Source organism: Flavobacterium sp. K77 (assembly GCF_021608205.1).
GTDB lineage: Bacteria > Bacteroidota > Bacteroidia > Flavobacteriales > Flavobacteriaceae > Flavobacterium > Flavobacterium turcicum.
In genome coordinates this window covers 1-115343 of record NZ_JAKIHO010000007.1, presented here as the reverse complement: position 1 = coordinate 115343, position 115343 = coordinate 1, and the positions used below count along the sequence as shown (strand labels likewise).

Below are 115343 nucleotides of genomic sequence, written 5' to 3'. Positions count from 1 at the left end.
CGCAGCAAAGGTCTAAATCCGATTTTTTTTACCGGATGTGTGAACTTTTCTCTAGCGGTAATCTTCCAGCCTGTTTTTTCGAGTAGCCAATCCAATTGCCAATCTTCGAACTCGTGGTAATGCCTGTCCCACATATCAGTTTTACTGCGGTAGGCGGGTGAAAACCAAAGTCGTAATGGTATAGAAATAAGCAATTTATCGCAGTTCACGTTTTCGAGTACGGTGTACGGATTTAGCAAATGCTCAAATATTTCAAATGCAGTGAATACGGTGTAAGATTCGGTTTGTAACGCAGTTTGGTCTTTGTCAAGATCTTCGCCGGTGGTGTTTTTTACAGTGTATCCATTTTGTTCCATAATTTTAGAGAACGGATTGGGTACGCCTAGGTCAAAAATAGTTTCGGAAGTTGTAATGTGCTTTTGTAAAAACTCTAAAGTATGCTTAAATCTTTTATTTGGGAATGTTTTTTCGTACATGGTTTTTATTGATTTTGCCACCGTGGCACCAAGCTACAAATATAGTAATAAAAGTGTTTTTGGGCGTGGTTTTTTAGCCCGGATGGGAATGAAAATCCCGGAGTGGTAAAATGTAGTTTTGCAAGGCAGTAACTGCGACCAAAGGAAGCGCGTTCCTGCCTTAGAAAAACAAATTTTATAACGAGGAATTGTAATGTACAGCCGGATCTGGCTTCTTATTTTTTAGTCCTTAGCCCTTAGTTTGCGATAATTAAGTCCTTAGTAGTAAGTTTTGCCAGAGAAACTGACTAGGCACTAAGTACTTTGGACTATGCACTAATATCTACTAATAGCGGTATACGAAGGCATTGATGTTCATGCCTGCGCCTACAGAGGCAAATAATAAAACATCACCCTTTTTAATGTATTGGTTTTCGATTTCGCCGCGAATAAGTAGGTCGAAAAGTGTCGGCACCGTGGCTACACTACTGTTTCCTAAATCATGAATGCTCATAGGCATGATGTCTTTAGGAGCGGTTTGGTTGAATAATTTGTAGAAGCGGTTGATGATGGCTTCGTCCATTTTTTCATTGGCTTGGTGGATAAGGATTTTTTTAAGATCTCCTATAGCGACACCACTTGCTTCAAGGCAGTTTTTCATTGCCAAGGGAACGTTGGTTAGAGCGAATTCATATATTTTGCGACCATACATTTTGATGTAACGGGTGTCAGGGTCAAGGTCTTGGTTGTAGGATTTTCCGAAAAAGAGGTAGCCAGCCTCATCATTGGCGTAAGTTGCACTTTCATAAGATAGCATGCCGCTCTCGTCTGTAGAGGCCTCAATTATGGCTGCTCCAGCTCCGTCAGAATAAATCATGCTGTCGCGATCATGTGCATCGACTACGCGAGATAGTGTTTCAGAACCAATTACTAGGCAACGTTTTGCCATGCCTGATTTGATGAAAGCATTGGCCTGCAATACACCTTCGATCCAGCCAGGGCAACCAAATAGTAGATCGTAGGAAACGCATTTTGGATTTTTAATTTGCAATTTGTTTTTAACTCGGGTTGCCAAACTTGGAAGCATATCTGATTGGATAGTGCCATGGGAAACATCACCAAAATTATGCGCAAAGATGATATAATCAATTGTTTCAGGATCAATATTAGCATTGCTAATTGCTTTTTGAGCAGCGAAATAAGCTAAATCAGACGAATTAAGATGTGGCTCGGCATAGCGGCGGTTTTGAATTCCAGTGATGCCTTTAAATTTACCAATAACAACTTCATTAGGATAGGCAAAAGGACTGCCGTCTTCATTCAAAAAAACATGTTCACTAAAGTCTGTATTGGCTATTTGTACTTCAGGAATATAGCTTCCTATGCCAGCTATTTTTATTTTCATCGTGTTCTTTTTGCAATTTTCGAGGCTAATTTAACCAATATAAAAATAGAACTATCACAAAATTTACTATGCGTGCATATAATTATGAAAAATAAGATAATTGGCAAATAAACTGATAATAATTCTGTGTAAATTAAATTTCATTGCGAAATTTTTTGATGAGACTTGAACTTGGAGTTTATTGTTTGATTCTTAGTTTATTGGTTTTTGTGAAATAAATAAGTTTGTTTGAAGTTTGGATCAAAAAAAAAACGCCCCGAAATTTTCGAGGCGTTTTAAAAAATATTTTGGTGCGACTAGCTTTCCATGTATGCTTCAATTGGAGCGCAAGAGCAAACTAAATTTCTGTCACCATATGCTTCATCAGCACGACGAACTGTTGGCCAGAATTTGTTATCTGCAATATAATCTAATGGGAAAGCAGCAGCTTCACGTGTGTATGGGAAATTCCATGAATCAGCAGTAACCATCGTTAATGTGTGTGGTGCATTTTTCAAAACATTGTTTGGGTTTTCAATTGTTGCTGCTTCAATTTCTTTACGAATTGAAATCATAGCATCACAAAAACGATCTAACTCTTCTAAATTTTCACTTTCAGTTGGTTCGATCATTAAAGTTCCTGCTACTGGGAACGAAACGGTAGGAGCGTGGAAACCATAATCCATTAAACGTTTTGCAATATCAGTAACTTCGATACCTTTTTCTTTAAACGGACGACACTCTAAAATCATTTCGTGAGCAGCACGTCCCATTTCACCAGAATACAAAGTATCGTAGTGACCATTAAGTTTTTCTTTGATGTAATTTGCATTCAAGATTGCATATTCAGTAGATTTTTTCAAACCTTCAGCTCCCAACATGCAAATGTATCCATAAGAAATCAAGCAAACCAAAGCTGATCCCCATGGAGCAGCAGAAATTGCTGTAATGGCATTTTCGCCACCTGTAGGAATGATTGGATTGGTTGGTAAAAATGGAACCAATTGTGGCGCCACGCAAATAGGGCCTACACCTGGACCACCGCCACCGTGAGGGATAGCAAATGTTTTGTGTAAGTTAAGGTGGCAAACATCAGCACCAATTGTTGCAGGATTTGTCAAACCTACTTGTGCATTCATGTTGGCACCATCCATATAAACTTGTCCACCATTGTCGTGAATCAGTTGCGTAATTTCTTTAATAGCGCTTTCAAAAACTCCGTGAGTAGAAGGGTAAGTGACCATTAAACAAGACAAATTATCTTTGTGAAGAATAGCTTTTTCACGTAAGTCGTCAATATCAATGTTTCCGTTTTCAAGAGTTTTAGTAACCACTACTTTCATTCCCGCCATAGCCGCAGAAGCCGGATTGGTACCGTGAGCTGATGATGGAATTAAAGCAATATTACGGTGGTGATCACCGCGAGATTGGTGGTAAGCACGAATAACCATTAAACCTGCGTATTCTCCTTGTGCACCAGAATTTGGTTGCAATGTTGTTCCAGCAAACCCTGTAACTATATTGAGTTGTTGCTCTAAAGTAGTAAGCATTTCTTGGTATCCTTGTACTTGGTCAAGTGGAGCAAATGGGTGAATGTTGTTCCATTGTGCCATACTTAACGGCAACATTTCAGAAGCAGCATTTAATTTCATCGTACAAGATCCAAGAGAAATCATAGAATGATTTAACGCTAAATCTTTGCGCTCTAACATTTTGATGTAACGCATCAAAGCTGTTTCTGAGTGGTATTTATTGAAAACATCATATTGTAAGAACGTGCTGTTTCTATCTAAATTTTCAGGGAAATGATTTGTTGTTGATAAATCTGAAATGGCTGCGGTAATTGTTCCATTTGCTTCATCAAAAATCGATATGATTTTATTTAAATCGGCAATGCTTGTTGTTTCGTTTAACGAAATCGAAATACTTTCAGCATTTGGATAGTAAAAGTTAACTTCATGTTTCTCGGCAACAGCTTTCACCTTTGCAGGATCAGCTTGTATTAAAATAGTGTCAAAAAATGCAGTATTACTTTGTGTATAACCTGATGCAGTCAATGCGTTTGCAAGAGTTGCAGCAGAAGCATGAACTTTATTAGCTATGTATTGCAATCCTTTTGGACCATGGTACACAGCGTACATTCCTGCCATTACAGACAATAATACTTGTGCTGTACAAATATTAGAAGTCGCTTTGTCACGTTTAATGTGTTGTTCACGCGTTTGCAAAGCCATACGCAATGCGCGGTTGCCATCAGTATCAACAGTTACACCGATAATACGACCTGGCATAGAGCGTTTGTACTCTTCTTTGGTTGCAAAGTAAGCAGCGTGTGGACCGCCATAACCTAACGGAATTCCGAAACGTTGCGTTGTACCAAGAACAACTGCAGCGCCCATTTCACCCGGAGGAGTTAATTTAACTAAACTTAAAATATCAGCAGCAACGGCTACTTTAATTTCGTTTTCATTTGCTTTGGCAATAAAGGAAGCGTAATCATGTACTTGTCCAAATTTACCAGGGTATTGAAGGATAGCTCCGAAAAACTCTGATGAGAAATCGAATGTCTCGTGGTTTCCAATTACTAATTCAACTCCAATTGGTGTAGAACGCGTTTGTAAAACAGAAAGTGTTTGCGGTAAAATTTCTTCAGAAACGAAGAATTTATTGGTATTGTTTTTCTTTTGATCACGAGAACGCACATCAAACAATAAAGCCATAGCTTCGGCAGCAGCTGTTCCTTCGTCAAGTAAAGAAGCATTTGCGATTTCCATTCCCGTAAGTTCAATTACTGTTGTTTGGAAATTTAAAATTGCTTCTAAACGACCTTGCGCAATTTCTGCTTGGTAAGGTGTGTATGCCGTGTACCATCCTGGATTTTCAAAGATATTTCTTTGAATAACTGCTGGAATGATGGCAGCGTGATATCCTAAACCAATGTAGCTTTGAAAAACTTTATTTTTATTACCAAGTTGTTGAATGTGATTGGCAAATTCATACTCAGTCATTGCAGCTGGTAAATCTAAGTCAGCTTGCAAGCGAATATCACTCGGAATCGTTTCGTCAATCAATTGTTCTAAGCTTGAGGCTCCAATTGTTTTGAGCATGTGTGCTAAATCATTTTCTCTTGGGCCAATGTGCCTTAATGCAAAAGCGTCTGTTTTCATTGTGTATAAAATGGGTTGTGTGTTTCTTGCGACTTAAAGGCGGTAAAATTAAATATTAAAATGCTATTAATTGTCTTTTTAAACGTGATTTTCTGTGAATTTTTCAACTAAATCCCTTTCTTATTAACACTTTGATTAATTTTGTCTAATGAAGTTTTTCAAACAAATATTTGATTTTTATATCAATAGCAGTATTCACGTAGGTTTGTCTTGTTTTGCCTTGCTGCGAATGACTGAACAACTCTTCCACATTTCTTATCAGGTGGCTCTTGGTTATTTTGTGTTTTTTGGAACCGTAGTGGGTTATAATTTTGTGAAGTACGGGCAACTTGTTCAAAAACAAGGACAAGCTATCGGTTTCCAACTCAAAATGATTGTAGTGTTTAGCGCTTTGTCTTTACTCATTTGTGGCTATTTGTTTTTTACTTTGGCCTACAGTACGCAAATGGTTTCGGTATTGTTTTTAGCGTTGACTTTATTATACACTTTGCCTTTTTTTCCTAATCAAAAAAATGCTCGAAATTGGGCTGGTATCAAAATCTATGTTGTTGCTTTATGTTGGGTAGGAGTGACGCTTTTTTTACCTATCCTCAATACTGAAGGAACTTTTGCTGATGGATTATACGTCACGGCGATACAAAGGTTTATACTAATTTTTGTTTTGATTTTAATTTTTGAAATAATTGATTTAAAATTAGATGATCCACATTTAAAAACTGTTCCGCAACAAATAGGTGTACAACGAACCAAGCAAATAGGAGTTGTGTTAATGGTTTTGTTTGTTTTAATGGAGTTTTTGACGCCCAATTTTAAAATGAAGTTTTTTCTTTTGAAACTAGCTTTGGCCCTAACTACAATTTTGTTTTTAGTAAATGCAAATGAAAACCGGTCGCGCTATTACGCTTCTTTTTGGGTAGAAAGCATTCCTATATTTTGGTGGTTATTTTTGATGGTTTTCAGCTACTGATTTAATGAAAGAATTCCTTTCAGATATGAATTTGGTTAAATGTTTCTTGAGGAGAAAATGGTCAAAGAATTTCCCGAAAATGCCATACGGAGTTTCGTATTGGATTTTATCTTCCATGATCACAAATCCTTTTTTCTGAATAAAAGTATGCTGGTGTTTGAAGGATTTAAACTTGCCTTCGAGCATTTCATCCACAAAGTAGGTTGGGATTTCCATTGCTGATATTAAACTTTTATGTTTTAAATAAACGCCAAAATGTTTGCCACGCCAAGTTACGGTTTCGTTTAAATTTATCAAACCAGAAGTTACTCCATCAATAGCGGTTTCATGTGATTTAGAAGTGGATTGTTGATGGATATCAATGTTTCTTGATAAATCGAAAATGATTTCAATTGGTGCGTTTATTCTGGTTGTTAGTTGTATGGTTGTCATTTAGATGTTAAGTTTTTAAATGCTTTTTCTAAAGTATCATACTCAAATGTAAAACCATTTTCCTGTAATCTTCTCGGAATTACATTCCGGCTTTTCAATACCAATTCTGTTTCTGTTCTGATGAAAAACGATCCTATTTCAAGTAATAATTTGTTTGTTGGTATACCAAATGGTACGCCAATTACACCTTGAAGAGTTTTCATAAAATCATAATTTCGGACTGGATTTGGTGAAACAACATTTACAACTCCTGATAGCTCTTGTTCTATTACAAATTCAATTGCTCTTGCAAAATCTTTTTCGTGAATCCAACTTATAAATTGATTTCCTTTTCCTTGTTTTCCGCCAAGTCCAAATTTAGCAAGGGTTTTTATTGGAACAAAAGCGCCGCCATTTTTTCCTAGAACTATCGAAGTTCGTAAAGCCGTTTTCAAAGTTTTTGGAGTTTCAGTTTCAAAAAATACTTTCTCCCAACTTTTTGCGATGTTCATCGAGAAATCGTCGCCAATTTCACCAGTAACTTCATCCATTTGTTTATCCAATGAAAATCTATAAATTGTAGATGTTGATGAATTTAGCCAGTGTTTTGGCGGGTTTTTACAATTTAAAACCGCTTCATTTAATATTTTGGTACTGTCAATTCTAGAGTCGTAAATCTCTTTTTTGTTGACTTCGGTATATCTGCAATCAACAGATTTTCCGGCAAGATTTATTAAAACTGAAGCGTTTTCTAATTCAATTTCCCAACCAGAAAGCGTTTTTGCATCCCAATTCACATATTTTACCGAATCAATACTTTTAGATTTTCCTCGAGTTAGAATTATAATTTGATCAAATTTATCTTTAAAATGCGCTACTAAAACCTGACCTAAAAATCCTGTTCCTGCTGCAATTATTAACTTTTTCATTAGTTTAAATTTAATATGATTACCAAGGCAATTATTCGATAAATAACCCAAGTTATTGATAAATAAAAAGGCAATTCCAATAATTCGATTCTTCGTGAATGTTCTAGTAACATTAGTAAAACTATTATTCCAAACCAACCCAAATTGATTAGTTTTTGGATATTAACAACTAAATTCAAAATCAATATCGGAAGTAATAATAAAGAACCCATTAACGACACGGTCATTAAGTTTCCGATGTAATTCAAGATTATTTTCTTGTCCAATTTTATCAAAAATAAACTTTGAAAAACTATTTGACCGAATACAAGAATAAGTTCTCTTGCAATAGTTGGTTTTGGCAAAATGGCTATAAAATCTGAAAATTTATACAAGATAAATGTTGTAATTGTCGTTGCAAACAAAACATACAATATACGATACTGATAATTAAAATCAGGAATACATTGCAACTTGATTTCTTTTTTAATCTTACTCGGAATGATTACTTTTCGATTATAAGAAATGAAGGAATATAATTTTTTCAGAAAAAACTTTATAGGTTTTAGATTTCCGATTTTCTCCATCCACGGAAATGAAAATCCGATTACTTTTAGCAAACTGTCAATTCCATAAATTACAGTTTTGTTCTCGTTATCTACTAATGCAATTTCATTTGAAGCTCGTTTTACATCAATAAGGTTTTGCTCTTTAGCAGATAATTGACAGTAGGGTTTCTTGCCATTTTCGTCCAACATTCCAGCTTTTATAAATGCAGATGTATATACGCGACAAAGAGGACAATCTTCGTCATATAATAAGGTTTGATTTTCTAGTGTTTTCATATTCTTTTGTGATATGATTCATAATTATTTTAAAATAAATAGCGATTGCCATTGGAAAGAATACCATTAATGATAGTTCAATAAAATCATTACTTGATTGATATTGATAGTGTTCTAAATAAAGTAAAAACAGTTCTGTTAGAGTTAGAATCCAATATATTGTAAGATGCTTTTTTGCATAATTTGATTTCAGATACACATTATAACTAAGAATGATTGCAGATATTACCTGAATAATTCCGAGTGGAATTTGTGCCAACATCCCAAGATATACTGTGATAAATAAAATTAATGTAGTGTAAAATGCAATATTGTTTAATTTTCTTAAAGTTTTCATCGTATTGTTTTTTTACCTTCAATTGTGATTTTTGAACCTAAAGCTAGAAATTCAGAAGTTGGTTTTAAATCTTGTAGAAATTTAAAATCGTTGCCGTAAATGCTTTTGAAGTCAACATCAATATTGGAATGTATGACTTTTAATTGCTTCCAACTTGGATGTGTAACTTCGTATTCGATTGTTTTATTTTTATTGAATTTTGTGTAACCAAAATAATGTTCAGTTATAAACTCAGCTTCGGAGTTTTCTTCAATTGGAATCGAATTTTTCTCGGTTGTCATTGTAATCGAATTCCATTTGGAATCTTTAAACCATTCGTATTGAAACCTTTTTGATGTTTCATTTTCAGTTCTTGAGTGACGCATTTTCAACGTTTGATAATGTTCGTTATATAAAGTCTTGGCTATAATTGTAACGGCATGCTTCGGAACAATTTCTTTAACGAAAACAACACCGCGTTTCCATATTCCATTTTCGAATCTTTTTACGTAAAAGCGTAAATTGACTTCCTCAAAATTCACGTGAAACGGAACTTTAATTCCTAGAACTTTTACGTTTTCAAACATAAATCCGATTAAACTGATGTAACATTTTCCGTTCCATAAATCGAGCTCAGTTCCTTTTGGAACATAATTTTCTAAAATTTTCGGATTGATTTCGTAATTAAACATTGCTAAATCATTCCATTCTGCGGTTAAGAAGCTCATAATTTTATTTTTTATTTTTAAACTTTCAGAAAAAAATGAAAGTTTTAATTAAATTTTTTTTTTTAATTTGTTCTTTGTTATTGTTTTTTAGTGGTCTCATTGAATAGTTTTTGCGATGTTATTTTTAAAATGTTTAAAAAACTATTTCATTATTTTTACAACCAATTTTGCCAACCAATTGTCTTTGTATTCCGTCATTTTGTCCAAAACATTATCTGCTTTTAGAACAAAGTCATACAATTTAGTAGTTTGATCTACAAAATGTTTTTCTTCGGCAGTATTGTCTGCTTTTATGGAAGAAACTTCTTTTAAAACCTTCAAAGCAGGTTTGATTTCGCGTTTGCTTCGCTCTCTCGCAATTTTCACGGCCAGTTCGTCTAAATCTTTTTCAGCTGTAAAAAATTCGCGTCGTTCGCCCGCTTTGTATTCTTTGTAAACAATTCCCCAATCCATCAAAGCACGTAAATTCATTGATGCATTGCCACGCGAAATTTGCAATTCTTCCATAATGTCTTCCATTGAAACGGCTTCGTGTGAAACCATCAAAAGCGCATGGATTTGAGCCATGGTTTTGTTAATTCCCCATTGACTGCCCAGTGCGCCCCAGGTTTGAACGAATTTATTTTTTGCTTCTTTGAATTTCATTTGTGGATTTTATTGTTTTTCAAACGGTCAATTACAAATCGCATAAATGCTCATTGTTATAGTGTAAAGATAATTAATGTTTTCGAACTTTCAGTAAAAAATGAAAGTTTATTTTTGTTTTTATTTGATTTATCCTGAAAAATATGATATTGGTGAATAAGATTTTTTTTAAACAATTAATGAATTTAAGAAAATTAAGTTTGCAGGGACACTTAACTTTTTTAAATATATTAATGGTTTGATTTTAAATTATTTAAGTTGTTTCTGTGCAATTAAATATTGGTGCAATTATGAAATTTTATCTTGATCAGTTTATTGTAATCAAATCAATAGTAGTCCAAGGTTGTAAAATCATTTATCGAAGCTTATCAGCCGAGTTTTTTGGTTGTGGATAAAGATAACTTTAGAGATTTTTTGAAGTAGCGTTATTTTAAAACCATTAAGTGATTTAAGGAAATTAAGCTGCTATACTGCATTTTCTTAAATCACTTAATGGTAAAATTAATTGTTAATGAGTTTTTCCGTAAAGAATTTTATTAAAAACCTCGAGATTCATAATGTAAGTATCAAAATCAGTGTTTTTGCTATAATTTGATTCTATAACTCCATATTTATCAACCATACCACATTCAAAACAGAGTTTCAAAACACTGACAGTTTTACTATTTTTCTTTAAAATTAATATATCTCTGTATGACGGAACACATGCTGTTAAATGACTTTCGTAATTAATATCATTTGTTAGGAATTCATCAATTTTTTTAATTTTTTCTTTAGGCACAGGATTTTTTAAGTAACCATATGCAATAAGCTCTTGATCAAAAGTTTGAAAATTTATTTTATGTCCATTAACGCTTGAAAAGACTTCATTAAATTTTTTTACAGTATCATTTTTACTAGCAATTTCATCAGTAATGACAAAATGAATAATGTCATCGAAATTATTAGTATTTCTTTCTTTTTTGCAGCTCAAAAGAAACAATGCTATAATCGAAGAATAAAATAATTTTCTCATAATTTAAGCACTCTTTGATTTCTACAAAAGACCAGCACGTTTCAATAACGCATCTGCTTTTGGTTCTTGACCTCTGAATTTTTTATACAATTCCATTGGTAATTCGGTGCCACCTTTTGAAAGTACGTTGTCTTTAAATTTTGTAGCAACTTCTTTATTGAAAATTCCTTTTTCCTGAAAATAAGCAAACGCATCGGCATCTAGAACTTCGGCCCATTTGTAACTATAATATCCAGAAGAATATCCGCCTTGAAAAATATGTGAAAACGAGGTACTCATGCAATTTTCGGCTACATCAGGATACAAACTAGTGCCTGCCATTGCTTGTTTTTCAAAAGCTTTTACATCTTCAATCGCTTGCGATTTTCCGTGATACGTCATGTCCAAAAGTCCAAAACTGATCTGTCTTAATGTTGCCATTCCTTCCAAGAAACTCGCGCTTTCTTTGATTTTTTCTACGTATTCTTGAGGGATAACTTCACCCGTTTCATAATGTTTTGCAAACAATGCCAATGCTTCCGGTTCGTAGCACCAGTTTTCCATTACTTGGCTTGGCAATTCCACAAAATCCCAATAAACTGAAGTTCCAGACAAACTCGGATAAGTCGTATTGGCTAACATGCCGTGTAAGGCGTGACCAAACTCGTGGAATAAGGTCGTTACTTCATTGAAAGTTAATAAAGATGGTTTAGTCTCTGTTGGCGGTGTGAAATTACAAACAATAGAAACATGTGGTCTTTCATTGATACCGTTTTTGATGGATTGCGATTTGTATGATGTCATCCAAGCGCCATTTCGTTTGCCTTTTCTTGGGAAAAAATCAGCATAGAAAACAGCAACTAATTGTCCTTCGAAATCCAAAACTTCAAAAGTTTGAACATCTTCGTGGTATTTGTCAATATCAAAAACTTCTTTGAATGTAATTCCGAACAGTTTTTCAGCAATAGTGAAAGCTCCATTTAAAACATTTTCCAATTTGAAATAAGGTTTTAAAATCTCATCATCAAAGTTGAATAATTTTTGTTTCAATTTTTCAGAATAATAAGCGCCATCCCATTTCTCTAATTGATCAATTCCGTCTAGGTCTTTTGCGAAAGCGGTTAATTGGGCAAATTCTTTTTGAGCAGCAGGTTTCGCTTTTTCTAATAAATCATTTAAAAAAGACAATACTTTTTCAGGATTTTGAGCCATTCGTTCTTCCAAAACAAAATCAGAATGTGATTTGTATCCCAATAAATTAGCACGTTTATGACGCAGTGCTACAATACGTTTTACGTTTTCTTTGTTATCGAATTCGTTGTCTTGAAATGATTTTTTTCCAGCAGCAATAGCAATTTCTTTTCGTAATTCACGATTTTCAACATAAGTAACAAAAGGTAAATAACTCGGGAAATCAAGAGTGAAAACCCAACCTTCCAATTCTTTTGATTTAGCCAAACTTGCGGCCATTTCTTTGGCGCCATCAGGTAAGCCCTTTAAATCGGCTTCGTTGGTAATATGCAATTGATAATTATTGGTTTCGGCCAAAACATTTTCGCCATAAGTCAATTTGATTTTGGCTAATTCTGTGTCAATTTCGCGTAATTTTAATTTGTCTTCTTCATTCAACAAAGCTCCATTTCTAGAAAATCCTTTGAATTTTTTATCTAATAAAGTGGCTTGTTCCGTAGTTAATATCAACGCATCTTTTTGATCATAAATGGCTTTTACTCGTTTGAACAAATCTTCGTTTAAGGCAATATCATTACTAAACTCAGTCAACAATGGAGAAACTTCTTGAGCAATTTTTTGCATTTCGTCATTAGTTTCAGCCGAATTCAAATTGAAGAAAATCGAAGATAATCTATCTAATTGTTCACCAGCAAAATCTAAAGCAACAATCGTGTTTTCAAAAGTTGGAGCATCAGAATTTGTAATTATGGCATCAATTTCGGCTTTTGCAGCAGCGATGTTTTCAATAAAAGCAGGTTTGTAATCTTGTAGTTTTATTGCCGAAAATGGTGCTGTATTGTGTTTGGTATTGAATGTTGAGGTAAGTGTTTTCATAATTTTATTTGAAGGGACAAGTCGGAACTGTCCTTACGTTTTAAAGTTTAAAATTTTCTAAATCTTGGTACGTATTCCAAAATCGGAGTAATTCTATGGTGTTAGAATTTATTCTGTAATAAAGCGTTATTTGTTTCGTAATTACAACTTTGTTTACGTTTTTGTAATTTGTAGAAATAAATTCAATGTTGTTATTTACTAATAGAGCAATTGTGTTGTCTACTTTGTCTATAAAATTTACAACATCTTGAAATGACCATTCAGCTTCAAGATAATCAATGTTTTGCCAATAGTCTTTTTTAGCTAGTGGCGCCCAAATAACAATCACTATTTGAAATATTTTGAATAGCGATTTCTGGTTTCCTCCATGACCATATCATGAGCAATCCCTTCCTTATTTTCTAAAGAAAAAATCGCTTCATCGATGGCTGTCTTTTGTTTTTCGGTTAAAGTAGATTTAGACTGAATCAAATGAATAATTTCTTCAATCAATTTTGGGTTTTCAATATCCAAAATAACTTTGGCTAACTCAATTTTTGAAGTTTGAATATTCATAGTTTTCTTTTTAATAAAGATAATTATTTTTTCAATTCAGATGCCGCTTTATCAACAGCTTGTTTTAATCCTTCTTTATAAAAAATGATTTTGTCTAACACACATTGATCATGACTTCCAATGATTTGCGCGGCAAGGATTCCGGCATTTTTGGCTCCATTAAGCGCAACTGTTGCTACGGGAACGCCACCTGGCATTTGAAGTATTGACAAAACCGAATCCCAACCATCAATAGAATTGCTCGATTTTACAGGAACGCCAATTACAGGAAGAGGCGACATAGAGGCAACCATTCCTGGTAAATGTGCCGCGCCACCAGCACCAGCAATAATAACTGAGATACCGCGATTGTGTGCATTTTTACTAAAATCAAATAATTTTTCAGGTGTTCTGTGTGCCGAAACGATATCAACCTCAGTTTCGATGTCAAATCCTTGTAATATGTCGATGGCTTCTTGCATTACCGGCATATCCGAAATGCTTCCCATGATGATGGCTACTTTCATTATTTTTTATTTAAAGATTTAAAGATTTAAGAATTTAAAGATTTTAGAGTGGAATTTTAAATTTTGTTGCAAACTAATTTTTCAATCTTTCAATTTTTCAATCTTTTAATTTATGAAATCACTCTTATACTATTCTTAACTTCTTCCGCAATTCTCCTCGCCTCAACCATATTCTCATTTACAATCGTAACATGTCCCATTTTTCTAAAAGGTCTTGTTTCTCTTTTGCCGTAAATGTGAGGTGTAACGCCATCAATTGCCATTATTTTTTCGATGTTTTCGTAAACTACTTGACCCGAAAAACCTTCTTCACCAACTAAATTCACCATAATTCCAGCAACTTTGCTATCCGTATTTCCTAAAGGTAAGTCTAAAATGGCGCGTAAATGATTTTCAAATTGAGAGGTGTAACTTGCTTCAATAGAATAATGCCCGGAATTGTGTGGTCTTGGAGCGACTTCATTGACTAAAATTTCATCGTCTTCGGTTTGAAACATTTCAACTGCTAACAATCCAACGTGATCAAACGCTTCAGAAACTTTTAATGCTATTTCGATTGCTTTTTGGGCGACATTTTTATCAATTCGTGCAGGACAAATTACATATTCAACTTGATTGGCTTCGGGATGAAATTCCATTTCAACTACAGGATACGTTTTTACTTCGCCCGAAGCAGAGCGAGTTACAATTACTGCTAATTCATTTTTGAAAGGAACCATTTGTTCCGCTATGCATTCAACATCTGGTAATTTTAATAAATCGATGGTAGAGCGGCATACTTTCACACCGTTGCCATCATAGCCAAATTGAGCACATTTCCACACAAAAGGAAAATCCAATTCGTCTTTTTCCAAAGCTTTCTTCAAAGCGTTTAAATCTACAAAACGTTGGTGTGGCGCAGTGGGGATGTTATGTTCAACATAAAAATCTTTTTGTTTGCCTTTGTTTTGAATTTGTTGCAAAGTACGTGGCGATGGATAAATTGTAAGTCCCTCGCTTTCTAATTGCAATAAGGCTTCAAGATTTACCAGTTCTATTTCAAAAGTCAATACATCGACCATTTTACCAAATTGATAAACGGTGTCGTAATCCATTAAATTGCCTTTGTAAAATTTATTACATGCCATTCGGCAAGGTGCTTCATCACTTGGGTCTAATACATAAGTTTGAATGTCAAATTTACGGGTGTCGGCCAGCATCATTTTACCAAGTTGCCCTCCACCAAGGATACCAAGAGTGAAATTAGTAGAAAAATAATTCATAGTGTAGTTGTATGTTTACGCAAAGATACCGTATCTGTTTCAATTGATAAAATGCAAATTTTGGTGGTTTGTTTTTTTGTGTTTTTCCTTTGTTTTATAAAAGTATCAGGTTTTGGGGGAAATTTTTTTTACTTTTTAATATCAGAATTATAGCTCCAAATACGTGTTTTTTTAGAGACCACAATTCTTCTTTTTTTAATGGCTTGAGTCAAGTAAGAAATTGCTATCTTTGCCCATTATTTTAAACTTAAAAATAATGATACAACTTCACGATAAACAATTTGTTCCGTTCATTTCGGCTACAGAAATAGAGTTTGCTATTGCTAAAATGGTGTCGCAAGTAGAGGCAGATTTTGCTGATGAAACACCCGTTTTTGTTGGAGTATTAAATGGTGCTTTCATGGTAGTTGCTGATTTTATGAAGCAGTATAAAAAACCATGCGAAGTGTCGTTTATCAAAATGGCATCTTACGAAGGAACAACTTCTACTAACGAGGTAAAACAATTAATAGGCGTTAATCAAGATTTGACAGGCCGCAGTGTTATTGTTATTGAAGACATTGTTGATACCGGTAACACCTTAGTAGAATTGAAAGAATTGTTTAAAAAACAAAATGTGAAGCATTTTAAAATCGCAACACTTTTTTTTAAACCTGAGGCCTACAAAAAAGATATCAAGATTGATTACGTAGGTATTCGTATCCCAAACAAATTTATTGTAGGGTACGGTTTAGATTATGATGGATTAGGCAGGAATTTACCTGAAGTTTATAAATTAAAAGAATAACGAAACAACAACATGACGAACATAGTTTTATTTGGAAAACCGGGTGCAGGTAAAGGAACTCAAGCTGAGTTTTTGAAAGAAAAATATAAATTAACTCACATCTCTACTGGCGATGTGTTTCGTTTCAACTTAAAAAATGATACCGAATTAGGCAAACAAGCCCGCGTATTCATGGATGCTGGAGATTTAGTACCAGACGAATTGACAACCAAAATGTTAATTGATGAGGTAAACAAGCACCCAGATACGAATGGCGTTTTGTTTGACGGTTATCCAAGAACAATTGCTCAAGCAGAGGCTTTGGATACTTTTTTAGAATCAATTGGATCAAAAGTTGCGGCTACAATTGCACTTGAGGCTGATGACGAAGTTTTGGTACAACGCCTACTTGAACGCGGAAAAACAAGCGGACGTGTAGACGACCAAGATGAGGAAAAAATCAGAAATCGTTACCAAGAATACAACGAAAAAACAGCTCCTTTAATGGACTACTACGATGCACAAAACAAGTTTTATGCAGTAAACGGAATAGGCTCTATTGCCGAAATTACGGAGCGCGTAAGTGCCGTAATTGACCAATTGTAATTTGATTGCTTTGGCACAACACACTATATCAACGAATTTATATCTACTTTGGAAATACTCATAATATTTTTGCTAATCCTTCTTAACGGTGTTTTCTCTATGTCGGAGATCGCTTTGATTTCGGCTCGAAAAAACCGCCTTGAAACCGCTGCAAAAAAAGGGAATAAAAGCGCTAAAATCGCACTTGATTTAGCCAACTCTCCCAATAAATTTTTATCGGCAGTGCAAATTGGAATTACCCTTATCGGAATTCTTACGGGTATCTATAGTGGTGATAAAATTACACAAGATGTTGAACTATTTGTGAGTGGTTTTGATTTGCTTAAACCTTATGCTCAGCCAGTTGCTGTGGGTGTTGTGGTAGTGATTTTAACGTTTTTCTCTTTGGTTTTAGGAGAGTTGTTGCCAAAACGAATCGGACTTAATCATCCCGAATCTATCGCCAAAGCAGTGGCCTTACCAATGAAAATTGTTTCGATTGTAACGGCTCCGTTTATTTGGTTGCTTACCACGTCGACAGATTTTTTATTGAATCTGTTGCAAATAAAACCAACAGCAGATGGTAAAGTAACCGAAGAAGAAATAAAAGCTATCATTAAAGAAGGTACTGAAGGGGGCGAAGTTCAAGAAATTGAACAAGATATTGTAGAGCGTGTTTTTCATATTGGTGATCGTAAAATCAATTCGTTAATGACGCATCGCAAGTCGGTTGTTTTTCTTCCACTTCATGCCGATAAAGAAAAGGTTAGAGAGTTCATGTTGAAAGAATTACACTCTATCTACCCAGTTTTTAATGACAATTATGATGATATTGTAGGGGTTGTGAGTTTGAAAAACATCTTTTCGAACTTCGAAAATGATAATTTTAATTTAGCAAATATCATGACCGAAGCTCCATTTATGATGGAACAAACTACGGCCTACGTAGCGCTAGAAAATTTCAAAAAATCAGGAATCCACTACGCTTTTGTTTCTGATGAATATGGAGTTTTTCAAGGAATCATAACTTTGAATGACATCTTGGAAGCGCTAGTGGGCGATGCAGCCGATTTTTATAAGGATGATTTTCAATTGATAGAGAGAGAAGATGGCAGTTGGTTAGTTGACGGTCATTACTCACTACATGATTTTTTAACTTATTTTGAATTGGATGAACTCATTAACGATTACGAAGTAACTACGGTAAGTGGTTTGATTATGACCGAGTTGTCTCATATTCCGAAACAAGGAGAGAAATTGATTTGGCAAAAATTTGAGTTAGAAGTCATCGATATGGATGGTGTTAAGATTGATAAAGTAATGGTAAAATCCATTAATGTTTAAGAATAAATTGAGTTAAATAGCAAGGTAAATTGCTTGTAAAAAGCAAAATACTAAAGGAATATTTAACGGTAAAAAAAAAGAAAATGACAGAAGGAAATTTTGTAGACTACGTAAAAATATATGTTTCATCCGGTAAAGGTGGTAAAGGATCTACGCACTTGCACCGCGAGAAATTTATTCAATACGGTGGTCCTGATGGAGGTGATGGAGGTCGTGGAGGACATGTGTATATAGTAGGAAACAAAGGATTGTGGACTTTATTTCACCTGAAATTTGCCCGACACATTAAAGCTGGAAATGGCGGAGATGGTAGTGGCGACAGAAGTACGGGTGCTGATGGAGAAGATAAATACCTCGAAGTGCCTTTGGGGACGGTAGTAAAAGACAAAGAAACAGGTGAGATTTTATTTGAAATAACCGAAGATGGTGAAAAACGAATATTGTCTCGCGGTGGAAAAGGTGGTTTAGGAAACTGGCATTTTAGAAGTTCAACCAATCAAACACCACGATATGCGCAGCCAGGTTTACCAGGCGTAGAGATGGATGTTATTTTAGAATTGAAAGTTTTAGCTGATGTTGGTTTAGTAGGTTTTCCTAATGCAGGTAAATCAACATTGTTATCTGTTTTGACTTCGGCTAAGCCAAAAATTGCTGATTATCCTTTTACAACTTTGAAACCCAATTTAGGTATTGTAGCTTACAGAGATTTTCAATCATTTGTAATTGCTGATATTCCGGGAATTATTGAAGGTGCTGCCGAAGGCAAAGGATTGGGGCATTATTTTTTACGTCATATTGAACGCAACTCGACATTATTGTTTTTGGTACCAGTTGATACCCCTGATATTAAAGGCGAATACGATATTTTGGTAAACGAATTGACCAAATACAATCCGGAAATGCTAGACAAAGAACGTTTGTTAGTAATTTCTAAGTGCGATATGCTAGATGATGAATTGAGGGCAGAATTAAAAACAGAGTTAGACTCTTCTTTTAAAGATATTCCGTATATGTTTATTTCGTCTGTAGCACAGCAAGGACTTACCGAACTAAAAGATAAATTATGGAAAATGCTTAATGATTAAGGTATTTTTTATTTCTATTCAAAAAGGATTTCAGTACTGAAATCCTTTTTTTGTTTAACATTGTTTTGTTCTATTAATATTGTTAGTCGTGGTAAGTGTCAAATAAATACTGAAGTGTATCAGGAATAGAATTGGCTGGCATAGCAGGATATATTGTCGAGGCGTTCAGCCAATTTTCGATTGTGATTTCAAAATCTTTTCCAACATCGTAGCGCACAGGTACGCCCAATTGTTGCAAAGCCGTAGCATTGCACTCTTGCTCGTAATGGTTGCGAATGGGTATGCTAAGTATCTTTTTACCCAAATGCAAAGCTTCAGCGGGAGTTTCAAAACCACCACCAGTAATGATTCCGTGGCAATGAATAAGACTGTGGTTGAATAGTTGTTGATTGACTGGGAAATAGGTAATATTCCCGAGTGTATAGGCTTCTTTAATATCTCCTAGAAACCAATGAAAATGTACTGTAGGCATTTTATTAAAGGCTTTCTCTAAACATTCTTTGTCAAATGAAGGAAGATAAACCGTAATATGTTCTTGGTCTTTTGGTTCTGCATTTACAATTTCATCTTTGATGATTGGCGGATGTATGAACGAATCGTACTTTTCAAAATGCAAACCAATATGCTTAGGCGATGGTGCGTAGTGTTTTAAAATCAGTTCTCCCATGACACTTTTTTTTTCAGGTCGTGGGGTTTTGTCAGATACAAAACTAGCTTGGTGTCCAAATTGTACCGAATGAACTTTTTGAATTTTACAGGCCAAAGCGGTAACAGAATCAAAATCGTTGATCACTACATCGTAATTTTTTAAAGGTAAACTACTAGCGTCTTTATAAATTTGTAAGGGTCTAAAATTTTTAGCAATGTTCCAGTAATGAAGTCCTCCGCAAGTGCTATAATGCAAACTACATCCTTTACTTCTAAACGCCACAGGCAAATTAATATCGAGGCTTGCATTGTTTCCGCTTAAAAAAAAATCTACTTCGCCAAACTTTTTTAAGTACGGATACAGTTGTGTTGCTCTGCTAATGTGGCCGTTTCCTGTGGCCTGTATGGCATAAAATATTTTCATAAATAAGGAGTTTATTTAATCGTCTCACGAATTGTTATGACTTGTTACGCTAAAATTTTAGAGACAATATCAGTTGTGACTTGATTTTCTTGTAAATCATCGATCATAAAATCTGTTTTTCGATAGTGGTAAATGCGCCATTTTTCTTTTCGATATTCTAATGCAGTCAAATTTTCAACCCAATCGCCACTATTCAAATACAGCACTTGTCCGTTCTCATTTTTGACGATCTTTTTTTTTGGCATGTGAATGTGGCCACATACTACATAACTGTATTTTTTTTCAATTGCGATTTCTGCTGCGGTAGTTTCAAAATTGGACACAAAAGCCACTGCTTTTTTGACACTATTTTTTATCGTTTTTGAGAAGCTTCGTTTCTCTTTACCCATCGATACCAAAATCCAATTGATAAAACTGTTAATTAGAATCAGCAAGTCGTAGCCTTTGCCACCGAGTTTTGCTACTATTTTGGCATAGCCTTGCGTTGAAGAGTCAAATACATCGCCGTGAAAAATCCACGCTTTTTGTCCGTCAAGGTCTAAAACAAGTTTGTCAACCAATTCTAAATTTCCAAGTATAAAATCAGAATATTTTCGGAGTGCTTCGTCATGGTTGCCGGTAATGTAGATTACGCGGGTGCCCATATTCGACATTTTAATAATGTAACGCAGCACTTCCATGTGTGCAGCCGGAAAGTAACTTTTGCTAAAGCTCCACATGTCTATAATGTCGCCATTCAAAACTAAAATTTTAGGCTTGATCGATTTTAAATAATGGAGTAGTTCTTTGGCGTGGCAGCCGTACGTACCAAGGTGAACATCACTGATAACAACTAAAGGTATTTTTCGCTTTCTTTTCATAAAAAGTTTTTACGAATGTACTCTTACAATGTTATGTCAATGTTGGTTTAGCGTTATGATTTAGAATTGTAACTGTTTTTGAGTTTGTTAGAAGTTTTTTAATGGAGTTGCTCCTTTAAATGGGATGAAAAAAATCCGTTTCCTGCACGAGAAAACGGATTTTTTAAAAGGAAATTATTTTTGATTATTCTTTAACGGTAACTCTAATTCCTTTGGTATGGCTAGAATATTCTGGGGCGTACATACTTTGAATGGTCGAAATTCCATTCGAAAAATCGCCTTTGTTGTTCACGCGAACTGTGTACTCCAAAACATATGTTCCTTTTTCAATCTTATCAAAAAAGAAATGGGTTGCCGCATCTTTGGTACTTTGATAAAATCCTAATCCACCTTTGTATTGGTAAGTTGAAAGCACATCGGTAGGCTCAAAACAAGACGCTCGCATGTCTTTTAAATGTACAAATTCCATAAGCTCTTTTGCATTTATCACCAATCGAACGGTAACCAAATCACCAATTTGTAGCGGATTTGCAGCAATGATTTTGTTTAATTGTTTGCCATTTGCCGTATCCTTGTTGAGATATAATTCTTTTAATACAGTGAGGTTTTGATTATCGCTGCTTTTAATTTGATCTAAATCTTCAAAATATTGCCAATAAATTCCGCCATAACCTGGAACATTTGATTTGTTTTGAATGCTGATATTAGCTATTTCTTTTTTGATTTCAGCTGCTTTCCAAGTGAGTTTGAGGTATCCTGTTTCAGCTTCTTTCTCTGTTTCGGAGCGTTTTTTGGTCAGTATTTTTTCGTCTCCAATCTTAATGACGGTATTGTCTTTGACACTCAGCCAATCAGTGCCTTGCATGAGTAATGCATAGATGGCTTCAGTAGTTGATTTTGTGGTTGGCCAATTTTTTGTTTGTTTATTTTTGAGCAACCAAACTTTCATGTTATCAACGGATTTTTTATCGTTTGTCACCTCTGTGAAAGCTTCAATGAGCAAAGCTTGTGTTTCAATAGGAGCTTGATACCAATACCAACCTGATTTGTTGGCAATCCAGTACATACCCCAGTCTTCATTATTAGAGGCTGTTTCCTTTAAACTTTCGACTATCTTTTTGGCACTTTCTTGTTCGCCAAAACGATTTAAGGTAAGTGCAGCTAAACCTTTTTCATACAAAGAATAAGTCAGCCATTCTTTTTTAACAGCATCAAGATATTTGTTGATGGTTTTGTTCAGCGCATCCGAAGTTGGATTTGTTTTGAGGAAAAAACTTCGGCTGTACAAATAGTGTAATTCGGTATACGGGTTGCGCCAAATCAAAGTGGAATTATTAGCAGTGCTACTATTATGGCTTTGCAAAAACTGCTGGTCTAAGTACGGTACCGCTGTCTTTGTAATGGTGCTGATACTTGCAGTAGTTTTTTCGTCAGAACTTAATTTTTGTAAATGACCTAAACCAGCTACAATATGTCTGGTAATGTATTCGTTGGCATCGCTGCCATCAAACCAAGCAAATCCACCTGATGATTTTTGTTTTTGTTTTAGTTGGTCAAATGTAGCTTCTTGCGATGCTTTCATTTTTTCTAAATCAAAAAGAGTGGCTAGTCTTTGCTTTTTTTCTTCTTCGGAAGTAGCATCACGGAGCCAAAGTGTTTCAGCCAACATAATGGATTTGTGAGTTTCATTAGTTTCTAAGGGACTGTTTTTAGTTCCTTTTTGACGCCAATTATCAAAAACTTGCGCAATTTTTGGGTTGCTGTTGATAATGTTCGTTGCTAGTGCGTTAGCATAAAAACGAGCGAAGGTTTGTTCAGCACATTCGTGTTCGTACTCCATTAAATAAGGCAATGATTGTATGGCAAGCCAAGTAGGATTTGAAGTATATTCAAAGGTGAATTGATGGTTTTTTAAAGTAGATGAAGAGTTGTTTTTTAAGTTCGTAAAGGTATATTCTTTCTTAGAATTATCTCTCACCCAAACCGGAATACTTTCTGTGACAAGCATGTTGTTTGTTAGAACGGGTATAATGTTTTCCTCGCCATCTGAAAAATCTCCTGCTTTAGCCAAAATTTTATACTGTACACCTTGCAAACCTTCTGGAATGTAGATTTTCCAGCTTACCGTGGTATTACCAAAGGGAGCAATTGTAAAGTTTTTGGTCGGTTTACTATTTGCCATTTTTAAATCAATTGGCTGCATATTTGTGGCATCATACAATTGAAAAATTGCAATTCCAACTTTTGGATCTTTTGTGATGTTGGCAATTTTGGCAGTAATGCTGATACTGTCTTTTTCTCTAAAAAAACGAGGTAGGTTAGGGGTTACCATTAACTCTTTTTGAGTAACAACTGTTTTTTCTAAAAAGCCAGAAACGGCTTCTTTATTGTGCGCCATCAAACGAAGTTTCCAAGCCGTTAGGGCTTCAGGTGAAGTAAATGAAAATTGTACTTTGCCCTTGGCATCACTTTGCAAATGCGGATAAAAAAAGGCAGTTTCAGATAAGTTAGTTCTTGCTTTTACTTGAGTTAAAGCTTGCATTGCATTTTTTGTGGTAATTATGATGACTCCGTTTTTGCCCTTGTCGCCGTATAAGGCAGTGGCTTTAGTATCCTTCAGGACTTCAACATTTAGTATGTCAGCTGATGGAATATCCTTAATTTGTTCCATGCTCATAGGTACACCATCAACGATACAAAGCGCATTTAACTGTGCCGAGGTATTAGCCGCTCCACGAATGATGATTTTTTCGGATTTAGTCATTGTCGGCTTGACAAACTGAATTTTGTCTACTTTTGTAGCAGGTGGATATACCACTTCTTGAAGTGCTCCTGCGGTACCCGTGACCCTAGGTTCTACAGTTAGTACTGCATCAGGGTCTCCTTTAATTATTTCACTTCCAAGTTTTTTATCTTTTATTTCATAGTAAGACGGTCCGTTTCCATAAGTTGATTCATTAAAATTAAAGCCAAACCATTTTAGGCGAGTAACTTCATTTAGAAGATTTAAGGGATTGTAATCTAAATTTAAATTCTGAAAATAGATATCCGTATTCTCAAATCCTAAACCTGTTTTGAAGTAGATATTATTTCTACTAAAGTCATTAAAATTTAATGCCTCCCATGGAGCTTTGGTAAACTGGTCTAAAGAGCTGTCATACATTGAAGCCAAAATTTCAGCTTCTTGAAGAGTGTTTGATGATTTGATTTGAAAAGACCAATTTTCATTACTTCCTGGCTCAATTTTATTTCTAAAACTTTCTACTGAAAATTCTATTTTAGGTTCCTCAGACTTTAATTCTACTTCTAGTTGTTCTATAAAATATTGGTTCTCAAATACACTTTGGAAACCAACTTTGAGTGACTTTTCGAAATCCTTTTGAAGAGGAATAGTAACTGTAGCTTGATGGTTTTTTAAAACAATGTTTTGTTCGTAAAAAGTACCGTTTTTATAATTGGCACTTGTAAGAATATGTAATGAGTCAACTACTGAGTGGATCTCAATGGTTGCAAAACCATCGTTTTTTGGGTCTTTGTTGATTTGCTTAATTGTAAATAACTTATTGGGGCTATACTTGTCTTTGCTTTGTATAATTGAGAAATCAGAAATAGTTTCGATAGGGTTTTCAAAACTATCTTTTGCCGAAAATACAACCTTATAGTTTCCAGATTGATAATTAGTTATGAAATCGAGTGCGATATTTTTGTCCTTTTCAGTATCTATTTTTTTTGAAAACAGTAAAATTTCAGTTGGTTTTTTTGATGTTTCAGAATGGTTAATTTCGTAAGGAAATAATTTTTCAAATTCGGAATCCGAAATAGTAGCAATTTCGGGTTTAGTGAAAACTCTAGATTTGAATTTATTTTCAAACGGACTTACATAATACAATTTAATTGCTCCTTTTGTAGCTTTAAATTCTCCATTTAAATTTGTGCTACTCAGGTTGATTTCATTTTTGTTTTTCGTTTCAATCCTGTTTGCTATAAATGCATTCAATACCAAATCATGGTAACCTACTTTAATCGTGGTAACGGCAGTATGTGTTTCTCCATTAATATCAGTAACGCTTGCGTTTATTCTATAATTAAAAACAGGAAGCTGTTCCTTACTCGCATTTTTAGACGGCTTTGCAGTGAAATCAATCACAAATTTGCCTGAAGCATCTGTTTTAGTTTCGCTACTAAATAAAGTTTCTTCTGGCTCATAACTATAATAATTCCTGAAAGAATTCGTGAAGCGAGTTATGGTGTAGGTTACTTTGGCATCCGAAATAGTGCTTCCTGCAAATGCTTTGGCAGTGCCTTTTACTGTAACCTGTTGATTAACTTGAAAGCTTTCTTTTTTAGGTTCGAAAGTAACTTCAAACTTTGGTCGTTTGTATTCTTCTACTCTAAAATAAGTAGATGAGTTTTCTAAAGTAACATTTTCTAACAAAGGTTGTTCATCTCCTGTAATGTCAGAAAACATATTTTTGGTGTAAGCTGCAGGGTGTTTTGCCTGTATTCTAAAACTTCCTGTCAAGCCTGTTTTTGGTAAAATAAATTCACCAGAAAAAGAACCAAACTCATTTGTGGAAACCTCAATATCTTTAAAGTTGTTGTCATTAGAGTCTTGAATGGTAACTAGAAAAGAAGTATTGGGAACAACATTCGATTTGTTATTCTTTTTTTGAATAGCAATTCCTTTGAAATAAACCGTCTGTCCTGGTCTGTAAATAGCCCGGTCCAGGTAAAATTCAACTTTTCTAACAATTTTTTTATCTTCTATTTTTTTATAATCATAACTGTTGTTTAAATATCCCTTTTGGATAAATAGGGTGTCATTTTTGGTTGAGAATTGTATATAACTATTAGCATAATTGTCTTTTTCTTTTGGGTGAAAAGCGAGTCCATTTTTATCTGTTTTTAGGGTTTTATTTAACAATTTGATAGTGACATTTTCTAATGGTGTTCCTGTTTTTCTATCTAAAACTGTGTAATATTCAGTGTTATCTTTTGTATTTGCTAAGACTGAAATATTTGAAACTGTTATGGTTTCAAACCCAAATCCTTTTTTCTCTTTAGAGTTACTATCACTTTCGAAATAGACTAGATAATTACCTGTTTCTAATTGTGGTAAAAGTACCTCGGTGGTGTACTCAAAATAATCTTTTTTGTCAATGAGTTCGTAGCTTTTTGTTATAAAAGGTTTATTATTAGCTACAATGTAGTTTGCCAAACTATCACTTTTTTGGTATTTTTGGTAAAATTCTTCCTTTTTGTTATTACTTATTTTAAAAAAAGAAACCTTTAAATTATTGGTGTTTCTATATCGAATGAATGCTCTTGTGTTTTCTTTATTGTAAATGTTTTGTTGGAGTTCAACTTGAATGGTTTTTGACAGTAGTTTTTCTTTGGCTTGTTGAGCCAGTTTGAAGGTGTTTGAACTATCATTAGTTTTTAAAACGCTTTCTAATTCGGCTAAAGCTTTATTATTATAATCAGGATGTACCTCTTTTGAAGCTAGATTTGCATAAGTTTTGGCTTTTTCTAATTGAATTTTTTGTGATTGAATATTCTCACTTGGTAGTGTTTCAAGGTTAACTAATGCAGTCAGTAAGTTTTCATCAGATTTTACAAGACAGTTAGAACAAAATAGTACACGTTCTAATTTGTTTTCAATAGTTGGTGCATCAGCTTCTAGCTTTTGATACAAGGAAAGCACCTTTTTTAAATTTTCATCTTCGATAAAATTAATGTTTAATTTTAAAAAGGCATCAGTGTTTCCTAATAAATTATTTTTATAAGCTTCAAATTGTTTCGCATCAAACTGCCATTCATATATTTTTGTTTGGTAAAAAGTAATGTTCTCTTTTAGCAGGTACTCAAACAGATTTTCTTTTTTTAATTTCTCTAAATTAAAAAAATTAAAAACCGCTTCATAATTGGTTAGAGGAATTGCTTTTAAAAGGGACTCGTTTTCTAATGTTTTTTCGAATATTTTGTCAATGTCTTCTGAAGTATTGTAATTATTAACTGTTGCACTATCAATTAGATTTACGCTATTTTCATTTTCGACTGAGGATGAATCCACAACGGCTACCCCAAAGTTTTCATATTCTTCGTTATAATCGCTCAAACACTTTGCATAAACTAAATTCAAAATTGCTTTTGTAGGTATGCTGGCGGTCTTAATTTCAGTTTTAAGATTATGAATGATTTGACTTTTTGCATCTTCTTCAAGAACCTGCAGGTATTTTGATTTGTAAAAAAAGCATTTGATAATTTGCTCTTCGTTCTTATTTTGAACTGCTTTTTTATAAATTTTATCAACGAGTACAGAGGCTGATTTAATTTTACCCTGATTTTCGTTTGCAAGAACTTCTTGCCATTTTTTGTCAAATTGTTGCGATTGCATTACTGTGCAGGTTAAAAGCAAGAATAAAAGAATACCTCTCATAAATGAAGTTTTGTTTTAATAAAAAAGTTTTTCTCAAAAAGAATACTATAAAAGTAGTGTATTGTCTTCTTTTTTTGATGTAAGCTCCTAAATAAAAAAGCGATCTCCTTAACTGAATTAAGAAAATCGCTTTTATGAAGTTTTTTAGTTTAAAAAAGGTGACTAGAGTATGGAATTGTACTACTCTCTGGCAAATACCGAATGAATAACCCAAGCTGGTCCAATCAACAAAAATTGTAAATCTTTTATGAAAGAGGGTTTTTTGCCTTCAATTTTGTGCCCGTAAAACTGACCAATCCAACCAACTGAAAAAACAATTACAGAGAAAAATAATAATGGAATAAATTGAGCAGCAATATAATTACCTACTAGGCAAATAGCTGCAAAAAGTAGCATTTTTAATCCCATGCTGAACGATAATCTAAAATAAAAAAGTAATACAAAAACAAGCACTACAAATGCCCAATTAGCAGTGATAGGATGTATAGAAGCCAGTGGAGCAAGTATTTCGTTAGGGAAGGTCATGAATAAACCTACCACCGAAAAGAAAATTACAGGTACACAAATGTAATGGATTTGCTTATTTGTCACATTTTGATGACTTACACTGTATTCCTCGAACCAAGTTTGTAACGATTTCATAAACTGATGTTTTGAGCTAATGTAATAAAAAGTTATTAAAATCATAAAACCACCATTAATTTTTTAAGGCTTCAGACTTTTCAATCTTTAGATTCCAAATATTTGGCAAGAACTTTGCAACCAACGCTTGTAATTCCTTTTTTCAAAGAAGAGGATTTTGAAGCGTCTTGATTTTAAAAAGGGATTGCTTTTTAAATTGTTGCTCTTATTTATTTTAATTACCTATTTTTGAATTATGAAACAATTTCTTTATTTACTTTTATTGCTACCAGCGATGATATGGTCTCAGTCTAATTTTGATAAAGCAGAAAAACTCTTCAAAGAAGGCAAATACAGCCAAGCCGAAGAGGGTTTTTTATCTTGTTTAAAAAACAATCCAAACGATCTAAAAGCAATCGAGTATTTGGGAGATATTGCAGGTCAAAATAAAGAGTGGGATAAAGCAATATCCTACTATAAAAAATTAAAGGTAAGCAAGCCCTCAGAAGCAAACTATTTTTATAAATACGGCGGTGCATTGGGTATGAAAGCAAAAGATGCCAATAAATTTAGGGCGTTAGGAATGATTGATGAGGTAAAAGCTTCATTTGAAAAAGCAATAGCACTCAATCCGAAACACATCGATTCAAGATGGGCTTTGATAGAATTGTACATTCAATTACCCGGAATAGTAGGAGGGAGCGAGTCAAAAGCCATTAAATATTCGAATGAGTTGTTGCGCTTGTCACCTGTAGATGGATATTTGTCGCGCGGGCACATTGAAGAGTATTTTAAGCGCTATAAAAATGCCGAAGTACAATATAAAAAAGCCATACAGGTTGGCGGTTCAAAAACCAGTTATCAAAAATTAGCTAGTTTGTACAAAAACAAAATGCGCGAACCAGAAAAAGCAAAAACTATTTTAGAAACCTATTCGAGCAAACAACAAGATTAAAAAATGCTTGTTTAAGCCAATAATTATAAACTCAATTTCAGAATGCGTACACATTTTATAGCTATCGGAGGCAGTGCCATGCACAATCTTGCTTTAGCCTTACAGAACAAAGGATATCAAGTAACAGGTAGCGACGATGCTATTTTTGAACCTTCAAAATCACGTTTAGAAAAAAAAGGAATTTTGCCTGTTGAATTAGGTTGGTTTCCTGAAAAAATTACACAAGATATTGATGCAGTAATTTTAGGAATGCACGCCAAAGCTGACAATCCTGAGTTGCTGGCAGCACAAGAGCTTGGCTTGAAAATTTACTCTTACCCAGAATTTTTATACGAGCAGTCTAAAAATAAAACGCGTGTCGTAATTGGTGGTTCTCACGGAAAAACAACCATCACATCCATGATTTTGCATGTAATGCACTACCATGATATTGCAGTCGATTATATGGTGGGTGCACAATTAGAAGGTTTTGATACGATGGTACATCTCACCGAAGAAAATGATTTTATCGTACTCGAGGGCGATGAATACTTGTCGTCACCTATTGATCGCCGCCCAAAATTTCATTTATACCAGCCCAATATTGCTTTGATTTCAGGAATTGCTTGGGATCACATCAACGTGTTCCCTACGTATGAAAATTACGTTAATCAATTTGAGATTTTTATCGAAAAAATAACCAATGGAGGTATTTTAGTTTACAATGAAAATGATCCTGAGGTAAAACGAGTAGCTGAAGCGGCAACTAATCCTATCCGTAAAATGGCATACAGCACTCCTGATTACACAGTTTCTGATGGAGTAACTTTACTAGAGACTCCTGATGGAGCGATGCCTATTGCAGTTTTTGGCGCCCATAATTTAAATAATTTAGCAGGAGCCAAATGGATTTGCCAAAACATGGGCGTAGATGAAGCTGATTTCTATGAAGCCATTGCTAGTTTTACAGGAGCCTCTAAACGTTTAGAAAAAATAGCCGAGGGTAAAGGCAAAGTAGCCTATAAAGATTTTGCACATTCGCCAAGTAAAGTGGCCGCAACTACAAAGGCAGTAAAAGAACAATATCCAAACCGAAAACTGGTGGCTTGCTTAGAGTTGCATACCTACAGTAGTTTGAATGCTGAATTTTTAAAAGAATATGAAGGTGCATTAAATTACGCTGATGTTGCAGTAGTTTTTTATTCGCCTGATGCGGTAAAAATTAAGCAGTTAGAAGAGGTAACTTACGAGCAAATTGCTAAGGCTTTCAATCGTGAAGATTTAGTGATTTATACCAATCCACAAGATTTTAAAGACTATTTGTTTAACCTTGATTTAGATAATTCAGCTTTGCTATTAATGAGCTCAGGAAATTATGGCGGATTGAATTTTGATGAGGTAAAACAAATTATCCAATAATTCAAAAAGATGAATACGCTCTATCGTTTAGAAAATACCAATAGTGACAATCCTGATTTCAGAAAATTAGTGAGCTTGTTAGACCAAAGCTTGTGGGAAACGTATCCTGAACTAAAAGCGGATTATTGGGGCAACAATATTATTGAATTCAATCCGAATGTTGTGGTGGTGTTTAGAAATGATGTAGCGGTAGCTTGTGCTTGTTTTAAAAAGTACGATACCAATTCGGTCGAAATCAAACGGATGTTTGTGAGTCCTGAGCATCGAGGTTTCGGTCTTGCACAGCACATGTTGCAGGAGTTAGAAAAAAATGCAGGAGCTTTAGGGTTCACAAGTTTAATTTTGGAAACCTTGGTTAAACAAACAGCAGCTATTGCTTTATATAAAAGTTTTGGCTTTGATGTAGTAGAGAATTATCCTCCGTACGAGGGCCGAGATTTAAGTGTTTGTATGCGTAAAACAATTTAAAGGATATTAAAATGGGGGAGCAATCTTTTTTTCCGATTACCAATTGGTCCGAAGACGATAAACCTCGGGAAAAATTAATGCTCAAAGGCAAAAGCGTTTTAAGCGATGCAGAGTTGATTGCCATTTTGATTGGGTCGGGTAGTCGTAACGAATCGGCTGTTGCTTTAAGCAAGCGGATTTTAGCGAGTGTCGACTCTAATCTAAATGCACTAGGAAAATTATCTTTGGCACAATTAACCCAGTTCAAAGGAATAGGCGAGGCCAAAGCAATTGCCATTATTGCGGCTTTAGAATTAGGTAGAAGAAGGCGTGCAGAGGAAGCCACAGAGCTCACCAAAGTAACTTCAAGTAAAATTATTTTTGAGATCATGCAACCTATAATTGGTGAATTGCCGCATGAAGAGTTTTGGGTGATTTACATGAATAATTCGAACAAAGTAATTTACAAATCGCAACTCAGTAAAGGAGGAATCACGGGAACCTTAGTAGATGTTCGATTGGTTTACAAAATGGCACTCGAAATGGGAGCAACAGCATTAATATTATGCCACAATCATCCGTCGGGAACTTTGGTACCGAGTGATGCCGACAAACATATTACCAAAAAAGTAAAAACAGCAGGCGAGAGCCTTGAAATAAAAGTTTTAGACCATCTAATTGTAACTGAAAGAAGTTATTTTAGCTTTGCTGACGAAGGATTAATGTAAATTGCACCATGAAAAATAACAATATAACTGATGTTTTTTTTGACCTTGATCACACCTTGTGGGATTTTGATAAAAACTCAGAACTTACATTTGATAAAATATTTAAAAATCGTTTTCCTGAGGTACAAACAGCACATTTTATTGAGCATTATGTTCCCATTAACCAAGAATGTTGGAAATTATATCAGTTTGACAAAATTACGCACGACGAATTGCGTTATAACAGATTAAAGCAGTCCTTTGATGCTATTGGTTTTCACATCACTGATACTGAAATTGAAATCGTAGCGAATGACTACATTGCTCTTCTACCAGATAACAATCATTTATTTGAAGGAGCTTTTGAAATTTTAGATTACCTTTCCGAGCGATACGAGCTTCACATTATTACCAACGGTTTTGCTAAAGTGCAAGAAAAAAAGATGGCAAATGCTAATTTAGTAAAGTATTTTAAAACCTTAACCAATAGTGAATTGGCGGGCGTAAAAAAACCAAATACTGCGATTTTTGACTACGCATTAGATGTGGCTAAGACCACAAAAGAGCGTAGTGTGATGATTGGTGATAGCTTGGAGGCCGATGTTTACGGAGCACTTAATGCGGGTTTAGATGCAATTTATTTTAATGAAGCACAGCTAGAAGTTCCTAATGACATCAAACACATAACTCATTTATTAGACCTAAAAAAACATTTATAATCATGAAAAAATATTTATTAGTTGCCCTTACGTTGGTTTGTAGCTTGTCTAAAGCCCAGTCTATCAATGATTACAAAGCTGTTATTGTTCCTGTTAAATATGATTGGCTTAAACTTGATAATCAATACCGACTCAATACTTTGACCAAGTTTAATTTGGAAAAAGCGGGATTTAAGGCGTTTTACAATAAAGAAAGTATTCCAAGTAGTTTTAATGACCGTTGTAATTTGTTGTACGCTACAGTACTCAATCAAAGTAATTTTTTGATTACGAAATTAGTCGTACAATTAAAAGATTGTAATGAAAAGGTGATTTTCGAATCCGAAGTTGGAAAGAGTAAGGAGAAAGATTATAAAGTCGCTTACACGGAATCTTTAAATGAAGCGTTCGAATCGATTTTAGCGTTAGGATATCAGTATAGTGGTACATCAGTAGTTGCTCAAGAAACAGTTGTCGCAAAACCGGCGGAGCAAATGAGCGCTCCAAAGTCGAGCGAGGTTGTTGTTGCTCCTGCTTCTGCTTCCACAGCAGCTATGACTTCAGGTGCTGATTTGCTGTATGCGCAAGCAACAGCGACCGGGTTTCAATTGATTGATAGTACTCCGAAAGTAGTGATGAAATTAATGAAAACTTCTCAGCCTAACTCATTTATTGCAATCAAAGGAGAATTGCAAGGTTCTTTACTTTTAAAAGACGGACAATGGTATTTTGAATATTATAAAAATGAGGTTTTATTATCCGAAAAAGTAAACGTCAAATTTTAAGTTTCACAATTATCACACAATAAAAAAGCCAGAATAATTTCTGGCTTTTTTTATATTTTTAATATCCGTATTTGTCCTTCCAGCGATTTTTTAAAAATTCACGAATACTGTTTTCTCTCGAGTTATTCCCAGGAACATAAATTGGAGTATTGCTCAATGCATCAGGTAAGAATTCTTGTTCTGCAAAATTATTGGCGTAATCATGAGAGTATTTGTATTCTTCTCCATAACCAAGTTCTTTCATAAGTTTGGTTGGTGCATTTCGCAAATGAATTGGAACGGGTAAATCCCCAGTTTGTTTGACGAGTTGCTGCGCCGTACCAATGGCCAGGTAAGATGCGTTACTTTTTGGCGAAGTAGCCAAATAAACTGCACACTGACTAAGTATAATTCTACTCTCAGGATAGCCAATAGTGCTTACGGCCTGAAAAGTGTTATTCGCCATGATAAAAGCCGTAGGGTTAGCGTTACCAATATCTTCACTCGATAAAATAAGCATCCGTCTTGCAATAAATTTTACATCCTCGCCACCTTCGATCATTCGTGCTAGCCAATAAACTGCTCCATTAGGATCGCTCCCTCGAATAGATTTAATAAAAGCGGATACAAGATCATAATGCTGTTCACCTGTTTTATCATACAACACAGTGTTTTGTTGTACCAGCGAAAAAACGAGATCATTGGTTATAGTAACATTTTCAGATGCTGAGGCATTAATCACTAGCTCAAAGATATTCAATAATTTTCGACCATCGCCACCAGAAAGTCGCAGTAAAGCTTCTGTTTCTTGTAAAACAATATTTTTGGTTGCGAGTATTTTGTCTTGTTTGATGGCGCGTTCCAACAAAGATTCTAAATCTTTTTTTGTAAAAGCATTTAAAATATAAACCTGACAACGCGACAAAAGTGCAGGAATTACTTCAAAGCTCGGGTTTTCAGTTGTAGCACCAATAAGTGTAATCCAACCTTTCTCGACAGCGGCTAACAACGAATCCTGCTGCGACTTGCTAAAGCGATGAATCTCATCAATAAAAAGAATTGGGTTTTTAGCGGTGAATAGTCCTCCACTTTGCTTGGCTTTTTCAATCACATCTCTGATATCTTTTACACCAGAATTTATAGCGCTCAAGATATAAAACGGACGTTTTGATTCTTGTGCTATGATCTGTGCCAAGGTAGTTTTACCCGTTCCAGGCGGTCCCCAAAATATTAAAGAGGGAATACTGCCACGGTTGATCTGTTGCGTTAATGACCCTTCAGGTCCTACAAGGTGTAGTTGGCTGATGTAATCCTCCAGTTTTTGAGGGCGAATGCGTTCTGCAAGTGGAGCTTCCATTGACGTTTGTTTGCTTACAAATCGCTCACTTTTGGGAAAATGTAACGATTTAAATTAAAATGTAAAATTACTATTTTTATTAAAAGTGAATGATATTTGAAGTCTATATGTTCAATGATTTAATAGTGCGGATTGATATGACGCTTGTCTTTATTAGAAATTTAAAAATGGTTTTTCTCATAATAATTAGTTTTATATTGTATTGCTGACAAAATAGCACGCTTGATGGTGTTGGATACATTTTTGAAGTATAATCTCTATAATTCAATTTGAAATGGATAAAGATTTTAGATACACTCATAAAGTATTCTGGTTTCCTTTTGCTTTTGTTTTTGCGATTTGGTTGGTTTATTGGTTACAAATTCGATTCGATTTTGATTTTGTAGAAAATGGAATTTTGCCTCGCTCTTTTTTAGGTTTGCAAGGAGTGCTGTTCAGTCCATTTATTCATGCTGACTTGGAACATCTGTATAACAATACAATTCCGTTGATTGTTTTGTTGGCTGCGATACAGTTTTTTTATGCAAGTCAAGCAAACAAGGTGATTGTACTTGGAATCTTAGGTTCAGGACTGTTGACATGGTTAATTGGTCGGTCGAGTTACCATATTGGCGCTAGCGGATTAATCTATGTATTGTTCAGTTTTATTTTTTTTAAAGGAATTCAAACTAGATATTACCGATTAGTAGCACTCTCATTAGCTATCATTGTTGTGTATGGTGGGTTGGTTTGGTACGTTTTTCCTATGCCTGACGGTATAGAAGGGCAGTCTATTTCGTGGGAAGGGCATTTGTCCGGATTGCTAACGGGCTGTTTCTTGGCGGTTAGTTTTGCAACGCCAAAGTTTAAAAAAACACCAAAATACGAATGGGAAAAACCGGACTATGACCCATCCGAAGATAAGTTTATGCAACGGTTTGATGCTGATGGAAATTTTGTGAACTTACCACCTATTGAAGAGCTAGAAATAATTGATGAACAAGCTACAAGTTTATCTTATTTTACTTCAAATGCATTGGTAGTATATCATGTAAAACAAAAAAATGAACTAGAGCCGGAGCAATAGTTCATTTTATATATTGTGATTTTAGTATTTATTGACGTTGTCTCACCGCTTCATATAAGAAAGCACCACAAGCTACAGACACATTTAATGATCCTATGGTTCCAAACATTGGTAGTTTAGCTTTTTCATCAACTAGTTTTAAAACAGATGGGTTTACACCTCTATCCTCAGAACCCATGATGATAGCCACTGGCTCATTTAAGGCTATATCGTAGATGTTTTGGTCCGTTTTCTCAGTGGCTGCGACTGTCTTTATTCCGCTAGCTTGCAGTAAAAAAAGCGCGTCTTTAATATGTTCTACTTTACAAATTGGAATGTTAAAAACTGCTCCTGCTGAGGTTTTAACAGTGTCACCATTTACAGGTGCTGAACCTGCTTTTTGAACAATTATTCCATTAACACCAGTGCATTCTGCGGTTCTTATAATTGCACCAAAATTACGTGCGTCAGATATTTGATCTAATATCAAAAACAAAGGCTTTTTGCCGTTTTCAATTACAGTTTCAATTAATGTTTCTAAGTCAAAGAATGAAATAGGAGAGATGGTAGCCACCGCACCTTGGTGATTGTTTGGTGTTAAGCGGTTGAGTTTTTCGACAGGAACGTAAGAGAAGTTAATATTACCGCGCTTCATGACTTTCATTAAGTCTTTCATGAGTTCGCTACTAGCTTCTTTTTGAATGTATACTTTGTCAACCGTTGCGCCAGATTGTATGGCTTCGATTATTGCTCTTATTCCAAATATTTGATGTTCTTTTTCCATGAGGCAAAGATATAAAAAAAAACCACCCCGAAAAAGGGGTGGTTTTAGTTGTAAAATTCATCACTTTTTTAGCGTGTAAAGATTGCTGGCCAGTTGGCTCCGCCTTGTCTTGTAAGTGTAGTTGTACCTGAATCGTTATAAGTACTTCTCCAGTTTAAAGTAATTGTGTTGCCTGAAGCAGCTGTAATGGTGTAAGTGTATGAGTCACCATATTGGTCTGTACCACTGGCAACTAAATTATTACAAAACCAAGTAACTCTTGAGCCAGCACTGTTCGCTGGATTGTCACCGTAGCACGAAGATCCGAACATTCCAAATGATAAATCACTTATAGCGTAAACGCCTGGTGTTGCAGTCTCAGTAAATCGAACGGTTCCAGATACTGATGTCCCGCAAGCCGCTCCTGCAGCCTTCATGTTTGTAGTAACGTACGTATGCGTACCAGCTAGACTCTCTGTTATAGGACAAACCACATTGGCACTGTACTGAAATGGAGATGCAAAATAAGCGCCTCCAACTACGTTGGTGTTTGAATTAGATCTTGTAAATACACGCCCGTCTTTTAAAACTTGTGCCAAACGAATTACAAATTGATCTCCACCAGTGTACTGTGCATCAGTTAAGCCAAGTTTAGTTTTCAATTCTGCTATAGTTACACTGATAACAGCTTGAGGTAATTCTCTTGTTCCAGCTGTAAAGTTTGCTGCCGCAATTGATTTAAGTAGTCCTTCAGCTTTTGGATTTGTACCATTTCCGGCAGAATTGTCAACAAATGAAACGTAAACATCAACTCTTTCAGTATCCTTGCCATCGTTTTTGTCTTGAACTTCTAGGGTTACTTGAAACTTAGCGTTTGCATCTCCAAGAGCGATACTAGGGTTGTCTACTTTAATTGTGCGAAGTGCTCCACCACCATTTACAGTGTTTTCTAAAACAAAGTCTACAGGATTATCTCCCTCACTACATGAGAATAAATAAGTAGATAGAACTACAACGCTAAGGTATTTTATTAATTTTTTCATGATTTATTTTTTTTAGTTACCAAATGGGAAACCTGTTTCAGGATTAGTATCCCAGAAAACACGTTGCGTTACTTTAGCTTTCTGTTTAATGTTTGGATTAGTACCAGTTACATCTGCGGGATATAAGAATGAACGAATGAAACCATCTGCTTTTTCGTCTATGTTTGGTTGAATTCTTCTAGGAAATCCCGTTCTGCGGTAGGCATTGTAAGCATCTGTACCATTTCCAAAAAGTGATATAAAAAACTCTGTAATTACAACATCTAGTCTTTCGGCGTTACTTGTTGCAGCATTATATTTGTCTGTTACAGCATTTATATAATTTGTGTCTGCGCTTAAAGCTGGTGCAAAAGAGGCAATTGCAGTTTTATCCCTAGTAATAAATCCTCTTACTTTAGTCAAGGATTTTTGGATACCTGCGGTCATAAATGCTCTAGCATCACCAGTCCCTCCTGTAGATAGAGCTGCTTCAGCTCTCCAAAAATCAACTGTAGATGCTAATACGATTGGCGTTATACCACCTCCAGCAGCACCAAACGTAAGGCCGTTTATTGCTCTAAAAGTATTGTCATCAAATTTACCACCAGCTGGATAAACACCAACAGCAGTGCGTTTTTGTCTGTCATTTGGAATTCCTTCGTCATTTCCATGATCTCTTCCCCAATATCCTTGGTCAGAGTCAATACGACAATAGACATAACCGCCAGCTGCATAGTGTGCAGGTGCAGGCTCCACAGTACATCTTAAGTCTTGCTCACTCACAGGAACTGTGTTTACTTGTCTGTAGAAGTAGTATCTCATTCTTGGATCCTGAGTTGTTTTTCCGTTTTTCATTTCATTCATCAACCAGTTAGCTTGGTAACCATCTTCTATTCCTGAAGGAGTGTAATTGGCAATGTAAAGCGGATGTCTGGAGTCAGGATTTGAATTGCTAATACCCCAGTTAAATTCAAAATCTTCTCCTGTACCAATGAAAGAACCTGATGAAATAATGGCATTGAATTTAGTTATTGCAGTTGGATCAACAAGTTTAGACTGTAAATAGATTTTTAATTTTAAAGTATTTGCTAATTTAATCCAAGTCGCCCAGTTTTTGTTATAATAAAAATCTATTGCGGGAGACGCTGTTGAAGTTGCATTGAAATTTACAATTGCTTTATCTAATAATGTTAAGGCTGCAGCATATACATCTTTACCAGCGTCCAGTTTTGGAGTAAGGTTTGTTGTGCTTACTGCTTCAGAGTAAGGAATATCTCCAAAATAATCCACAAGAGTCACAATGGTGTATGCCTCGATTACCTGACCTATAGCGATGTGCTTGGTTAAACCTTTTTCTTCAGCAATAGGAGCTATTAAACGATTGTTTTTCAAAATTACTGCATAAGCACTTGCCCAAGTACCGTTAAATGTGCTTGCCGAGTAGGCGTCATCTTGATAACTTCTACCAAACATGTATTTTAATCGGCTCACTTCTGCTCCAACTGTACCGAAACTTTGCATTGCTACTGCAAACTCTGTTTGTACTTTGTTTAACAATAAGTCTGGATTGGCTGCAGTTTCCGGTAATGCGTTCGGATCTTCTGTTAATTCAAGGTTTGTGGTTTCGCACGAGGAGAAAGTCACGATACTTATTAATGCAATAAGTAAACCTGCTGTTTTTAATATTTTTTTCATAATGTTCATGTGTGTTTTTTAGAAAGAAGCTTTTATACTAAAACCATATCTTTTACCGCTCGGCCCGTTTAAGAAATCGAAACCTCTTCCGTTTCCTACTCCGGTACCAACAACGTTTGGATCAAAATTTACGCCTTTTGGAGTGTTGAATGCGTTATAGTACAAGTTATAACCTGCTACGCTAAAACTAAGTGAACCGAAAGGTGTTTTTTCTAAAAATTTAGTTGGTAATGTGTAGCCCAATGATACCTCGTTTAAACGTACTACAGATCCGTCGTAAACGCTAAGTTCGTCCGGTCCGAAAGCAATATTGTTAAAGTAGTATGTTGAGTTGTTGATTTGAATATCGTTTGGTGTTCCGTCTTCTTTTACGCCAGGTAAAATGAACGTTTGTAATCTGTCAACAGTATCGGTAGTTAAACCTCTACCTAGCAACGCGGCAGTAGTTTGTGAGTAAACGTCACCACCACTTACATAGCTAATCAAGAAGTTTAAATTAAAATTCTTGAAAGTGAATATGTTAGTAGTATTCAACGTAAAGTCAGGATTTGGGTTTCCAATGATAAATGGACCTGCTTCAATAGCGTAATCACCCACGCTGTTAACTACAAAATTACCATTAGCATCTCTTTTAACTCTAGACCCAACCATAACGCCAACTTGTTGGCCTTCGATAGCTTGGTTACCTAGGTTGGTAAAACCTGCCGTTGTAATTCTTTCTAATTCACCAAGATCTTTTACAATCATTTCTCCCTTGAAAAAGTTTGTTGATAAGTCCCAATTGAATCCTTTATCGTCATTTTTCACTAGGTGAAGATCAAGTTCAATTTCTAAACCATTACCTTTCAATAGTCCAATATTAGTAAAAGTAGATAAGAAACCACTTGATGGATCAATAGGTGTTTCGGTAATTAAATTTTTTGTTTCTCTTAAAAAATAGGAAGCATTTAAGCCAATTCTGTTATCAAAAAATTTCGAATCAAATCCAAATTCGTATTCACTAAGTAATTCAGGTCGTAGGTTACTATTTCCTAAGCGTGAACTTGCCTGTTGTGAAGCGCTTATGACGCCGTTAATATCTGAAAATGCTCTAGGATTTCCTTCAATAGTATTAGCAACTGGGTATGAATCTGCGAATCCTGCAGAAGTTCCATAACTAGCACGTAATTTTAAGAAGTTTAATCCTTTGTTACTTGTCATTGAAGAGAAAGCTTCTGTTGGAATAAAAGAGATGCTTCCTGCTGGGTAAATTATACTGTTGATAAACGTGTTAGAAACCCAGTCTTTTCTAGCTGACAAATTTACATACAAGTATTTTTGATAATTGAACTCAGCCAATCCATAAATCCCAACGATGTTTTTGTTTTCGGTATATTGAATAGGTGATTGAGTGCTAAAGTTATAATGTCTTTGAATTCCAAAAACTTGTTGGCCTTCACTAAATACTCCTTGTCTGTCATAAGATTGATATCTTGAAGTAGCACCCGCAGTAAAGTTAAGTCCAATTTCGTCTGTTAAATCATAGTTTCCATTTAGCATCAAGTTGTGATCCCAGATCAAATTGTTGTTGTCAACTGTTCTATAGTTTCCTAAAACCGGTCCTCTAGGAGCACCAACATTTGTATAAGAGCTATTTCTTTCGTTATAGAAGTCAAATCCTAAACGGTAGTTTAATTTTAAGTGGCTGTTTATTTCATATTCCAATGCAGTGTTTCCAAATGTTCTGTGCGTTAATTGGTTTATTGATGAGTTGTTAAGAGTCCAATATGGATTCACAATATCGTTTCCAGAACGATAGCTTAAGTTTGCTCCAGTTATAGGATGCTGTGATGGCCAGTTTTGCAAATCAACATTTCGAGGTGTGTAGAAAATATCAGCAAAAATAGACAAACCTGAACCGGCAACACCTGAACCGTTACTTCTTGCTACTGGTGGAGTTGTGAAATCAGTTCTTGAGAAATTCATTGTTCCGCTTATGGTAAATTTATTACTCAATTTAGATCTTCCTCCCGCACTAAATGAAGTTCTTTGCAAAACATTTCCAGGAGTAAACCCTTCATCATTTAAGTTTCCAAAGTTGAAATTATAAGAAGTGTTTCCGTTTTCAGATGCACCTGCTAAGTTTACACTAGTATTAACTACAGCTCCAGTTCTAAAAAAATCTTTGACGTTATTAGTGGCAGGTTTATATGGTATACGTAAGCCTTGGTATTCTGGAAAAACAGACGCTAGCGCAGGTCTACTATAAGGGTGTAAAATGGTTCCATCAGCGGCGATACCTGATCCTGTTGCTGCATAGCCACCTAAGCCATCTTTATAAAATCCTGGTCCCCAATTTGAAAAGAAGTTTCCATATGCTTGGTCGAATCCATTTCCAAAAGTATTTTGATAATCTGGTAAAGAAGCTATTTCATTAAAAAACAAGGATTGGTTTACTGTTATTTCATTTTTCTTACTTCCTTTTTTAGTTGAACCACCTTTGGTAGTGATTAAAATTACTCCATTTCGTCCTGCTGTACCATATAGGGTAGTGGCAGCATAACCTTTTAGGATATTTACGTTTGCGATGTTATTAGGATCTAAATCAAGAAAACGGCTTGACCCTGAGTTTCCATCGGCAAAGTTTCCAGATGCATTTGTATCACTTGAGAATGGAACTCCATCCACAATGAATAATGGCTGTGTGTTTCCAGAGATTGAATTCAGTCCTCTAATGTTAATACTTGTACCAGAACCAGAAATACCACTGGTTTGGTTGATGATAACACCGGATGCTTTTCCAGTTAAAACCCTGGCTACATCGCCCTCAGCTCTTTGTTCAATTGCTGCAGATTTGATTTCACTAACGGCATAGCCAAGTGATTTTTTCTCTCTTTTAATACCTTGTGCAGTTACTACTACACTTTCAAGTTCTGTAGTTTCGTTCTGCATTTTAACATTTAGGTTTGCTGATTTCGCAACAACCTCCTGATTTTTCATCCCAATAAAACTGAACAAAATGATGCTAGTTGGGCTTGCTTTGATAGAAAATTTTCCGTCAAAGTCAGTTTGAGTTCCAGTTGTGGTTCCTTTGACTAAAACACTTACGCCTGGTATTGGCATGCCTGAATTGTCCGTCACAGTTCCCGAAACTGCTCTCTCTTGCGCAAAGGTTAGTTGCGCTAATAGTACTGTTAGTAGTACTAAAAATCCATTGAACTTTAGTTTCATTATTTAATTGTTTTGATTAGTGAAGCAAAACTCTTAATTATTTGTTAACTTTCCTAATTAAATTGTGATAATTTGTTTTTTAACAAAAATTATTGTGATTAATGGTATTAATTGTGATTTACAATGTTTTTAATGTAAGGTAAATTTTACCTCAGGGCTTTTACTTCTACTGGTTACCCTTGTTTTTTGCGCTAATGGCAATTATATGTCAAAAGGTTTCGGATATGAAATTGTGAGTTAGTTATTGATGTTTCTTATAAGTAACTTTTGATTTTTAGTGTTATTTGTAATTGAATTTTCTTTTCAGTTAAGGTATGATTTAGGCATTCTTTGTAATGTAATTTTGGATTTGTATTAAATTTTTTTTTTGGTTACAAAGTAGTGGGGCTTGGGTTTGCAGGATTTTTAACTTTTGTTTTTCGAGGATTATGGTCAAAAAAAAACCACCCCGATAAGGGGTGGCTTATTAATCAAAATCAAGAGTTGATTACTCCAATCTACGAATTACTTCATAGAATTCTCTTGGTGCAGCTGGATTGTATCCAACAGTAAGTTTAATGACGTCTTTTCTGTTGTTTGTTCTTTCGACAACATTAGAAGTTCCACATTTAGAAAGTGTCAAGCTTGTTGGATTTGTTTCACAAGAAATTGCTGCAACACCGTTTAATAATGTTGGCTCGCCTGTAAAAGGATCCTTTGTTAAAACAGTTACTTTGTTATTGGCGTCAACTGTAAAATACCAGTTGTTTCCAGAGAAATTACCAACATATTCAGTATGCTTGTATAAAGTTTCGCTTAACGCTTCAATTACACGCGTCGCTCCAACTGGTGAAGCACTCCCTGGAGTATTTACTCCAATTCTGAAGTAAGTTCCTTCTAACACTTCATATCTACCTGCTAAACTGTTTGCTCCAAGTGCTTTCACTGTGATAGTAATCGTATTGTTTTCTGCAACTGACTCTGATGAGTCAACGATTTCTAAAACAATATCTTTAAAATCAAACGGTACCAAACCACCAGTTAGAATTTTTACAGATGCTTGAGCGCTTGTTTGCCCTGCAGGAATTGTAAATGTTTTCACAGGTAGTTCAAATTCTACTCCTTCTTTCGCTTCTGAAGTAGATTTAGTAGCTATAGTTACGGTAACATCTCTGTCTAAAGCAACGTTTTTACCGCCTGCGTAAGAGATGTCAAAACTAAATGTTTTTGGAGTGTTTGCTGCATCTTTAATGATGTTCACTTCTGTTGCCGTTTGTGCAAATGTTGTCAAAACTGGACCTTTTCCAAAGTCTGTTTCGTCTTGGTCTAAAATAGCATCACATGAAGTAAAAGATACTGCAAGTACGATCGCTGCTATGGTTTTAGATAATAAATACTTTTTCATAATTATATATTTTATTTCCAGAATGGATTATCATTGAATGCTGATGCAGCTGTTTGTGCTGGTACATTTTGAGAGTTTCTTGAAATCTCTGAAGAAGGATATAAAAGTCTTACTGGTCTCTTTCCTCCACCTTCTGCAGGTTGTGGTAAGTTTGCAGGGAAACCTGTTCTTGTTTTCTCAATCCACAATTCAATAGATGATGTACCGTTTAATGCAACCCATTTTTGGGTAATAATCGCTTGAACTTTGTTTGGCGATGAATCCCATGAAACGTTAGGGATATCTTGTGCTAAATAAGTTGTTGCAGCAGTAGCAGCATTAGGAACAGCTAATCTTGTAAATGAAGCACGTACTGCTTGTTCGTATTTCGCTTTTGCAGCAGCATCACCACCTGCTATGTAGCCTCTAGAAATGGCCTCAGCTTGAAGTAATAAACTTTCTGGTAACGACATAATCGTTTGGTTTTGAGTAGCACTCACCAATAATCCAGGACCAACTTTTGCTAAGTCTCTAGATGTGAATCCAGTACCTGGCAGCGTTGTTGTTTGAGGAGCACCTTTGAAAGCGCCTCCCGTTGTAGCTCCAGCATAAAGTCTAGATAATCTTGGGTCATTTGTTGTAGTTAAGTATCCAACTGTATAGTCAGATGCTACAGTAAAATCTCCTCTGTCAGTTTCTAAACCAGTTGATGGTCTTCTGAAGTATCCGAAAAATGGGCTTTGTTTGTTAGTATCATCTACATAACCAGGATTAGCAGCAATATCACTTGTAATGTATCCTGCTCCGTTTGCATCAATTAATGCTATTTGTGCACGAATGTAAGCATCTTGGTTGGTGTTGCTTAAACGTACTAGCATTCTCAGTTTTACAGTGTTTGCGAATTGAGCCCATTTTGTCATGTCACCACCATTGATGATGTCTTTTTCATGTGGATTCTCCGCATTAGCAGGTACACTAAGTGCTGTAGTAGCAGCCGTTGTTAATTCAGCAATAACTGCTTTGTATACAGTTTGTGCATCATCATACTTAGGAGTGATGTTTCCTGCTCTTAAATTAGCTTCTGTGTAAGGTACATTTCCGTAAAGGTCAACAAGGTATTGGTATTGAAAACCTTTTAAGATTGTAGCGATTGATTTGTAAGCGCTATAATCAGTTGAACCAGCAGGATCGGTGTAATTTTGAACGTATGTTAAATCTCTAAAGATTGTACCATAAGACGTTTCAAAAATTCCAGCATAAAATCCAGAGTTTACAGTGTATCTTGAAAATTCTTGATTTGACGACCAGTTTGATGGTGTTGCCCAGTTATATGCGATATATTGACCTAAGTAGGTCATTTGAGTTGCATTTAAACTTGCAAGATCTCTTTGTGCTACTGGTAATGTTAAGCCAGGAGTTGAAATACCAGGGTTATTTGGATTGGTGTCTACATCTAAATAATCACTGCAACTTGCAGTCATCACGGCTGCTAAAGTTAGCAGTGTACATGATTTTATGATTTTTACTATGTTCATGTTTTTAGGTATTAAAAAGTTAAGTTTAGGTTTACCCCAAATTGTCTTGTTGGTGGAGTTTGTGCTTGAGTACCAACTCCTACTGCATTTCCTGTAGTGAAGTTAAATTCAGGATCTGTTGTTGTATTTTCTTTCGGTCTTAAGGTAAGTAAGTTTCTACCAAAGAAACCAATGCTCAATGCATCGATACCCGCTTTTTTGATGAAGTCAGAATTGAAATCATAGTTCAAAGAAACCTCTCTTAGTTTTAGTGTAGTTGCATCAACAACATAATTTTCTTTCACTGTGTTGTATTCATCCCAGAAAGCATTTCCACCGCTTGCAGTCAAACGGTTGTTGTTTGCTACAAATCCGCCATTTCCATCAGAGTAAGATGAGTTAGGAAATACGAAAGGTTGTCTACCTGCTGAGGCGCTGTGTTGCGTTAATCCTGTAAACTCCAAGGCATCATTTAAGTTGTTGTAAAATACGTGTCCGGTTCTGTAATCAGCAACAGCATATAAAGTCCAATTTTTGTATGTAAGTGTAGTGTTTAAACCTACAATATACTTAGGTGCAGTTTGTCCTTGTGTTCTGTTTTGAGAATCTTTGATTGGGTTACCATTGTCGCCAACAATTACTCTTCCTTCAGAATCTCTTAAGTATGAACTAGTTTTGATTAATGGGTATGATTCCCCAACTTTTGCAACGATTTCAGCATCAGCAAATCCACCAATACTTACTTCTTCGACACCGTCAAATAAAGATTTTACTTCAGATTTAATTCCAGAGTAGTTTACTCCCATTTTCCAACCAAAATCAGCTGTTTTAATGATTGTTCCTTTTAAATCAAGTTCCAAACCTCTGTTTTCAATTTCACCAATGTTAGTCAAAATGCTTGAAGCTCCAGACGCCAATGAGGTGTTGATAGGTACAATTTGGTCAGTAGAATTTGTTTGGTAGATATTTCCATTGAAAATCAATCTGTTTTTAAACAAGCCAAGTTCTATGCCAAATTCTTTTGATAATGTAAATTCCGGACTTAAATTTTGATCAGGATCTCTTGGGCCTTGAGATAAACCTGTAGTAGCTCCGTAAGGGAATCCTACTGGTGTTGAGAAAATGGCTTTCGTAACATATGGTGCGCCACCATCGTTACCGACTCTTGCAACGTTGAACGTAACTTTTAAATTGTCAATTCCGTTATCGCTTTTGATGCTTGGGAAGGCATCACTTGCAAGAAATGATAAACCTGCGCTAGGGTAAAAGAACGATCTGTTTTGAATTGGTAATGAAGATGACCAATCATTTCTAGCTGTAGCAGTAAGGAATAAATAATCTTTATACCCTAAAGTTAATTCTCCATAAACACCTTGTCTTCTGAATAAAAATTTATCTTCACCTCCAAGTAATTCACCAGTTCTAGTTCCTACATTATAAAAATCTGGAATAGTTAAGTTGTTACCACTAACGTTGACACTTGCTGACGATGTTAAGCGTGTGTTTGCTCCAGCACTAATTTTTAAGTTAAAGTCTTCACTTAAGCTCTTGTCGAATTTCAAGATGATATCGTTATTTAAACGCTGTCCAATTCCTATTCTTGACGCAGTACTTGCTCCGTAAGGATCCATTGAAGAGTAAGTGTTAGCTAATTCAAAAGCGTATGTAAATGCTCCGAACTCTCTTTTGAAATCTTCTGAAAATGAAGTGTATCCGGTATTAACAGATAATGTTAAATAGTCTGTAAATTTGTAATCAATGTTCGAAAGTACATTGAACTCAGTATAATCGTTTTTCTCTCTTTGAGTGTCAAGAATAAAGTAAGGGTTTTCGTAGAATCTGTAGAAAGATACCTCGTTTCTAGTAAATTGTCCTGTTCTCCAGTTTTTCATTTGATCTAAAGGAATGTGTAATGGCGTATTTAATACGTTCCAGTATACTGGTCTTCCTTGTCTTCCTGCTGTTTCACTTACTTGGTTTGAGTGAGCTCTAAAGAAACTTACGTTTCCTCCAACAGTTAATTTATTGTATTTTCTGCTACCTTTTAAACGTACGTTTGTTCTGTTGTACGTATCGTTTGGTACAGTTCCTGTTGTATTTGTTTGGTCAATAGAGAATAAAAAGTCGCTATTTTCGTCACCACCTTTAAATGTGATACCGTGTCTAGCAGAAACTCCTGTATCAAAAAAGTTACGGATGTTGTTTTTTACAGGTGTAAAAGGAACTTGCCATACTGATCCGTCATCGAATGTTTCACTTGCGTCAACTAGTCTTCCGTCAAAACGAGGTCCCCAGTTTACGTTTTCCAATGGGTAAAGTGTTCCGTCAGGGAAGCCACCAACTCCAAATTCGCTTTGTACTTTAGGCAAGTAAGCTACTTGCTCTAATTGTAAAGAGCTGTTGTAGTTGATAGAAAGTTTACCATTTCCTTTTTTAGTTGTAATGATCATGACACCATTTGAAGCTTCTGAACCATACAATGCAGATGCGTTGGCACCTTTAAGGATGGTTACGTTGTCAATGTCATTTGGGTTAATTCTGTCAAGTACTCCTCTTGCAGATGGGAATCCGTCAATAACGATCAATGCTTCGTTGTTACCTAACAAAGATCTGTTACCTCTAAGTACAACTCTTGTACTTGGATTTACACCATTGTTTACAACGTTAACTTGCAAACCAGAAACTTTACCAGATAATGCTGTAGCAACGTTTACGGCTCTTGTTTTAGTTAAATCTTCGCTTTTGATGTTTTCTACCGCATAAGAAAGTTCTTTCGGCTTTCTTTTGATACCCATTGCGGTAACAATTACACCTTCAAGTTCAACTGAGTCGTCTTTCAGTGTAATTTTTAAATTTGTAGAACTAGCAGCTAGCTCTTGGGTTTTCATCCCAACATAGCTAAATACTAATACTTGACTTGCACTTGCTTTGATAGTAAATTTTCCATCAAAATCAGTTTGTGTTCCAGATTTTGTTCCTTTAACCAATACGCTTACTCCTGGTATAGGTAAGCCTGCATTGTCAGAGACAACTCCTGAAACCGCTCTCTCTTGCGCAAAAGTTATCTGCGCCATTAGTGCTAATAAAAGCACTAAGATTCCATTGAACTTTAGTTTCATTTTTTAATATTTTGAATTAGTCTCGCAAAACTCTTAATAATTTCTTAACATTCCTAATAATAGTAAAACCATTTAGTGTTAAAATTTAAAATTTAACATTGTAGCTCAAGTGAATTATGCTGTTTTGAAAATTGAATTTTTCTTCTAACGTTGCTCCGTTTGCAAACGCTAGTCTTAAAAGTCCGTTTGATGTTTGAAGTCCGATCCCGAAACCAGTGCCTAGTCTTGATCTAGTGCTGTTGCTTGACAATGAGGAGGATTTGTCTTTTGCGAGGCTATAGTCTAAAATACTGTGAAAGTACAATTGAGTGTTTAGGGTGGTTCTGAATTCAGTTTGTAGTACAGTTGCCATTGATGCTTGTAGGCTATTTTCGTTAAACCCTCTTAAACTGTTAAATCCGCCAAAACGGTATAATTCATTTTGTAAAATATTTTTGCTTCGTAACAAATAGCTATTTGATTTTAAAATGATATTATTTTTTTGAGAAAGTGTTATGTTGTAGGTCCAGTTAATACTTGTTGAAAATTGTTTTTGTGTTTCTGGGTTCGATGTGTTATTTAAGTCTCTCTTCCCTAAACCGAAATTTACTGTTAGTTGATTGGGTTCTGTATTGTTTGATTGTTTAGTAGTTGATATATAGTTGTATCCGATAGTTAAAAAGGAGTTTGAATAATCATTAATTGCTGTGCTGTTTATATTTTGGATGTCACTTGATGTTGTGGTTTGATATCCAACTGTTATTTTTTGTCGTGATTTTATTTCATATGTTGCAGCGATCATGGTTTTGGTATTTTGAAACGTGCTGTCTTGTCTGAATAAGTTCAGTTCTGTTTTTAGACCGATTGGAGAGTTGAAAATAAATGGTAATTCAGCGCTTGCGTCAAATGTTTTTTGATCTTGACCGTCGCTTTTCCAATTGATTTGAATTTTTTCGCCTCTTTTAAGTATGTTTTGTAATTCGATGTTAGCATATCCGTTGAGTTGAATTTTTTGAGCATCGTTATTTCGAAATCCGATAAAGCCATCGAAAGTGTTTGCGTTTTGTTTTTCTAGGTAGACATACACTGCAGTTGAATCGGTTGTAAGTAGTACTTCTGGGTATTTGCTGTTTTGTGCAAATCCTAATGTTTCAAATTGGTTGTATATGTTGGTTAATGTTTCTTTATTGTAGGTTTTGTTTAAATATTTCTTTTTGATTTGAGTCAAGAGATTTTTTGGTAGTTGCAGATTGTTTGCTTGTTCTACAGTGATATTCGTTAATTTTCTACTCGAGCTTTTGTAAATTTCAAGTTCAGCTTGCAGATAATTTTTCTTTCGTTCGATGTTCTTAAGTCTTATATTTGCAAGTGCATTGCCTTTTTGCTCAAAAGTTGTAAGTATGCTATTTAAAAACAAGTCTAAGTTTTCGTAGGCTAGCAGGTGTGAATTTTTAGTTTTGCTAAAAGGAGGTATTTCAAAATTAGTGGGTGCAAATATGGTGATGTATTCGATTTTATCCCCCAAATAGATAGTGCTATTGTATACACTGTCATTTATCTTCACTGCTGTTTGAACATTGCTATCTAAAAATCCTTTTTTGATTAATTGCTGGTTGATCGTGTTAACTCTTTTTTCGATGGACTGAAGGTTTGTATGTTTCTTCAGGCCGAGTAAAGAGTCTGGTAGTATTTTCTTTTCGGATGTCGCTGTTTTGAATTGTAGATAAAGTGGTTGCGCACTCATTGTGGTTGTACAAAGGAGAAAAAGCAGCAGCAATAAATTATTTTTCAATTGAGTTTGTATTTTATGATGAGCCAGAAATCTTATTTTCTCCCTTTTCGAAATCAAATTTATGACATTTTTGGTCTCAGTTAGTATGTTTTTGAATGTTAAAATAAGAAAATGATTGTCATTGTTAGTTAAAGATCTTTGACTTACAATTATTTGCTCTTAAAAATAAATTCAAATGATGTTGTAATCTCAAAAAAAATAAATACATTTGCAACCCCGTAAAAAGCGGGAATTTAATATAATAAGAAATTTTTAGTATTAATTATGCCAACAATTCAACAATTAGTAAGAACAGGAAGAACTCAGATAACTAAGAAGAGTAAATCGGTTGCTTTAGATTCTTGTCCTCAAAGAAGAGGGGTTTGTACGCGTGTTTACACTACAACACCAAAAAAACCAAACTCTGCAATGCGTAAAGTTGCGCGTGTACGTTTGACAAATGGTAATGAAGTGAATGCTTACATCCCAGGTGAAGGACACAATTTACAAGAGCACTCGATAGTATTAGTTAGGGGTGGAAGGGTAAAAGATTTACCAGGAGTTAGATATCACATCGTTCGTGGTGCACTTGATACGTCAGGAGTAGCAGGAAGAACGCAAAGAAGATCTAAGTACGGAGCAAAACGCCCAAAAGAAGCAAAAAAGTAATTTAAAGTTTGTATGTAGCAAGGCCTGATGGTTTTGCGTGCGTATGTATTTTATTAAAAAAAAGACATGAGAAAAAGAGCGGCAAAGAAAAGACCACTTTTACCAGATCCAAGATTTAATGATCAACTGGTAACACGTTTCGTAAACAACTTAATGTGGGATGGAAAAAAATCGACAGCGTTTAAAGTATTTTATGATGCAATTGACATCATTGAGTCTAAAAAACAAGATGCTGAAAAATCATCACTAGAAATTTGGAAAGATGCATTAACAAATGTTATGCCTCACGTAGAGGTTCGTTCACGTAGAGTGGGTGGAGCTACATTCCAAATTCCAATGCAAATTCGTCCAGATAGAAAAATTTCTATGGCGATGAAATGGTTAATTCTTTATTCAAGAAGAAGAAACGAAAAGTCAATGGCTCAAAGATTAGCTTCAGAGTGTTTAGCTGCAGCTAAAGAAGAAGGAGCTGCTGTTAAGAAAAGAATGGATACTCACAAAATGGCAGAAGCTAACAAAGCTTTCTCTCACTTTAGATTTTAATTCGTAAGAAATGGCTAGAGACTTAAAATATACAAGAAATATTGGAATTGCTGCTCACATTGATGCTGGTAAAACAACAACAACTGAGCGTATCCTTTTTTATACTGGTAAATCACACAAAATAGGTGAAGTACACGATGGTGCTGCAACTATGGACTGGATGGCTCAGGAGCAAGAAAGAGGTATTACTATTACATCTGCTGCTACTACTTGTGAGTGGAATTTTCCAACAGAGCAAGGTAAAGCATTGCCAGAATCTAAACCTTACCACTTTAACATTATTGATACTCCTGGTCACGTTGACTTTACCGTAGAGGTAAACCGTTCATTACGTGTATTAGATGGTTTAGTGTTTTTATTTAGTGCTGTAGATGGTGTTGAGCCACAATCAGAAACTAACTGGAGACTAGCTGATCAATACAGAGTTCCACGTATGGGATTCGTTAATAAAATGGACCGTCAAGGATCTAACTTTTTGGCAGTTTGTCAGCAAGTAAGAGACATGTTAAAATCAAACGCTGTAGCGATCACTTTGCCAATTGGCGAAGAGAATGATTTTAAAGGTGTTGTTGATTTGGTTAAAAATCAAGCTATCGTTTGGCATGATGCTACTCAAGGGGCAACTTTTGATATCATCGATATCCCAGCTGATATGGTTGATGAAGTAAAAGAGTACAGAGACATTCTTATCGAAGCAGTAGCTGATTACGATGAGAATTTACTTGACAAGTACATGGAAGATCCAGATTCTATTACAGAAGAAGAGATCAACAATGCGCTTAGAGCTGCAACTATGGATATGGCTATCATTCCTATGATTGCAGGTTCTTCTTTCAAAAACAAAGGAGTTCAGTTCATGTTAGATGCAGTATGTAAATACTTGCCATCTCCAATGGATAAAGAAGGTATTTCAGGAATTCACCCTGATGATGCTGAATTATTAGAAGAAGATCAAACTCAAATCTTGCGTAAGCCAGATGTTAAGGAGCCATTTGCTGCTTTAGCGTTTAAAATTGCTACTGACCCATTCGTAGGTCGTTTAGCTTTCTTCCGTGCTTACTCAGGTCGTTTAGATGCAGGTTCTTACGTATTGAATACACGTTCTGGTAATAAAGAGAGAATTTCGCGTATCTACCAAATGCACGCAAACAAACAAAACCCAATCGAATATATTGAGGCAGGTGATATTGGAGCGGCAGTTGGATTTAAAGATATCAAAACTGGAGATACATTGTGTGATGAAAAACATCCAATCATACTTGAGTCAATGAAATTCCCTGCACCGGTAATTGGTATCGCTATTGAGCCAAAAACTAAAGCTGACGTTGATAAAATGGGTATGGCTTTAGCTAAATTAGCTGAAGAAGATCCAACATTTACAGTGAGAACTGATGAGGCTTCGGGACAAACTATTATCTCAGGTATGGGTGAGCTTCACTTAGATATCTTGGTTGACAGAATGAAACGTGAATTCAAAGTTGAAGTAAATCAAGGTGAGCCTCAAGTTGAATACAAAGAAGCTTTTACAAGATCAGCGCAACACAGAGAAACTTACAAAAAACAATCTGGAGGACGTGGTAAATTCGGTGATATCGTGTTTAGATTAGAGCCTGCTGATGAAGTTGACGGTAAGGTACCTGTTGGATTGCAGTTTGTAAATGAAGTAAAAGGTGGTAACGTTCCTAAAGAATATATTCCTTCTGTAGAAAAAGGTTTCCGTGAAGCTATGAAACAAGGTCCTTTAGCAGGATACCAAGTAGATAGTTTGAAAGTTACTTTATTAGATGGATCTTTCCACCCTGTGGATTCTGATGCACTTTCTTTTGAATTAGCGGCAAGAATGGGTTATAGAGAAGTAGCTAAAGCTGCTGGAGCTGTAATCTTAGAGCCAATTATGAAAATGGAGGTTATTACTCCAGAAGAAAACATGGGAGATATCGTAGGTGATATTAACCGTCGTAGAGGTCAAGTGAATGATATGGGTGACAGGAATGGAGCTAAAACTATCAAAGCTGATGTGCCATTATCTGAAATGTTTGGATATGTAACAACATTAAGAACATTGTCTTCAGGTCGTGCAACTTCAACAATGGAATTTTCTCACTATTCAGAAACGCCTTCTAACATTTCAGAGGCAGTAATCAAAAAAGCAAAAGGAAACGCTTAATCTTTAAGAAAATGAGTCAAAAAATCAGAATAAAATTAAAATCTTACGATCACATGTTGGTAGATAAGTCTGCTGAGAAGATTGTAAAAACAGTAAAAACTACTGGTGCTGTTGTAACTGGTCCTATTCCGTTGCCAACTCACAAAAAATTGTTTACAGTATTGCGTTCACCGCACGTAAACAAAAAAGCAAGAGAGCAGTTTGAAGTAATGTCATACAAGAGATTGATTGATATTTATTCATCTTCATCAAAAACTATTGATGCTTTAATGAAACTTGAATTGCCAAGTGGAGTAGAAGTTGAAATAAAAGTATAATTTTTTTATATTTTAAATAAAAAAGCGAAACAGAAATGTTTCGCTTTTTTTTATGTTTTTTTATTTGCCTTTTTATTATTTTTTTTTGGTGAAAAATTTGGTAATCCCTTGTTATTCGGGTGTTTTGATGGTTTTTCTCAACTTTATTTTTAGGTTTTTCTGATTGGCAAATACTGCTTTTGTAACCTGATTTTTCATTGTAAGATTTTTTGTTTTCTGTTTTTTGTTTTCTTTAATTGTGATAATGAGGTATTTAATTTTTGTAACTGTTTGGTATATTCGATTTTAATATATACTTTTGCACTCCCTGTTTGAAAGCTTCTGTTGTTTTCAAATTGAAGGGAGTTTTAGTAATTAATAATTAATATTTATGTCTGGGTTAATTGGTAGAAAAATCGGCATGACTAGTATTTTCGACGAAAACGGGAAAAACATTCCTTGTACAGTAATCGAAGCAGGTCCATGCGTTGTTACCCAAGTCAGAACCAAAGGTGTTGACGGGTATGAAGCGTTGCAACTAGGTTTCGATGACAAAAACGAGAAACATTCCACAAAAGCGGCTTTAGGTCACTTTAAAAAAGCGGGAACTGTTGCTAAGAAAAAAGTCGTTGAATTCCAAGATTTTGCAACTGAACAAAAATTAGGAGATCTTATTGATGTTTCTATTTTTGCTGAAGGAGAATTTGTAGATGTACAAGGTGTATCTAAAGGTAAAGGTTTTCAAGGGGTTGTAAAACGTCACGGTTTTGGTGGTGTTGGTCAAGCAACTCACGGTCAACACAACCGTTTAAGAGCGCCAGGTTCTGTGGGAGCTTCTTCTTATCCATCTAGAGTATTCAAAGGAATGCGTATGGCTGGTAGAATGGGAGGAGACAATGTAAAAGTTCAAAACCTTAGAGTTTTAAAAGTAGTTGCTGAGAAGAACCTACTTGTTATTAAAGGATGTGTTCCTGGTCATAACAACTCTTATGTAATCATTCAGAAGTAATGGAAGCAAAAGTATTAGATTTCAACGGAAAAGATACTGGAAGAAAAGTGCAACTTTCTGATTCAGTATTTGGTATCGAACCAAACAAACACGCTGTATACCTTGATGTGAAGCAATATCTTGCTAATCAAAGACAAGGAACGCACAAAGCTAAAGAAAGAGCTGAAGTAGCGGGAAGTACACGTAAGATTAAAAAACAAAAAGGAACTGGTACTGCTCGTGCGGGTAGTGCAAAGAATCCATTGTTTAAAGGTGGTGGAACTGTTTTTGGACCTAGACCAAGAAGTTATTCATTCAAATTGAATAAAAGCTTGAAGCGTTTGGCAAGAAAATCGGCTTTCTCACTTAAAGCTAAAGAGTCAAACATTATCGTTCTTGAAGACTTTAATTTTGAAACTCCAAACACTAAAAATTTCATTAACGTTTTGAAAGCTTTAGAGTTAGAAAATAAAAAATCATTATTTGTATTGGGTGATACCAATAAAAATGTATATTTGTCCTCACGTAATTTGAAGGGTTCAAATGTTGTAAGTAGCTTAGAATTAAGTACTTATGATATTTTAAATGCTAATAATTTAGTTCTTTTAGAGAGTTCTTTGGAGGTAATTGAAGAAAATTTAAGTAAATAATAGGATATGAGCATCATAATTAAGCCTATAGTAACGGAAAAAGTAACCAAAGAAAGTGAAGTTTTAAACCGCTTCGGATTCGTTGTGAACAGAAAAGCAAACAAAGTTGAGATTAAGAAAGCTGTTGAAGCTGCTTATGGAGTAACTGTTTTGAGTGTGAACACAATGAACGTAAGACCGGATAGAACTACAAAATACACTAAAAGTGGTTTGATCAGTGGAAAGACAAATGCAATCAAAAAAGCAATTGTTCAAGTACAAGAAGGAGAAACAATTGATTTTTACAACAATATCTAAGATAAAATGTCAGTAAGAAAATTAAAACCTATTACCCCAGGTCAGCGATTTAGAGTTGTGAATGGTTATGACGCCATTACAACTGATAAGCCGGAACGCTCTTTGATAGCGCCGATAAAAAACTCTGGAGGTAGAAATAGTCAAGGAAAGATGACCATGCGTTATACGGGTGGTGGTCACAAGCAGAGATATCGTATTATTGATTTTAAACGTGCTAAGGATGGTATTCCTGCTACGGTAAAATCAATTGAGTACGATCCAAATCGTACTGCTTTTATCGCATTATTAGCTTATGCTGATGGTGAGAAAACATATATTATTGCACAAAACGGCTTGAAAGTTGGTCAGAAATTAGTTTCTGGTCCAGAATCTCAACCTGAAATTGGTAATACTTTGCCTTTAAGTAGAGTTCCACTAGGAACTGTTATTTCTTGCATCGAGTTACGTCCAGGTCAAGGAGCAGTAATTGCTCGTTCAGCTGGTACTTTTGCTCAGTTAATGGCAAGAGATGGAAAATATGCGACAATTAAAATGCCATCTGGAGAAACAAGATTGATCTTGTTGACTTGTTCGGCTACAATTGGAGCTGTATCGAATTCAGATCATCAATTAGTAGTATCAGGAAAAGCTGGTAGAACTAGATGGTTAGGAAGAAGACCTAGAACAAGACCTGTTGCAATGAACCCTGTCGATCACCCAATGGGTGGTGGTGAAGGACGTTCTTCTGGTGGACATCCACGTTCAAGAAATGGAATACCAGCTAAAGGTTATAGAACTCGTTCTAAGAAAAACCCGAGTAATAAGTATATCGTAGAACGTAGAAAGAAATAATAAGATATGGCACGTTCATTAAAAAAAGGACCTTTCGTTCATTATAAGTTAGATAAGAAAGTTCAGGAAAACATAGCAGGTGGAAACAAAGGAGTGGTTAAGACTTGGTCTAGAGCTTCTATGATTACTCCAGATTTTGTTGGTCAAACTATCGCAGTTCACAACGGTCGTCAATTTGTACCGGTATACGTAACTGAGAACATGGTAGGTCACAAATTAGGAGAATTTTCACCAACTAGATCTTTTAGAGGTCATGCTGGAGCAAAAAATAAAGGTAAAAAATAAGAAGCAATGGGAGTTCGTAAAAGAGAAACAGCAGATGCGAGAAAAGAGGCTAATAAGTCTATTGCTTTCGCAAAATTGAATAACTGCCCTACTTCACCTAGAAAAATGCGCTTAGTAGCGGACTTGGTAAGAGGTCAGAAGGTAGAAAGAGCACTTAACATTTTGAGATTTAGTTCTAAAGAAGCTTCAAGAAAATTAGAAAAATTATTATTATCTGCGATCAACAACTGGGAGCAAAAAAATAGTGAAGCTAGTTTAGAAGAAGCTGGATTATTTGTTAAGGAAATCCGTGTAGATGGTGGTATGATGTTGAAAAGACTTCGTCCAGCACCACAAGGAAGAGCACACAGAATAAGAAAACGTTCTAACCACGTAACAATCGTGTTAGGAGCTATCAATAACACACAAAGCAATTCTTAAGCAGCATGGGACAAAAGACAAATCCAATTGGAAATAGACTTGGTATCATCAGAGGATGGGACTCAAACTGGTATGGTGGAAATGATTACGGTGATAAATTAGCCGAAGATCACAAAATCAGAAAGTATATCCATGCTCGTTTATCAAAAGCTAGTGTATCTAAAGTAATCATCGAGAGAACTTTGAAACTTGTAACCGTTACTATCACTACTGCTAGACCTGGTATAATTATCGGAAAAGGCGGACAAGAGGTAGACAAGTTGAAAGAAGAACTTAAGAAAGTTACTGACAAAGAGGTTCAAATCAATATTTTTGAAATCAAAAGACCTGAGCTTGACGCGTATCTAGTTGCTACAAGCATCTGTCGTCAAATCGAAAGCAGAATTTCTTACAGACGTGCAATTAAAATGGCTATTGCTGCTTCTATGCGTATGAACGCTGAAGGTATCAAAGTTTTAATTTCTGGTCGTTTGAATGGTGCTGAGATGGCTCGTTCAGAAGGTTTCAAAGAAGGTAGAATTCCTTTATCAACTTTCAGAGCTGATATTGATTATGCTTTGGCAGAAGCTCATACTACTTATGGTAGAATGGGAATCAAAGTATGGATCATGAAAGGTGAAGTTTATGGAAAGAGAGATCTTTCTCCACTAGCCGGAATGGACAAAAAACAATCTGGTGCCGGTGGTAAAGGTGGTGATTCTCCAAGAGGAGATAGAAAGCCTTTCAACAAAGGTGGAAAGCCAGACGCTCGTAAACGAAAGTAATTTTTAAAGTAAAGAAAAATGTTACAGCCTAAAAGAACAAAATACCGTAAGGTACAAAAGGGTAAAATGAAAGGGAATTCTCAAAGAGGGCACGAACTTTCAAATGGAATGTTTGGAATTAAATCTGTACATGAAGATGGAATGTTCTTAACCTCTCGTCAAATCGAGGCTGCGCGTATTGCTGCAACTCGTTACATGAAAAGAGAAGGACAATTATGGATTAAAATATTTCCAGACAAACCTATCACTAAGAAGCCTTTAGAGGTACGTATGGGTAAAGGTAAAGGAGCAGTTGAGTATTGGGCTGCTGTTGTTAAACCCGGAAGAATTATGTTTGAAGTTGGAGGAGTACCTTTGTCAGTTGCAAAAGAGGCGTTACGTCTTGCGGCTCAAAAGCTTCCAGTAAAAACTAAGTTTGTCGTAGCTAGAGATTTCGAAGCATAATCTATATTATTATGAAACAATCAGAAATAAAAAATCTTTCTGCAGCAGAGTTGCAAGAGAAGCTTAGCCAGACTAAGAAAACCTATGCTGATCTAAAAATGGCTCACGCTATTTCACCAATTGAGAATCCACTTCAAATTAGAATCGTGAGAAGAACAGTTGCAAGATTAGCTACCGAACTTACTAAAAGACAATAACTGTAGTCTGCTGAAAGATGGAAGAAAAAAGAAATTTAAGAAAAGAGAGAATTGGTGTTGTAACTTCTGACAAAATGGACAAGTCTATTGTTGTTGCTGAAGTACGTAGAGTAAAACACCCATTATACGGTAAGTTCGTGTTGAAAACTAAAAAGTATCACGCACACGACGAAATGAACGACTGCAATGTTGGAGATACAGTAAGGATTAGTGAAACACGTCCTTTGAGTAAAACAAAATGTTGGAGGTTAGTTGAAATCTTAGAAAGAGCTAAATAATTATGGTACAACAAGAATCAAGACTAAAAGTAGCAGATAACACTGGAGCAAAGGAAGTTTTAACTATCCGTGTTTTAGGAGGTACTAAAAGAAGATATGCCTCTGTTGGTGACAAAATTGTAGTTTCTATCAAAGATACTGCTCCTAACGGAAGCGTTAAAAAAGGAGCTGTTTCAACTGCAGTTGTTGTACGTACCAAAAAAGAAGTAAGAAGAGCCGATGGTTCATACATCAGATTTGATGATAACGCTTGCGTTTTATTAAATGCTGCTGGTGAAATGAGAGGTACTCGTGTTTTTGGTCCAGTAGCAAGAGAACTTCGTGAAAAACAATTCATGAAAATTGTATCATTAGCACCAGAAGTGCTTTAATTCGTTTTAAGATGATAAAGCTAAAAATTAAATCAGGTGACATCGTAAGAGTAATTGCTGGAGATCACAAAGGTGCTGAAGGTAAAGTTTTACGTGTTGACCGCGAGAAAAACAAAGCAATTGTTGAAGGTGTAAATATGGTTTCTAAACATACGAAACCAAGTGCAAAAAGCCCTCAAGGTGGTATTGTAAAGAAAGAGGCTCCAATTCAAATCTCTAATATTTCTCTTATTGATCCTAAAACTAAGGAAACAACAAGAGTAGGTGTAAGAGTTGAAGGAGATAAGAAAGTAAGATTTTCAAAAAAATCTAATCAAGTACTATAGTAATGGCGTATATACCTAGACTAAAAGAAGAATATAAGAGCAGAGTAATTGCTGCTCTTAAAGAGGAATTCGGATACGTAAACGTAATGCAGGTTCCAAAATTGGACAAAATCGTTTTAAGTAAAGGAGTTGGTGCAGCTGTATCTGATAAAAAACTTATCGACTATGCAGTTGAAGAGTTAACAAAGATCACTGGACAGAAAGCAGTTTCTACAATTTCAAAGAAAGACGTTGCGTCATTTAAATTGAGAAAAGGAATGCCAATTGGAGCAAAAGTAACTTTACGTGGTGAAAGAATGTATGAGTTTTTAGATAGACTTATCACTTCAGCTTTACCACGAGTAAGAGACTTTAGCGGAATTAAAGCTACTGGTTTTGATGGAAGAGGTAATTATAACCTTGGAGTTTTAGAGCAAATCATTTTCCCTGAAATTGATATTGACAAAGTTAACAAGATTTCAGGAATGGATATCACTTTTGTAACTACTGCTAAAACAGATAAAGAAGCAAAGTCTCTATTAACAGAATTAGGATTACCTTTTAAAAAGAATTAAGACATGGCTAAAGAATCAATGAAAGCCCGTGAGGTGAAGAGAGAAAAAACAGTAGCAAAGTATGCTGAGAAAAGAAAAGCTTTGTTAGAAGCTGGAGATTTCGTAGGTTTGCAAAAGTTACCAAAAAACGCTTCCCCAGTTCGTTTGCACAATCGTTGCAAATTAACAGGTAGACCAAGAGGATATATGCGTCAATTCGGTATTTCACGTGTTACTTTCCGTGAAATGGCAAACAACGGATTGATTCCAGGTGTTAAAAAAGCATCTTGGTAATACGCAAGAGATTGCGTTCTGATACAGACTTGACTTTGTGTTAAGTCTGTATTATTGATATTTATAAATTGGTTTAAGGTTCAATAAATAGTTTATTGAAAACCAAGACCGCAAATTAATACATATGTATACAGATCCGATTGCTGATTATTTGACAAGAGTTCGTAATGCTGTGGCTGCAAACCACAAAGTTGTAGAAATTCCTGCATCTAATCTAAAAAAAGAAATAACTAAGATCCTTTTCGATCAAGGTTACATCTTGAGTTACAAATTTGAAGACAACGCTGTTCAGGGGTCTATCAAAATTGCTTTGAAGTATGATAAAGATACTAAAGAGTCAGTAATTAAAGATATCCAGAGAATTAGTAAACCAGGTTTACGTAAATACTCAAGTTCTGCTAATATCCCAAGAATCCTTAATGGATTAGGAATTGCAATTGTTTCAACTTCAAAAGGGTTGATGACAGGTAAGCAAGCGAAGCAGTTAAATGTGGGTGGTGAAGTAATTTGTTACGTATACTAATTTAAAGACTATAATAAGATGTCAAGAATAGGTAAAAATCCAATTGTAGTTCCTGCTGGTGTAACTGTTGAAGTTGCTAACGGTATTATTACAGTTAAAGGAAAAAATGGTCAACTAACTCAGGAGTTTTCGGACGTTACTGTTACAGTTGAAGATGGTACGGTTCAAGTGAGCAGGTCATCTGATCACAAAGATCAAAGAGCAAAGCACGGTTTATACAGATCATTAATCAACAATATGATTGTTGGTGTTACTGATGGTTTTACTAAATCATTAGAATTGGTTGGAGTAGGTTACAGAGCTTCTAACCAAGGACAAAAATTAGATTTAGCATTAGGTTTTTCGCACAATATTATTTTAGAGATTGCTCCAGAGGTAACTTTAGAAACTATATCTGAAAAAGGTAAAAACCCAATTGTTAAGTTAACATCATTTGACAAACAACTTTTAGGTCAAGTAGCTGCGAAAATCAGAGGTTTCCGTAAGCCAGAGCCATATAAAGGAAAAGGTGTTAAATTTGTGGGTGAAGTATTAAGAAGAAAAGCAGGTAAATCAGCTTAAAAAATAAGATTATGTCATTAACAAAACCTGAAAGAAGACAACGTATTAGATTCAGAATTAGAAAGACAATTAGTGGTACTGCTACTAATCCAAGACTATCTGTTTTTAGAAGTAACAAAGAAATTTACGCTCAATTAATTGATGATGTGAATGGAGTTACTTTATTGGCAGCTTCTTCAAGAGAAAAAGAAATAGGTAACGGTACGAACATTGAAGTAGCTACTGCAGTTGGAAAACTAGTTGCAGAAAAAGCTTTAAAGGCTGGTATAGAAGTAGTAACTTTCGATAGAGGAGGATACTTGTACCACGGTCGTATTAAATCATTAGCAGAAGGCGCAAGAGCGGCTGGACTTAAATTCTAATATAGTATGTCTAATAGTAAATACAAGAATGTAGAGTTAGTAAAACCAACTGGTCTTGAATTAAAAGATCGTTTGGTAAGTGTAAATCGTGTTACTAAAGTTACAAAAGGTGGTAGAGCATTTGGTTTTTCTGCGATTGTAGTTGTAGGTGATGAAAACGGAGTAGTTGGACACGGATTAGGAAAATCTAAAGATGTTTCTGAAGCAATTGCGAAAGCAGTAGAAGATGCAAAGAAAAACTTAGTGAAAATTCCTTTGAACGGTCAATCTGTTCCTCACGAACAAAAAGGTAAATTTGGTGGTGCACGTGTATTTTTAATTCCTGCCTCTCATGGTACTGGAGTTATTGCTGGTGGAGCTGTTCGTTCAGTTTTAGAGTCAGTAGGTATTCATGATGTATTATCAAAATCTCAAGGATCTTCAAATCCTCACAACGTAGTTAAGGCGACTTTTGATGCTTTATTACAAATGAGAAGTGCTTACACTGTTGCAAAACAAAGAGGCGTTTCTTTAGAAAAAGTTTTTAAAGGTTAATTCAAGGAAATTATGGCTAAATTATTAGTAAAACAAGTTAGAAGCAAAATCAACTGTCCGCTTTCTCAAAAAAGAGGATTAGAAGCTTTAGGTCTACGTAAGATGGGACAAGTTGTAGAGCATGATTCAAACCCTACAATCCTTGGGATGATAAATAAAGTTAAACACTTAGTTTCTGTTGAAGAAACTAAATAACAAATACTGTTATGAATTTAAGTAACTTACAACCTGCTGAAGGTTCTACACATAATCAAAATAAGAGATTAGGTAGAGGAGAAGGTTCTGGAAAAGGTGGTACTTCTGCAAGAGGTCACAAAGGAGCAAAATCTCGTTCTGGTTATTCTAAAAAGATTGGTTTTGAAGGAGGGCAAATGCCACTTCAAAGACGTGTACCTAAGTTTGGTTTTACAAACATCAATCGTAAGAACTACGAAGGTGTAAATCTTGATACACTACAACTTTTAGTTGATAATGGTGTTATTACAGATACTGTTGATATGACAGTTTACGTTGCTAACCGTTTGGCTACTAAAAATGAAATCGTTAAGATTTTAGGTAGAGGTGAATTGAAAGCAAAATTAAAAGTAACCGCTCACAAATTTACTGCTACTGCAAAAGCTGCTATTGAAGCTGCTGGTGGAGAAGCTGTAACAATGTAATTTTTCAATTAGTATGAAGAAATTTATTGAATCAATAAGTAATGTTTGGAAGATTGAAGAACTAAAGAATAGAATCTTGATGACAATCGGATTACTCTTAGTTTATCGTTTTGGAGCACAAGTTACCCTACCAGGTATTGATGCTTCAGAGTTAGCTAATTTAGCTGGGCAAACTAAAGAAGGAATTGGTTCAATTCTTGATATGTTTACAGGAGGCGCATTTTCCCAAGCATCAGTTTTTGCTTTGGGAATTATGCCTTATATTTCTGCATCTATTGTGGTTCAGTTGATGGGAATTGCTATTCCTTATTTACAAAAACTTCAAAGTGATGGAGAGAGCGGTAGAAAAAAGATCAATCAAATCACACGTTGGTTAACTATTGGTATTACGCTTGTTCAAGGTCCTACTTATATTTATAATTTGTATAGAACTTTGCCAGCTAAAGCCTTCTTATTAGGGTTCAACTCTTTTGAATTTTTATTCTCTTCAGTTGTAATTTTAGTTACAGGTACCATTTTTGCAATGTGGTTAGGAGAAAAAATTACTGATAAAGGTATTGGTAACGGAATCTCTCTATTGATTATGGTTGGTATTTTGGCTCGTTTGCCACAGGCATTCATTCAAGAGTTTACTACAAGGGTAACCAATAATAATGGTGGTCCAATGCTTTTAGTAATCGAAATTATTGTTTGGTTGTTAGTTATCATATCATGTGTCCTTTTAGTTATGGCCGTAAGAAAGATTCCAGTTCAGTACGCTCGTCGTACAACTTCTGGTGATTTTGAACAGGACATGCTTAACGGAAATAGACAATGGATTCCATTAAAGCTTAATGCATCTGGTGTAATGCCAATTATATTTGCACAAGCAATCATGTTTATTCCTGCTGCACTTGCAGGTTTGTCTAAATCTGATGCGTCACAATCTATTGTTGGTGCTTTTAGTAACATGTTCGGATTTTGGTATAATTTAGTTTTTGCAACATTAATTATTGTATTCACTTTCTTTTATACTGCCATTACGGTTCCTACAAACAAGATGTCAGATGATTTGAAGCGTAGCGGTGGTTTCATTCCAGGTGTTAGACCAGGTGTTGAAACTTCTGATTACTTAGACAAGGTGATGTCCTTAATAACTTTTCCAGGTTCTTTATTTCTTGCCTTAATCGCTGTGTTCCCGGCAATTGTTGTAAGTGTTATGGATGTTCAGCAATCTTGGGCAATGTTTTTTGGAGGTACTTCATTAATAATTATGGTTGGAGTAGCTATTGACACAATGCAGCAGATCAATTCATATTTGTTGAATAAGCATTATGATGGTTTAATGAAAAGTGGTAAAAATAGAAAAGCGGTAGCTTAATCTTATGGCAAAACAATCAGCAATAGAACAAGACGGATCAATCATCGAAGCATTATCAAATGCGATGTTCCGTGTAGAATTAGAGAATGGGCATATTGTAATTGCGCACATTTCAGGAAAAATGCGAATGCATTATATTAAATTGCTTCCGGGTGATAAAGTAAAACTAGAAATGAGCCCTTACGATTTGTCTAAAGCAAGAATTACTTATAGATATTAAAGGATATTCAAAATGAAAGTTAGAGCTTCAGTAAAAAAGAGAAGTCCCGAGTGCAAAATTGTGCGAAGAAAAGGGAGATTGTACGTAATAAACAAAAAGAATCCTAGATTTAAACAAAGACAAGGATAATTATGGCAAGAATAGCAGGGGTAGATATCCCAAAAAATAAGAGAGGTGTTATTGCACTAACCTACATCTTCGGATTAGGTAGAAGTAGAGCTGTTGAGATTTTAGATAAAGCTCAAGTAAGCCAAGATAAAAAAGTTCAAGATTGGAATGATGACGAGATCGGAGCAATTCGTGAAGCGGTATCAGCTTTTAAAATTGAAGGAGAATTACGTTCTGAGGTTTCTTTAAACATCAAACGTTTAATGGATATTGGATGTTACAGAGGTATTCGTCATAGAACTGGTCTTCCGTTAAGAGGACAAAGAACTAAAAACAACTCTAGAACAAGAAAAGGTAAAAGAAAAACTGTTGCTAACAAGAAAAAAGCAACTAAATAATAAGTAATATGGCTAAAGCAACTGCAAAAAAACGTAAAGTTATCGTTGAATCAACGGGAGAAGCTCATATTTCTGCTACCTTCAATAACATCATCATTTCTTTGACTAATAAAAAAGGTGAAGTTATTTCTTGGTCATCAGCTGGTAAAATGGGCTTTAGAGGTTCTAAAAAGAACACTCCATACGCAGCTCAAATGGCAGCAGAAGACTGTAGTAAAGTAGCTCTTGAAGCTGGACTTAAAAAAGTGAAAGTATATGTTAAAGGACCAGGAAACGGACGTGAGTCTGCTATCCGTTCTTTGCACAATGGTGGAATTGAAGTGACTGAAATCATTGATGTTACTCCAATGCCTCACAACGGATGTCGTCCTCCAAAAAGACGTAGAGTATAATACTCAAAACTAAAGTAAATAGTATAACCTAGATTGAATATAAGATTATCGAAGGATCAGACCTGAATTCATAATCTCAATCTTAAATAATTTAAAATGGCAAGATATACTGGTCCTAGCACAAGAATCGCTCGTAAATTTGGCGAGGCAATTTTCGGAGACGATAAAGCTTTCGAAAAAAGAAATTATCCTCCTGGACAACACGGGATGGCTAAAAAAAGAGGTAAAAAATCTGAATATGCTGTTCAATTAATGGAAAAGCAAAAAGCTAAATATTCTTATGGAATTTTAGAAAAACAATTCAGAAATTTATTCGAAAAAGCGTCAGCTACTAAAGGTGTTACTGGTGAAGTTCTTTTGCAATTATGTGAGTCTAGATTAGACAACGTTGTATACAGAATGGGTATCGCTCCATCTAGAAGAGGTGCACGTCAAATCGTTTCTCACCGTCACATCACGGTAAATGGTGAAAATGTAAATATTCCTTCTTACCACTTGAAACCAGGTGACGTAGTTGGTGTTCGTGAAAAATCTAAATCTATAGAGGCTATCGAACGTTCTTTATCTAATTCAAGTCATGTTTATGAGTGGATTACTTGGAACAATGAAACTAAATCTGGAACTTTTGTTACTGTACCAGCTAGACTTCAAATTCCAGAAAACATTAAAGAACAATTAATCGTAGAGTTGTACAACAAATAATAATTGACTTAGTCGAAATTTATGGCAATATTTAATTTTCAGAAGCCCGATAAAGTTATCATGATCGATTCAACCGATTTTGAAGGTAAATTTGAGTTTAGACCTTTAGAACCTGGTTATGGATTGACTGTTGGTAATGCACTTAGAAGAGTTTTGCTTTCTGCATTAGAAGGTTATGCAATTACATCTGTCCGCATAGAAGGTGTAGATCATGAGTTTTCTACTATTTCAGGAGTTGTTGAAGATGTTACCGAAATTATCTTAAATCTAAAGCAAGTACGTTTCAAACGTCAAATTGAGGATATAGATAATGAATCAGTTACAATTTCTGTTTCAGGTAAAGATCAGTTAACAGCTGGTGATTTTCAAAAATTTATTTCAGGTTTCCAAGTTCTTAATCCAGAGCTTGTAATCTGTAATTTAGATAGCAAGATCAAACTTAATTTCGATTTAACTATTGAAAAAGGTAGAGGATACGTTCCTGCCGAAGAGAATAAAAAACAGAATGCTGCAATTGGAACGATTTTTACTGATTCTATCTTTACACCTGTAAAGAATGTAAAATACGCTATTGAAAACTTCCGTGTAGAGCAAAAAACAGATTATGAAAAATTAGTTTTTGAAATTAAAACTGATGGTTCAATCAATCCAAAAGATGCTTTAACTGAGGCTGCAAAAGTTTTAATTCATCATTTCATGTTATTCTCGGATGAAAGAATTACACTCGAGGCCGACGAAATTGCACAAACAGAATCGTATGATGAAGAATCATTACACATGAGACAATTGCTTAAAACTAAGCTTGTTGATATGGATCTTTCTGTAAGAGCATTAAATTGCTTGAAAGCGGCTGAAGTTGATACACTTGGTGATTTAGTATCGTTCAATAAAAATGATCTAATGAAATTCCGTAATTTTGGTAAAAAATCTTTAACGGAACTAGATGAACTAGTTGCAATTAAGAATTTGAACTTCGGTATGGATTTAGCTAAATACAAACTAGATAAAGAATAAATTACTTCATATTTTGATCTCCAAAGCGGATAGTATCAAGATGAAAGTATAAAAAAACACGTCATGAGACACGGAAAAAAATTCAATCACTTAAGCAGACAGACTGCACATAGAAAATCTATGTTAGCAAATATGGCTTGTTCTCTTATCGAGCACAAACGTATTAATACTACTGTTGCTAAAGCAAAAGCGCTTAAACAATTTGTTGAGCCTTTAATTACAAAGTCAAAATCTGATACTACACACAACCGTCGTATTGTTTTTGCTTACTTACGTAGCAAGTATGCTGTAACTGATTTGTTCAGAGATGTAGCTGCTAAAGTAGGAGACCGTCCAGGTGGATACACACGTATCATTAAAGTTGGAAATCGTTTAGGAGATAATGCTGATATGGCAATGATCGAACTAGTTGACTTCAATGAACTTTACAATGGTGGTAAAAAAGAAGTTAAAAAAGCTAAAAGCCGTCGTGGTGGAAAAGCTAAAAAAGCGGATGAGACTACAGAAGCTCCAGTTGCTGAGACTGAAACAACTACTGATTCTGCTGAGTAATTATGAGAATAATTGTTCAATAAAAATCAAGGATAAGCTACTCGTAGTTTATCCTTTTTTTTTACCATTTTGTGAACAAATCTTTATCCTTTTAAAATCAAAGGTTTATTAGTTGGGCTCTAAAACTTGTTAGGAGTCGCGCTAAAATTTATCATATTTAAATTCATAAACTACTAATGAAATACACAACACAACAAAAAGCTATACTTTTACTAAGTGACGGAACTATTTTTCATGGAAAATCTATCGGGATTTCAGGGAAAACCTTCGGAGAGGTTTGTTTTAATACGGGAATGACTGGTTATCAAGAAATTTTTACCGATCCTTCGTATTTTAGGCAAATAATGGTAGCTACTAATGCACATATCGGTAACTATGGGGTTAATGAAGCAGAGGTTGAATCTGATGGAATCAAAATTGCTGGGCTGGTATGTAAAAACTTCAGTTTTAATTACTCGAGAGTAGATGCTGAAGGTAGTTTAGAAGATTATTTTATCAAGCACAATTTGATTTCGATTTCTGATGTGGATACTAGAGCGCTTGTAAGTTACATCCGTGATAACGGTGCTATGAATGCTGTTATTTGTACTGACGGTACTTCTGTGGAAGAGTTGAAAGCTGAATTAGCAGCTGTTCCTGATATGAAAGGACTGGAACTGGCATCGAAGGTATCAACTAAGGAACCTTATTTTTATGGAGATGAAAACGCTACGTATAAAGTTTCAGCTTTAGATTTAGGAATCAAAACCAACATTTTGCGCAACTTAGCAAAAAGAGACTGTTACATAAAAGTTTTTCCTTTTGATTCCTCTTACGAAGAACTAGCTGCTTTTGAGCCAAATGGGTATTTCTTATCTAATGGCCCTGGTGATCCTGAGCCTTTGGATGGTGCCATTGCTGTTGCAAAAGCCATTATCGCTGATAACAAACCATTGTTCGGTATATGTTTGGGACATCAAATTATAGGTTTAGCCAATGGAGTATCTACTTATAAGATGTTCAATGGTCATCGAGGTATTAATCATCCGGTACAAAATTTAGTTACTGGAAAAGGTGAGATTACTTCGCAGAATCATGGTTTTGCTGTTAGTAAGGAGGAATTGGATGCAAATGACGCTCTCGAAATTACACATTTACACCTAAATGATGGTACCGTTGCAGGAATGCGTATGAAAGATAAAAACTGTTTTTCTGTTCAATACCATCCTGAGGCTAGTCCGGGACCACATGATTCATCGTATCTTTTTGATCAATTTATTCAAAATATGCAATAATCATTATGTATTTGATTTATGGAATTGGTCTATCTTTTAGTTAGGCCTTTTTTTTTGCTTTCGTGATTATTTTCACTTTCGAAAAAAATAGGTTCTTAAAAATTAGTAAATGCATTATTTCTCAAATATTTATATCGTTTTCGTTAATAACATTCATTTTTTTCATTCCATCGTTTCGAAAGATAGAATATATTTGTATTTTAAATTTTAAAAATTTTAGTATATGAGTATTATAATCAAAATTCACGCAAGACAAATTTTTGACTCAAGAGGAAATCCTACTATTGAAGTAGATGTAATTACAGATAATGGTGTTTTAGGTAGAGCAGCAGTTCCATCAGGAGCTTCAACCGGAGAGCATGAAGCTGTAGAATTACGCGATGGTGGAAAAGCATTTTTAGGAAAAGGAGTTTTGAATGCTGTGAAAAATGTAAATACCGTAATTGCTGAAGAGTTGGTTGGTGTTTCTGTTTTTGAACAAAATCACATTGATCAATTAATGATTGATTTAGATGGTACTCCAAACAAATCTAATTTAGGCGCAAATGCTATTTTAGGAGTTTCTTTAGCTGTTGCAAAAGCGGCTGCTAATGAATTAGGATTGCCTTTGTATAGATACGTAGGTGGTGTTTCTGCAAACACATTGCCTGTTCCAATGATGAATATTATCAATGGTGGTTCGCACTCTGATGCTCCGATTGCTTTTCAAGAATTTATGATTTTCCCTGTAAAGGCAACTTCATTTTCGCAATCCATGCAAATGGGTACTGAAATTTTTCACAGTTTGAAAAAAGTACTTCACGATCGAGGTTTGTCTACAGCAGTAGGTGATGAAGGTGGTTTTGCTCCAAACTTAGCTGGTGGTACTGAAGATGCTTTAGATACTATTAAATTAGCAGTTGAAAAAGCAGGTTATTCTTTTGGAGATGAAATCATGATTGCATTAGACTGTGCTGCGGCAGAGTTTTATGTAGATGGTAAATATGATTATTCTAAATTTGAAGGAGAAACCGGAAAAGTTAGAACTTCTGCTGAGCAAGTAGATTATTTGGCTGATTTAGCAACAAAATATCCAATCATTTCTATTGAAGATGGAATGGATGAAAATGACTGGGAAGGTTGGAAATTGTTAACAGACAAAATTGGAGATAAAGTTCAATTAGTTGGGGATGATTTATTTGTTACTAACGTAGAGCGTTTGTCAACTGGAATTGAAAAAGGTATTGCAAATTCAATCTTAATTAAAGTAAATCAAATTGGTACTTTGACTGAGACAATTGCTGCAGTAAATATGGCAAAAAATGCAGGTTATACTTCTGTGATGTCACATCGTTCTGGTGAAACAGAGGATAACACCATTGCTGACCTTGCAGTAGCATTGAATTGCGGACAAATTAAAACAGGTTCAGCTTCTCGTTCAGATCGTATGGCAAAATACAATCAATTATTGCGCATCGAGGAAGAATTAGGAAATACTGCCTATTTTCCTGGTAAAAATGCTTTCAAAATAAAGTAATTCTTACCTATTTCTTATAAAAAGCCATTCGCTCCTAGTGAATGGCTTTTTTTTATTTTATTTAACAATTTCATTATGGGATTCTCTTTTTATTTAGTGTGTAATTCCCTAAATTTGAGAAATTATTATTTAAAAAAGTTTATTTTCAATTATATTATGTCAAAGATAGCAACATTAGAGATTGATGGACAAAAAATTGAATTACCTGTAATTGTAGGTAGTGAAAATGAAGTGGCCATCGATGTGAACAAATTACGTGATTTAACAGGTGTAATCACACTTGATCCAGGTTATAAAAACTCAGGCTCTTGCAAGAGTGATATTACTTTTTTGGATGGTGAGTTAGGGATACTACGTTATAGAGGATATGCTATTGAAGATTTGGCTGAAAAAGCAGATTTCTTAGAAGTTTCTTACCTATTAATTTTTGGAGAACTTCCAACTGCCGATCAATTAGCGCAATTTGAAAATGATATTCGCAAATACACGCTTGTAAATGAGGAAATGAAAAACATCATTGATGGATTTCCTAAAACGGCTCACCCAATGGGTGTTTTAGCTGCTTTAACGAGTGCATTAACGGCGTTCAACCCTAAATCGGTTAACGTTGAAAACGAAAAAGAAATGTATGAGGCAGTTTGTAAAACAATGGGTAAATTCCTTGTTATTGCTACTTGGACATATAGAAAGAGTATGGGTTATCCGTTGAATTATTACGATAATACAAAAGGATACGTTGAAAACTTTATGCGTTTGATGTTTGAATTACCAACAGGTCCTTACTCAGCAAATCCTGTAGTGATTGATGCATTAGATAAATTATTTATTTTGCATGGTGACCACGAGCAAAACTGTTCTACATCTACAGTACGTATGGTAGGTTCGTCACACGCTGGTTTGTTTGCTTCTATCTCTGCAGGTGTTTCAGCACTTTGGGGGCCATTACACGGAGGAGCTAATCAAGCTGTTTTAGAAATGCTTGAAGAAATTCACAAAAACGGTGGCGATGCGGATAAGTATATGGCTAAAGCCAAAGATAAAAACGATCCTTTCCGTTTGATGGGCTTTGGACATAGAGTGTACAAAAACTTTGACCCACGTGCTAAAATCATCAAAAAAGCGGCTAACGAAGTATTAGCGACCCTTGGAGTAGAGGATCCTATTTTGGCAATTGCCAAAAAATTAGAAGAAGCAGCTCTTGAAGATGAATACTTCAAATCAAGAAACTTATATCCAAACGTTGATTTCTATTCAGGAATTATCTATAGAGCATTAGGTATTCCTACTGACATGTTTACTGTTATGTTTGCAATTGGTCGTTTGCCAGGTTGGATCGCACAATGGAAAGAAATGCGCGAAAATAAAGAACCGATTGGGCGTCCAAGACAAGTGTATACTGGTCATCCATTGAGAGAATTTGTTGCAACAGATAAAAGATAAAATCAGTTTAAAAAGCTTCACTAATTGGTGAAGCTTTTTTTATATTTGCCAAAAGCTAAAAATACATGTTAAAGTTAAATATCAAAACTGAAACTTCGCGGCTTCGAGCGGTAGTTTTAGGATCTGCAGTGAGTAACGGCCCAACTCCAAAAGCAGCTGAAGCTTATGATCCCAAATCATTAGAACATATTTTAGCTGGAACCTATCCTATCGAAGCAGATATGGTTCATGAAATGAATTCATTTGATACAGTTTTAAAGAAATATGATGTTCAAGTTTATAGGCCGGAATGCATTGAAAACTACAATCAAATTTTCACGAGAGACATCGGATTTGTAATTGACGATGTTTTTGTAAAGTCGAATATTCTACCCGATCGCGAACGCGAATTAGACGCTATAAATTATATCATTGACCAAATGGATCCGCTAAAAGTAGTGCGTCCTCCCGAAGAAGTGCACATCGAGGGTGGTGATGTAATGCTTTGGAATGATTACATTTTTATCGGGACCTATAAAGGAAGTGATTATGCAGATTATATTACTGCTCGCACCAATGGTTTAGGTGTTCAGTTTATTAAGGATTTGTTTCCTTATAAAAAAGTGAAAGATTTTGATTTAGTTAAATCAAAAATAGAAGCTAGAGATAATGCACTGCATCTGGATTGCTGCTTTCAACCTGTTGGGAAAGACAAAGGGATAATTTACAAAAATGGTTTTAGAGAAGAAGCAGACTATGTTTTTTTGGTTGATCTTTTTGGAAAGGAAAATCTTTTTCACATCACTAGAGACGAAATGTACCACATGAATTCAAATATTTTTTCAATTGATGAAAAAGTAGTGGTTTCTGAACGTAATTTTACACGATTAAACAATTGGCTGCGTTCACATGATTTTATCGTTGAGGAAATTCCTTATGCTGAAATTGCCAAACAAGAAGGACTATTACGTTGTTCAACTTTGCCTCTAATTAGAGAATAAATAATGGTTTCAATGTTCAATGTTTGTAAAAGAACATTTTGAACTGACGGACTTTAAAATAAGATATATGAAACAAACTACCAATTCAATAGTAATGATTCGTCCGGTGGCATTCCGAATGAACGAACAAACAGCTGTCAATAATTATTATCAAAAAGTAATCGATGGCTTGTTGCCAGCGACAGTTAATGCAAAAGCGCAACAAGAGTTTGATGCTTTTGTAGAAAAGTTACAAGCCGTAGGAATTGACGTTACTGTGGTCGAAGACACGCTGAGTCCTGATACACCAGATAGTATTTTTCCAAACAACTGGATTTCTTTCCATGAAAATGGTGATGTAGTTATGTATCCCATGTTTGCTGAAAATCGTCGTTTAGAACGCCGCGAAGATTTATTTGATGTGCTAGAAGATAAAGGATTCGTAATTCAAGAGGTCATGGATTACACATCAGCAGAAGAAGATGGCTTTTTCCTAGAAGGAACCGGAAGCATTGTATTAGATCGTACAAACGGAAAAGCATATTGTGCGCTTTCTCCGAGAGCTGATGAGGAATTGTTTATCGAGTTTTGCGAGGATTATGATTTTGCTCCTGTTATTTTTGAAGCCTATCAAACTGTTGGTGAAGAGCGTAAATTGATCTATCATACTAATGTTATGATGTGTATTGGTGAAACTTTTGCAGTCATTTGTGCTGATTGTATCGATGATAAGAAAGAGCGCAAAATGGTTTTAGACAATCTAAAAGAAAGTGGCAAAGATGTTATTTTGATTACAGAAGATCAAATGAATAATTTTGCAGGAAACATGTTAGAGTTACGTGGCACCGATGATAAACGTTTTGTTATCATGAGTGCTGCTGCGCACCAAGCCTTGAATGCAAAGCAAATTGCTAAATTAGAAAAACATGCAGAAATTTTGAGTTCTAGTTTAGATACTATCGAAGCTTGTGGCGGAGGAAGTGCCCGATGCATGATGGCAGAGGTTTTTTTGCCAAAAGCGTAAACAAATAAATACCAAAGAAATAAAGGGATTGGCTGTTAAAAAAGCGAATCCCTTTTTTATTACACTAAGTTGCTTTTTATGATATTAATAATCGCACTAACAATATATTGAATTCCGATGGCGATTACAATAAAGCCAATAATCCTCGAGATGGCCACAATACCAGATGCTCCAAGAAAATTTGCTAAGTAATGTGCGCTTCTAAGAATTATAAAAATGACCACCGCAATCGCTATAATTGCAAAGCAAGAGATGATAATTTCAATTGTAGAATTGTGCTCTTGGTAAAAGGCAATTAGTAAGGAGATAGACCCAGGACCTGCAAGCATTGGAATGGCAAGCGGAGTTAAAGCAATATCATTTCGTTTTTGAGCTTCATTTTCTACTTTTTTATTGATTCCTCGTTTTTTGGTGAATTTACCCGATAGTAACGAAAAGCCAGAACTAACAATGATAATTCCACCCGCAATTCGAAGTGCGTCAATGCTGATTCCAAAAAACAGTAAAACGTATTGACCAATAAAAAACGAGACAATTAGAATGATAAAAACGTTAATTGCAGTCCAAAGCGAAATTCTAGAACGCTCTTTTTTGGTATCGTTTTGTGTTAGTCCAACAAAAATTGGCACCGTTCCGATAGGGTTCAATACTGAAAATAGGGCAACAAATAAGTAGATGAATAGATCCATAATTTTGATTTTATAAAGTAAAAGTACTGTTTTTTTGTTTTTTAGTGTTAATGGAATGTTTTTAAATGCGTGGCAAACTTAAATTTAAAAGCAGACTGTCTACAGCCGCTTTTTGTGTACTTTTGTGGCTTATACCATTTGAAAATGACAAAAAATAAAAAAACATTAGTTCTAGGAGCGAGTACAAAACCAGATCGTTATGCTTTTAAAGCAGTAACAATGTTAACAGATAAAGGACATTCAGTATTAGCGGTAGGGCAAAATGCTGGCGAGGTTGCTGGGGTAAAGATTCAAACTAAGGCAATTCCTTTAAAAAATATTGATACGGTAAGTTTATATTTAAATTCCGCTCGTCAAAGAGACTATTACAATTATATAGTTGAGGCGAAACCAAAACGAGTTATTTTTAATCCTGGAACTGAAAATCCGGAATTTTATCAGTTGCTAGAGTTAAACGGAATAAAAGTAGAAGTAGCTTGTACCTTGGTGCTATTGGCTACAAATCAATTTTAATGATTCGAAGCTCTAGTTTTATTGTGTAAACTGTAAAGTATTTGCTTTTTGATTATCCGCGCTAAGCGGATGCTGGAACTGTGATGCACATTAAAAGCAAACAAATTGCTATCTTTGTGGCTATGGAATTCTCTTCAAAATTAATAGAAAAAGCAGTTAACGAAATTTCACAATTGCCCGGTATTGGTAAGCGAACGGCACTGCGATTGGCTTTGCATTTGCTAAAACAACCCAAAGATCAAACCGTTTTTTTATCGCAAGCATTATTGTCTATGCGTGCGGATATTCAATACTGTGAGAGTTGTCATAATATTTCAGATCAAGCGGTGTGTGAAATTTGTTCCAATAGTAATAGAAATCATCAACTCATTTGCGTAGTCGAAGACATACGTGATGTTATGGCTATTGAAAATACAGGACAATTTAGAGGTATTTATCACGTTTTAGGAGGTAAAATATCTCCAATTGATGGGGTGGGGCCTAGTCAGTTGAATATTACTTCGCTTGTAAATAAAGTAAAAGAAGGTTTGGTTAGCGAGATTATCTTTGCCTTGAGTTCTACGATGGAGGGTGATACCACTAATTTTTTTATTTACAAACAAATTGCCGACTGTGATATCATTGTTTCAACAATTGCAAGAGGGATATCTGTAGGTGACGAATTAGAGTATGCTGATGAAGTTACCTTAGGGCGAAGCATATTGCATAGAGTTCCATTTGAAAAATCCTTAAAAAATAATTAGATCTTTAAATACCAAAACAGACTTTTTATATCTTAAATGAAAAGCTATATTTGTGTTAAAAAAAATAAAATATAATGAGCAAATCTGCACTCTACTTGTTTTTTGTTGTAAGTATCATGCTTACTTCGTGCATCTCAACCCAAGATTTAATTTACTTACAGCAAAAAGATAAAACAACCCCTACATCACAAATTACTGCCGTGGAGGGCAAACCTTATCGCTTGCAAGTAAATGATGTTATTCGGTTAAGCATAAAAACAATCGATCCTAAATTAGCTACAATATTTAGTACTACAGCTGATGGATCAGCGGCAAGTCAATCCGAGGCTGGATTGTATTTTGATGGTTTTACCGTAGATGATCATGGCAATATTCGTATTCCTGTTTTGGGTGAGATGAATGTAATTGGCTATACGCTCGAGGAAATTAGAGTTCGCATCGAGAAACAATTGCTAGCAGAATATTTTAATAAAGAAGCCAATTTATTTGTTTCAGTGAAGTTGGCTGGACTCCGTTTTACCATTAATGGCGAAATTGGTGGTCCTGGAACAAAAACTATTTTTCAGGAGCAGGTTAATATCATGGAGGCTATCGCCAATGCAGGTGATATTACCATAACAGGTGACAGGAAAGCGGTAACGGTTATTCGTAAAACGCCTACAGGTGTTCAAATAGGCGATATAGATCTTACGAATATCAATGTCATGAATTCGCCTTATTATTACTTACAACCCAATGATTATATTTATATCAAGCCGTTGAAACAAAAAACTTGGGGAACCGGGAAAACAGGTATTGAGTCGTTAGGAACTATAATTACCCTACTCTCATTGGCTACCACTACTTTCTTATTACTTAAAAATTAATATCACAACAACAGCATGCTAGATATAAAGGATTTTGCGATTTTTGAAAATCAAGTTAGTTTTGATTTCAAAGGTTTTCTAATAAAAATTGGAAGTTATTGGAAGTGGTTTTTAATCAGTTTGCTAATTACTTTTACAGTGGCCTATCAAGTAAATATTCGAAAAGAAAAAATTTACGGGATGGAAACCATGATTTCAATTAAAGAAGAAAATAATCCTTTATTCACCTCCAATACTAGTTTAACTTTCAATTGGGGAGGCACATCAGATCAAGTTCAAACTATTGCTACGACTTTACAGTCTCGATCTCATAATGAACTTGTAGTTGATAAATTGCAATTTTACATAAGTTACTTAACGCAAGGTGAATATAATTTAATAGATGCTTACGGTGCAACGCCTTTTTATGTAAATATTGATAAGTCAAAAGGTCAATTGGCTGGACCCAATATTGCTATCAAATTTATTTCTGAAAGCGTTTACGAAATTCGTATTCCTTTTGAAGGTACTAACGCTTCAATGATTACTTATGCAAATAACACTTACAGCAGCACGGCCGTGCAAGCAGGAGAATTTGTTAAGAGATATAAAGTAGGCCAACAAGTTAATTTGCCATTTTTAAATTGGAAATTAGAGATCAAAGAAAACCCTGGTCTGTATGTAGGCAATGAATATTTTGTGCGATTTAATGATTTTGACGGAACCGTTTCTGGTTACAAAGGAATCAATGTACAGTCTAACGAGAGAAGTAGTTCTATCATTACATTGAGTATGCAAGGAACTAATAAGGCTCGAATGGTAGAGTATCTCAATGCTACTGTCAAAATGTTAATTAGTAGACAGCTTGACGATAAAAATCGTTTTGCTACCAATACCATCGCTTTTATTGATAGTACTTTAATAGCAATGGAAGCACAGCTTAAAGAAACTGGAAATGAACTCAAATCGTTCCGAAAAGGTAAAAACATGTTTGATGTGGAAGATGGCGGTGCCAAGTTTTCGGAAAAAATTTCAGAGTTTGATCTGAAAAGAGATGAAGTAAACCGAAAGCTAGCGTATTACAACTCTTTAAAATCGTATCTAAAAAGTAGTGTAAATTACGCCAAACTTCCAGCGCCTTCAGTAGCAGGTATTGATGATCCCAACATTGTGGCAAATGTCTCTCGATTAATTGCATTATCTACCCAACGCTCAGAAATGGCATATGCTGTTAAAAGCGAAAAGATTTTTCAGGATTTTGACAATCAAATGAAGGCCATAAAAAATGTTTTGCTAGAAAATATTGCTACAGCAAAATCAGCGCTGCAATATGATTTATCTATTGTTAATAGCCAAATAAGTGAGACAGAAAGTACAATAAAAGCACTTCCTGAAGATCAGCAAGAACTCATAAAAATCAAAAGAAAATATGACTTAAGTGATAATATTTACAATACTTTTTTACAAAAAAGAAGTGAAGCTGATATCGTTAAAGCAGCTAATTTATCTGATGTGCATTTTATTGATCCCGCTAAGGATATAGGTGGAGGATTAATTGGTCCTAAAACTTCGGTGAATTATGTTCTAGCACTCTTTTTAGGATTATTGATTCCGTTGATATTTGTATTCATTATTTTCTTTATCAACAATTCGGTTCAAAACAGTGAAGATATTAGTAAGTTGACCAAAATTCCATTAATAGGAATCATTGGTGTTAACAGAGATATAAGCAATTTAGCGGTATTTGATAGACCTAAATCAGCTTTGTCCGAGTCGTTTAGAGCTATCCGTTCTTCTTTGCAGTTTTTATACAAGCAACAAAATCTTAATGGAGCCAAAACCTTGATGATTACCTCTTCAGTCAGTGGAGAAGGAAAAACGTTTTGTTCGATAAATATTGCTACTGTATTTGCGCTAAGCGAGAAAAAAACGGTTGTTATTGGTTTGGATTTACGAAAGCCAAAACTGGCAGGTGAATTTAATTTAACTAACGAAGTAGGTGTAGTAAACTACTTAATTGGTCAAAAAACCATTCCTGAAATAATTAATAAAACACATATTCCCTACCTTGATGTGATTTTGTCAGGTCCAGTACCACCTAACCCAAGTGAGATGATCATGAGTCAGGGAATGAAAGATTTAATTGAATCATTAAAAAAAGAGTACGACTATATTGTGCTGGATACGCCTCCTGTTGGATTGGTTTCGGATGCTTTAGAGTTGGCACAATTTTGTGATGTTACTTTATATATCGTTCGTCAAAATTATACCAAAAAAGAAATGATCTCATTGTTGAATAACCGAGTAAAACGTGGTGAGTTGACAAATGCTAGTATCGTTTTAAACGGGCTCGAAAACAAAGCAAAATATGGTACGGGTTATGGTTATGGCTACGGTTACGGCTATGGCAATTATGGAAATGGATATTATGAAGAGGAGAAAAAGAAAAGTGTTTACCAAAAGGTAGCTCAAAGAATATTGAAAAAAGGCAAAAAATAAATCCGCTAATTATGAATCAGCAACAACAAGGAAGCATACTGATCACTGGCGGTGCAGGATTTATAGGATCCAACCTTTGTGAGTATTTTTTGCGCAAGGATTACAAGGTGGTTTGTTTAGATAATTTTGCAACAGGACACAGGCATAATTTAGTAGCCTGCTTAGATAATCCTAATTTCACTTTATTAGAAGGAGATATTCGAAACCCTGCTGATTGCAATGCTGCAGTTCAAGGAGTAAATTATGTATTGCATCAAGCAGCTTTGGGATCGGTACCAAGATCAATTAACGATCCTGTGACAACCAATGAGGTAAATGTTAGTGGCTTTTTAAACATGCTGGTTGCCGCGCGTGATGCAAATGTAAAACGTTTTGTTTATGCAGCTAGTTCTTCTACTTACGGAGATTCGACTGCTTTGCCAAAAGTTGAGGAAGCGATTGGACAGCCTTTATCGCCTTATGCAATTACAAAATATGTGAATGAATTGTATGCCACTATTTTTAGTCGTACTTATGGTTTAGAAACTATCGGATTACGATATTTTAATGTTTTTGGACGAAAACAAGATCCTAATGGTGCTTATGCGGCCGTTATTCCAAAATTCGTGCAGCAGTTAATCCGACACGAGAGTCCCATAATTAACGGTGACGGAACATATTCTCGGGATTTTACCTATATCGATAATGTAATCCAAATGAATGAACTGGCTATGCTTAGCCAAAATCCTCAAGCTATCAACACGGTTTATAATACTGCTTTTGGTGATCGCAATACGTTAAATGATTTGGTAGAATATTTAAAAAGATATTTAAGTACTTATGATCCCGAAATAGCCAATGTACAAATACAGTACGGTCCTGAAAGATTGGGTGATATTCCACATTCATTAGCAAGTATTGATAAAGCGAAAGAGTTCCTTGGTTATAAACCTCAATTTAATTTAGAAAAAGGCTTAAAAGAAGCAGTGGATTGGTATTGGAAAAATCTACAAAAATAAAATAGTTATTCAAGTAATCCCTTCAAAAGAAAGATTCGAGTAAATGAGGGATTTAAATGTCACAAAACAAAGAAAATGAAAGTTACAAAAATATGTTGTATTGGAGCTGGATATGTAGGAGGGCCTACTATGGCAGTTATAGCCCAAAAATGTCCCCACATTCAGGTTACGGTTGTTGATTTAAATCAGGAGCGCATTGCTGCCTGGAATGATCCCGATACTAAAAACATACCAATTTATGAGCCTGGATTAGATGCAATTGTTGCCGAGGCAAGAGGTAGAAATTTATTTTTTTCTACTGATGTGGATAAAGCTATCGAAGAGGCGCAACTGATTTTTATTTCTGTTAATACGCCAACCAAAACCTACGGAAAAGGCAAAGGTATGGCAGCTGATTTAAAATATATTGAGCTTTGCGCCAGGCAAATAGCAAGGGTGGCAAAGGATAATAAAATAGTGGTTGAAAAATCAACACTGCCAGTTCGCACTGCAGAAGCTATTAAGAGCATTTTAGACCACACAGGAAATGGTGTTCAATTTCAAATTTTATCTAATCCTGAGTTTTTGGCAGAGGGCACAGCAGTTCAAGATTTATTACAACCAGATCGTATTTTGATTGGTGGCGACACCACTTCTGAGGGGCAAAAAGCTATTGATGCGCTAGTAGAAGTATATGCAAATTGGGTTCCTAAGGAGCAAATTCTAACTACAAATGTGTGGTCATCAGAACTCTCAAAACTGACTGCGAATGCTTTTTTAGCACAACGTATTTCTTCTGTTAATGCCATGTCTGAACTCTGCGAAAAAACAGGTGCTTCTATTAATGAAGTAGCAAAAGCTATAGGTATGGACAGTCGAATTGGTCCGAAATTCTTGAAAGCTTCAGTTGGTTTTGGAGGATCTTGTTTTCAAAAAGACATTCTTAATTTGGTATACATTGCCAAGTCGTATGGTTTACACGAAGTGGCAGACTATTGGGAGCAAGTGATTATCATGAACGATCATCAAAAAAGACGTTTTTCAAGCCGAATTGTTCAAACCTTGTATAATACGGTTTCAGATAAAAAAATTGCATTTCTAGGTTGGGCTTTCAAAAAAGATACAAATGATACGAGAGAATCAGCTGCAATTTACGTGGCAGACGATTTAATTAATGAGCATGCGCAAATCGCGGTTTTTGATCCAAAAGTATCCGCTAAAAAGGTTTTAAACGATTTGAATTATTTAGAAACTAGAACTGCAGATCAAAATGCAGCTTATGTGCGTTCATTTGAAAATCCTTATGAAGCTTGTAAAGATGCACATGCTATTGCAGTTTTAACCGAGTGGGATGAGTTCATTCACTACGATTGGCAACAAATTTATGATAACATGCAAAAACCGGCTTTTATCTTTGATGGTAGAAATTTACTAGACGAAGAGCAATTGCGTACTATTGGGTTTGTGTATCAATCGATTGGTTCATAAGTAAAAAGCTAACTAGGCGCAAAAAGCTTCATTAGCATAAATTATATTTACACATGAATTGGTACGTTGTTTATACAAAACCGAAAGGAGAAAAGAAAGTATCTTTGCAATTGCAAAATAGAGGTATAAATTGCTATTGTCCGGTTGTTGTTCAGAGTAGGCAATGGTCTGATCGAAAAAAGAAGGTAGAAATTCCTCTTTTTAATTCGTACGTTTTCGTTCAATTGTCAGAAGAAAATCGTCACTTAGTGTTTGATGTGCCTGGCGTGGTAAGATATTTATTTTGGTTGGGCAAGCCAGCGATTGTTCGAAATGAAGAAATAGAAACGATCCAAAATTGGTTACAAGTTGCAAAAGACAATACAGTAACGCTGACACAGCATCAAATTGGAGATTGTATTCAAGTGCCAACAGGGCCATTTACAGCGCAAAGCGCTTTGGTTCAAGACATTAAAAACACACACTATGTTTTAGTGCTCGAAGGTATGGGGTGTGTTTTAAAAATGAAAATTCACAATCAATAATGCTCTAGCGTCAGAAGGAGTTTTAGCAAAAATCAAGTTAAATGTGGTCCTTAAAAAGTCCTATTCAAAACATAAGAATTAAGAAGAAATGAAGAAAATTTTAATAACAGGAGGAGCTGGTTTTATTGGGTCGCATGTGGTGCGCTTGTTCGTTAACCAATATCCTCAATATGATATTTATAATTTAGATGCTTTGACCTATGCCGGAAATTTAGAAAATTTGTCTGATATTGAAAAAGCACCAAATTACAATTTTGTAAAAGGTGATATTGCCGATGAAACTTTTGTAAACTCTTTGTTCGAGGAACATCAATTTGATGGAGTGATACATCTAGCTGCTGAATCGCATGTAGATCGTTCTATTACAGATCCGCTTTCTTTTGTAAAAACGAATGTCTTTGGTACTGTTCACTTATTAAACGCTGCTCGTAAGCAATGGGCGAATAACCAAGAGGGCAAGCGTTTTTACCACATTAGTACCGATGAGGTTTACGGATCATTAGGAGCACAAGGATTGTTTACTGAAAGTACAGCGTACGATCCAAACTCACCTTATAGTGCCAGTAAAGCAAGTTCAGACCATTTTGTTCGTGCCTATGGCGAAACCTATCAATTGCCTTATGTGTTAACCAATTGTTCTAATAACTACGGCCCGAATCATTTTCCTGAAAAGTTGATTCCGTTGTTTATTAATAACATCATTAATAACAAACCTTTACCTGTTTATGGTGATGGTAATTATACCCGTGATTGGTTATTTGTGGTGGATCACGCCCGAGCAATTGATCTTGTTTTTCACCAAGGTAAAAATCACGAAACATACAATATAGGTGGTTTTAATGAGTGGAAAAATATTGATTTAGTACGCTTGTTGTGTACCATTATGGATCGAAAATTAGGCAGAGTAGAAGGTACTTCTGAAGGCTTGATTACTTATGTAAAAGACAGACCAGGACATGATTTACGCTATGCAATTGATGCTTCCAAAATTAATAAAGAATTAGGATGGGAGCCGTCAGTGACTTTTGAACAAGGTTTAGAGCAAACGGTAAATTGGTACTTAGAAAATGAACAATGGTTGCAAAGTGTCACTTCGGGTGATTATGCTTCTTATTACGAAAAACAATACAAATAGATAAGTAGTTATTTTTAAATTGTATACTAGGGTTGGTTTTTTTAAGGTTAATAAACTTTAAAAAATCAACCCTTTTTAGTTTTTGTTGAAGAAGTATATGAGTTGTCTTTTTTTAAAAGTGAAGTCTTTTTTTTTAGCATCAAATATGAAGAAGTCTATCTTTAAATGGGCTATTCTAGCTATATTTGCTCTCTGAAACAAGCAATTCTTATTCCTTTTAATGGGAGTAAGGATTGCGGAGCGGTGCTTTTTTGTGAGCTAAATGTGGTCTAAGTAGGAGTAATTGTATTGAAAAACAGCGTGTTTGATTCTTTTTTCAGAAGCAATCAATTTGTTTTTTTAGTAGCAACAACTAACTTAAGAAATATCTCATAGATAATGAAGCCGCTGTTTTAGGTAGAAAATAGCAACACATTTCAACAAAAGTATTTTTCTTTTTTATAAATACATTTTAATAACATGAGTTTACCAATAAAAATTGCAGTAATCGGATTGGGTTACGTAGGCTTACCGCTCGCCAGACTATTTGCTACAAAATACAGTGTGGTAGGTTTCGATATTAATCAGAGTCGAGTAGGTGCTTTGCAATCTGGTATAGATACTACTTTAGAAGTTTCGAACAGTGCGCTTCAAGAAGTATTGTTGACAAATGCGTCAGATCAAGTGGGATTGTATTGTACCACAGATGATTCCTTTTTGGAAGCTTGTAATTATTATGTGATTACTGTACCAACACCAGTAGATAAAAATAACAGACCCGATTTACGACCTTTATACGCCTCGAGCGCAACGGTTGGTAAAATGCTCAAAAAAGGAGATATTGTAGTATATGAATCTACAGTTTTTCCGGGAGCTACTGAGGAGGAGTGTGTACCAGTTTTAGAAAAACATTCAGGATTGAAATTTAATGTCGATTTTTTTGTGGGGTATTCACCTGAACGCATTAATCCCGGAGACAAAGAGCATACAGTTGATAAGATCCTTAAAATTACTTCGGGATCCACGCCAGAAATTGGTCTCAAGGTAGATGCTTTGTACAAAAGTGTCATTACCGCAGGAACGCATTTGGCTCCAACCATTAAAGTAGCCGAAGCGGCCAAAGTGATAGAAAACTCTCAACGAGACATCAATATTGCTTTTGTAAATGAGTTGGCTAAAATTTTTAATTTAATGCAAATTGATACGCAGGCCGTGTTAGAGGCAGCGGGAACAAAGTGGAATTTTTTACCCTTTAAACCTGGCTTAGTCGGAGGTCACTGTATTGGTGTTGATCCGTATTACTTAGCTCAAAGAGCACAAGAATTTGGTTACCATCCTGAAATTATTTTGGCTGGTCGTAGACTTAACGATAGTATGGGCGATTACGTAGCCTCACAAATTGTTAAATTGATGATTAAGAAAGAAATAACAGTTCATGGCTCCCAATTATTGCTATTAGGTATTACCTTTAAAGAAAACTGTCCCGATGTACGCAATACTAAAATTGTAGATGTTGTCAAGGCTCTTGCTGATTATGGCATTGCAATCACCATTTATGATCCGCTTGCAGATCCAATCGAAGTGCAACACGAATACAAGCTATCAACAACTAGAACACTGCCTGAAAATAAATTTGATGCCGTTGTTTTGGGAGTAGCACATCGCGAATTTATTCCTATTGAGTATGCACAGCTGCAAAAAGAAAACAGCGTGTTGTATGATGTGAAAGGTGTTTTAGGCACTGCAGCTGACGGAAAATTATAAAACAATTCGTTTTTGTTAAAAGCGATTATACAAATAATAGTTACATAACTATGGAAAATAAATCAACTGTCACACATGTGATTTTAACTGGAGGAGTAGGAAGCAGGTTATGGCCTTTATCCCGAAAAAGCCAGCCCAAACAATATTTAGAGTTATTTGAAGGCAAGTCGTTATTCGAAATGACGGTCGAGCGCAACCGCAATTTGGCAAATCAAATTATGGTGGTTGGTAATATAGATAACTGCCATCTAAGTAAAAATGTTTTAGATAAAGTAGGAACTTCTTATATTGATATTGTAGAGGCTACACCACGAAATACTGCGGCAGCAATTGCTTTTGCTGCTTTTGCATCAGATCCTGAGGCTATTTTAATTGTGACACCTTCGGATCATATTATAGCAAACTCTGAAGCGTATGAAGCTGCCATTACTGAAGCAGTTGAAAAAGCTTCTAATGGACACATTGTAACCTTCGGAATATTACCTACCAAGCCAGAAACGGGTTATGGTTACATTGAGCGCAAAGGAGATACAGTACTTTCCTTTCGAGAAAAACCGAATCAAGTGACGGCACGCGAGTTTATTGCACGTGGTAATTTTCTCTGGAACAGCGGTATGTTTTGTTTTAAAGCGAGTGTTTTTTTAGCAGAATTACAGGCGTTCACTCCTGAGGTTTACGAAAAATCAAAAATAGCGTGGGAGGCCAACAAATCTGGACAACTTGACTTAGAACTTTCTTTGGAGATTCCTTCTATCAGTATCGATTATGCGGTGATGGAACGAAGTAAAAAAATCAAAGTGGTAACATCTGAGTTTTTATGGTCTGATTTAGGTTCGTTTGAATCGGTTTATGACTATTTGCACAGTAATGGTCATCCTGTAGATGCTAATGGGAATATGGTTATTGGAACTACTAATTTTACCGCTTTTGTAGGTTTAAAAAACACTATTTTTGTACATACTGATTCGGCTAATTTAATCCTTCAAAAGGACTGTTCGCAGGATGTGAAAAATATTTATAACGCGTTGGAACGAGAAAACCCAGCACTTTTGCAGTAATGGAAAAAAAGAGCAAAATTTATATTGCTGGTCACAAAGGAATGGTTGGGAGTGCCATTTGGCGCGCTTTAACTGCTGAAGGCTATACCAATTTAATAGGCGCTGCAAGTGCTGATTTAGATTTGCGCGATCAAATTGCAGTTCAAACATTTTTTTCGAAAGAACAGCCCGAAATCGTAATTGATGCAGCGGCTCGCGTAGGTGGAATTTTAGCCAATATGACTGCGCCTTATGAGTTTCTAATGCAGAATCTTCAAATTCAGAATAATTTAATTGACACTGCCTTGCGTACTAATGTGAGTCAGTTTGTTTTTTTAGGGAGTTCATGTATCTATCCAAAAATGGCGGCACAACCCTTGAAAGAAGAGTACTTACTTACCGATTCTCTAGAGCCTACTAACGAATGGTATGCGATTGCAAAAATAGCAGGAGTAAAAGCTTGTGAAGCAATTCAAAAACAATACAGTAAAGCTTTTTTTAGTTTGATGCCAACAAATTTGTATGGAAGTTATGATAATTTTGATTTGAATAGCTCGCATGTATTACCCGCGATGATCCGTAAATTTCATGAAGCCAAAATCAATAACAGTCCATCGGTTGGATTGTGGGGAAGTGGTGCGCCTTTGCGTGAATTTTTATATGTAGACGATTTGGCTGCAGCTGTTGTTTTTGCGTTAGAACACGACATGACCGAATCATTTTATAATGTAGGGACTGGTACGGATCTTTCTATTAAAGATTTGGCTGAGACCATTAAAAGAATTGTAGGTTATACGGGAACTATAACCTGGGATGCTAGCAAACCAGACGGTACGCCGAGAAAATTGATGGACGTATCGAAAATGAATGAAATGGGATGGAAAGCGCAAGTTGACCTCGACTCAGGTATTCAAAAAACATACGAATGGTATCTTAACAATCAGGAAACCGTTCAACAAAGAAGTAATTAGAAACCTTTAAGAAAGGGTAGACACAATAAAATGTGCTAAAAAATAGCAATAATGAAAGTAGCATTAGTAACAGGTATTACAGGTCAAGATGGCGCATATCTAGCCGAACTTTTATTAGATAAGGGATACATGGTTCACGGTATCAAGCGCAGAGCTTCGTCGTTTAACACTACGCGAATCGATCATTTGTATCAAGATCCACACGAAAAAAACCAGCGCTTTAAATTGCATTATGGTGATTTGACTGATTCGATGAATCTTACACGAATCATTCAAGAAACGCAACCTGATGAGATTTATAATTTGGGTGCCATGAGTCATGTAAAAGTGAGTTTTGACATCCCAGAATATACTGCTAATGCGGATGGAATAGGAACTTTGCGAATTTTAGAAGCGGTGCGATTATTAGGTTTAGAGAAAAAAACTCGAATTTATCAAGCCAGTACTTCTGAATTGTACGGATTGGTACAAGCGGTACCACAATCTGAAACGACACCTTTTTACCCACGTTCGCCCTATGCGGTTGCTAAAATATATGCCTATTGGATTACTGTAAATTACAGAGAGGCTTACGGAATGTTTGCTTGCAATGGTATTTTATTCAATCACGAATCACCTTTGCGCGGGGAGACTTTCGTTACCCGTAAAATTACACGCGCCGTGGCACAAATTGCTTTAGGTCAGCAAGACATTTTATACATGGGTAATTTAGAAGCACAGCGCGATTGGGGTCATGCCAAAGATTATGTAGAGGCCATGTGGCGCATTTTGCAACAAGAAAAACCAGAAGATTTTGTGATCGCTACCGGAATTACAACCAAGGTGCGTGACTTTGTACAAATGGCTTTTGCTGAGGTAGGTTATCACTTGCGTTTTGAAGGCGAAGGAGTTGATGAGATTGGGGTTGTAGCTGCCATTGATGCCGAACGTTTGCAAGCAATTCAAACAAAAAACCAAAATAAAGTAGCAAAAGGAACAGTCGTGGTGCGTGTAGATCCCACTTATTTTAGACCTACCGAGGTTGATTTACTTTTGGGCGATCCCACAAAAGCACAACAACAATTAGGTTGGAAACCTAAATATACCCTTGCCAGTTTGGTTCAAGAAATGGTGGCTGCTGATGTACTTTTGTTTCAACAAGAGTTGCAGCTGAACGTTAGTCGTGTTGACACAGCCTTCGATTAATCCTGACTATTTACTAATAATTGAAAAAAACATTTTAGTTGTTTTCGAATTACATAAAATAATAATAATTTAAATGTCCTTAAAAAAACAAGCGTTATCTGGCGTATTTTGGAGTTCGTTGCAGTTGTTTGGCACGCAAGGAATTGGTCTTGTGGTTTCGATTATTTTGGCTCGTTTATTACTTCCTGCTGAATTCGGTTTAATAGCAATGCTAGGTATTTTTATGGGCTTAGCTGCTACACTAATTAATAGTGGTCTAACGAGTTCTTTAATTCGTTCTGAAAATTTAGATGAAGAAGATTATTCGACAGTGTTCTATTTTAATTTGGTCGTAAGTGGTTTGTTATATGTTCTTTTTATACTGGTAGCTCCTTTTATCGCTGATTTTTACAACCAACCCGTACTTACGGCTGTGGTTCGTGTGTACAGCGTAACGTTTGTTATCAATGCCTTTTCAGCCATACAAATTACTCGGTTGAATAAAAACATGGACTTTAAAACCCAACTAAAAGTTTCAATACCTTCACTAATATTGGGTTGTTCAATTGGTATTGCAATGGCTTATTACGGTTACGGAGTTTGGAGTTTGGTCTGGAGCGCAATTATTCAGGCGTTAGCCTCCACAGTGCAATTATGGTATTTTGCAAAATGGAAACCATTATGGGTTTTTAACAAAGAAAAATTTCACTATCATTTTCACTACGGAATCAAGTTAATGTTTTCGGGTATTTTAGACATCCTTTTTGTCAATGCGTATACCATTATTATTGGAAAATTTTTTGCACCAGCACAGGTTGGTTTTTACAATCGTGCCGAGAGTTTACAAATGTTTCCAGTAAGTGCCATTAATTCAATTATTGGCAAAGTAACTTTTCCGTTGTTTGCTACGATTCAAAATGATGATGTTCGTTTAAAAATGGTTTACAAAAAAATCATGCAAATGGTTTTGTTTTTAGTAACACCAACATTAGTTTTAATGGCGGTTTTGGCCGATCCTCTTTTTCGATTTTTACTTACTGAAAAGTGGTTGCCGGCCGTTCCGTATTTTCAAATTCTCTGTTTTAATGGCATTTTATACCCAATACATTCCTATAATCTTCAAATATTGAACGTTAAAGGCCGAAGCGATTTGTTTTTAAAATTAGAAATTGTCAAGAAAATTTTAACTGTAGTTATTATATTAATTTCGTTTCAGTTTGGCATTTATGGTTTACTTTACGGCAGTGTTGTGGGCTCGGTATTGTGTTTCTTTATCAATACCCATTACAGCGGCCGTTTTTTAAAGTATAGCGCTTGGGAGCAAACCAAAGATATTTTACCTATTATTGCAGTAAGTGTTTTAGCCGGAGCCGTTACGCTTGCAGCAGATTTGTTCCTAAATAATTATTATTTTATCGATTTTTTTAGACTAGTTTTTGGTAGTATTTTAGGAGTCTTGGTTTTTACAGCCGCAGCTTTTTTGTTTAAGCTCGGTTCATTATTTGAATTAATTACAATTGCAAAAAGAAAATGATAAACGTTACAAAAACATTTTTTCCGCCTTTAGAAGATTACAACAAGCAACTAGAACGTGTGTGGAAAAATCAGTGGTTGACTAATCGAGGCGAACTGCTGCAGGAGCTAGAGACAAAACTAAAAGCAAAACTAGACGTGTCGAATATCATTATCATGAATAATGGTACTATTCCCATTCAAATTGCATTACAAGTCCTAGGGCAACAAGGCGAAATTATTACCACCCCGTTTAGTTATGTAGCCACTACATCAGCAATCCTTTGGGAACATTGTACGCCAGTTTTTGTAGACATTCATCCGGAGTATTTAACAATTGACGAAACCAAAATTGAGGCCGCAATTACAGCAAAAACGACTGCTATTTTAGCGACACACGTTTTTGGAAATCCTTGCGCAATTGAGGCAATTGAAGTAATTGCAGCCAAACACAACCTAAAAGTTATTTACGATGCTGCCCATGCCTTTGGGGTAACCTACAATGGGCAATCTATTTTTGAGTACGGTGATGTAAGTACCTGTAGTTTTCACGCGACTAAGTTGTTTCATACCGGTGAGGGTGGCGCAGTGTTTTGTAAAGATGCTGACTTGAATCACAAACTTTTTTACAGTCATAATTTTGGTCACAATGGTCCTTTAGAATTTTTCGGACTAGGAATAAACGGTAAAATATCTGAATTGCAAGCGGCCATGGGATTGAGCGTTTTGCCGTACATGGAGCGTATTGTTGCCAGCAGAAAACAAGTAGTAGAATGGTATGCAGCGCAACTTGATTTCACCAAACTAACTCCATTAAAAATTAGAAATAATACCGAGTGGAATTACAGTTACTATCCAGTTATTTTTGAGAGCGAAGCACGTTTGCTCGAAGTTCAAAAAGCATTGAATGACAAACAAATTTTTCCGAGAAGGTATTTTTATCCTTCTTTAAACACAATACCGTACGTGAACGGTGAACCAATGCCAGTATCTGAAAGTATTGCTTCACGCGTTCTATGTTTACCCCTGTACGAAGGATTGGAAGAAGAAGATGTCGTGAAAATAATAACCACAATCAACAATTAGAAGATGAAAATTGCAATAATGCAACCATACTTTTTTCCTTATATAGGTTATTTTAGTTTAATAAAGCACACTGAACGGTTTATTCTTTTTGATACCGTGCAGTATATAAGACATGGTTGGATAGATAGAAATAGAATTTTAAAGCAAAAAGATTCTTGGCTATACATCCAAGTACCTTCATCGAACAAAGGACGAGATACATTAATTAAAGATTTGAAGATAAATAATGTTGAATTATGGCAAAAAAAGATTTTGTCGCAATTAACAGTATACAAAAAATCAGCTCCTTATTATTTTAAAGTAATTAACTTATTAAATTCAGTTTTTGAACAAAAGTTTGAAACAGTAGTTGAGTTAAACAAGTTTTCTCTTGAAGTAGTATGTGATTATTTAGGAATAAATCACAAAATAGAAGTGTTTTCTGAGATGAATCTCAAAGTTGCTGATGCCACTGCACCTGATGAATGGGCTTTAAATATTTGTAAAATGTTGCCTGAAGTCAATGAATACTGGAATCCAGTAGGAGGCTTAACCTTTTTCGACAAAACCAAATACGATAAAGAAGGAATTAATCTTTTTTTTCAACATGTTACTTTACAAGAATATGATCAGAAAAGAGAAATGTTTGAGCCAGGTTTATCAATTATCGACATTTTAATGTTCAATTCTCCGGATGAAATTAATGTTATGCTTGACAATTACAAATTATTATAAATGGAATCGATAGGAGGATATTTTGGTCTTGAATTAAATAGAGGAAATCACTATCACCGTGGTTCCAATTGTGTTTTATTAAATTCTGGTAGAAATAGTTTAGAGTACATTTTAAAAGTGAATCAAATTGATAAAATCTATTTGCCTTATTTTACCTGTGACGTTTTATTAGAGCCAGCTACTAAACTAGGTATAAAATATGAAATGTATCATATCGACGAAAACTTAGAACCCATTTTTGATTTTGATAAAGTTCAAAAAAAACAAATTTTTCTGTACACAAATTACTTCGGTTTAAAAGATGATTATATAAAGCTATTGCCCCGAAATAATTTTAATATCGTGATTGACAATGCGCAATCATTTTTTTCAGACCCAATAACTGGATTTGAAACATTTTATTCTGCTCGTAAATTTGTAGGTGTTGCTGACGGTGCCTATTTATTTAGTAATGAATTGGATAACTCAGAGATTGAACAAGATTATTCTGGGCAGCGATTGAGTCATTTAACAACACGAATTGACAAATCGGCGGAAGAAGGTTACAACGAATTTGCATTAAACGATGCTAGTTTAATTGGACAACCCATTTTGAAAATGTCAAGATTTACAGAGTCTGTTTTACAATCCATAGATTATGAAACGATTAGACTAAAGAGATTGGAAAATTATAATTTTTTACACTCTATTTTGGGAGATGACAATAGGTTCAAAGTGATTAAAAACAACTCACAAGTTCCTATGGTTTATCCTTTTTTGACAAGCGATTTATCACTTCGACAACGTCTTTTGGAAAACAAAATTTATTGTGCAAAATATTGGCCAAATGTAAAAAGTTGGAACGGAAGTACTTTAGAATGTGAAATGGCTGAAAATTTAATCCATCTCCCAATTGATCAAAGATATTCTATTGCTGAAATGAAAAAAATCATTAGTTATGTATAATGTTTACATCAGACCATTACAAATTGAAGATGCAGCTATTTCATATCTATGGCGCAATGATGAAGAGATTTGGAAATATACTGGTTCGCGTCCTAATTTAGAAATTACCTATGATATTGAGAGAGATTGGATCGTAAAAGTTATAACAGAAAAGATTTCCAAACGTTTTGCAATCATTGTTGATGGCGTGTATGTTGGAAATATTCAACTTACCAACTTAACTAAGCAAGATGCGCAGTATCATATTTTTATTGGTGATAAAAATTACTGGGGCAAAGGAATCGCGCAATTGGCAACCTTTCAAATTTTGACTTATGCAAGAGAAACTTTACAGCTAAATGAAGTTTATTTACAAGTTAATGTAGACAATGCAGCAGCGGTACGTGTATATGAAAAATCAGGTTTTGAAAAAGAACAAGTAGTTGAGCAAAATTTGAAAATGGTATGTTTTTTAGAATCTTTGCAGCAGCCTACGGTAAGTATTTTTTGTATGGTTTATAATCATGAAAAATATATTGTCGAGTGTTTGGATTCACTTTTAATGCAAATATGTACTTTTAATTACGATATTGTCTTAGGTGAAGATTGTTCCAAAGATAATTCAAGAAGTATTATTTTAAATTTCAACGAGAGATTCCCTGGTAAGTTTAAATTATTGTTACATGATCAAAACGTTGGTGCACAAAAAAATCAAGAGCAAATTTTTAAAAGTTGTACCGGCAAATACATATCTATTTGCGAAGGCGATGATTATTGGACAGATCCCTTAAAATTACAAAAGCAAGTTGATTTTTTAGAAGCTAATCCAACTTATGGTTTGGTTTGTACCAATTATACTTCTGATGAAATTATTACACCTTTTGATACAAGTAAAGAGATAAGCTTAAAAGACATTTTAAAAGATAGTGCAGTAGGCACGGTTACGGCCTTGTTCAAAAAGGAATTAATTATAGAATATTTTAAAGAGCAAAATAATTTAGAACTGAGTATGGGCGACTATCAACTATGGCTTTTTATGTGTTCTCGTGCTAGAGTTTATAAATTGTCAGACAACACAGCATATTATAGAATTTTGCAAAATTCAGCCTCTGGACGAAATAATGCTTTAAAACTAAAGAAATTTGCTTTAGATGTACTACAAATCACAAAACAGAACCTAAACAAGATTTCCTCAAAACAAGATACCGACGATATTTTGAGAGAAAGATATGGGCAATTGTTCAAAATACTAATTGATTCAAGAGATAGAGAATTTATAAAATACCAACTTTCTTTTTTTAAAACTGTAAACCATATTACAGTTTTAGATCTTAAAATATTTATCAAGGGAATTTATAAAGTATATCTATAATGAAGTTATTATTTGTCCTCATAAATATGAATTTAGGAGGAACTGAAAAGTCGTTTTTAAATTTGATAGAAACCTTATCCACTGATGATGAGGTAACGCTATTATTATTGGAGAACTCAGGCGAACTTCTAAACGAAATTCCAGATAGAGTTAAAATTATTTATCTAGAAAATTCAAATGAGATCAATAAAGTTATCAACACCAGCTTTAATGTTTTATTTCTCCAATCGTTAAAACGACTACAAGTTGCTACAGCATTCAAGTCTTTGCTGTACTACTTTATTTCTAAACTTGATGTCAAGAACGATTACTATTATTCATTTGTTAAAAATAAAGTTCCAAAAATTGATGCGTCTTTTGATTATGCTATTGCATTTGCAGGTCCGCATAGTTTTATAAGCAACTTTGTTATCCACAAAGTGAAGGCACATCATAAAATACAATGGATACATTTCGATGTTTCAAAAATTTACTTTAATAAAAATGTTATGAGCGCTATTTATCAGAAATTTGATAAAATAGTCTGTGTATCAGCGGATGTTATGACTCATTTTTTAAACGTTTTGCCAAAGTTGGCAACCAAAACTAAAGTGAAACATAATTTACTTTTGTTCGATAAAATTTTAGACTTAAGTACCGAGCCAATTAAAGCTTTCAATACCGATGTTGTTAATATTGTTACCGTAGGAAGACTCTCAAAAGAAAAAGGGCACGAGCAATTTTTACCAACGATGAAACGACTACAAGATAAGGGATATAAATTTTGCTGGTACATCATTGGAGATGGCAATCAAAAACAGCATTTAGAAAGTGTAGTTGATAATTTCGGAATGAATAAATCAGTAGTGTTTTTAGGAAAAAAAGGGAATCCATATCCTTATTATAAGTCTTGTGATTTGTATTTGCAACCGTCCTTTTATGAAGGGCATTGTGTATCAATTCTAGAGGCAAAGTTTTTTAAAAAACCAATTGTATGTACTAATTTTTCAGGTGCTAGCGAGGAAATTATAAATAATGTCAACGGTATAATTGTAGATTTTAATGAAGATTCATTTTATAATGCATTAGAAAAACTTATACAGGACAAGCAATTGAGGGATAAAATGGGAGAGTATAATTCCAAATTTGAGTTTAGTAATCCATTGCAATCATTTGATTTTTATATAAATTCTTAAAATACACCGTTTAAAAGCTTAATTCAATTTGAATTAGCTAGAAAATAATATTGAATGATCATGACTATAGTTTATTGTATTGGTGCTTTGATTAAACCGGGTGGTACCGAAAGTGTTTTGGTTAATAAAGCCAATTATTTGGCCGAACATTCTTCTCACAAAATTCATATCATTATTGCTGAACAACAAGGGCAACCTATTTGTTTTGATATTTCTCCTAAAGTTACCGTGCACGACATGGCTATTAGTACTTATTTTGGTACTAAGTTCAATGTAAAAGGGTTAACTTTTTTTTACAATGCCTATGTGTTGCGAAAGGTATATCAAAAACTTATTGACGCAATCAGTCCTGATATTATTTCTGTTTTAGAATTGGGCTATGATGATTTGATTATTCCAAAATTAAAAACCAAAGCAATAAAAATAAGAGAAATACATAGCTCTGATCAAGCCCAAAAAATTATTCGTGGTGGAACAAGTCTTTTTTCTAAAGACCTTTTGATGATGCATTGGCATAATTATTTGGCGAAACAATATGATACCATTGTTTTACTAACAGAGCAAGATGCACAAGATCGTTATTATTTTAAAAATAAGGAAGTACTACCCAATTGTGTAACTATGCCCTTTGATTTTCAAAAAGATTTTCAGAGTAAGCGTGTGATTAGTGTCGGCCGTTTAGATGTGTTTAAGAATTTTGCTGACCAAATTATGGTTTGGCGCTCTGTTGCCTCCTCACATCCTGATTGGGAATTGCATATCTATGGAGATGGGCCAGAAAAAGAGAAACTGCAAAAGTTGATAATTGATTTGCAATTAGAAAAGAATGTGTTTCTAAAAGGAATTTCAAAAGCTATTGCCCAAGAGTATAGTACTTCAGCATTTTTTATTTTTACCTCGTTAGCCGAAGGATTTGGGATGGTATTGGTAGAAGCCATGCAAATGCAATTACCTGTAATAGCTTACGACTGTCCATGCGGACCCTCAGCGATCATTGAAGATACCGCTAATGGTTTTTTAATCCCACTCAAAAATAAAAAGCTCTTGGAAGAAAAAATACTTTATTTAATAGGCAATCCAGAACAGCGCGAAATTATGGCCAATACTGCTTTACAAAGTAGTCAACAGTATCGACCAGAAATTATCATGCCAAAATGGATTCACCTTTTTGAAAGATTAATTACCAACCGATGAGTGATTTAATAAGTATCGTTGTACCTGTTTACAATGCACAAAATTACATCCTGCAATGTTTGCAAAGTATTTATTTGCAAACATATAGCTCTTATGAAGTACTGATAATTAATGATGGGTCTACAGATGCTAGCACGCAAATAATACTTGATTTTATTAAAGATAAACCGCATTTTAGGTTGTTTACAAAGTTGAATGAAGGCGTTTCAGTGGCGCGCAATTACGGAATTGAACGAGCGTTAGGAAGCTATTTATCATTTATAGATGCAGATGATTACGTCGAGCGTCATTATTTAGAGAAATTGTTCGAGCCCTTTAAGAACAATTTAGAATTGGGCTTGAGTTGTGGCGGTTATTATGAGTTATCGCGTTATGCTAAGGACGGAATTTCTTTGCATGATTTTCAGGCAGTTCTTGACGAAAATACTATAGATGTTACCTTGTTTTATGATTATTTGTTTCACGGAGTGACTGGTGTATTGTGGGGAAAATTATTTGTTGCATCTATAGTTAGACAACATTCCATCTTGCTGCATCCTGAGATAAAGTTGTCAGAAGATTTAGTTTTTGTATTTGAATATGTGACTCATATTCGAAAGATTGCGCTAGTCAAAAGTCCGCTTTATTACTACAATCGTTTGCATGAAAATGGTTTGAGTGGCTTAATAACGCTGCAAAATATACCAGATTTAGAGCATGTTCATGATGCATTACTGCAGGTGGCAACTATCAATAAGTTACTTTTTTTAGAGCCAGTTATTCGGAATAGGTATAATAGTGGAGTTTTAAAAATAGCTCAAAGTATTTGCACTAGCAAAGAGAATAGCTCTGGAAAAAAGAGTAAATTAAAACAGCTCTATACTTTGAGTAAAAGTAGGTTAACGCGTTTAGAAATACGTTCTTTGGAGCAAAAAATCTATTGGAAGTTGTTTGTAAACCGTTGGTTTATATGTTTAATAGTCGTTACATCCGTCTTCCAATTTTTAAGACGTTTGAAACGATCTTAAATATTTAAAAAAAAAGGATAAAGGTTTTGCAGTACCTATAAAAAATAATTTATACTAATTTATTAATAGTTCATGGAGATATCGGTTCAAAAATCAAATCAACTGAAGGCAGTTGCAGTTTTAATGATGCTGTTTCTTCATTTGTTTAATAGACCGTTCAAAGGTTTGTTTCAACCATTGCTGTTTATTGGCACGCAGTCTTTATCCTATTATATTTCGCTGTTTTGCGATGCTTGTGTGCCCATTTTTTGTTTTTTAAGCGGGTATGGATTGTATTTTAAATTTGTAAAAAATACTAATGCAATTTACAAACAAGAAAATTCGGATAGAATAAAAAAGTTGTATATAAATTATTGGATCATCCTATTACTATTTGCAGTCCTTTTAGGTTGGCTTATGAATGCGGATGGCCTACCTGGTGATCTAACAAAGTTTGTTTTGAATGTCACCGCTATAGATACTTCGTACAATAGCGCTTGGTGGTTTTTCTTTACTTACTTACTTTTAGTAGCTTCTTCGGCATATTTATTTTATATCATTGACAGGTTTCCGCTCCTTTTTTTGTCGGCTACCTTGTTAATAATTTATGTGATTGGTTTTTATTACAGGGTGTATCAGCCGGGAGCGTTTGATAATTTCGTGCTCAACTGGTTTCAAAGACAGTTGAGTTTGTATGCTACCTCACTGCTATCTTTTTGCTCAGGTGCTATGGCCTTAAAGTACAAGTGGAACACGAAAATGAGTTTTTTTTTTGCAACTCTAAAATTTAAAAATGCGCTAATTCTAGTTGCTATTGCGGTATTAATAGTTATTCACGGTGTTATTCCTAATTTTATAGTAGCACCATTTCTTGCAATTCCTTTTATTTTTTTATTCTGCCAGCTCAATTTGTCAAAAAATGTAGCACAAATTTTTGATTATGTTGCCCCGCATGCTACTAATATGTGGTTGGTACACATGTTTTTTTATGTGGTCTATTTCGAATCATTCATTTACAGTGCAACATACGTTTTACCTATTTTTTTTGTACTCGTTTCATGTAGTTTGTTTAGTTCAATAATTGTGAATTTGTTGAATAATGCAATTTTAAAAAAAAACAAACTTAAGTAGTCTTTGATATGATGAGTAAATCCACAAGAATTCCCGAATTAGAGGCTTTAAGGGGTGTTGCCGCAATTAGTGTACTCTATTTTCATTATACTTTTTTTTTTCGATCTCAATTAAATTATGATTTTAATCCCTTTTTTGATTTTAAATATGGGCATCATGGTGTTGAATTATTTTTTATGATTAGTGGGTTCGTGATTTTTATGAGTTTGGAAACAATAAAAAGTGTAAAAGAATTTTTGTACAAGCGATTTATCCGATTGTATCCCACCTATTGGATCTGTTTATCGATTACATTGTTTGTTTTGTTATTTAATAACACAGATTCTTTCCAAGTGGCACCTGTTGAAAAAATTTTGAATGTGCTCATGTTTCACGGTCTTTTTTATATTAGTAATGTAGATGGTTCTTATTGGTCATTGTTACATGAATTACTATTTTATGCTTTAATGATTACCTTATGGAAGTTAAGTTTACTCCAGAAAATAGAACTTATATGTTTATTTTGGTTAGCACTTATGTATGCTGCTCTTTTACGCCCCTCCATAATTGATATTGTGTTAAATCTTAAATTTGGAGTTTTCTTTATAATTGGTATACTCTTTAATTTATTGTATCAAAACAACAAAAATCGTATTGCTCAAATTATTTTAGTAATTGCATTAGTTAGTGTGTTTGTAATTCAAAGGAACCTTGAGGTTTTTTTATTTACATGTTTTTTTGCAAGTGTTTTTTATTTACTGATTTATAATAAGTTATCTTTTCTGAATACACCCATCTTAATATTTCTAGGAAAAGTATCCTATCCTTTGTATTTAATACATCAAACCGTTGGTTTTATTTTAATTTATAATTTGATGAAAGCAGGTTTGCCACATTTTGGTTCAATTTTAGTAACGATGGCATTTGTCATAGGTTTAAGTTTCTTGATTTATGAATATTTAGAAAAACCCATTCTTAAAAAATTTAAATGAAGCTATTGTACATTACAAACGGTATCAATGGATCGGGCGGTCTAGAGCGTGTTCTATCTGTAAAGGCTTCATATTTAGCTGAAGTATACAATTACGATGTAACTATTCTTTGCTTGAATGATGGGCATGAAGACCCATTTTATCGTTTTTCAGATAAAATTAAAATGCTATCAATAACTGTGGCAGGGAATCCATTTCAGTATATCATGTCATATAAAAATGGGATTCAAAAAATAATTAAGACTATTGAACCTAATGTTGTTTCAGTTTGTGATGACGGTCTGAAAGGATTTTTCATCCCTAAAATTATTGGTTACAAGACACCAATTATTTATGAAAGGCATGCCTCTATTGAATTGGACAGGACCAATGGTCTTGCCAATACAATGAAACGAAAGTTAATGCAAAAACTAGCCGCTGACTTTACTGCTTTTATTGTGCTTACTAAAAGTAATTTGAACGAGTGGACTTCGAATAATTTGATTTGTATTCCTAATCCGCTAACTTTTTATCCTGCAACTTCAAGTACTTTAAATACTAACAGTGTCATTTTTGTGGGTTCTCAATCTCATAACAAAGGAGTAGATTTACTTTTACTAGCTTGGCAAGAAGTGACGAAAAAATTTCCTGATTGGAAATTATCATTCTACGGGAAGGGCCATCACGATCATAAATACGAAAAGTTAGCTACAAAACTTGAAATTGAACAGACTGTTTTTTTTAATGGGCCCGTACAAAATATAGAAAAAAAATACTTAGAATCGGCACTAATGGTTTTACCTTCAAGATCAGAGGGTTTTGGAATGGTGTTAATTGAGGCGATGGCTTGTGGAGTGCCATGTGTTAGCTTTGATTGTCCATCCGGTCCACGAGATATTATTCAAGATGCGGTCGATGGATACTTAGTGCCAGCTGAAGAGGTAGCAGCATTGGCACTCAAAATGATGGATTTAATGGCAGACGAAGAGAAGAGAATCCTTTTTGGTAGGCGAGCCAAGCTAAATGTGCAACGTTTTCTTCCAGCATCGGTTGTAAGTCAGTGGGATTTGCTCTTTAAAAAATTAATTTCATGAAAATAGTATTTAACACGGATCAAATATACCTGCACGGCGGAATTGAAAAAGTGATGGCAACAAAAGCCAATTATTTTGCTGATGAATTGGGTTACGATGTTACGATTCTTACCTGTGAGCAGCGCAACAATAAACCTTGTTATCCGTTGAGTGCCAAAATTAAGTTCCTGGATTTAGGTGTTGATTATCATAGAGAAAAAAGTTATTTTTCACTAGCTAATCTTGCTAAACTCCCATTGCATTTTTATAAATTAAATCGAGCCCTTCGTAAGTTACAACCCAACGCAGTCATTGTTTGTAATTTTGGTTTTGATTATTATGGGATGCCTTTTTTCTACAAAAGAGCAAAAAAAATTAAGGAGTTCCATTCTTCGCGTTATTTTGACAATAAATCGCGAATTGAAAACAATTCGTTCTTTAAAAATCTTTACTTTAAATTTAACGATTGGATAGAGGCTAAATACGATCATTTGGTGGTGTTAAATAAAGATGAGGTTCCGTATTATAAAACGCAAAACGTTGTAGTAATTCCAAATCCTATAACTATCCCAGTTGATGTTGCACCTTTACAAAGTAATTTGGTCATTGCTGCCGGTAGAATTTCTCCAGTAAAAGGGTTTGACCATTTGATTCAAGCTTGGAAAACTATTCATCTTAATGCTCCCGAGTGGGAATTACACATTTACGGTGAGGATTATGTAGGCACACAAGAAAAATTGGCGATTTTAATAGCAGAGCAACAATTACAAAAGACGATTTTTTTTAAAGGCAGTAGTACCAACATGCTACAAACGTTTCAACAATACAGTTTGTACGCGATGAGTTCTATAACAGAATGTTTTCCGATGGTATTGCTTGAAGCTTTATCTGTAGGACTTCCTGTTGTGTCCTTTGATTGCCCCAACGGGCCACGAAATATAATTACTGACGGCGAAGATGGATTGCTTGCCATCAATCAAAATGCTGAGGACTTAGCTAAAAAAATGTTATTTTTGATGCAAAATGAAGAAAAGCGCCAATTTTTTGGACAAAATGCAAAACGAAACAGCACACACTTTTCTACAGCAGTAGTCATGAAACAATGGCTCAATTTATTACATTTTTGATACTATGCTTGACTTTATACCATTAGCCTTTTATACTAAAATTTACTATTATTTTTTATTGATGGTTGTTTTGGTAACATATATCCGTTCAAATTCTACTGAAATAACTGCTCCAAAAAGTATTGCTGCCAATCAGTCTTTAGGTTATTTTATATTGTTTTTCAGTATACTTTATATTGGTTTTCGTCCTATAAGTGGGGCTTATTTTGGTGATATGGGAACTTATGCTACCACATTTGAGCTATACCAAAATGGGGATATGAATATGTTTAAAGAAGATGTTGTATTTGATTTTTTCATGCAGGTTTGTGCTAAAATCATGAGCGTACAATTTTTTTTTGTAACCTGTGTATTGTTATACGTTTTACCTTTATGGTTTGCTTCTAAAAAATGGTTTGCGGGATATTCTTATTACTCCTTTTTGGCGCTTTTAATCTCATTTTCATTTTGGAGCTACGGCACCAATGGGATTAGAAATGGTATTGCTACATCCATTTTTTTGTATGCTTTATCCAGAGAAAAATTAGCTTACAAAGTGATGCTGGTTGCACTGTCAATCGGAGTTCATAAATCATTAGTCATTCCAGCTGTGGCGTTAGCTTTAACTTATTTTTATAAAAATCCTAAATCGTACTTTTACGCATGGATACTTTGTATTCCTCTGTCGTTAGTAGCAGGAGGTTTTTGGGAATCATTATTTTCAGGTTTGATGGGGGATGAACGATCAAGTTATTTGACAAGTGGAAATATCAATGATGACTCTTTTTCAAGTACTGGTTTTCGCTGGGATTTCGTTGTCTACAGTGCGGCTGCGGTGTACTGTGCTTATTTTTTTATTTTTAAGAAAAATTTTAATAACCCTACCTACAACCGGTTGGTCAGTATATATTTAACAGCAAATGGTTTTTGGATATTGGTTATCCGAGCGAATTTCAGCAACCGATTTGCCTATTTATCTTGGTTTATGATGGGACTCATTATTGTATATCCTTTCTTAACCAAAATTCAAGTAAAAAACCAACATAAGGTATTAGGAATGGTACTGATGGCGTATTTCGGTTTTACTTTTTTAATGAATGTAATTTTAGCTGCCTAATAATGAAGACACTTACTGTATTTACACCCACATTTAATCGTGCCTATTGTTTGCATCAAGTATACGATAGTTTGTGTGCTCAAACGGCTCAAGATTTTGAATGGTTAGTCATTGATGATGGTTCAACTGATGGAACTCAAGAACTTGTAGCGACCTGGATAGCCGAGAATCGCATCACTATAAATTACTGTTACAAAGAAAACGGTGGGATGCATACGGGGCACAATAAAGCCTACGAAATAATAGAAACGACATTTAATGTTTGTATTGACTCTGATGATTACATGCCGCCAAATGCAGTTGCAATTATTATAGAAGAACTCCAAGGATTAGATGATAGTTTTTCAGGTATCATTGGCCTAGATGCAGACCAAAAAGGGAATGTAATTGGCACAACAATTCCCGAGTCGTTAAGTCGCTGTAAACTCAATGAGTTGTACAGCAGGCATGGTGTACAAGGAGATAAAAAAATGGTATATAGAACAGCTTTAATGAAGAAGTGTCCTCCTTATCCAGAATACAAAGGCGAAAAATTTGTACCCTTAGATTACAAATGTTTATTGCTAGATCAAGAGTACGATTTAAAACCCGTTAATCAAGTGCTGTGTGTTGTAGAATACCAACTTGATGGTTCTAGTTTAAATATTTTTAAACAATACCGCAAAAATCCACGTGGTTTTGCGTTTTCTAGATTGAGCAGAATTGAGTTTGGGAGCACATTTAAGGAACGCTTTAAAAATGCGATCCATTTGGTATCTTCTGCTTTGTTTGCGCGAGATTTATCGCTTCTAATGCAATCTCGAAATCATCTTTTAGTATTTTTTGCAATTCCTTTTGGTGTTTTATTGCATTGTTATGTTCTTTTAAAAACCACAAGTTAAATAGTTATGAAAATACTACATATCATAAATAGTTTAGCAACGGGTGGTGCAGAAAAATTACTACTTGAGACGATTCCGTTGTATCACCAAAAAAATATACAAGTTGATCTTTTGGTATTACAAGATCATGACTCTCCATTTTTGCTAGAACTTAAAAAGTTACAATGCACAACAATATATTCTTTAGGAACTCGATCGGTATATAATCCGCTCAACGTTTTTAAAATTATACCATTTCTGAAAAAGTACGATATTGTACATGTACACTTATTTCCTGCGCAGTATTGGGTTGTTTTGGCTAAAATATTGTCTTTATCAAAAGTGAAACTACTCTTCACCGAGCACAACACTAGCAACCGTCGACTTGCAAATAGTTTTTTTCGAATAGTAGACAAACAAGTATATCGTTTCTACAATCGTATCGTATGTATCACCAATGAAATACAGACAATTTTACTAGCCCATACTTCTTTACCAAAGTCTCGATTTACCGTTATTGAAAATGGTGTGAATTTATCAAAAATTGAACAAGCACAACCGTTGTCATGGTCAGAGATTGATAAAAGAATTCAGGCAAAGGATACAATATTAATTCAAGTGGCTGGTTTTCGCGAGCAAAAAGACCAAATGACTCTTATAAAAGCGCTGGTTCAATTACCTACTTCGATTAAATTGGTTTTAGTGGGTGAAGGAATTTTAAAAAATGATTGTGAAAGTATAGCCAAAGAATTAGGACTGCAAGACCGAGTCTTTTTTATAGGTCTACGTATGAACGTTCCACAATTGCTTAAATCAGCTGATATTGTGGTCTTATCATCACACTATGAAGGGTTGTCACTTTCAAGTATTGAAGGCATGGCCGCGGGTAAACCCTTTGTAGCTTCAAATGTTCCTGGATTAGCTGAGGTAGTGCAAGGAGCTGGGATTCTTTTTCCTGTTGGAAATGAAGTGCATTTGGCAGTTGAAATTTCAAAATTATTGGAAGATAAAGTACACTATAACAAAGTTGCTCAGGCTTGCCAAGAGAGAGCGGGGGAGTACGATATTCACAAAATGGTTGATAAACACATAAAGTTATATGAAAGTGTCTGTTAAACCAAAACTGATCCGAACGTCAACTGTAGCCATGTCTTTAGATTATTTATTGAAAGGGCAGCTCGCTTTTTTAAATGAAAAATACGATGTAGTTGCAGTTTCAGGCGCAGATGATCACTTAGAAACAGTGGCGTCAAGAGAAAAAGTGCGAACTGTCTCAGTGCCTATGCATCGACAAATCAAACCGTGGCAGGACCTTATTTCTTTATGGAAATTGTATCGCTTGTTTCTGATAGAAAAGCCTCAGATTGTTCATTCTATAACGCCAAAAGCAGGCTTGTTAAGTATGACCGCAGCTTTTTTTGCTAGAGTTCCAGTAAGGATGCATACGTTCACTGGATTAATTTTTCCTTCAAAAACAGGTATCCTTCAACAAATTTTAATTGTAATGGATAAAATTCTGTGTTTGTTTGCCACACATATTTATCCAGAGGGGCAAGGAGTTCTTCAGGATTTAAAAAAGTTTGGCATAACTAATAAAAAGCTATCGGTATTGGCAAACGGTAATGTGAACGGAATTGATGTAGAATATTTTGACCCCAAACAACTAGAACCAGCTCAAATTGTCGCACTAAAACAAGAATTGAATATTGAAGTAACTGATTTTGTTTATATTTTTGTTGGTCGTTTAGTAGCAGATAAAGGTATAAAAGAATTGGTGGCTGCCTTTTTGAAATTGGAGTCACAAGCTAGCGGAGTCAAACTACTTTTAGTCGGTCCACTAGAGCCTGAGCTCGACCCCCTTGATGCACAAACTTTGCAGGCCATCAGTCAGTCAAACAACATTTTGCATCTTGGGTTTCAAAAAGACGTACGTCAATATTTTTCAATAGCCAATGCACTCGTGTTTCCTAGCTACCGCGAAGGTTTCCCAAATGTAGTATTGCAAGCAGGAGCTATGGGATTGCCCACAATTGCAACCGATATATCGGGATGTAATGAAATAATTAAACGGGGATACAACGGAATTTTAGTACCTGTTAAAGACGAAGTAAAACTTTTTGATAGCATGTTTCAATTGGCGACAAATAGTGTGTTTTGTAACGAGCTAGCTTCTAATTCACGAAGTGTAATTGTTGAAAAGTACCAACAGAGATTAGTTTGGGAAGCCATTGATAACGAGTATAATAGAATAGTAAATCATGTATAAAGGTTTTTTTAAAATCATTTTTGATAAAGTAGCAAGTTTAATAGGGCTAGTTTTGCTTAGTCCTGTATTTTTAATTTGTACCATAGGATTGTTTTTTGCCAATCAAGGAAAGCCCTTTTTCTATCAAAGTAGGCCTGGTAAACGTGGGAAAGTGTTTCGAATTATTAAGTTCAAAACAATGAATGAAAAAAAGGACACAAATGGTAAATTACTTTCAGACGCAGAGCGATTGACAGCAATTGGGACTTTTGTTCGCAAAACGTCATTAGATGAAATTCCTCAATTAATTAATGTGCTAAAAGGTGATATGAGTTTGATTGGTCCAAGGCCTTTGCTAGTCTCTTATTTACATTTATACTCTGATTTTCAAAATCGCAGGCATGAAGTTAAGCCAGGAATAACAGGATGGGCTCAGGTCAATGGTCGCAATGCAATAAGTTGGGATAAAAAATTTGAATTGGATGTATATTATGTAGATCATCAGTCTTTTGCACTGGATTTCAAAATTTTATTATTGACAATTCAAAAAGTAGTAAAAAGCGAAGGTATTAACGCTGCTAATGCAGCAACAATTGAACCTTTCAATGGCTGAAAAGTTATTTTTGTATGGGGCCAGTGGTCATGGTAAAGTTTTGTTAGACCTAATTCAATCGAATAAGCAATCGGTCGATGGCGTTGTTGATGACAACCCGCTTTTGTACGATTTAATGGGAGTTCCAGTATATAGGAGTAGTAAATTAAATCACTTTCAGGGGGAGTTACTTATTTCAATTGGAGACAATGCCGTGCGTAAAGCAATTGTAACGTCTTGGTCCTTTAAAAAATTCTTCAAAGCAATTCATTCTAGAGCTACTGTTTCTTCCTATGCAAATGTAGGGGATGGTTCGGTTGTGATGGCGAACGCTGTTGTGCATGCGGATGTACAAATTGGAGCCCATTGTATAGTAAATACGGGGGCTGTGGTAGAACATGATTGTACCATCGGTGATTTTGTACATATTTCACCTTGCGCTGCTATAGCAGGTAATGTTGTAGTAGGTGAGGGAACACAAGTTGGCATTGGAGCTTGTGTCATTCAGGGAATTCAAATTGGTAAATGGGTTACAATAGGCGCAGGAGCCGTTATTATTAAAGATGTACCAGATTATGCTGTTGTAGTTGGTAATCCTGGAAAAATTATAAAATATAAAAAGAATGAATAATTCAAAAATTTGGTTGTCCTCTCCACATATGGGAGGCAATGAACAAAAATACGTACAAGAGGCTTTTGATACCAATTGGGTTGCTCCGCTAGGACCAAATGTTACTGGCTTTGAAAAAGATTTAGAATCGTACTTAGGGAACAATGCACATGTTGGCGCTTTAAGTTCAGGTACAGCAGCATTGCATTTAGGGTTGGTGCTCCTCGGGGTAAAGGCTGGTGACGTAGTTTTATGCCAAAGTATGACTTTTTCTGCATCAGCAAATCCAATTTTGTATCAAGGTGCAATACCAGTGTTTATTGATAGCGAGACTGCGACATGGAATCTTTGCCCCGTAGCACTTGAGAAAGCAATTGTACAGGAAACAGCCAAAGGGAAAAAGCCTAAGGCTATTATTGCAGTGCACTTGTATGGAGTTCCTTATCAAATTGAAGCCATCAGAGCGATAGCTGATCAATACGAGATTCCAATTTTAGAAGACAGCGCAGAAGCGTTGGGCAGTACTTACAAGGGCCAAAAATGTGGCACCTTTGGTGATATTGCAGCATTGTCTTTCAATGGTAACAAAATTATTACTACTTCTGGAGGTGGTGCTTTGGTAGCACAATCTGAGGCAATCAAGGAGCGAGCCATTTTTTATGCTACTCAAGCTAGAGATGCGGCGCCGCATTACCAACATAGTGAAATTGGCTATAATTACAGAATGAGTAACATTTGTGCCGGAATTGGTCGCGGACAAATGGAAGTACTAGATGTTCATGTGGCTAAACGTCGCGAAATGCATGATTTTTACGAAGAATTATTTCAAGATGAAGAAGGTATCACAGTTTTCTCTTCGCCTGACTCGGATTATTTTGCAAATTATTGGCTAAGCGCTATCGTGATTGATCCTGCAAAAACAAATGGTTTAACAAGCGAACAGTTGCGCTTGGCACTCGACGCAGAACAAATTGAGTCAAGACCATTATGGAAACCAATGCACTTACAACCAATTTTTGAACAATATGCCTATTATGGTACGACGGTTTCTCAGGACCTGTTTGAAAATGGATTGTGTTTGCCTTCAGGGTCTAATTTGACTGATGCTGATAAAACGCGTATTAAACAAGCGATATTGAAGGTGCTGGTCAACTACAAATAATCAGGTGTGATTTCCACAAGGTCGGTTCGAGTGTTTTTAAGTACGTAATTGAAACATAAACGATATCAGAAAATAATCTAATTGGCAGGGAATTATAATCGAAAATTAATGCAATCAAAAGGTCATATTTTAAAAGCACCTCATTGAAAGTGCTTCTAGAATACTCCATACATATTCCGTACATACCCTATACATAGCCCGAAGGAACCCATATGTTATTTGAAGGTGAACAAGGTAGCTTACTTCAAAAATATTTATCGAAATAATGGTGTACAATGGCCTATTTTAATTATTATATTTGTACTGTAAGTAATATTAAAAAAATCAAAAATTTTGCGTACTTCTTCTAAGAAAAAATCGATTAAATTTATTGCTTCATTGGCAGAAAAGCTGAATGTGAGACTAAACATGAAAAACTTAGGCTACCTACCAAGGTGGATCATTGTAAGTATTGACATGATGGTGTTAATGGTTTGTTTTGTGTCTACTTTTTTGATATTCCAAGGAATGCGAATGAGTTATATTGTAACTCATCACAACGTAGCCTTTATATGTTCTTTTTTTGGGACAAACTTGTTTTTCTTTTGGCTATTTCGAACTTATTCTGGAATTATAAGACATTCATCTTATATCGATGCAGTAAAATTATTCTTCTCTCAAGCTTCAGTATTGATTGTCTTTGTGCTGCTGAACTTTATTTGCTTGGTTTCTCTTGGTTTCAAGCCTTTACTAAACACCGCTTTGTTTTTTAATACCACTTTGTCTTTTTGTGGTTTATTTTTATACCGCGTTTTGGTAAAACAAGCTTTCGAATTGTATTTCTCAGATAAAAAGAGCGCAAACCTAATTCGAACCGTAATTTACGGTACTGATGCAAATGCAATTTCTGTTGCCAATGCGCTTAATTTTGAAACACCTTCTCGTTTCAAAATTGTGGGGTTTGTGGATAAAAACAATCAAAATGCATCCAAAAGGATGTTAGACTTACCTATATTGGTGCTCAAAAAGAAATTGCCAACATTGATGCGATCTGTAAATGCTCAAAGTGTCATTATTGCAGATAAGTCGTTGTCTAAAGAAGATCAAATTGCATTTGTAGATCAATGTTTGGAATACAATTTAAAAGTCTATACCGTACCATTAATTTCGGATTGGGAAAATCAAAAGGAAATTTCTCAAAAAGTTAAAACGATTGAAATTGAAGATTTGTTAGAGCGTAAGCCTATCGTTTTAGATAACAAAGGGATTTCTAAACAATTAAAAGATAAAGTTATCTTAATCACGGGAGCGGCCGGATCAATAGGTAGTGAAATCGTAAGACAAGTAATCACTTTTAATCCAAAATTGGTCATCATGCTGGATCAGGCTGAAACGCCTTTGCATCATTTACAGCTAGAAACTGGAGTTTTAAGGAGTGACGTAGAGATTCGCACCATTATTGGTGATATCCGCAACCTTGAAGCAATGGATATGGTTTTTAAAACCTATGCTCCTCAAGTTGTTTTTCATGCTGCAGCATACAAACATGTACCTTTAATGGAGGATAATCCTTGTCAAGCCGTTTTTACGAATGTAGTAGGCACAAAGATATTAGCAGATTTATCTTGTTTGTACAAGGTCAAAAAATTTGTAATGGTCTCTACCGATAAGGCAGTAAACCCAAGTAATGTAATGGGTGCTAGCAAAAGAATCGCAGAGAAATACGTGCAATCGCTACAGTTAAAAAATCGACAAGAAAACGAAAAAGCAGCCACAAAATTTATTACTACACGATTTGGTAATGTATTGGGATCTAATGGATCTGTAGTACCGCTTTTTACAAAACAAATTGCGCAAGGCGGTCCTGTGACCATAACTCACAAAGATATTATCCGTTATTTCATGACCATTCCCGAGGCTTGCCAATTGGTACTTGAAGCGGGCGCAATGGGTAAAGGAGGTGAAATTTACATTTTTGATATGGGTAAACCTGTCAGAATTATAGATTTAGCTCGTAAAATGATAAAATTAGCGGGATTTGTGCCTGAAAAAGACATAAAGATTGAAGTAGTGGGTTTACGACCAGGAGAAAAACTATACGAAGAACTACTCAATGATACCTCAAAGTCTATTCCAACACATCATGCCAAAATTATGATTGCACAAGAAATTCAAGAGGAATATGAGAATCTTCACCATGAGATTTATGAATTGATCTCTATTTCTAAAAACTTTGCAGGTGATGCCATCGTTGGTCAAATGAAAAAAATTGTACCCGAATTCAAAAGCATGAACTCTAGTTTCGAAACACTAGATAAGTAACATAAATACATACACATTAATTTAATTAAACGAAACAGGCATCCAATCGCCTGTTTTTTTATGCTCTTGATGTTAAGATCCTGTTGAGTGGTCTTGATATCAATTTTAAAGTAGATCATGACAATTTGATCACAAGTGAAGTGCCAGCAAAATACAATGAAAAGCTATTGGTTTTTACAAGTAACTAGTGTCGGAAATTATTATAATTAGCCTAAAAAAAATCCTCGATACACCCCTTTTGAAGTTGTATAGGCTATTGAAAATTTTCCGCCATTTTCCGACACAATAAAAATTAGAAGTGAAATTTTTGGACAATTATCCTCAGAGTTTAGTGCGAGATAAAGCGCAGGATAGTCTGTCGCAAGTTGGAGCATCGCCGCATAGGTTAATGCTAGAATTTAAAAGCTTCTTAGCTTAAATCTGGCAAGTTTGTATGATTATAATTACTATCTTTGCCGTCTTTTAAACTAAGAAATATGAAACACATTCTTTTACAAAAAACAGCAATCTTTGTGGTTTTTGTAGTATTGTTGTGCTCTTGCGCTTCGCGTAAGGATATGATTTATTATCAAGATGTTGATAATCAGTCAAATCAAAAAGGCTTAAATAGCTATGAAATTAAAATACAACCTGATGACTTATTGTTACTCACTGTTTATGCAGACGATGCCGAGGCTGTAAAGTCATTCAACTTAAATATGTCAACAGATTTGACATCAGGAAGCTCGGCTGGATCCTCTTATTTGGTGGATGCTAATGGGTACATTGACCTCCCAACAGTTGGTAAATTCAAAATAAGTGGTTTATCTCGTAGTGAGGCTTTGCAATCACTAGAGCAGGAGTTATCCAAATACATAAAAAAACCGATCGTTAGTCTTCGAATTAGTAATTTTAAAGTCTCAGTACAAGGAGAAGTTGCTGCACCAGGAAGTTATCCAATAGCATCTGAAAGAGTGACTCTGATCGAAGCGCTCAGTATGGCAGGAGATTTAACGGTGTATGGTAAAAGAAATAATATTTTGGTGATTCGCGAGGTTGAAGGGGTTCGTTCTTATAATAGAATTGATATCACAAAAGCTGAATTTATGAATTCACCTTTTTACTATTTGTCACAAAATGATGTGGTATACGTAGAGCCAAATCAAAATAAAATTGATGGATCTGCTGTAGGGCCGAGTATTAATTTAATATTTTCCGTTACAGGTATACTAATATCATTGGCAACTTTCATAATCACCACTCTAAAATAAGCTATAACCATGGAAAACAATTCTATGATAAATGACACACCAGAACAGGATTTTCAAATTAGGGCTATTGTAGATCAGTATGTTTCCTATTGGAGGTGGTTTGTTTTGGGAGTGGCAATTACGATGAGTGTAGCTTACATTTATTTGCGCTATTCCATTCCGCAATACAGAGCAGCGACAACAATTTTAGTTAAGGATGACAAAAAAGGAGGCTTATCTTCAGAGCTATCTGCTTTCGCAGATATGGGTATAAGTGGTGGTAAAAGTAATTTAGACAACGAAATTGAAATTCTCAAATCTCGAAGTTTGGTAGAGAATACCGTTCGTAAAATGAACTTGAATATTGCGTTTATTGTTGAAGGTAAAGTGCTTAGTACCAATTTGTACAATAAAGCACCAATTCTACTAACTTATCTTGAAAAGAAATCTGATTTCTACAACGAAGGTCGATCCTATCAATTTTGGGCATTGTCGAATGATACATTTCAATTTATTGATTTATTGGGGCAAGGAAATGTCTTAGAAGGAGGGAAAAAAGTGTTTCGTTATGGGCAACCTATACGCACTAAGTATGGAACTTTGGTGATTAACAAATCCTTGGTCAATACGCAGCCTTACAATGATGAGGTGCGTCCAATCAAAATCATAATCAACCCTCTAGAAGGTGTAGCAGCTAGTTTTAGGTCACGCTTAAGTGTAGCTTTGTTGAGCAAAACGAGTAGTGTAGTAGAGTTGTCCCTTGTAGATCCTGTAGTAGAACAAGCGGAAGATTTTTTGAATAATTTGGTGCAAAATTACAATGAAGAAGCTGCCGCCGATAAAAACTTCATTTCTGAAAACACTTCCAAATTCATAGCAAATCGTTTGGCTTTAATTACTGAAGAGTTAGATGGTGTTGAAAAAAATGTAGAAAGTTTTAAAACAGGAAATCAGCTAACCAATATCGAGGCAGAAGCACAGCTTTTTATAGAAGGTTCAAGCGAGTATGACAAAAAAGGTATTGAGACAGATATTCAATTGAATGTAATTACATCGTTGACTGATTTTTTAAAGAAAAGTACACCTTCGGATTTATTACCAACTAATATTGCAAGTGGAGAAGCGCAAGAACTTATCCAAGAGTACAATCAGTTAGTTTTGACACGCAATCGTGTTCTTAAAACGGCAACAGAGGTCAATCCAACGGTAGTTAAAATTAGTGAACAAATCAATGCTTTGAAATCAAATGTTGCAGCTAGTTTGAGTCGTCAAAAAAACAATTTGATGATTCAAAAGAGAGATTTAGGGAGTCAAGAAGGTGTTTTTAACAGTAAAATAAAAAAAATCCCGTCGCAAGAACGTCAATTTAGAGTAATTGCACGCCAACAAAAAGTAAAAGAAGAATTGTACTTGTATCTTTTGCAAAAACGCGAAGAGACTGCTATAGCGCTTGCTGCAACTGAGTCAATTGCACGTGTTGTAGACTCTGCAAAAGGATCATACACTCCAATTTCACCTAAAAAAAGCATTATCTATCTAGGTGCTCTTTTGCTAGGTTTGTTAATTCCTTTCGCAATCATTTATTTGCTTGACCTTTTAGATACTAAAATTAAAAGCCGTTTGGATTTGGAAGGTAAATCACCAATTCCTTTTATCGGTGACGTGCCTTCGTCCGATTCTCCTTCTGAAATTATAAAATCAGAGAGTAGAACCAGTTCAGCCGAAGCGTTACGAATCATACGAACGAATCTAGAGTTTATGTTGACCAAGGTGCCAGAAGGTATTGCAAAAACAATTTTCCTGACGTCAACCTTTCCTAAAGAAGGTAAAACCTTTGTATCGGTAAATTTAGCGGCGACTTTTGCATTGTCAGGAAAAAAAGTTTTATTAATCGGAATGGATATTCGTAATCCTAGACTAGATGAGTACTTGTCAATTCCAGATCGTGGTGTAACTAATTATTTGTCTAGCAAAACCCTAGTTTTAGAAGATTTAATTGTGAAATACGATGGTTTCGAAGATTTTCATATTTTACCAGCGGGAATTATTCCTCCCAACCCAGCGGAGTTGTTAATGAATAAAAAAGTAGATGGACTCTTTGAATCACTCAAAAAACAATACGATTACATCATAGTCGATACGGCTCCCGTAAGTTTAGTGACAGATACCTTATTAATTGCTAAGCATGCGGATTGCTTTATCTACGTAGCTCGTGCTAATTTCTTAGAAAAACGAATGCTTAATATACCAAACACTTTGTATAAAGAACAAAAGTTGCCTAACATGTGTCTACTTCTTAATGATACAGATTCTACAAAAGGCTATGGGTACGGTTATGGTTATGGAGTACAAATAGAGAAAAAAGTTTGGTACAAACGACTACTAGGAATTAAATAGAGAATACCTTCAAAAAAAACGGGTACTGTAGTGCAAAGCTATAGTACCCGTTTTTTTATATTAAGTGATCAAGCTTTAGTAAGCCTGTTTTAAAGACTTATATTTTTAAAAAATTGATTGTTAGCAATAGCCTCTTCAAGTGGTTTTAGGTCTTTTATAAGTACTTTATTTTCAAAAGCAGCAATATGTTTCAAATGATGTACATCCGTTCCGACATAAGTATACATACCTTTCTGTAGTAATTGATTTGCGATTTTTGTAATTGCTTCACCATAATACCCTACCACCGAAAGTAGGTTCAATTGAAAGACACAGCCTGCTCGCAAAAGTTTATCATATTCACTATTGTTATTGTGATAAAAAAGGTATCGCTCAGGATGTGCTAACACAGGAATATATCCTGCCACTTGCAAGTCAAACAAAATACTGTACAGCTGTATTGGTGCATTTATGTATGACATTTCTACTAACACATAATTATCCTTTAAAGTCAAAAGAGTGCCTTGTTGAAAAAGAGTGACAAACTGGTCGTCCATCAAGTACTCTGCTGCAGCTTTAAAAGGCAATGCAAATCCGTTAGCATGTAAGTCAAGCAAGGTCGATTGTTCCTTATCAATAATACCCTCCTTGGTGTTGTTCCATACATGTTGAATAATATGAGGGGTAGTAATGATCTCAGAAATCCCAAAACTTTGCAACGCCCTTACAAGATTATGGGTGTCGTTTATTGTTTGAGCTCCATCATCAATACCTGGAAGCAAGTGAGAGTGTATGTCAATATGATGATCAGGGATCAAGTCCCTCAAGATCGGTTTGGGTTTTAAGAATGTAAACATGTTGCAAATATAAATAAAGTCTCCTATTATTGTACGGCTATTTGTGTATTCAATTTTGATGCATTACTCTATATTTATTGCAGCTCACATTGTCTGTGAATAGTGTCTCCCTTTTGGCGTTCCGTCTTTCTTGCTCTTGCCTTTTGTTTAGGCAAGATCAAGTAAGTCGTCGGGCTATTCGCTGCAAGTCCTCGCCACTCCCTCAATAGGGTCGTGCCTGTGGGCTTTACGCTGCTATCCCTAACGCGAGCTGCAGGTATTATAGACGAATTTTGTCACAGCTACATATTATATAGAGTATAGCTCGTAGACTGCAATTCTTAAAAACGACAGTTCGAGTGTTTTTTGCGCAGTAAAACGCATTAAAAAATGTGTTGAGAACCGTTTTTGTCAATTTCACTCGACGGGTAGAGTAAAACACAGCCATTTTTCATAGTATATAAGGTAGAACATCCGCCGAATTATCATGGATAACCGCTAAATTTCCCCATCAAACTTGCAAAACGACTCCAATCATCACAGCGATGAAAAAAACTTCATATCTAACCTTATTGATTTTAAGTTACTTAAAAAATAGTTTGCAATTAAGTTTAAAAAAGGCTTGTAAAAGCGAATAAAGGTTGTAGTTTTGCACCCGCAAACAGCGCAACGTTCTTATAAAAACTGAAAACAAACCAAGAAACATTTTTTTAAAAAAAAATGT

Annotated in this window: 113 protein-coding genes (1 of these 113 running past the window's edge); 83 read left to right on the top strand and 30 right to left on the bottom strand. The window is 35.1% G+C overall.

What is annotated here, in order from left to right:
• The 3 genes from L1S34_RS12875 to gcvP form a co-directional block, all read right to left on the bottom strand.
• A protein-coding gene (locus tag L1S34_RS12875) for a methyltransferase (RefSeq protein WP_236364339.1) crosses the window boundary here: on the bottom strand, positions 1-476 show its 5' portion. 52 nt of this gene lie to the left of the window's left edge; 476 of the gene's 528 nt are visible here — the first part of the coding sequence; it begins with the start codon at positions 474-476; its stop codon lies beyond the left edge, outside the window.
• Between the two features lie 325 nt (positions 477-801).
• Entirely contained in the window at positions 802-1860 is a 1059-nt protein-coding gene (locus L1S34_RS12870) for a 3-oxoacyl-ACP synthase III family protein (RefSeq protein ID WP_236364338.1), read from the bottom strand.
• Between the two features lie 296 nt (positions 1861-2156).
• Complete coding sequence (gene gcvP / locus L1S34_RS12865; RefSeq protein WP_236364337.1) at positions 2157-5006, bottom strand: aminomethyl-transferring glycine dehydrogenase; 2850 nt, start codon at positions 5004-5006, stop codon at positions 2157-2159.
• 148 nt (positions 5007-5154) lie between these two features.
• On the opposite strand from gcvP, the gene L1S34_RS12860 reads away from it, so the two are divergent.
• A complete protein-coding gene (locus L1S34_RS12860) occupies positions 5155-5973 on the top strand; it encodes a hypothetical protein (protein ID WP_236364336.1) in 819 nt (272 codons plus the stop codon).
• Here L1S34_RS12860 and L1S34_RS12855 read toward each other — a convergent pair.
• The 12 genes from L1S34_RS12855 to L1S34_RS12800 all read right to left on the bottom strand — a co-directional run bounded on the left by L1S34_RS12855 (position 5947) and on the right by L1S34_RS12800 (position 15210).
• Positions 5947-6405, bottom strand: a complete 459-nt coding sequence (locus L1S34_RS12855; protein WP_236364335.1) for an SRPBCC family protein — start codon at positions 6403-6405, stop codon at positions 5947-5949. The two genes, L1S34_RS12860 and L1S34_RS12855, sit on opposite strands and share 27 nt — an antisense overlap.
• Positions 6402-7313, bottom strand: a complete 912-nt coding sequence (locus L1S34_RS12850) for a TIGR01777 family oxidoreductase (protein ID WP_236364334.1) — start codon at positions 7311-7313, stop codon at positions 6402-6404. Before L1S34_RS12850 ends, L1S34_RS12855 begins: the two co-directional genes overlap by 4 nt.
• Positions 7313-8137 carry a DCC1-like thiol-disulfide oxidoreductase family protein gene (locus L1S34_RS12845; RefSeq protein ID WP_236364333.1) on the bottom strand — a complete coding sequence of 275 codons (825 nt, stop codon included), beginning with the start codon at positions 8135-8137 and terminating at the stop codon, positions 7313-7315. Before L1S34_RS12845 ends, L1S34_RS12850 begins: the two co-directional genes overlap by 1 nt.
• Positions 8103-8474 carry a hypothetical protein gene (locus tag L1S34_RS12840; RefSeq protein ID WP_236364332.1) on the bottom strand — a complete coding sequence of 124 codons (372 nt, stop codon included), beginning with the start codon at positions 8472-8474 and terminating at the stop codon, positions 8103-8105. The genes L1S34_RS12845 and L1S34_RS12840 overlap by 35 nt, the downstream gene beginning before the upstream one ends.
• Positions 8471-9181 (bottom strand): YqjF family protein, encoded by a 711-nt coding sequence (locus L1S34_RS12835; RefSeq protein WP_236364331.1) that lies wholly within the window; start codon positions 9179-9181, stop codon positions 8471-8473. The genes L1S34_RS12840 and L1S34_RS12835 overlap by 4 nt, the downstream gene beginning before the upstream one ends.
• Positions 9182-9322: 141 nt before the next feature.
• A complete protein-coding gene (locus L1S34_RS12830) occupies positions 9323-9826 on the bottom strand; it encodes a GbsR/MarR family transcriptional regulator (RefSeq protein ID WP_236364330.1) in 504 nt (167 codons plus the stop codon).
• Positions 9827-10334: 508 nt separating this feature from the next.
• Positions 10335-10841, bottom strand: coding sequence for a hypothetical protein (locus tag L1S34_RS12825; RefSeq protein ID WP_236364329.1), 507 nt, complete (start codon positions 10839-10841; stop codon positions 10335-10337).
• A gap of 21 nt (positions 10842-10862) precedes the next feature.
• Complete coding sequence (locus L1S34_RS12820; protein ID WP_236364328.1) at positions 10863-12887, bottom strand: M3 family metallopeptidase; 2025 nt, start codon at positions 12885-12887, stop codon at positions 10863-10865.
• A gap of 40 nt (positions 12888-12927) precedes the next feature.
• Positions 12928-13215, bottom strand: a complete 288-nt coding sequence (locus L1S34_RS12815) for a type II toxin-antitoxin system RelE/ParE family toxin (RefSeq protein WP_236364327.1) — start codon at positions 13213-13215, stop codon at positions 12928-12930.
• Positions 13215-13442, bottom strand: coding sequence for a hypothetical protein (locus tag L1S34_RS12810; RefSeq protein WP_210790910.1), 228 nt, complete (start codon positions 13440-13442; stop codon positions 13215-13217). The genes L1S34_RS12815 and L1S34_RS12810 overlap by 1 nt, the downstream gene beginning before the upstream one ends.
• Before the next feature lie 23 nt (positions 13443-13465).
• On the bottom strand, positions 13466-13951 hold the full coding sequence (gene purE / locus L1S34_RS12805; RefSeq protein WP_236364374.1) for a 5-(carboxyamino)imidazole ribonucleotide mutase: 486 nt from the start codon (positions 13949-13951) through the stop codon (positions 13466-13468).
• A gap of 107 nt (positions 13952-14058) precedes the next feature.
• Positions 14059-15210 carry a 5-(carboxyamino)imidazole ribonucleotide synthase gene (locus L1S34_RS12800; protein WP_236364326.1) on the bottom strand — a complete coding sequence of 384 codons (1152 nt, stop codon included), beginning with the start codon at positions 15208-15210 and terminating at the stop codon, positions 14059-14061.
• Positions 15211-15466: 256 nt separating this feature from the next.
• Between L1S34_RS12800 and hpt the strand changes: the two genes are divergently transcribed.
• The 4 genes from hpt to obgE all read left to right on the top strand — a co-directional run bounded on the left by hpt (position 15467) and on the right by obgE (position 18990).
• On the top strand, positions 15467-15997 hold the full coding sequence (gene hpt / locus L1S34_RS12795; protein WP_166138070.1) for a hypoxanthine phosphoribosyltransferase: 531 nt from the start codon (positions 15467-15469) through the stop codon (positions 15995-15997).
• Between the two features lie 12 nt (positions 15998-16009).
• A complete protein-coding gene (locus tag L1S34_RS12790) occupies positions 16010-16582 on the top strand; it encodes an adenylate kinase (RefSeq protein ID WP_236364325.1) in 573 nt (190 codons plus the stop codon).
• A gap of 99 nt (positions 16583-16681) precedes the next feature.
• On the top strand, positions 16682-17905 hold the full coding sequence (locus L1S34_RS12785; RefSeq protein WP_236364324.1) for a hemolysin family protein: 1224 nt from the start codon (positions 16682-16684) through the stop codon (positions 17903-17905).
• 83 nt (positions 17906-17988) lie between these two features.
• A complete protein-coding gene (gene obgE / locus L1S34_RS12780; protein ID WP_236364323.1) occupies positions 17989-18990 on the top strand; it encodes a GTPase ObgE in 1002 nt (333 codons plus the stop codon).
• An 82-nt stretch (positions 18991-19072) separates the two neighbouring features.
• On the opposite strand, the gene L1S34_RS12775 is transcribed toward obgE, so the two are convergent.
• The 4 genes from L1S34_RS12775 to L1S34_RS12760 all read right to left on the bottom strand — a co-directional run bounded on the left by L1S34_RS12775 (position 19073) and on the right by L1S34_RS12760 (position 28003).
• Positions 19073-20062 carry a glycosyltransferase family protein gene (locus tag L1S34_RS12775; protein ID WP_236364322.1) on the bottom strand — a complete coding sequence of 330 codons (990 nt, stop codon included), beginning with the start codon at positions 20060-20062 and terminating at the stop codon, positions 19073-19075.
• Between the two features lie 44 nt (positions 20063-20106).
• Positions 20107-20922, bottom strand: coding sequence for a UDP-2,3-diacylglucosamine diphosphatase (locus L1S34_RS12770; protein WP_236364321.1), 816 nt, complete (start codon positions 20920-20922; stop codon positions 20107-20109).
• A gap of 184 nt (positions 20923-21106) precedes the next feature.
• Positions 21107-27361: an alpha-2-macroglobulin family protein gene (locus L1S34_RS12765; protein ID WP_236364320.1), complete on the bottom strand. Its 6255-nt coding sequence runs from the start codon at positions 27359-27361 to the stop codon at positions 21107-21109.
• Positions 27362-27541: 180 nt separating this feature from the next.
• Positions 27542-28003 (bottom strand): Mpo1 family 2-hydroxy fatty acid dioxygenase, encoded by a 462-nt coding sequence (locus tag L1S34_RS12760; RefSeq protein WP_236364319.1) that lies wholly within the window; start codon positions 28001-28003, stop codon positions 27542-27544.
• Positions 28004-28238: 235 nt separating this feature from the next.
• On the opposite strand from L1S34_RS12760, the gene L1S34_RS12755 reads away from it, so the two are divergent.
• From L1S34_RS12755 to L1S34_RS12730, 6 genes are read left to right on the top strand one after another with little or no spacing between them, the layout of a single operon-like run.
• A complete protein-coding gene (locus L1S34_RS12755; RefSeq protein WP_236364318.1) occupies positions 28239-28937 on the top strand; it encodes a tetratricopeptide repeat protein in 699 nt (232 codons plus the stop codon).
• 42 nt (positions 28938-28979) lie between these two features.
• Complete coding sequence (locus L1S34_RS12750) at positions 28980-30335, top strand: UDP-N-acetylmuramate--L-alanine ligase (RefSeq protein WP_236364317.1); 1356 nt, start codon at positions 28980-28982, stop codon at positions 30333-30335.
• A 9-nt stretch (positions 30336-30344) separates the two neighbouring features.
• Positions 30345-30803, top strand: a complete 459-nt coding sequence (locus tag L1S34_RS12745; protein WP_236364316.1) for a GNAT family N-acetyltransferase — start codon at positions 30345-30347, stop codon at positions 30801-30803.
• An 11-nt stretch (positions 30804-30814) separates the two neighbouring features.
• Positions 30815-31510, top strand: coding sequence for a RadC family protein (gene radC, locus L1S34_RS12740; protein ID WP_236364315.1), 696 nt, complete (start codon positions 30815-30817; stop codon positions 31508-31510).
• Positions 31511-31518: 8 nt separating this feature from the next.
• Positions 31519-32208, top strand: coding sequence for a YjjG family noncanonical pyrimidine nucleotidase (locus tag L1S34_RS12735; protein ID WP_236364314.1), 690 nt, complete (start codon positions 31519-31521; stop codon positions 32206-32208).
• A gap of 2 nt (positions 32209-32210) precedes the next feature.
• Positions 32211-32972, top strand: a complete 762-nt coding sequence (locus L1S34_RS12730) for a hypothetical protein (RefSeq protein ID WP_236364313.1) — start codon at positions 32211-32213, stop codon at positions 32970-32972.
• Positions 32973-33030: 58 nt separating this feature from the next.
• Here the strand turns inward: L1S34_RS12730 and L1S34_RS12725 are convergent, their stop codons facing one another.
• Complete coding sequence (locus tag L1S34_RS12725; protein ID WP_236364312.1) at positions 33031-34308, bottom strand: replication-associated recombination protein A; 1278 nt, start codon at positions 34306-34308, stop codon at positions 33031-33033.
• A gap of 274 nt (positions 34309-34582) precedes the next feature.
• Here L1S34_RS12725 and L1S34_RS12720 point away from each other — a divergent pair, with 274 nt between their 5' ends.
• The gene (locus L1S34_RS12720) at positions 34583-35374 is read left to right on the top strand and encodes a rhomboid family intramembrane serine protease (RefSeq protein ID WP_236364311.1); all 792 of its coding nucleotides are present in this window, start codon (positions 34583-34585) and stop codon (positions 35372-35374) included.
• 28 nt (positions 35375-35402) lie between these two features.
• On the opposite strand, the gene rlmB is transcribed toward L1S34_RS12720, so the two are convergent.
• From rlmB to L1S34_RS12680, 8 genes are all read right to left on the bottom strand, one after another.
• The gene (rlmB, locus tag L1S34_RS12715) at positions 35403-36137 is read right to left on the bottom strand and encodes a 23S rRNA (guanosine(2251)-2'-O)-methyltransferase RlmB (RefSeq protein ID WP_166138122.1); all 735 of its coding nucleotides are present in this window, start codon (positions 36135-36137) and stop codon (positions 35403-35405) included.
• A 68-nt stretch (positions 36138-36205) separates the two neighbouring features.
• On the bottom strand, positions 36206-37159 hold the full coding sequence (locus L1S34_RS12710; protein WP_166138125.1) for a hypothetical protein: 954 nt from the start codon (positions 37157-37159) through the stop codon (positions 36206-36208).
• Between the two features lie 12 nt (positions 37160-37171).
• Entirely contained in the window at positions 37172-38833 is a 1662-nt protein-coding gene (locus L1S34_RS12705; RefSeq protein WP_236364310.1) for a SusD/RagB family nutrient-binding outer membrane lipoprotein, read from the bottom strand.
• A gap of 18 nt (positions 38834-38851) precedes the next feature.
• Positions 38852-42043, bottom strand: a complete 3192-nt coding sequence (locus L1S34_RS12700) for a SusC/RagA family TonB-linked outer membrane protein (RefSeq protein ID WP_236364309.1) — start codon at positions 42041-42043, stop codon at positions 38852-38854.
• Between the two features lie 487 nt (positions 42044-42530).
• Positions 42531-43427: a hypothetical protein gene (locus L1S34_RS12695; protein ID WP_210791221.1), complete on the bottom strand. Its 897-nt coding sequence runs from the start codon at positions 43425-43427 to the stop codon at positions 42531-42533.
• Positions 43428-43438: 11 nt separating this feature from the next.
• A complete protein-coding gene (locus tag L1S34_RS12690) occupies positions 43439-44941 on the bottom strand; it encodes a SusD/RagB family nutrient-binding outer membrane lipoprotein (RefSeq protein WP_210791223.1) in 1503 nt (500 codons plus the stop codon).
• 11 nt (positions 44942-44952) lie between these two features.
• Entirely contained in the window at positions 44953-48039 is a 3087-nt protein-coding gene (locus L1S34_RS12685; RefSeq protein ID WP_236364308.1) for a SusC/RagA family TonB-linked outer membrane protein, read from the bottom strand.
• 85 nt (positions 48040-48124) lie between these two features.
• Positions 48125-49810 carry a BamA/TamA family outer membrane protein gene (locus L1S34_RS12680; RefSeq protein WP_236364307.1) on the bottom strand — a complete coding sequence of 562 codons (1686 nt, stop codon included), beginning with the start codon at positions 49808-49810 and terminating at the stop codon, positions 48125-48127.
• A 264-nt stretch (positions 49811-50074) separates the two neighbouring features.
• Here L1S34_RS12680 and rpsL point away from each other — a divergent pair, with 264 nt between their 5' ends.
• The 37 genes from rpsL (at position 50075) to ctlX (ending at position 73740) form a co-directional block, all read left to right on the top strand.
• Complete coding sequence (rpsL, locus tag L1S34_RS12675) at positions 50075-50458, top strand: 30S ribosomal protein S12 (RefSeq protein ID WP_007136570.1); 384 nt, start codon at positions 50075-50077, stop codon at positions 50456-50458.
• 66 nt (positions 50459-50524) lie between these two features.
• Entirely contained in the window at positions 50525-51001 is a 477-nt protein-coding gene (gene rpsG / locus L1S34_RS12670; protein WP_166138146.1) for a 30S ribosomal protein S7, read from the top strand.
• Between the two features lie 10 nt (positions 51002-51011).
• Entirely contained in the window at positions 51012-53168 is a 2157-nt protein-coding gene (gene fusA / locus L1S34_RS12665) for an elongation factor G (RefSeq protein WP_236364306.1), read from the top strand.
• Between the two features lie 11 nt (positions 53169-53179).
• A complete protein-coding gene (gene rpsJ / locus L1S34_RS12660; protein WP_007803605.1) occupies positions 53180-53485 on the top strand; it encodes a 30S ribosomal protein S10 in 306 nt (101 codons plus the stop codon).
• Between the two features lie 370 nt (positions 53486-53855).
• The gene (gene rplC / locus L1S34_RS12655; RefSeq protein WP_072945403.1) at positions 53856-54473 is read left to right on the top strand and encodes a 50S ribosomal protein L3; all 618 of its coding nucleotides are present in this window, start codon (positions 53856-53858) and stop codon (positions 54471-54473) included.
• Entirely contained in the window at positions 54473-55102 is a 630-nt protein-coding gene (gene rplD, locus L1S34_RS12650; protein ID WP_166138152.1) for a 50S ribosomal protein L4, read from the top strand. The genes rplC and rplD overlap by 1 nt, the downstream gene beginning before the upstream one ends.
• 6 nt (positions 55103-55108) lie before the next feature.
• Complete coding sequence (gene rplW / locus L1S34_RS12645; protein WP_166138155.1) at positions 55109-55399, top strand: 50S ribosomal protein L23; 291 nt, start codon at positions 55109-55111, stop codon at positions 55397-55399.
• Positions 55400-55405: 6 nt separating this feature from the next.
• Positions 55406-56230 (top strand): 50S ribosomal protein L2, encoded by an 825-nt coding sequence (gene rplB, locus L1S34_RS12640; RefSeq protein WP_166138158.1) that lies wholly within the window; start codon positions 55406-55408, stop codon positions 56228-56230.
• A gap of 6 nt (positions 56231-56236) precedes the next feature.
• The gene (rpsS, locus tag L1S34_RS12635; RefSeq protein ID WP_007136562.1) at positions 56237-56515 is read left to right on the top strand and encodes a 30S ribosomal protein S19; all 279 of its coding nucleotides are present in this window, start codon (positions 56237-56239) and stop codon (positions 56513-56515) included.
• A gap of 6 nt (positions 56516-56521) precedes the next feature.
• Positions 56522-56935 (top strand): 50S ribosomal protein L22, encoded by a 414-nt coding sequence (gene rplV / locus L1S34_RS12630; RefSeq protein WP_024981512.1) that lies wholly within the window; start codon positions 56522-56524, stop codon positions 56933-56935.
• Between the two features lie 5 nt (positions 56936-56940).
• Complete coding sequence (gene rpsC, locus L1S34_RS12625) at positions 56941-57699, top strand: 30S ribosomal protein S3 (RefSeq protein ID WP_121337683.1); 759 nt, start codon at positions 56941-56943, stop codon at positions 57697-57699.
• A gap of 18 nt (positions 57700-57717) precedes the next feature.
• Positions 57718-58143, top strand: coding sequence for a 50S ribosomal protein L16 (gene rplP, locus L1S34_RS12620; RefSeq protein WP_017495016.1), 426 nt, complete (start codon positions 57718-57720; stop codon positions 58141-58143).
• Positions 58144-58154: 11 nt separating this feature from the next.
• The gene (rpmC, locus tag L1S34_RS12615) at positions 58155-58340 is read left to right on the top strand and encodes a 50S ribosomal protein L29 (protein ID WP_166138161.1); all 186 of its coding nucleotides are present in this window, start codon (positions 58155-58157) and stop codon (positions 58338-58340) included.
• Positions 58341-58357: 17 nt separating this feature from the next.
• Entirely contained in the window at positions 58358-58618 is a 261-nt protein-coding gene (rpsQ, locus tag L1S34_RS12610) for a 30S ribosomal protein S17 (RefSeq protein WP_166138164.1), read from the top strand.
• Between the two features lie 2 nt (positions 58619-58620).
• Positions 58621-58989, top strand: coding sequence for a 50S ribosomal protein L14 (gene rplN / locus L1S34_RS12605; protein WP_026717863.1), 369 nt, complete (start codon positions 58621-58623; stop codon positions 58987-58989).
• An 11-nt stretch (positions 58990-59000) separates the two neighbouring features.
• On the top strand, positions 59001-59315 hold the full coding sequence (rplX, locus tag L1S34_RS12600; RefSeq protein WP_166138168.1) for a 50S ribosomal protein L24: 315 nt from the start codon (positions 59001-59003) through the stop codon (positions 59313-59315).
• A 2-nt stretch (positions 59316-59317) separates the two neighbouring features.
• Complete coding sequence (rplE, locus tag L1S34_RS12595) at positions 59318-59869, top strand: 50S ribosomal protein L5 (RefSeq protein WP_166138172.1); 552 nt, start codon at positions 59318-59320, stop codon at positions 59867-59869.
• Between the two features lie 3 nt (positions 59870-59872).
• Entirely contained in the window at positions 59873-60142 is a 270-nt protein-coding gene (rpsN, locus tag L1S34_RS12590) for a 30S ribosomal protein S14 (RefSeq protein WP_026707007.1), read from the top strand.
• A 124-nt stretch (positions 60143-60266) separates the two neighbouring features.
• Complete coding sequence (gene rpsH, locus L1S34_RS12585; RefSeq protein WP_086452756.1) at positions 60267-60665, top strand: 30S ribosomal protein S8; 399 nt, start codon at positions 60267-60269, stop codon at positions 60663-60665.
• Between the two features lie 18 nt (positions 60666-60683).
• Positions 60684-61226 carry a 50S ribosomal protein L6 gene (rplF, locus tag L1S34_RS12580; protein WP_166138175.1) on the top strand — a complete coding sequence of 181 codons (543 nt, stop codon included), beginning with the start codon at positions 60684-60686 and terminating at the stop codon, positions 61224-61226.
• Between the two features lie 11 nt (positions 61227-61237).
• Entirely contained in the window at positions 61238-61588 is a 351-nt protein-coding gene (gene rplR, locus L1S34_RS12575) for a 50S ribosomal protein L18 (RefSeq protein WP_121925772.1), read from the top strand.
• A gap of 6 nt (positions 61589-61594) precedes the next feature.
• A complete protein-coding gene (gene rpsE, locus L1S34_RS12570; RefSeq protein ID WP_166138177.1) occupies positions 61595-62122 on the top strand; it encodes a 30S ribosomal protein S5 in 528 nt (175 codons plus the stop codon).
• A 12-nt stretch (positions 62123-62134) separates the two neighbouring features.
• The gene (gene rpmD, locus L1S34_RS12565) at positions 62135-62317 is read left to right on the top strand and encodes a 50S ribosomal protein L30 (protein ID WP_166138180.1); all 183 of its coding nucleotides are present in this window, start codon (positions 62135-62137) and stop codon (positions 62315-62317) included.
• 11 nt (positions 62318-62328) lie between these two features.
• Positions 62329-62781, top strand: coding sequence for a 50S ribosomal protein L15 (gene rplO, locus L1S34_RS12560; protein ID WP_166138183.1), 453 nt, complete (start codon positions 62329-62331; stop codon positions 62779-62781).
• Between the two features lie 13 nt (positions 62782-62794).
• Positions 62795-64141 carry a preprotein translocase subunit SecY gene (gene secY / locus L1S34_RS12555; RefSeq protein WP_166138186.1) on the top strand — a complete coding sequence of 449 codons (1347 nt, stop codon included), beginning with the start codon at positions 62795-62797 and terminating at the stop codon, positions 64139-64141.
• Positions 64142-64145: 4 nt separating this feature from the next.
• Positions 64146-64361 (top strand): translation initiation factor IF-1, encoded by a 216-nt coding sequence (infA, locus tag L1S34_RS12550; RefSeq protein WP_007136545.1) that lies wholly within the window; start codon positions 64146-64148, stop codon positions 64359-64361.
• A 12-nt stretch (positions 64362-64373) separates the two neighbouring features.
• The gene (gene ykgO / locus L1S34_RS12545) at positions 64374-64490 is read left to right on the top strand and encodes a type B 50S ribosomal protein L36 (RefSeq protein ID WP_008992256.1); all 117 of its coding nucleotides are present in this window, start codon (positions 64374-64376) and stop codon (positions 64488-64490) included.
• Between the two features lie 2 nt (positions 64491-64492).
• Complete coding sequence (rpsM, locus tag L1S34_RS12540) at positions 64493-64867, top strand: 30S ribosomal protein S13 (protein ID WP_166138189.1); 375 nt, start codon at positions 64493-64495, stop codon at positions 64865-64867.
• 8 nt (positions 64868-64875) lie between these two features.
• Entirely contained in the window at positions 64876-65259 is a 384-nt protein-coding gene (rpsK, locus tag L1S34_RS12535) for a 30S ribosomal protein S11 (protein WP_024981527.1), read from the top strand.
• A 96-nt stretch (positions 65260-65355) separates the two neighbouring features.
• A complete protein-coding gene (gene rpsD / locus L1S34_RS12530; protein ID WP_166138191.1) occupies positions 65356-65961 on the top strand; it encodes a 30S ribosomal protein S4 in 606 nt (201 codons plus the stop codon).
• 21 nt (positions 65962-65982) lie between these two features.
• A complete protein-coding gene (locus L1S34_RS12525; RefSeq protein ID WP_035668087.1) occupies positions 65983-66975 on the top strand; it encodes a DNA-directed RNA polymerase subunit alpha in 993 nt (330 codons plus the stop codon).
• 63 nt (positions 66976-67038) lie between these two features.
• On the top strand, positions 67039-67527 hold the full coding sequence (gene rplQ, locus L1S34_RS12520) for a 50S ribosomal protein L17 (RefSeq protein ID WP_210791236.1): 489 nt from the start codon (positions 67039-67041) through the stop codon (positions 67525-67527).
• 176 nt (positions 67528-67703) lie between these two features.
• Positions 67704-68801, top strand: coding sequence for a glutamine-hydrolyzing carbamoyl-phosphate synthase small subunit (gene carA / locus L1S34_RS12515; RefSeq protein ID WP_236364305.1), 1098 nt, complete (start codon positions 67704-67706; stop codon positions 68799-68801).
• A 223-nt stretch (positions 68802-69024) separates the two neighbouring features.
• Positions 69025-70317 carry a phosphopyruvate hydratase gene (gene eno, locus L1S34_RS12510; RefSeq protein WP_236364304.1) on the top strand — a complete coding sequence of 431 codons (1293 nt, stop codon included), beginning with the start codon at positions 69025-69027 and terminating at the stop codon, positions 70315-70317.
• Between the two features lie 156 nt (positions 70318-70473).
• Positions 70474-71757 carry a citrate synthase gene (locus L1S34_RS12505; protein WP_236364303.1) on the top strand — a complete coding sequence of 428 codons (1284 nt, stop codon included), beginning with the start codon at positions 70474-70476 and terminating at the stop codon, positions 71755-71757.
• Between the two features lie 65 nt (positions 71758-71822).
• The gene (locus tag L1S34_RS12500) at positions 71823-72737 is read left to right on the top strand and encodes a dimethylarginine dimethylaminohydrolase family protein (RefSeq protein WP_236364302.1); all 915 of its coding nucleotides are present in this window, start codon (positions 71823-71825) and stop codon (positions 72735-72737) included.
• Between the two features lie 67 nt (positions 72738-72804).
• A complete protein-coding gene (ctlX, locus tag L1S34_RS12495) occupies positions 72805-73740 on the top strand; it encodes a citrulline utilization hydrolase CtlX (protein ID WP_236364301.1) in 936 nt (311 codons plus the stop codon).
• 59 nt (positions 73741-73799) lie between these two features.
• Here the strand turns inward: ctlX and L1S34_RS12490 are convergent, their stop codons facing one another.
• On the bottom strand, positions 73800-74429 hold the full coding sequence (locus tag L1S34_RS12490; protein ID WP_236364300.1) for a MarC family NAAT transporter: 630 nt from the start codon (positions 74427-74429) through the stop codon (positions 73800-73802).
• 144 nt (positions 74430-74573) lie between these two features.
• Between L1S34_RS12490 and L1S34_RS12485 the strand changes: the two genes are divergently transcribed.
• The 34 genes from L1S34_RS12485 (at position 74574) to L1S34_RS12320 (ending at position 113804) form a co-directional block, all read left to right on the top strand.
• Positions 74574-74942, top strand: coding sequence for a CoA-binding protein (locus L1S34_RS12485; RefSeq protein ID WP_236364299.1), 369 nt, complete (start codon positions 74574-74576; stop codon positions 74940-74942).
• Positions 74943-75064: 122 nt separating this feature from the next.
• Entirely contained in the window at positions 75065-75685 is a 621-nt protein-coding gene (gene recR / locus L1S34_RS12480; RefSeq protein WP_236364373.1) for a recombination mediator RecR, read from the top strand.
• Between the two features lie 74 nt (positions 75686-75759).
• Positions 75760-76551, top strand: a complete 792-nt coding sequence (locus L1S34_RS12475) for a polysaccharide biosynthesis/export family protein (RefSeq protein WP_236364298.1) — start codon at positions 75760-75762, stop codon at positions 76549-76551.
• A gap of 15 nt (positions 76552-76566) precedes the next feature.
• Positions 76567-79029 (top strand): polysaccharide biosynthesis tyrosine autokinase, encoded by a 2463-nt coding sequence (locus tag L1S34_RS12470; protein ID WP_236364297.1) that lies wholly within the window; start codon positions 76567-76569, stop codon positions 79027-79029.
• 11 nt (positions 79030-79040) lie between these two features.
• Positions 79041-80027, top strand: coding sequence for an SDR family oxidoreductase (locus tag L1S34_RS12465; protein ID WP_236364296.1), 987 nt, complete (start codon positions 79041-79043; stop codon positions 80025-80027).
• A 75-nt stretch (positions 80028-80102) separates the two neighbouring features.
• On the top strand, positions 80103-81494 hold the full coding sequence (locus tag L1S34_RS12460; RefSeq protein WP_236364295.1) for a UDP-glucose 6-dehydrogenase: 1392 nt from the start codon (positions 80103-80105) through the stop codon (positions 81492-81494).
• 53 nt (positions 81495-81547) lie between these two features.
• The gene (locus L1S34_RS12455) at positions 81548-82018 is read left to right on the top strand and encodes a UpxY family transcription antiterminator (protein ID WP_236364294.1); all 471 of its coding nucleotides are present in this window, start codon (positions 81548-81550) and stop codon (positions 82016-82018) included.
• Positions 82019-82106: 88 nt separating this feature from the next.
• Positions 82107-83153 carry a dTDP-glucose 4,6-dehydratase gene (gene rfbB / locus L1S34_RS12450; RefSeq protein ID WP_236364293.1) on the top strand — a complete coding sequence of 349 codons (1047 nt, stop codon included), beginning with the start codon at positions 82107-82109 and terminating at the stop codon, positions 83151-83153.
• A 459-nt stretch (positions 83154-83612) separates the two neighbouring features.
• The gene (locus L1S34_RS12445; RefSeq protein ID WP_236364292.1) at positions 83613-84896 is read left to right on the top strand and encodes a nucleotide sugar dehydrogenase; all 1284 of its coding nucleotides are present in this window, start codon (positions 83613-83615) and stop codon (positions 84894-84896) included.
• Positions 84897-84946: 50 nt separating this feature from the next.
• Entirely contained in the window at positions 84947-85954 is a 1008-nt protein-coding gene (locus L1S34_RS12440) for a mannose-1-phosphate guanylyltransferase (protein WP_236364291.1), read from the top strand.
• Complete coding sequence (locus tag L1S34_RS12435) at positions 85954-86904, top strand: GDP-L-fucose synthase family protein (RefSeq protein WP_236364290.1); 951 nt, start codon at positions 85954-85956, stop codon at positions 86902-86904. Before L1S34_RS12440 ends, L1S34_RS12435 begins: the two co-directional genes overlap by 1 nt.
• 51 nt (positions 86905-86955) lie before the next feature.
• On the top strand, positions 86956-88089 hold the full coding sequence (gmd, locus tag L1S34_RS12430) for a GDP-mannose 4,6-dehydratase (protein ID WP_236364289.1): 1134 nt from the start codon (positions 86956-86958) through the stop codon (positions 88087-88089).
• 73 nt (positions 88090-88162) lie between these two features.
• The gene (locus L1S34_RS12425; protein ID WP_236364288.1) at positions 88163-89602 is read left to right on the top strand and encodes a lipopolysaccharide biosynthesis protein; all 1440 of its coding nucleotides are present in this window, start codon (positions 88163-88165) and stop codon (positions 89600-89602) included.
• On the top strand, positions 89599-90666 hold the full coding sequence (locus L1S34_RS12420) for a DegT/DnrJ/EryC1/StrS family aminotransferase (protein WP_236364287.1): 1068 nt from the start codon (positions 89599-89601) through the stop codon (positions 90664-90666). Before L1S34_RS12425 ends, L1S34_RS12420 begins: the two co-directional genes overlap by 4 nt.
• A gap of 3 nt (positions 90667-90669) precedes the next feature.
• On the top strand, positions 90670-91380 hold the full coding sequence (locus tag L1S34_RS12415; protein ID WP_236364286.1) for a WbqC family protein: 711 nt from the start codon (positions 90670-90672) through the stop codon (positions 91378-91380).
• Positions 91381-92325: a hypothetical protein gene (locus L1S34_RS12410; protein WP_166138255.1), complete on the top strand. Its 945-nt coding sequence runs from the start codon at positions 91381-91383 to the stop codon at positions 92323-92325.
• Entirely contained in the window at positions 92318-93676 is a 1359-nt protein-coding gene (locus tag L1S34_RS12405; protein WP_236364285.1) for a GNAT family N-acetyltransferase, read from the top strand. Before L1S34_RS12410 ends, L1S34_RS12405 begins: the two co-directional genes overlap by 8 nt.
• Positions 93676-94851, top strand: coding sequence for a glycosyltransferase (locus tag L1S34_RS12400; protein WP_236364284.1), 1176 nt, complete (start codon positions 93676-93678; stop codon positions 94849-94851). Before L1S34_RS12405 ends, L1S34_RS12400 begins: the two co-directional genes overlap by 1 nt.
• A 60-nt stretch (positions 94852-94911) precedes the next feature.
• On the top strand, positions 94912-96045 hold the full coding sequence (locus tag L1S34_RS12395) for a glycosyltransferase family 4 protein (protein ID WP_166138264.1): 1134 nt from the start codon (positions 94912-94914) through the stop codon (positions 96043-96045).
• Positions 96042-97052, top strand: a complete 1011-nt coding sequence (locus L1S34_RS12390; protein ID WP_236364283.1) for a glycosyltransferase — start codon at positions 96042-96044, stop codon at positions 97050-97052. The genes L1S34_RS12395 and L1S34_RS12390 overlap by 4 nt, the downstream gene beginning before the upstream one ends.
• 72 nt (positions 97053-97124) lie before the next feature.
• On the top strand, positions 97125-98162 hold the full coding sequence (locus tag L1S34_RS12385; protein WP_236364282.1) for an acyltransferase family protein: 1038 nt from the start codon (positions 97125-97127) through the stop codon (positions 98160-98162).
• A gap of 8 nt (positions 98163-98170) precedes the next feature.
• Positions 98171-99133 (top strand): acyltransferase family protein, encoded by a 963-nt coding sequence (locus L1S34_RS12380; protein ID WP_370637624.1) that lies wholly within the window; start codon positions 98171-98173, stop codon positions 99131-99133.
• Positions 99130-100206 (top strand): glycosyltransferase family 4 protein, encoded by a 1077-nt coding sequence (locus tag L1S34_RS12375; protein ID WP_166138278.1) that lies wholly within the window; start codon positions 99130-99132, stop codon positions 100204-100206. Before L1S34_RS12380 ends, L1S34_RS12375 begins: the two co-directional genes overlap by 4 nt.
• Positions 100203-101312, top strand: a complete 1110-nt coding sequence (locus L1S34_RS12370; RefSeq protein WP_236364280.1) for a glycosyltransferase family 4 protein — start codon at positions 100203-100205, stop codon at positions 101310-101312. Before L1S34_RS12375 ends, L1S34_RS12370 begins: the two co-directional genes overlap by 4 nt.
• Before the next feature lie 4 nt (positions 101313-101316).
• Positions 101317-102408, top strand: a complete 1092-nt coding sequence (locus L1S34_RS12365) for an EpsG family protein (RefSeq protein ID WP_236364279.1) — start codon at positions 101317-101319, stop codon at positions 102406-102408.
• Positions 102409-102410: 2 nt separating this feature from the next.
• Positions 102411-103289, top strand: coding sequence for a glycosyltransferase family 2 protein (locus L1S34_RS12360; protein ID WP_236364278.1), 879 nt, complete (start codon positions 102411-102413; stop codon positions 103287-103289).
• 6 nt (positions 103290-103295) lie between these two features.
• Complete coding sequence (locus L1S34_RS12355) at positions 103296-104384, top strand: glycosyltransferase (protein WP_236364277.1); 1089 nt, start codon at positions 103296-103298, stop codon at positions 104382-104384.
• A complete protein-coding gene (locus L1S34_RS12350) occupies positions 104368-105534 on the top strand; it encodes a glycosyltransferase family 4 protein (RefSeq protein ID WP_236364276.1) in 1167 nt (388 codons plus the stop codon). Before L1S34_RS12355 ends, L1S34_RS12350 begins: the two co-directional genes overlap by 17 nt.
• On the top strand, positions 105527-106126 hold the full coding sequence (locus tag L1S34_RS12345; protein ID WP_166138296.1) for a sugar transferase: 600 nt from the start codon (positions 105527-105529) through the stop codon (positions 106124-106126). Before L1S34_RS12350 ends, L1S34_RS12345 begins: the two co-directional genes overlap by 8 nt.
• Entirely contained in the window at positions 106119-106736 is a 618-nt protein-coding gene (locus tag L1S34_RS12340) for an acetyltransferase (RefSeq protein WP_166138324.1), read from the top strand. Before L1S34_RS12345 ends, L1S34_RS12340 begins: the two co-directional genes overlap by 8 nt.
• Positions 106729-107877, top strand: coding sequence for a DegT/DnrJ/EryC1/StrS family aminotransferase (locus tag L1S34_RS12335; protein ID WP_236364275.1), 1149 nt, complete (start codon positions 106729-106731; stop codon positions 107875-107877). Before L1S34_RS12340 ends, L1S34_RS12335 begins: the two co-directional genes overlap by 8 nt.
• A gap of 408 nt (positions 107878-108285) precedes the next feature.
• Complete coding sequence (locus L1S34_RS12330) at positions 108286-110178, top strand: polysaccharide biosynthesis protein (protein WP_236364274.1); 1893 nt, start codon at positions 108286-108288, stop codon at positions 110176-110178.
• A 476-nt stretch (positions 110179-110654) separates the two neighbouring features.
• Entirely contained in the window at positions 110655-111428 is a 774-nt protein-coding gene (locus L1S34_RS12325; protein WP_236364273.1) for a polysaccharide biosynthesis/export family protein, read from the top strand.
• A gap of 9 nt (positions 111429-111437) precedes the next feature.
• Positions 111438-113804 carry a GumC family protein gene (locus L1S34_RS12320; protein ID WP_166138304.1) on the top strand — a complete coding sequence of 789 codons (2367 nt, stop codon included), beginning with the start codon at positions 111438-111440 and terminating at the stop codon, positions 113802-113804.
• Positions 113805-113893: 89 nt separating this feature from the next.
• Here L1S34_RS12320 and L1S34_RS12315 read toward each other — a convergent pair whose 3' ends face one another.
• Positions 113894-114640 (bottom strand): tyrosine-protein phosphatase, encoded by a 747-nt coding sequence (locus L1S34_RS12315; RefSeq protein WP_236364272.1) that lies wholly within the window; start codon positions 114638-114640, stop codon positions 113894-113896.
• Positions 114641-115343 lie beyond the last annotated feature (703 nt).

Excerpts from the sequence above, each read along its gene's own strand:
- L1S34_RS12870 (WP_236364338.1), bottom strand. The coding sequence starts at position 1,860 with ATGAAAATAAAAATAGCTGGCATAGGAAGCTATATTCCTGAAGTACAA.
- gcvP (WP_236364337.1), bottom strand. The coding sequence starts at position 5,006 with ATGAAAACAGACGCTTTTGCATTAAGGCACATTGGCCCAAGAGAAAAT.
- L1S34_RS12860 (WP_236364336.1), top strand. The coding sequence starts at position 5,155 with ATGAAGTTTTTCAAACAAATATTTGATTTTTATATCAATAGCAGTATT.
- L1S34_RS12855 (WP_236364335.1), bottom strand. The coding sequence starts at position 6,405 with ATGACAACCATACAACTAACAACCAGAATAAACGCACCAATTGAAATC.
- L1S34_RS12850 (WP_236364334.1), bottom strand. The coding sequence starts at position 7,313 with ATGAAAAAGTTAATAATTGCAGCAGGAACAGGATTTTTAGGTCAGGTT.
- L1S34_RS12845 (WP_236364333.1), bottom strand. The coding sequence starts at position 8,137 with ATGAAAACACTAGAAAATCAAACCTTATTATATGACGAAGATTGTCCT.
- L1S34_RS12840 (WP_236364332.1), bottom strand. The coding sequence starts at position 8,474 with ATGAAAACTTTAAGAAAATTAAACAATATTGCATTTTACACTACATTA.
- L1S34_RS12835 (WP_236364331.1), bottom strand. The coding sequence starts at position 9,181 with ATGAGCTTCTTAACCGCAGAATGGAATGATTTAGCAATGTTTAATTAC.
- L1S34_RS12830 (WP_236364330.1), bottom strand. The coding sequence starts at position 9,826 with ATGAAATTCAAAGAAGCAAAAAATAAATTCGTTCAAACCTGGGGCGCA.
- L1S34_RS12825 (WP_236364329.1), bottom strand. The coding sequence starts at position 10,841 with ATGAGAAAATTATTTTATTCTTCGATTATAGCATTGTTTCTTTTGAGC.
- L1S34_RS12820 (WP_236364328.1), bottom strand. The coding sequence starts at position 12,887 with ATGAAAACACTTACCTCAACATTCAATACCAAACACAATACAGCACCA.
- L1S34_RS12810 (WP_210790910.1), bottom strand. The coding sequence starts at position 13,442 with ATGAATATTCAAACTTCAAAAATTGAGTTAGCCAAAGTTATTTTGGAT.
- L1S34_RS12800 (WP_236364326.1), bottom strand. The coding sequence starts at position 15,210 with ATGAATTATTTTTCTACTAATTTCACTCTTGGTATCCTTGGTGGAGGG.
- hpt (WP_166138070.1), top strand. The coding sequence starts at position 15,467 with ATGATACAACTTCACGATAAACAATTTGTTCCGTTCATTTCGGCTACA.
- L1S34_RS12790 (WP_236364325.1), top strand. The coding sequence starts at position 16,010 with ATGACGAACATAGTTTTATTTGGAAAACCGGGTGCAGGTAAAGGAACT.
- L1S34_RS12785 (WP_236364324.1), top strand. The coding sequence starts at position 16,682 with ATGTCGGAGATCGCTTTGATTTCGGCTCGAAAAAACCGCCTTGAAACC.
- obgE (WP_236364323.1), top strand. The coding sequence starts at position 17,989 with ATGACAGAAGGAAATTTTGTAGACTACGTAAAAATATATGTTTCATCC.
- L1S34_RS12775 (WP_236364322.1), bottom strand. The coding sequence starts at position 20,062 with ATGAAAATATTTTATGCCATACAGGCCACAGGAAACGGCCACATTAGC.
- L1S34_RS12770 (WP_236364321.1), bottom strand. The coding sequence starts at position 20,922 with ATGAAAAGAAAGCGAAAAATACCTTTAGTTGTTATCAGTGATGTTCAC.
- L1S34_RS12765 (WP_236364320.1), bottom strand. The coding sequence starts at position 27,361 with ATGAGAGGTATTCTTTTATTCTTGCTTTTAACCTGCACAGTAATGCAA.
- L1S34_RS12760 (WP_236364319.1), bottom strand. The coding sequence starts at position 28,003 with ATGAAATCGTTACAAACTTGGTTCGAGGAATACAGTGTAAGTCATCAA.
- L1S34_RS12755 (WP_236364318.1), top strand. The coding sequence starts at position 28,239 with ATGAAACAATTTCTTTATTTACTTTTATTGCTACCAGCGATGATATGG.
- L1S34_RS12750 (WP_236364317.1), top strand. The coding sequence starts at position 28,980 with ATGCGTACACATTTTATAGCTATCGGAGGCAGTGCCATGCACAATCTT.
- L1S34_RS12745 (WP_236364316.1), top strand. The coding sequence starts at position 30,345 with ATGAATACGCTCTATCGTTTAGAAAATACCAATAGTGACAATCCTGAT.
- radC (WP_236364315.1), top strand. The coding sequence starts at position 30,815 with ATGGGGGAGCAATCTTTTTTTCCGATTACCAATTGGTCCGAAGACGAT.
- L1S34_RS12735 (WP_236364314.1), top strand. The coding sequence starts at position 31,519 with ATGAAAAATAACAATATAACTGATGTTTTTTTTGACCTTGATCACACC.
- L1S34_RS12730 (WP_236364313.1), top strand. The coding sequence starts at position 32,211 with ATGAAAAAATATTTATTAGTTGCCCTTACGTTGGTTTGTAGCTTGTCT.
- L1S34_RS12725 (WP_236364312.1), bottom strand. The coding sequence starts at position 34,308 with ATGGAAGCTCCACTTGCAGAACGCATTCGCCCTCAAAAACTGGAGGAT.
- L1S34_RS12720 (WP_236364311.1), top strand. The coding sequence starts at position 34,583 with ATGGATAAAGATTTTAGATACACTCATAAAGTATTCTGGTTTCCTTTT.
- rlmB (WP_166138122.1), bottom strand. The coding sequence starts at position 36,137 with ATGGAAAAAGAACATCAAATATTTGGAATAAGAGCAATAATCGAAGCC.
- L1S34_RS12710 (WP_166138125.1), bottom strand. The coding sequence starts at position 37,159 with ATGAAAAAATTAATAAAATACCTTAGCGTTGTAGTTCTATCTACTTAT.
- L1S34_RS12705 (WP_236364310.1), bottom strand. The coding sequence starts at position 38,833 with ATGAAAAAAATATTAAAAACAGCAGGTTTACTTATTGCATTAATAAGT.
- L1S34_RS12700 (WP_236364309.1), bottom strand. The coding sequence starts at position 42,043 with ATGAAACTAAAGTTCAATGGATTTTTAGTACTACTAACAGTACTATTA.
- L1S34_RS12695 (WP_210791221.1), bottom strand. The coding sequence starts at position 43,427 with ATGAAAAAGTATTTATTATCTAAAACCATAGCAGCGATCGTACTTGCA.
- L1S34_RS12690 (WP_210791223.1), bottom strand. The coding sequence starts at position 44,941 with ATGAACATAGTAAAAATCATAAAATCATGTACACTGCTAACTTTAGCA.
- L1S34_RS12685 (WP_236364308.1), bottom strand. The coding sequence starts at position 48,039 with ATGAAACTAAAGTTCAATGGAATCTTAGTGCTTTTATTAGCACTAATG.
- rpsL (WP_007136570.1), top strand. The coding sequence starts at position 50,075 with ATGCCAACAATTCAACAATTAGTAAGAACAGGAAGAACTCAGATAACT.
- rpsG (WP_166138146.1), top strand. The coding sequence starts at position 50,525 with ATGAGAAAAAGAGCGGCAAAGAAAAGACCACTTTTACCAGATCCAAGA.
- fusA (WP_236364306.1), top strand. The coding sequence starts at position 51,012 with ATGGCTAGAGACTTAAAATATACAAGAAATATTGGAATTGCTGCTCAC.
- rpsJ (WP_007803605.1), top strand. The coding sequence starts at position 53,180 with ATGAGTCAAAAAATCAGAATAAAATTAAAATCTTACGATCACATGTTG.
- rplC (WP_072945403.1), top strand. The coding sequence starts at position 53,856 with ATGTCTGGGTTAATTGGTAGAAAAATCGGCATGACTAGTATTTTCGAC.
- rplD (WP_166138152.1), top strand. The coding sequence starts at position 54,473 with ATGGAAGCAAAAGTATTAGATTTCAACGGAAAAGATACTGGAAGAAAA.
- rplW (WP_166138155.1), top strand. The coding sequence starts at position 55,109 with ATGAGCATCATAATTAAGCCTATAGTAACGGAAAAAGTAACCAAAGAA.
- rplB (WP_166138158.1), top strand. The coding sequence starts at position 55,406 with ATGTCAGTAAGAAAATTAAAACCTATTACCCCAGGTCAGCGATTTAGA.
- rpsS (WP_007136562.1), top strand. The coding sequence starts at position 56,237 with ATGGCACGTTCATTAAAAAAAGGACCTTTCGTTCATTATAAGTTAGAT.
- rplV (WP_024981512.1), top strand. The coding sequence starts at position 56,522 with ATGGGAGTTCGTAAAAGAGAAACAGCAGATGCGAGAAAAGAGGCTAAT.
- rpsC (WP_121337683.1), top strand. The coding sequence starts at position 56,941 with ATGGGACAAAAGACAAATCCAATTGGAAATAGACTTGGTATCATCAGA.
- rplP (WP_017495016.1), top strand. The coding sequence starts at position 57,718 with ATGTTACAGCCTAAAAGAACAAAATACCGTAAGGTACAAAAGGGTAAA.
- rpmC (WP_166138161.1), top strand. The coding sequence starts at position 58,155 with ATGAAACAATCAGAAATAAAAAATCTTTCTGCAGCAGAGTTGCAAGAG.
- rpsQ (WP_166138164.1), top strand. The coding sequence starts at position 58,358 with ATGGAAGAAAAAAGAAATTTAAGAAAAGAGAGAATTGGTGTTGTAACT.
- rplN (WP_026717863.1), top strand. The coding sequence starts at position 58,621 with ATGGTACAACAAGAATCAAGACTAAAAGTAGCAGATAACACTGGAGCA.
- rplX (WP_166138168.1), top strand. The coding sequence starts at position 59,001 with ATGATAAAGCTAAAAATTAAATCAGGTGACATCGTAAGAGTAATTGCT.
- rplE (WP_166138172.1), top strand. The coding sequence starts at position 59,318 with ATGGCGTATATACCTAGACTAAAAGAAGAATATAAGAGCAGAGTAATT.
- rpsN (WP_026707007.1), top strand. The coding sequence starts at position 59,873 with ATGGCTAAAGAATCAATGAAAGCCCGTGAGGTGAAGAGAGAAAAAACA.
- rpsH (WP_086452756.1), top strand. The coding sequence starts at position 60,267 with ATGTATACAGATCCGATTGCTGATTATTTGACAAGAGTTCGTAATGCT.
- rplF (WP_166138175.1), top strand. The coding sequence starts at position 60,684 with ATGTCAAGAATAGGTAAAAATCCAATTGTAGTTCCTGCTGGTGTAACT.
- rplR (WP_121925772.1), top strand. The coding sequence starts at position 61,238 with ATGTCATTAACAAAACCTGAAAGAAGACAACGTATTAGATTCAGAATT.
- rpsE (WP_166138177.1), top strand. The coding sequence starts at position 61,595 with ATGTCTAATAGTAAATACAAGAATGTAGAGTTAGTAAAACCAACTGGT.
- rpmD (WP_166138180.1), top strand. The coding sequence starts at position 62,135 with ATGGCTAAATTATTAGTAAAACAAGTTAGAAGCAAAATCAACTGTCCG.
- rplO (WP_166138183.1), top strand. The coding sequence starts at position 62,329 with ATGAATTTAAGTAACTTACAACCTGCTGAAGGTTCTACACATAATCAA.
- secY (WP_166138186.1), top strand. The coding sequence starts at position 62,795 with ATGAAGAAATTTATTGAATCAATAAGTAATGTTTGGAAGATTGAAGAA.
- infA (WP_007136545.1), top strand. The coding sequence starts at position 64,146 with ATGGCAAAACAATCAGCAATAGAACAAGACGGATCAATCATCGAAGCA.
- ykgO (WP_008992256.1), top strand. The coding sequence starts at position 64,374 with ATGAAAGTTAGAGCTTCAGTAAAAAAGAGAAGTCCCGAGTGCAAAATT.
- rpsM (WP_166138189.1), top strand. The coding sequence starts at position 64,493 with ATGGCAAGAATAGCAGGGGTAGATATCCCAAAAAATAAGAGAGGTGTT.
- rpsK (WP_024981527.1), top strand. The coding sequence starts at position 64,876 with ATGGCTAAAGCAACTGCAAAAAAACGTAAAGTTATCGTTGAATCAACG.
- rpsD (WP_166138191.1), top strand. The coding sequence starts at position 65,356 with ATGGCAAGATATACTGGTCCTAGCACAAGAATCGCTCGTAAATTTGGC.
- L1S34_RS12525 (WP_035668087.1), top strand. The coding sequence starts at position 65,983 with ATGGCAATATTTAATTTTCAGAAGCCCGATAAAGTTATCATGATCGAT.
- rplQ (WP_210791236.1), top strand. The coding sequence starts at position 67,039 with ATGAGACACGGAAAAAAATTCAATCACTTAAGCAGACAGACTGCACAT.
- carA (WP_236364305.1), top strand. The coding sequence starts at position 67,704 with ATGAAATACACAACACAACAAAAAGCTATACTTTTACTAAGTGACGGA.
- eno (WP_236364304.1), top strand. The coding sequence starts at position 69,025 with ATGAGTATTATAATCAAAATTCACGCAAGACAAATTTTTGACTCAAGA.
- L1S34_RS12505 (WP_236364303.1), top strand. The coding sequence starts at position 70,474 with ATGTCAAAGATAGCAACATTAGAGATTGATGGACAAAAAATTGAATTA.
- L1S34_RS12500 (WP_236364302.1), top strand. The coding sequence starts at position 71,823 with ATGTTAAAGTTAAATATCAAAACTGAAACTTCGCGGCTTCGAGCGGTA.
- ctlX (WP_236364301.1), top strand. The coding sequence starts at position 72,805 with ATGAAACAAACTACCAATTCAATAGTAATGATTCGTCCGGTGGCATTC.
- L1S34_RS12490 (WP_236364300.1), bottom strand. The coding sequence starts at position 74,429 with ATGGATCTATTCATCTACTTATTTGTTGCCCTATTTTCAGTATTGAAC.
- L1S34_RS12485 (WP_236364299.1), top strand. The coding sequence starts at position 74,574 with ATGACAAAAAATAAAAAAACATTAGTTCTAGGAGCGAGTACAAAACCA.
- recR (WP_236364373.1), top strand. The coding sequence starts at position 75,065 with ATGGAATTCTCTTCAAAATTAATAGAAAAAGCAGTTAACGAAATTTCA.
- L1S34_RS12475 (WP_236364298.1), top strand. The coding sequence starts at position 75,760 with ATGAGCAAATCTGCACTCTACTTGTTTTTTGTTGTAAGTATCATGCTT.
- L1S34_RS12470 (WP_236364297.1), top strand. The coding sequence starts at position 76,567 with ATGCTAGATATAAAGGATTTTGCGATTTTTGAAAATCAAGTTAGTTTT.
- L1S34_RS12465 (WP_236364296.1), top strand. The coding sequence starts at position 79,041 with ATGAATCAGCAACAACAAGGAAGCATACTGATCACTGGCGGTGCAGGA.
- L1S34_RS12460 (WP_236364295.1), top strand. The coding sequence starts at position 80,103 with ATGAAAGTTACAAAAATATGTTGTATTGGAGCTGGATATGTAGGAGGG.
- L1S34_RS12455 (WP_236364294.1), top strand. The coding sequence starts at position 81,548 with ATGAATTGGTACGTTGTTTATACAAAACCGAAAGGAGAAAAGAAAGTA.
- rfbB (WP_236364293.1), top strand. The coding sequence starts at position 82,107 with ATGAAGAAAATTTTAATAACAGGAGGAGCTGGTTTTATTGGGTCGCAT.
- L1S34_RS12445 (WP_236364292.1), top strand. The coding sequence starts at position 83,613 with ATGAGTTTACCAATAAAAATTGCAGTAATCGGATTGGGTTACGTAGGC.
- L1S34_RS12440 (WP_236364291.1), top strand. The coding sequence starts at position 84,947 with ATGGAAAATAAATCAACTGTCACACATGTGATTTTAACTGGAGGAGTA.
- L1S34_RS12435 (WP_236364290.1), top strand. The coding sequence starts at position 85,954 with ATGGAAAAAAAGAGCAAAATTTATATTGCTGGTCACAAAGGAATGGTT.
- gmd (WP_236364289.1), top strand. The coding sequence starts at position 86,956 with ATGAAAGTAGCATTAGTAACAGGTATTACAGGTCAAGATGGCGCATAT.
- L1S34_RS12425 (WP_236364288.1), top strand. The coding sequence starts at position 88,163 with ATGTCCTTAAAAAAACAAGCGTTATCTGGCGTATTTTGGAGTTCGTTG.
- L1S34_RS12420 (WP_236364287.1), top strand. The coding sequence starts at position 89,599 with ATGATAAACGTTACAAAAACATTTTTTCCGCCTTTAGAAGATTACAAC.
- L1S34_RS12415 (WP_236364286.1), top strand. The coding sequence starts at position 90,670 with ATGAAAATTGCAATAATGCAACCATACTTTTTTCCTTATATAGGTTAT.
- L1S34_RS12410 (WP_166138255.1), top strand. The coding sequence starts at position 91,381 with ATGGAATCGATAGGAGGATATTTTGGTCTTGAATTAAATAGAGGAAAT.
- L1S34_RS12405 (WP_236364285.1), top strand. The coding sequence starts at position 92,318 with ATGTATAATGTTTACATCAGACCATTACAAATTGAAGATGCAGCTATT.
- L1S34_RS12400 (WP_236364284.1), top strand. The coding sequence starts at position 93,676 with ATGAAGTTATTATTTGTCCTCATAAATATGAATTTAGGAGGAACTGAA.
- L1S34_RS12395 (WP_166138264.1), top strand. The coding sequence starts at position 94,912 with ATGACTATAGTTTATTGTATTGGTGCTTTGATTAAACCGGGTGGTACC.
- L1S34_RS12390 (WP_236364283.1), top strand. The coding sequence starts at position 96,042 with ATGAGTGATTTAATAAGTATCGTTGTACCTGTTTACAATGCACAAAAT.
- L1S34_RS12385 (WP_236364282.1), top strand. The coding sequence starts at position 97,125 with ATGGAGATATCGGTTCAAAAATCAAATCAACTGAAGGCAGTTGCAGTT.
- L1S34_RS12380 (WP_370637624.1), top strand. The coding sequence starts at position 98,171 with ATGATGAGTAAATCCACAAGAATTCCCGAATTAGAGGCTTTAAGGGGT.
- L1S34_RS12375 (WP_166138278.1), top strand. The coding sequence starts at position 99,130 with ATGAAGCTATTGTACATTACAAACGGTATCAATGGATCGGGCGGTCTA.
- L1S34_RS12370 (WP_236364280.1), top strand. The coding sequence starts at position 100,203 with ATGAAAATAGTATTTAACACGGATCAAATATACCTGCACGGCGGAATT.
- L1S34_RS12365 (WP_236364279.1), top strand. The coding sequence starts at position 101,317 with ATGCTTGACTTTATACCATTAGCCTTTTATACTAAAATTTACTATTAT.
- L1S34_RS12360 (WP_236364278.1), top strand. The coding sequence starts at position 102,411 with ATGAAGACACTTACTGTATTTACACCCACATTTAATCGTGCCTATTGT.
- L1S34_RS12355 (WP_236364277.1), top strand. The coding sequence starts at position 103,296 with ATGAAAATACTACATATCATAAATAGTTTAGCAACGGGTGGTGCAGAA.
- L1S34_RS12350 (WP_236364276.1), top strand. The coding sequence starts at position 104,368 with ATGAAAGTGTCTGTTAAACCAAAACTGATCCGAACGTCAACTGTAGCC.
- L1S34_RS12345 (WP_166138296.1), top strand. The coding sequence starts at position 105,527 with ATGTATAAAGGTTTTTTTAAAATCATTTTTGATAAAGTAGCAAGTTTA.
- L1S34_RS12340 (WP_166138324.1), top strand. The coding sequence starts at position 106,119 with ATGGCTGAAAAGTTATTTTTGTATGGGGCCAGTGGTCATGGTAAAGTT.
- L1S34_RS12335 (WP_236364275.1), top strand. The coding sequence starts at position 106,729 with ATGAATAATTCAAAAATTTGGTTGTCCTCTCCACATATGGGAGGCAAT.
- L1S34_RS12330 (WP_236364274.1), top strand. The coding sequence starts at position 108,286 with ATGAAAAACTTAGGCTACCTACCAAGGTGGATCATTGTAAGTATTGAC.
- L1S34_RS12325 (WP_236364273.1), top strand. The coding sequence starts at position 110,655 with ATGAAACACATTCTTTTACAAAAAACAGCAATCTTTGTGGTTTTTGTA.
- L1S34_RS12320 (WP_166138304.1), top strand. The coding sequence starts at position 111,438 with ATGGAAAACAATTCTATGATAAATGACACACCAGAACAGGATTTTCAA.
- L1S34_RS12315 (WP_236364272.1), bottom strand. The coding sequence starts at position 114,640 with ATGTTTACATTCTTAAAACCCAAACCGATCTTGAGGGACTTGATCCCT.